The organism is Bradyrhizobium sp. IC4059, assembly GCF_020193615.1.
Taxonomy (GTDB): Bacteria; Pseudomonadota; Alphaproteobacteria; order Rhizobiales; family Xanthobacteraceae; genus Bradyrhizobium; species Bradyrhizobium yuanmingense.
Map to the genome: position 1 here is coordinate 1 of NZ_JADYVH010000013.1, position 115,343 is coordinate 115,343.

Sequence of the window (115,343 nt, forward strand, 5' to 3'; positions counted from 1 at the left end):
ACGCTTCCGATTGGTGATCAATCTTAAGACTGCTCGCGCTCTCGGTCTGAATATTCCAACCGCGCTACTCGCGACGGCTGACGAGGTGATTGAATGATGCTGCGCTGCATGAGTCCGCATGTGGCCCTTCAGCTACATTGGAAGATTGCTGCTTCTCCGCTGGTGTTGGGGCTTAAGCGGACATCAGTCGACGGCCAGCCGCTTAATGCGTACACGGCCTAGATCCCAGTGCCCGGATCACCGGCCAAGCCGCGAGCGCGGCGGCGAGATGTTTGAGCGTATGGCCCGAGACCATGTGGCCGGTCGCTTCGAACACGGTCACGTCGCCGAGTTCGAACAGCTTGGCCAGCACATAGAAGACCATCACGCCGCCGAGCGGCACGCCAAGCGCGCCGGGTCGCGGGCGTGTGAACGCGAGGCCCACGGCCAGCGCCATGCCGCCGAACTGCACGACCACCCAGGGCGTGAGATTCTCGCGTGCGACCCAGGCCGCCAACAGGCCCGCGATCATCGTCAGCACCAGCACCGCCTCGCCTGCGCGCGTGCTGATGCGCTCGCTGGCCGCGATGCCCAGAAAGCCCGCGAACGCGACCGCCATGCCGAGACGATCGGCGATGAGCCGTTGCGGCGCGTCGGGGTCGAGATGATAGAAGCCCGAGCCGAGGCACGTGAGGATCAGGCCGACGAAGAACCAGTTCGCACCCACCGGCGCATCGTGGCGGGCACGCAGCCGCTCCGAGCCCCAGACGCCCATCGCGAGGAAGGCGAGATTGCTCAGCACGTCGCCGGCATTGGGCACGCCGAGGAAGGTGCGGCTATCGACGAAATGCGGGATGTGCCAGGCGGCGGCGGGCATCGTGGGCGCCAGAAGCGCGGTGAGCGTCAGGACGAGGAGGGCACCGATAAGATATTTCTCGCCGGTTTGAAGGGGGGCGTACGAGAGTCGGCGAACGACTGGCGGGACCAGTGCATTGGCCGGTTGAGCTTGGTCGCGCGCGCGCAGCATGAATAGCTCCAGATATTGAACATTGTTCAATATTAGTAGCTCGAAAATGAACTATGTTCAATGGGAAAGGTCGCGAAATTTCCGCAACAAGCAAGATATTGAAATTGCTTTGGTTTTTCAACGTGAGCGGCCACCGCAGCCGTGGGGTGGGCAAAGCGGCGTGCCCACCATTCCGCTTATGATCGACATTCGTGGGCACGGCGCTGCGCGCCTTTGCCCACCCTACGAGACCGCGTTTGTGGCGCTAACCCGCCCCGATCTCCGCGACGATGCGGCCCGTCGTGACCTGCTCGCCTTCGGCGACGTCGATCGCGCTGACCACGCCGTCGATGCCGGCCTTGTGGACGTGCTCCATCTTCATCGCTTCCAGCGTCAGCACCGGCTGGCCGGCGGTGACGCGGTCGCCGGGCTTGACCAGGACGGCGACCACGCGGCCGTTCATGGCGGCGCGGACCTTGCCGTCGCCGCCATTCGTTGAAGTCGCCTTCGGCGCGGCGAGGGTGAGATCATTCGCCACCAGCGGGATGCCGCGGTGCTGGACGTACAGCCGATCGCCATCCCGCAGGAATTTTGCGCTGTCCATCACGCCGGCGTGGCGGAAGCGGACGGCGTCGAGATCGAGCTGGTCGATCTCGAACTTATGCTGGCGGCCTTCGACGGCGACGGTGTAGCTGCCGTCGCGCTCGCGCATGATGTCGAGCTCGTGCGCATCGCCGCCGATGTCGATTTTCGCCGGCAGCGGAAAGGTGGCGGCAAGGCTCCGCCCGCCCTGCCACGACGGCGCGCGCGGGTTGGTGACGTAGAGCAGCAGGCCTGCCAGCGCGATCTCGAATGCCGCGTCCGCACGCGGCGCAAGCAGCTCGTTGCGATGGGCGCCGATGAAAGCCGTCGTCGCTTCCCCCTTGGCAAAGCCGGGATGACGCAGGCACGACAACAGGAACGCCTGATTGGTCGTCACGCCGAACGCCGTAAGCTGCTCCAACCCGACGATCAGCCGCCCCCTCGCCTCCTCGCGATTGGCGCCGTGGCTGATCACCTTGGCGAACATGGAATCGTAGAATGGCGGAATCTCCGAGCCCGGTTGCAACGCGTGCTCGACGCGGATGCCCTCAGGCACCTGCCAGCGCGCCATGCGACCCGACTGCGGCATGAAATCCTGCGCGGCGTCTTCCGAGCAGAGCCGCACCTCGATGGCGTGCCCGGAGAACTTGATGTCCTGCTGCTTGATCGGCAGCGGCTCGCCTCGCGCGATGCGCAGCTGCAGCTCGACGAGATCGAGCCCGGTGATCGCCTCGGTGACGGGATGCTCGACCTGCAGCCGCGTGTTCATCTCCATGAAGTAGAACGCGCCACTGGCATCGAGCAGGAATTCCAGCGTGCCGGCGCCTTCATAGCGCAGCGCCTTGACCGCTGACACCGCGACCTCGCCCATTTTCGCGCGCAGCTCCGGCGTGACCGCCGGCGACGGCGCCTCCTCGATCAGCTTCTGGTGCCGCCGCTGCACCGAGCAATCGCGCTCGCCGAGATGGATGGCATTGCCGTGGCTGTCGCCGAACACCTGGATCTCGATGTGGCGCGGGTTCTGGATCGCCCGCTCGAGGATGACGGCCGCATCGCCGAACGCGGCTTTCGCTTCCGACCGCGCGCTGCGCAGGGCTTCGGGGAAGGACGCCGCGTCAGTGACGAGCCGCATGCCGCGGCCGCCGCCGCCGGCGACCGCCTTGATCATCACGGGGAAGCCGATCTTCCCGGCTTCGGCGAGCATGACCTCGTCGCCGTGCTCAGCGCCCTGGTAGCCGGGCACGATGGGCACGCCGGCCTTCTTCATGATCTCCTTGGCGCCTGCCTTGTTGCCCATCGCCTCGATCGCCTGCGGCGACGGGCCGATGAAGACGAGGCCGGCATCCTTGCAGGCGCGCGCAAACGCCTCGTTCTCGGCGAGAAAGCCATAGCCGGGATGAACGGCATCCGCGCCGCTGGCCTTGGCCGCTTCGATGATCGCGGGGATGTTGAGATAGGATTGCGCCGGCAAGGGTTCGCCGATGCGCACGGCCTGGTCGGCCTTGCGCACATGGAGCGCATCGCGATCCGCATCGGAATAGACCGCGACGACACCGAGGCCGAGTTTTCGCGCGCTGCGCATCACGCGCAGTGCGATCTCGCCGCGATTAGCAACCAGAACCCTAGAGAACGGCCGGTGCTGCACTGATCCGTTCCTCATGGGCGGGCCACCGAAAACTGCATGCGCTGGGGCGTGCGCGCATCGCCCTCGCGGCAGATCGCGAGCACCTCCGATAGCACCGCGCGGGTGTCGCGCGGATCGATCACGCCGTCGTCGAGCACGCGGGCGCTGGTCGAGAACACATCCATCTGGCCGTCGAACACGCCGATGATCTCAGCCTTCATGGCGTCCAGCCTGTCCTTCTCGATCGGCTTGCCGCGGCGAGCTGCGGCGGCCTCGGTCACGATCGCCATGGTCTCGGCGGCCTGCTCGCCGCCCATCACCGCGGTCTTGGCGTTGGGCCAGGAGAAGCAGAAGCGCGGATGGAAGCCGCGACCGCACATGCCGTAATTGCCGGCACCGAACGAGGCGCCGCAATAGATGGTGATCTGCGGCACCGTCGCCGACGTCACCGCCTGGATCATCTTGGAGCCGTGCTTGATCATGCCGGCTTCTTCATAGGCCTTGCCGACCATGTAGCCGGTGGTGTTGTTGAGATAGAGGATCGGCGTGCGGGTCTGGCAGCAGGCCTGGATGAAATGCGTCGCCTTGTTGGCGCCGGCGGGATCGAGCGGGCCGTTGTTGGTGATGATCCCGATGGCCTGGCCCTCGATGCGGGCATGGCCGCAGACGGTGGCCGGGCCGTAACTCGGCGCCATCTCGGTGAAGTCGGAATCGTCGACGATGCGCGCGATCACCTGTTTCATGTCGACCGGGCGCTTGTGGTCCATCGGCATGATGCCGAGCAGCTCGTCCTGATCGTAGCGCGGCGGCTTGAACTGCGCCGACGCTCTGCCCGGCCGCTCCCATTGCAGCGCCGCCATGATCTCCCGCGCGATGCGCAATGCGTCGCGATCGTCCTCGGCGAGGTAATCGCCGAGGCCGGAGATTTGCGTATGCATCTCGGCGCCGCCGAGCTCTTCCTCCGTCGCGATCTCGCCGGTCGCGGCTTTCAGCAGCGGGGGTCCGGCGAGAAAGGCGCGGGTGCGGCCGCGGACCATGACGATGTAGTCGGAGAGGCCGGTCTGATAGGCGCCGCCCGCGGTGGAGGAGCCGTGCGTGACGGTGACGACCGGCAGACCGGCAGCGGAGAGCCGCGCCAGGTTGCGAAAGATGTTGCCGCCGCGAACGAAATCCTCGACGCGGTAGCGCAGCAGATTGGCGCCGGCGCTTTCGACCAGCTGCACGTAAGGCAGCTTGTTCTCCAGCGCGAGCTCCTGCACGCGCAGCGTCTTGTCGAGGCCGTAAGGCTGCAGCGCACCGGCGTCGATGCCGGAATCGCTGGCGCTGACCATGCAGCGGATGCCCGAGACGAAGCCGATGCCGGCGATGACGCCGCCGCCCGGCACGCTCTTGCTCGCATCCGGCACGTCGAACATGTAGCCCGCCAGCGTCGAGAGCTCGATGAAGGGCGCGCCGGGATCGAGCACCAGCGCGACGCGCTCGCGCGGCAGCAGCTGGCCGCGCTTGTGGAAGCGGTCCTTGGCCGCGGCGGACGCGGCGCGCGTGCGCTCCTCGAGCGCGCGCATGCGGTCGATCAGGCCGAGCATGCCGTCGCGGTTGGCTTGGTAGGCGGCGCTGCCGGGGGAGATGGTGTTTTCGAGAATGGACATGACTTGATCCTGCTCGTCATTGCGAGGAGCGAAGCGACGAAGCAATCCAGACTGCATCCGCGGAAAGATTCTGGATTGCTTCGCTTCGCTCGCAATGACGGGGCGATACCTTACCTGTTCGTCCCAAAGATCTTCCGCGCCTCGGCGGGGCTCGCGATCTCGCGGCCGGCGCGCCTTGCGCAGGCGGCGACGGCTTCGATCAGCTGGCCGTTCGACGTCACTTTCTTGCCGTCGGCGAGATAGAAGGTGTCCTCGAGGCCGGTGCGCAGATGACCGCCGAGTTCGGCGCAGCGCTGGTGCAGCGGCCAGATCTCCTCGCGGCCGATGGCGGTGACCTGCCAATGCGCCTCGGGGCGCTTCAGCTTCAAGAGGATCGGCAGCAATTCAGGATCGGCCGGCATGCCGGAGGCGACACCCATCACGAAATTGTACTCGAGCGGGCCGTTGTACATGCCGACCTGGTGGTACATGCCGACGCAGCGGACGATACCGACGTCGAAGCATTCGAACTCGGGGATGGTGCCGACCGCGTTCATGACGTCGAGATAGTCCTTCACTTTCTCGACTGCATTGTCGAACATCATCGGCGGCCAGGCCCAGCTGTTGTCGGCCTTCACCTTCAGGTAGTTCAGCGAGCCTGCGTTGCAGGCGGCAATCTCGGGCTTGGTCTCGCGGATGCAGTCGAGCGCGCCTGAATAGTTCGGCCCTGACACGCCCGAGGTGTGGTTGATGATCACGCCCGGGCAGGCTTCGCGGATCGCCTGCTGGATCTCCTTGCTGACCGCGACCTCCCAGGACGGCAGATGTCCCTTGCCCGGCGCCTGCTGGCGCAGATGGATGTGCATGATGGACGCGCCGGCCTCGAACGCAGCCTTGGCCTCGCGCGCCATCTGCTCGGGCGTCACGGGCACGTTGTGCTGCTTGGGGTCGGTGAGCACGCCGTTCAGCGCGCAGGTGATGACGGCCTTGTCGCTCATGCGTTCGATGTCTCGCACGTTGAGAATTCAACGCTTGCGATCATGTGACGCGCAACATGCGGCTTCTTGCGCGGAGAAGCTGGGAAAAACGACGAATTCGTAGGGTGGGTTAGCCGAAGGCGTAACCCACCACTGTCTGCCTCCGTGAAATTGACGAGGTGGGTTACGCCGAGCAGCTGCGCTTCGCGCATCTGATCGGCTAACCCACCCTACGAAGCCTCCGCCATCCGCACGGTCTCGGTGCTGCGATAGATCGCAAGATCGCGCGAGCCGACGAAGATCGCCCGCGGCTTCAATCCGTAGAAGCGGCGGATCGAGTGGCTGAAATGCGTGGAATCGGGATAGCCGATGTCCTGCGCCAGATGGGCGAGGTTGAGGTCCTGGTTGGCGAAGTGCAGCAGATACCGCGCGCGCTTCCAGGCGCGGAAGGAGCGGAACGAGATGCCGGTCTCCTCCTTGAACAGGTGCAGGAAGCGCGAGGCCGAGAGGCCGGCTTCAGCGGCGCAGGTATCCGCCGTCACCGGCTCGCCGGAGAAGCGCTCGATGCGGGCCACCGCACGCATCACGCGCGGATCCAGCACGCGGCGCGGCAGCGCCTCGCCAAAGCACATCTCGTCGAACTCGGCGGTGGTGATGTCGCCATAGCGGCGCTGACGCAAAAGTGCGTAGGCGGCGAGGATCTTGCGGACATAGGCGGCCTGGTCGGGTCCGGTCAGACGTGCGGCCAAGGCTTCGATCACGCCATCCGGCATGCTCTCCGGCTCCAGCGTCACGCTGATGACGGTGCGATAGTCGCTGGCGATGGAGTGCCGCTGGTTCGGCAGGGTGACGAACAGCTCGCCGGTGGCGAGAACGTCGTCGATGGTCAGGTGCAGATTGCCCTTCACCGCGACATAGACATGGCAGCAGCCGGGTGTCCGTTTGCGCGGACGACCAAGCAGGCCCGCATAAAACACCCGCTCCGGCGTGATCAGCATCAGATGGTCGGATTCGCGACCGTTATATTCCATTGGGTTCCTCCTCGCGCGGCTCTCTGGCCGCTGCGGACGGAGGTCACCTTAGCGGAAATTCGGGCGCTGTCACGATAGGATAGCGCTGTCAAAAGACATAGCACGTCGTGGACGCGCAATAGCGCGAGCTGGGAAATCGCGAGGTTCCGGGATCGCGCTTCCGCGCCCCGGAATGACAGCCTTCCTACGCCCTCACCCTCGGCGCAACATCCTGCTCTTGCCCGGCCTTTTGCTCCGCAGCAACCGCGCGCTTATAGCCGTCGCGCTGCTGCAGACGCGACCAATAGGCTGCGACGTTAGGGCCAAAATCCTTGGCAAGCCCGATATTGCTCGCGAGCCGAAGCGCGTAACCGATGACGATGTCGGCGGCGGTGAAGCGGCCCGCGCACAATGTTTCGGCATTCGCCGTCGCTGCCTCAACGGCGCGCAGTCTGCCCAGAAACCATTTCGCGTAATCGGTGGCGACCTGCGGGTTGCGGCGCTCCTCCGGCTCGAGCTGGGTGTATCTCAGCACCAGCGTCTGCGGGAAGGTTAACGTGGCATCGCTGAAATACATCCAGTTCAGGAACGCGCCGTAGGCGGGATCCTCAGGACCGACCATCAACGGCGTCGGGCCGTATGTGATGCCGAGGTAATGGCAGATGCCGGAGGATTCCGTCATCCTGGTCTCGCCGTCGATCATGAAGGGAATGGTGCCGAGCGGGTTGAGCGCGAGATAGTCCTTGGCGAAGACGCGCGGCGGGAACGGCAGCATCTTCAATTCATAGGGCAGCCCCATCTCCTCCAGCATCCAGAGCGGACGGAACGAGCGTGCGGCGTCGCAATGATACAGCGTGATCATCAGGCGTTTCCTTTGCTGCCCGGCAGCGTCCCCATCATCTTGCACAGGACCATCAGCATGACCTCGTCGGCGCCGCCGCCGATCGAGGTCAGACGGCTGTCGCGATAGGCGCGGCTGACCGGTGTCTCGTTGGTAAAGCCCATTCCGCCCCAGTATTGCAAGCAGGCGTCGGTGAGCTCGCGGCCGAGCCGGCCGGCCTTCAGCTTGGCCATGGTCGCAAGCCGCGTCACATCCTCGCCGGCGACCAGCTGCTCGCCGGCGCGATAGATCAGCGCGCGCAGGAGCTCGACCTCGGTCTGCATCTCCGCGAGCTTGAAGTGCACGACCTGGTTGTCGAGGATGGACTTCCCGAAGGCTTTGCGGTTGCGGGTGTATTCGATGGTCTGGTCGATGATGTATTCGTGCGCCTTCAGACAGGCGGCCGCGCCCCACAAGCGCTCCTCCTGGAACTGGATCATCTGGTAGGTAAAACCCTGGCCCTCCTCGCCGATCCGGTTGCGCTTGGGCACGCGGACATTGTCGAAGAAGATCTGCGCGGTGTCGGACGAGCGCATCCCCATCTTGTCGAGTTTGCGCGCGACGGTGACGCCCTTGCTCTTCATAGGCACGCAGATCAGTGACTTGTTGCGGTGAACGGGGCCGTCGCCGGTGTTTGCGAGCAGGCAGATCCAGTCGGCCTGGGTGCCGTTGGTGATCCACATCTTGCCGCCATTGATGACGTAATCGTCGCCGTCAGAGCGCGCCTGGGTCTTGATCGAGGCGACGTCCGACCCCGCACCGGGCTCGGAGACGCCGATGCAGGCGACGTAATCGCCCGAGATCGACGGCGCCAGGAATTCGCGCCGCACCTCATCCGAGCCGAACCGCGCCAGTGCGGGCGTTGCCATATCGGTCTGCACTCCGATCGCCATCGGCACGCCGCCGCAGGTGATGGCGCCCAGCTCCTCCGCCATCATCAGCGCGTAGGAATAGTCGAGGCCCGAGCCGCCGAATTCGACCGGCTTGTTCAGGCCGAGGAAGCCGAGGCTGCCCATTTTCTTGAACAGCTCGTGCGCGGGGAAGATGTCGGCCTTTTCCCACGCATCGACGTGCGGATTGATCTCGCCCGCAATGAATTTCTGCAGGGAGCGGCGGATGTCGTCGTGATCGGCGGTGAATAACATTTTGTCCTCTCGTCATTCCGGGGCGCGCGTAGCGCGAGCCCGGAATCCATTTGTCTACGGTGTCTGCGGCCCGATGGATTCCGGGCTCGCTTCGCGCCCCGGAATGACGGCCGTAGTCACAACCCCATCTGCCGCGAGGCCAGATCCTTCATGATCTCCTCGGTGCCGCCGCCGATGGCGTTGACCTTGACCTCGCGGTAGATGCGCTCGGCCTTGATGCCGCGCATGAAGCCGGCGCCGCCGAAGATCTGCACGGCCTCCGAGGCGCAGAACGCCATGGTCTGCGTCGCCTGGTTCTTCATCATGCAGATTTCGGCGACCGGGCTCTCGCCCTGCTCCAGCCGCCAGGCCAGCATCTCCAGCATCGCTTGCGAAGCCGCGACCTTCTGCGCCATATCGACGATCTTGTGGCGGATGACCTGGTGCTGCGCGAGCGGCTTGCCGAAGGTCGTGCGCTCTTTGGCATAGGCGATCGCCTCGTCGAGACAGACCCGCGCGAAGGCGGTGCAGCTCGCGGCCATGCCCATGCGCTCGCTGTTGAAGTTCTGCATGATGATCTTGAAGCCCTGGCCCTCCTCGCCGATCAGATTTTCGGCCGGCACACGGCATGCGTCGAAATGCAGCGTCGCGGTGTCGGAGGCCCACCAGCCCATCTTCTTCAGCTTGGTCCTGGACAGGCCGGGCGTGTCGCCTTCGATCAGGAGCAGGCTGACGCCGCCGGCGCCCTCGCCGCCGGTCCGCACCGCAACGGTGAGGTAATCGGCGCGCATCCCCGAGGTGATGAAGGTCTTCTCCCCGCTCACGACGTAGTCATCGCCGTCGCGACGCGCCCGGGTGCGCAGGTTCGCAACGTCCGAGCCGCCGCCCGGCTCGGTGATCGCCAGTGCGGAGATCTTCTCGCCTGCCAGCACCTGCGGCAGCACGCGCGCCTTCACCTCGGCGCGTGCGGCCCGCGCGATCGGGGGAGAGCCGATCGTATGGCTCATCAGGCTGGCGCTGACGCCGCCCGCCCCGGCGCGCGCAAGCTCCTGGCTCGCCACGATCTTCATGAACTGGTCGGCGGCGATGCCGCCATATTCTTCCGGAAATCCAAGTCCCAGCAGGCCGATTCCAGCCGCCTTGCGATAGAGCGCGCGCGGGAATTCGCCGGCTTCGTCCCAGTCATGGGCGAAGGGCGTGATCTCCTTCTCGACGAAGCGCCGCATCACGTCGCGGAACGCGTCGTGCTCGGCGGTATAGAACGGGCTCTTCATCGCGAGACTTGCCTCGACCGGTTTCGTCTCAGCCACCATGGCTCGAACCTCGGCCGCTCACTTGCGCGGAGTGGCTGATTGGCGCGGACGCTTCGAGCGTGGACGTCTTGTCCTGGGGTCACAGCGTCAGAAACAGCGCAAACGGCTCTTCCACCGTGCGGCGCAAGTGCTTTCGATACAAGGCGTGGTTGGGATCCTCGGGCGCAACCCGGCCCAAGGAAGGTTTTGGGATATTCCTGAGCGGCACATAGGCGATCGGCGCGGCGATCGGCGTGAGCTGCGAGCCGGGCCCGGCGCGCAGCGTCGAGATGATGCCGTACATCTCGCCTGATACCGTCGGCCGCGACACCGTGATCACGCGGTGCTGGCCGTGCTTGATGATGACGAGGTAGATGAAGCCGGACTGATGTGGGACGGCGACCTCGCCGGTATGCTCGTAGGCGGCATCGGTCCGCTCACCCTCGCGAAAGACCAGCGACGAGAGCTTCGGCTCCCAGGCGATCTCGGTGCGATAGGCGAAGATCGCGTCCTTGTCGCCGAACGACGGCCGCAGGGTGATGTAGACGTCCTCGAGCCAGGTCACTGCGCGGTGGGCATAAGAGCCGAGGCTGTCGGGCGCGACGTCGTTTGCGGCCGGCGGCGTCGCCACGATGACGCTCTTGCGCAAGGAGACGCCGAGCGCCTGCTCCAGCCGGACGGTCGTCGCCAGCGTGAACGGCCGCCGGCCGCCGAGCACCTTCTCCAGCGTCGACAGGCTGAGCTTGGCTTGCTCGGCCAGCGCCTGCCGGGACATCCGGCGCCGGGCGAGCTCCTCGCGAATGGTCTCGGCGATCTCGCGGCTCTGCTCGTCCGAAAGCTGCTTGTCCGTGAGTTTGTCCTGCATCTGCATCGTCAGCCCCGCTCCAGGCCGGTCACTCTAGCAGGGCGGACAAACCAGCACAAAACCGCACATGACCGCCCCGGCTCAAGCGAGCCTGGGCCGGCCGCGGCGGAACATTGCCGATCATTCTGCTCGCGAAATCTTGCCCCGCCGGCGGATGCTGAGGACCAGCAAACATGCTTCGGAGCAAGCCAAATGAACGCCTACGACACGGCCGACGGCGACGACCACCCGCTGTTGAGCCGCCTCATCAAGGTCGGACTGTTCCTTCTGGCGCAAGGCATCGCCGTGATGCTGGTCGCCTTCCTGGCCCTGCTGGTGAGTTTCGGGGCGAGCTGGTCGGCCACGACCGAACAGGCCAGCCTGCTCCAGCCCGGCGAAGCATGGTCGGGCAGCCTGCTGCTGAAAGAGGACGGCACTACCACGGAGGCGATCCGCCTCGGGACCGATATCGACATCACCGTGTCGGGCCCGACCTTGCGCGCCCGCGTCACGCAAGCATTTCGCAACCCGACCAAGGATTGGGTCGAGGCCACCTACGTCTATCCGCTCGCGGCCGGCGGCGCCGTCGACACACTGAAGATGGTGGTCGGCGACCGCGTCATCATCGGCGACATCAAGGAACGGCAGCAAGCGCGCGTGGTCTACGAGGAGGCGCGCCGCGCCGGCCAGAAGGCCGCGCTTACCGAGCAGGAGCGGCCGAACATCTTCACCAACTCGGTCGCCAATATCGGTCCCGGCGAAACCGTGCTGGTGCAGATCGAGTACCAGGAGCCGGTGCATCAAGTCGGCAACGAATATTCGTTGCGCCTGCCGCTCGTGGTCGGGCCGCGCTACAATCCCGCACCGATCATCCAGAGCGTCGATTTCCGCAAGGACGGCTCGGGCTGGGGCGCGGCGACGTCGGACCCGGTGCCGGATCGCGAGCGCATCTCGCCGCCTGTGCTGGATCCCGCCAAACATCGGCCGGTCAATCCGACCAGCATCATTGTGCGCCTGCAGGCCGGCTTTGCGCTCGGCGAGGTCAAGAGCCACCATCACAACGTCAAGACGGAAAGCCCGGATAACATGACGCGCGTGGTGACGCTCGCCGACGGTGCCGTGCCCGCCGACCGTGATTTCGAGCTGACCTGGAAGCCGGCTGCCGAGACAGCGCCGTCGGTCGGACTGTTCCGCGAGCACATCGGCGATGCCGATTACCTGCTTGCTTTCGTCACCCCGCCGAGCGCCGAGCAGGCGGCGCAGAAGCCGCTGCCGCGCGAGGTCGTGTTCGTGATCGACAATTCCGGCTCGATGGGCGGCACGTCCATCGTGCAGGCCAAGGCAAGCCTGCTCTACGCTCTCGGCCGCCTGCAGCCGAATGACCGCTTCAACGTGATCCGTTTCGACGACACCATGGACATGCTGTTTCCGGCCTCCGTACCGGCCGATGCCGCGCATGTCGGCGAGGCGACCTCCTTCGTCGGCGCGTTGCAGGCGCGCGGCGGCACCGAGATGGTGCCGGCGATGCGCGCGGCACTGACCGACAGGCTCGGCGACACCGGCATGGTTCGCCAGGTCGTGTTCCTGACCGACGGCGCGATCGGCAACGAGCAGCAATTGTTCGATGCGATCACGACGATGCGCGGCCGCTCGCGCGTCTTCATGGTCGGCATCGGGTCCGCGCCCAACACCTATCTGATGACGCGCGCCGCCGAGCTCGGCCGCGGCGCCTTCACCCATATCGGCTCCACCGAGCAGGTGGAGGAGCGCATGCGCGGCCTGTTCGCCAAGCTGGAGAATCCGGCCGTGACCGGCCTCACCGCAAGGTTTTCCGAGGCCTCGGCCGACGTCACCCCGGCGATCATTCCCGACGTCTATCGCGGCGAGCCCCTGGTGCTGGCGGCGAGGCTCGACAAGCTCGCAGGCTCGCTCGAGATCAAGGGCCGCGTCGGCGACCGCCCATGGTCGGTGACGCTGCCGCTGCAAAACGCGGCCGAAGGCAAGGGCCTGTCAAAGCTCTGGGCCAGGCGCAAGATCGCCGATGCGGAGGTGGCGCGCACCCTGCGCGAGATGACGCCGGAGGAAGCTGACAAGGCGATCCTGGCGCTGGCGCTCGACCATCAGATCGTCACGCGGCTGACCAGCCTCGTCGCGGTCGACAAGACGCCAAGCCGTCCCGAAGGCGAACCGCTCAAGCTCAGCGAACTGCCGATCAACCTGCCCGCGGGCTGGGACTTCGAGAAGGTGTTTGGCGAGCGGCCGCATCTGACGCCGACGCAGCTGCACGAGCGCCATGCCGATGCGCGCAATCAGCCGGCAACGCGACGGCCGACGCCTGCTACGCCCGATGCGATCCGCCTACCCAAGACCGCGACCTCGGCCGAGCTGAAGATGATCGCGGGTTTTATCCTGATCGTGCTCGCCCTGATCCTGTTCGTGTTCAAGCGGCGTCGGACCTTGCTCACCGACGCCGCTTGAGAGAGGAGCTCCCCGAACTCCTCTGTTAGCGCGCGCGGCTGCCCGTCCCCTCCAAACGGCCGCGCGCGCCTTTTTTCACTGTCATTGCGAGGAGCGAAGCGACGAAGCAATCCAGACTGCCGCCGCGGAGACAGTCTGGATTGCTTCGCGGAGCCTGTCATCGGGCCGCGCTTCGCGCGGACCCGGTGGCTCGCAATGACGGGAGACGAAACACAATGCCCCGCTTCATCTCTCCGCTGATCCTGGCGCTGATCGGCCTCCTCCTGTTCGGCGACGGCGCCTATATCCACGCCAAGGCGTGGCTGGCGCAGGTGCTGCTGGAGCGCGCCTTCGACAGGAGCATTGCCACGGGACAGGCGGTAAAGCCCTGGTCCTGGGCCGACACCTGGCCGGTCGCGCGGATCGAGGTGAAGCGGATCGGTGCCAGCGCCATCGTGCTGGAAGGCGCGAGCGGGCAAGCGCTCGCTTTCGGGCCAGGTCATATCCAGCACACGGCTGATGCGGGCGAACGCGGGATTGCCGTCTATGCCGCCCATCGCGACACTCATTTTCGCTTCCTGAAGGATGTTGCCATTGGCGACGTCATCGATGTCACGCGCAGTGACGGTCGACACTTTCGCTATCGCGCGGATTCCTCGGCCGTGGTTCGCTTCGATGCATCCGGCATCGATCCCATGGCACAGGGTTTCGAGCTTGTTCTCGCGACCTGCTGGCCATTCGATGCCGTCACATCCGGCCCCGAGCGCTACATCCTGCATGCGACATTGATTGGCGCCGACGGATAGATCGCCGATCGGACTGACACGCACCGGTGCGCGCTTCATTCCACCACACGGCATACCAGCCACACAGTTGCCAAAGGACTCGCCATAGAACAGAGTGACGCGACACCAATAAGAACAACAGGTGAGGTCACGCCATGGAAGCCCGTGTGTCTGCTGCGCCCGCATCACGTCCATGGTCTCCGCCGCCCGATGCCAGCGACATCGTCAAGGGCATCCACGCAATGCTGCACCCGCACAACATCGTGCTGGTGGGCGCGACCGACAAGCCCGGCAATTATGCCGAGCGCATCTGGAACAATCTGATCAAATATGGTTTCGAAGGCGGGCTCTATCCGGTCAACGCCAAGCGCGATACCGTCTGGGGCGTTCCCTGCTACAAGGATTTTGCGAGTCTTCCGGAGAAGCCCGATCACGTCCTGGTGCTGGTGCCTGCGCGCTTTGCCGTGCAGGTGATCCGCGACGCCGCCGCAGCCGGCGCGCGGTCGGCCACCATCGTCACCTCCGGCTTCAGCGAGCTGCAGGATGACGAAAGCCAGAAGCTCGCTGCCGAATTGCAGGCTGCGGTGCGCGAGACGGGGCTCGCCGTCACCGGCCCGAACTGCCTCGGCAATTTGAGCGCCGGCGAGAAGCTCTTCACCAATATCGACGATCGCATCGTCACCATGGAACAGGGCGCGGTGGCGATCGCCGGCCAATCCGGCGCGATCGTCATGGCGATCCGCCAGACGCTGGAAGACCGGGGTGTCGGCGTCGGCTACATGGTGACCACGGGCAACGAGGCCGGGCTCGAGACGCCGGATCTGATGCGCTACTTCGCCGAGGATCCGAGCATCAAGGTGATCGTCGTCTACCTCGAAGGCGTGCGCAACACCAAGGCGTTCCGCGATGCCTGCAAGGCGGCACGCGCGGCGAGCAAGCCCGTGATCGCTCTCAAGCTCGGCGCCTCCGAAGGCGGCCGCGCCGCGGCGATGGCCCATACCGGCGCACTCGCCGGCTCGATCGAGACGTTCGACGCGATCGCGACGCGCGAAGGGGTGATCCGGGTCGGCGGCCTCGACGAGCTGATCGAGACCACCGAGTGCTTCGTGCACGCGGCCGTTCCGAAAGGCGACCGGCTCGCCGCTGTGACGCTGTCCGGCGGCAAGCGCGGCATGCTGATCGACGCATTCTATGCCGCAGGCCTGAATTTCACGCCGCTGAGCCCGCATGTCAGCGCGGAGCTGGCGAAGATGCTCGGCCCCGGCTCGATCGTCGGCAATCCGCTCGATGCCGGCTTCGCCGCAGTGGTCGATCCCTCCGTCTACATGAAGTCGATCAAGCTGATGATCGACGACCCCGATATCGACATCGTCATCGTCGATGCCGAGCTGCCGAAGGCGCCGCACGAGCTGCGCGAGCGCAATTTGCGCATCGTCAACGAGATGGCGAGCCAGGCGGGCAAGCCGGTGATCTACATCAGTGCGATGTCGATCGGCTTCACCGAATACACCAAGGGCTTGCGGAAGTCGCTGCCGCATCTCGCGGTCATGCAGGGCATGGACCGCGCGGTGACCGCGATCAAGTCGCTGCTCGCCTATGCGAAGCTGCGCAAGGAGGTGCCCGATATCGTCTCGAGCTCGAAACCCGCCGCCCGCGCCGTGCTGGAGAAGACGTTGAAATCGGCGACCGGTGCTGCGCTCGACGAGGTCGCCTCGAAGAAGCTGCTCAAGGCCTACGGCATCCCGATCTCGAAGGAGGCGATCGCACAGACCGCGGCGGACGCCGTGAAGATTGCGAAGCAGATCGGTTTTCCGGTCGTGGCAAAACTCGTCAGTGCGGAGATCCTGCACAAGTCCGACATCGGCGGCGTGGTGCTGAACCTCAACAGCGCAGCCGAGGTGAAGAAGGCGTTCGCCGACATCACCGCGCGCGTGGCGAAGCTCAAGGGCAAGCCGAAGCTCGACGGCATCCTGATCGCACAGCAAGTCAAGGCCGAGCTCGAGCTCGTCGTCGGCGCCTCGCTCGATGCAGAGATGGGCCCGGTCGTGCTGTTCGGCACCGGCGGCATCGATATCGAGCTGATGAAGGACGTCGCGCTCGCCGGCGCGCCGCTGGATGAGAGCGAGGCACGGCTCCTGATCGGCCGCACCAAGGCCGGCGTCAAGATGCGCGGCTATCGCGGCAGGCCGGACTTGCACGAGGCCTCGGCGGTGAAGGCGCTGGTCGGGCTGTCCAACCTGATCGCGGATGCGGGCGATCGCATCGCCTCGATCGACATCAACCCGTTCCTGATCAACACCAGGACGGGCGTGGCCGTCGATGCCCTGATCGTGCTGAACAATGCTGCGGCAAAGCGGGCGGCCGGGCATTGACGTCGCGCCGTGCCGTAGGGTGGATTAGCGCAGCGTAATCCACCAATTCATCCCCAGGCGTACGAGAGATGGTGGCGGGTTACGCTTCGCTAACCCGCCCTACGTAACATCGCGGGCTCCTTCCAACTTCCCCGCTTTGGCCGTAAAATCGCCCCTGCATGGCACGCGCGAGCAATCTTGTGATCGGAACGGCAACGCTGGCGGCGATCGCCGTGGCGTTCGGCGGCCTGCTCGGCGCGCAGAAATGGCGCACCATCCAGAGCCGCAGCCAGTTGCGCGTGGTGTTCGAGGGCGGCTCCGCCAGCGGGCTGCGCCGCGGCGGGCCGGTCAATTTCGACGGCGTGCCCGCCGGCCAGATCCTGTCGATCAAGCTGGATAGTCCGCGCAGGATCGTGGCACTCGTCATGCTCGACAACACCGCGCCGATCCGCAAGGACACCGTGGCCGGAATCGAGTTCCAGGGCCTCACCGGCATTGCCGCGATCTCACTCATCGGCGGCGCCCCCTCTGCACCGCCGGTGCCGCTGGACGCGGACGGCATCCCGGTGCTGACGGCCGATCTCAGCGACGCCGAAACCATCGTCGAAACCCTGCACAGCGTCGACCGCACCATCGTGAACAACGCCCCCGCAATCAAGGAGGGCCTGCACACGTTCGAGACCTATACCGCCGACCTCAGGAGCAAGGGCGCCGAGATCGATTCGGTCATGGCCAAGGTCGACAGCGCCTTTGCGGGCTTCGACAAGGCGGTCGCCAAGATCGAGGGCGCGGTGCCGGGCTTCGTCGACGGCAAGGCCGACGAGCTGTTCGAGAAGATCCAGGGACTGCACGAGCTTGCCGGCACCATGAAGAAGAAGTCGGCGGCCTATCTCGACGACATTCGCCGCTCGCTGCTCGACGTCAGCGAGGCCGCCAACAAGATGAGCGGCACGCCGGCGCCTGCACCCCCGCGCCCGCCGCGCAGGCCCACGGAGCAGAAGCGGTAGTGCTTACCCTCCCCTGGAGGGGGAGGGTCGATCGCGCGAAGCGCGAGCGGGGTGGGGTGATCTCTCAACGCGGGCAGTGTGAACTGCGGACCGACTGTCACCCCACCACGGTTCGCATTGCGCTTCGCTGCATGCGAACCGATCCTCCCCCTCCAGGGGAGGATGGCAATCCCGCCGTGGCCTATCAATCGCGCCTACCAGGCGTAGCGCACGAGTCCCTTGCCGGCATAGGAGCGGGTGACATTCGAGAACTCGCCCTCGAAGGTCGCCGACGCGGACCAGCCGTTCATCCAGTTCATCTGAGCCGATGCCGTGGTTAGCGCCGAGTCGCGCGCCTGCGCGGCGCCGTTCACCACGAAGGCCGATCCAGGCAGGGTCTGAAACACCGCGCCGATGCTGCGATCCGGGTTGTAGTCATGCGCCCAGGCGAGACGGCCGCGCAGGGTCATCAGGCCGCCGGCCGCGGCAAAGGACCGGTCCGCGCGCAGGCCGAGCTCGGAGCGCGTGCTGGTTACATCCTTGGCGGCATAGTTGAGCGCGAAGACGTTGCTGCCGACCACGGCCGCCTCTGCATAGGAAGGAAGGCTGAACAAGGTGGCCTGGAGCGCGGCGTAGGGCGTAACGCCGGCCCATTGCATGGCATAGCGATAACCGCCCTCGACGCGGCCCGAGAACGCGTTGGTATTGAACTGGGCGCGCAGCTGGTCGAACCCGGCCGCGGTGACGACGCGATTGGTGGTGACGTCCTGCCAACCATAGGCCAGCGCAGCCGTGACATAGGCGGGCCCAGTGGTGTGGCGCACGAACGCGCCGGCCTGGAACAGATCGGAACGGCCCCAGCCAAGGCCGTTGACCCCGAAGCTGGTACCGCCGCCGGCAAGCGCGAAGCCGGCGAGCGTCGACGGCGAGAAGCGGTAGTCGAGGCCGACGGCCGTGCCGTAGACGCTGCTGGTGGTGTCGTTCGAGCCGAGAGCAACATGGCCGTCGGTAGCCTGCGAGCCGCCATAGCCGGCCGCCCACACGTCCCAACGCTGCTCGAAAGTCGCGGCCGGCGCCTTGCGGTAGATCGAGGCAAAGGCGTCGCGCGCGTCCTGGCGACGTGCGGCGTAGGCATTTGCGGTCACATCGCTGGCATATGGCGTCGCACCTGACATGCCGCCCCGTCCCGAATTGTAGACATCGGTGAGCAGGCCGAGGAACAGGTTCATCGCGTTGAACGTCGTCTGCTGCGAGCCTGTCGCGGACTCGCCGGAGGCCTGCGTCAAGCCCTCCGGGGTGAGGTTCGCGAGGGCAACAGGCAGGCTGCCGGTGGTGTTGAAGACACGCGTCAGGGCGTTAGCGACATTCTGCTGGTTGATGTTGAGGCCGCTGCCATAACCCAGCGCAAGGTCGAGGAAGACGTTGTTGGGGTCGTAGCTCAGCGTCGCATGCAGGTTTGGCGACAGGCCCGTCACGACCGGATTGAAAGTATCCGGCAGCGTTCCCGCCGTCAGGATCGTATAGTGCTTTGCGATCGAGCCGGTCGGCACCACGACGACGGTGGCGCTGTTGAGCGTCGCCGTTCCGGTCACGACTGCGACGCCGTTGCTCGCTCCCGAGACCTGCACCATGTAGCTCGACGCGGTAGCGAAGGTGAGATCGCCGGTCACGTTGAGCGTTCCCGTGGGACTGCCCGGTGCCAGCGCGCCGCCATTAACGACGATGTTGTTGACCGTGCCGACGCCGCCGAACGTGCCGGCGGCGACGGTCACATTGCCGTTGATCGTGCCTGCGAGGACGAGCGTTCCACCGAGAACGTTCCAGTCCTGATTGCCTATGCCGGTCACAGTCCAGGCCGAGCTGTCGATCTTGTTGAAGGTCGAGAAGCCGTCGTACTGGAGGCCGGTTCCGATCAGGCCGAGATTGAACGTGTCCTTGCCGCTGCCACCGAGCTGGAATGTGTCGGTGCCGGATGCAAGAACCTGCCCGTTGATGACACTGCCCGGGCCGAGCGTGAGTATGCTGTTGCTACAGCCGCAAAGATCGATCGCGGCGAAGCCGGTTGCCGCATTGATCGTGCCGGAGTTGAAGACGCTGCCGCCATTGCTCAGACTGATTCCGACGCCATTAACACCGACGTTGATGGTACCGGAATTGACGATCTGGTTGGTCGTCGAGATCGTGGTCGCATAAATGCCGGTGCCGATGTCGCCGACTGTGATCGTGCCGCGATTGGTTACGACGTTGTCGTCACCAAGCAGCGTCATGCCGTATGCGCCATCGCCTCCGACAATGGTGCCGTTGTTGGTGAGCGTGCCCGACACGCCGGTCAGACCAATGCCCATGCCTCCTACACCCACATTGACCGTTCCATTCTGGGTAACGACGGCGAAATTGCCCTGCACTTGCATGCCGGCCGTGGAATCGACCCCAGTGACCGTTCCGGTATTGGTCACCTTCGCATTATGGCCGATCACGGCGATGCCCATGCCGAACTGCGCGACGCTGATGCTGCCAGCGTTGCTGACTGTCTCGGTGTTGCCCTGCGCAAAGATGCCGGTGGCGCTCTGACCGACGGAGATGCTGCCGGTCGCTGCGTTCGTGACGGTATTGCCATCATTGATCGCGAAAATTCCGCCGGAACTTCCGATCGAGGCGCCGACCGAGACTGCGCCCGCATTGGTGACGCTCGCATTGCCGAAAACGTAGATGCCGATCGTGTTGTCCAGGCCCGTGATCGTGCCGCTGGCGGAATTGGTGATCGTGTTGTTCACGCCGGCGAAGATACCGGAGCTTCCGGCGCCCACGGACAGCGCGCCGCTATTGCCGATGACGTTGTTGTCCTGGACCGAGATCGCTGCGCCACCATCACCCGTGTTGATCGTACCATTGTTGGCGATGGTGTTGTTGCTCAGCAACGAAATTCCGAGACCGTTGCCGATTACCGTGACGTTGCCGTTGTTGGTCACGGTGTTGGAATTGGCGCCATTGATGCCGGTGAGGCCCGAGCCGGCCGACACCGTTCCGTTGTTGGTAACGAAATTGGTGTCGTTGACGTTGATCGACGCAGTACCGTTGTCGTTGACGGTCGCACCCGTCAGCACATTCACGGTCAGGTTGGTGACGCCGCCGCCGGCCGCAAAACCATCAGCATCGCTGCCGCTGCACGTCACCGTCTGCCCGCTCGTCGCCGGGTCGGGTGCGCAGTCCGCCCGCGCCGATGTCGCGGACAGGCCAAGGCTGAAAATGACCGTCACGACAGACGATGCGACCACGCCAAGACGCAACCCACCTCGCCCGCTCGATGGCAATCGAACGCCCACCCCAAAGCCCTCAATGGCGCTCCCAGCGGCGCCGCCGGTAAACTAGGCGACCGGGTCCACCCGTGGAACTACGGAATCGACGGAATCACCGTACGAAGGCGCAACCTGGGTTGATTCAAAAGATCATGTTGCAACTGCGCCACGCTTTTACCGCGCAGAATGATCAATTCGCGCACGGGCGTCGTGTGCGACCCCATTGCCATATGGACGACCGTTCACATCGATGGCGCAGCGCGCGAGACATGCCGTTGGCTCCGAGCTACCGCGACAGGCGGACGCGCCTCGAGCCGCTCAACGTGGCGTGGCCGATAATGGCTTAATAGTTGGACGCCGCCGCCCCGTTCGGAACGCCGTCGATCGGGCATTCCTCGGTGCCCGGCGTCGCGCGGGTCATTGCCTCGACCATGTCGCGCGTGCCTTCGGGATCCCTGATCCAGTTCTTGTAGAAATCATACGGGCACGCGGCGACGCCGCGCGGGCTGTCGCCGGAATTGATCATGCCGGTGTAGCCGCGGTGAACGAGCTTGTAGAGATGGTTCTGCGACTGGCCGTTGCGGCGCGCGTCGCGGATCAGATGCTTCGACAGCTGGGCGTACTGGATGCCGTAATCCTCCTCGCCGCATTCGCCGAGCGTGCGGCCGTCGAAGCCGATGATCGCGGAGTGGCCGAAATAAGAATAGACGCCGTCGAAGCCGGCGGCATTGGCGACCGCGACATAGACGTTGTTGGCCCAGGCCATGGCCTTGGAGATCATGACCTGCTGCTCCTTGGCCGGATACATGTAGCCCTGGCAGCGCACGATCAGCTCCGCGCCCTTCATGGCGCAGTCGCGCCAGATCTCCGGATAATTGCCGTCGTCGCAGATGATCAGGCTGACCTTCAGACCCTTGGGCCCCTCGGAGACATAGGTGCAATTGCCGGGGTACCAGCCTTCGATCGGCACCCAGGGCATGATCTTGCGATACTTCTGCACGATCTCGCCCTTGTCGTTCATCAGGATCAGGGTGTTGTAGGGCGCCTTGTGCGGATGCTCCTCGTGACGCTCGCCGGTTAGCGAGAAAACGCCCCACACTTTGGCCTTGCGGCAGGCCTCGGCGAAGATCGCGGTCTCCTCGCCCGGCACCATTGACGCCGTCTCGTACATCTCCTTGGCATCGTACATGATGCCTTGCGTGGAATATTCCGGGAAGATCACGAGATCCATGCCGGGCAGCCCGACCTTCATGCCGACGATCATGTCGGCGATCTTGCGGGCGTTGTCGAGCACCTCGGCCTTGGTGTGCAGGCGGGGCATCTTGTAATTGACCACCGCGACGCCGACCGTGTCGTTGCTGCTGGAGATATCACCGTGAAGCATGTGGAGCGCTCCTGTTGTCTGATGCTGGCGTGGGTTAGTGACTGATCATCCAGGGGCGTGCGGTCGGAAAGCCCTTGGCGCCGCTCCTGGTCTTGGTCATCAGCCGCGCCGGCTTTTTCCTGTCCGCCGCGCTCTTGTCCTTCACGGTCTTGCCCGAGGAGCAGCAGCCGCAGCCCGGGCCGTGCGAGGCCTTATATTGCGCCAGCGTCTGCGGCGCGTGCGTGCTGCGTTCGTTGACGGCGTGCGCCTTGCGCTTCTCCGCCGGCATGCAGAAGAAGTTCGGCGCCGTCAGGATGACGCGGGGCGCCATCGTCTCGCAGTGTGGGCAGCTCTGCGGATCGTCGCATTCCGCCATCGGGCGCAGGTCCTTGAAGGGACCGCAATCGTCACAGAGATATTCGTAGACCGGCATCGCATCACCTACGCTCTTGCCTGTTCACACAACTCGCTGCCACCGCGCGTCCGGGACAGCCCCTCACCCCGCCCTCTCCCCGTGAGAACGGGGAGAGGGAGCGCGGCGTCATTTGTCCTGCGAGATCGGCATCTGGATGTCGCCGGTGATGTGCTTGATGGGTCCGGCCGCCGACGGCATCACGTCGAAGTCGAAGATCTCGGTCGGCAGCCACAGCGTGGCGCAGGCGTTGGGTACGTCGACCACGCCAGAAATGTGGCCCTGACACGGCGCGGTGCCGAGGATCGAATACGCCTGGGCGCCGGAATAGCCGAACTTCTTCAGATATTCGATAGCGTTGAGGCAGGCCTGGCGATAGGCGATGTGGACGTCGAGATAGTGCTGCTTGCCGGCCTCGTCCACCGAGATGCCCTCGAAGATCAGATAGTCCTTGTAGTTCGGCGTGATCGGCGAGGGCTTGAAGATCGGATTCTTGATGCCGTATTTCGACATGCCGTCTTTGATCACTTCCACCTTCAGGTGGAGCCAGCCGGCCATCTCGATCGCACCGCAAAAGGTGATCTCGCCGTCGCCCTGGCTGAAGTGCAGGTCGCCCATCGAAAGGCCCGCGCCGGGGACGTAGACCGGGAAGTAGATCTTCGAGCCGCGCGAGAGATCCTTGATGTCGCAATTGCCGCCGTGCTCGCGCGGCGGCACGGTGCGCGCACCTTCCGCGCCGATCTTGGCCTTGACTTCGCCCTTGGCGCGGCCGCCATGGGCCGTGGCCGCGAATGGCGGATTGGCGAGGCCGGGAACGCGGGTCGGGTTGGTCGAGATCAGCTCGGCCTCGCGCTTGTTCCAGGTCTCCAGCATCTTGGGATCAGGCAGACAGCCGATCAGGCCGGGATGGATGAGACCTGCGAAGTTGACGCCGGGCACGTGACGCGACGAGGTGTAGAGACCTTTGATGTCCCAGATCGACTTCTGCGCCAGCGGGAAATGGTCGGTGAGGAAGCCGCCGCCGTTCTGCTTGGAGAAGAAGCCGTTGAAGCCCCACAGGCTCTCCTTGAGCGGACCGACGTCGAGCAGGTCGACGACGAGAAGGTCGCCGGGCTCGGCGCCCTTGACGCCGATCGGGCCGGAGAGGAAGTGCACGATCGACAGGTCGATGTCGCGCACGTCGTCGGCGGAATCGTTGTTCTTGATGAAGCCGCCGGTCCAGTCATAGGTCTCGATGATGAAATCGTCGCCGGGATTGACCCAGGCCACGATCGGGATGTCGGGGTGCCAGCGGTTGTGCACCATGTCGTTTTCATAGGCCGACTTGGTGAGATCGACCTTGATCAGTGTCTCTGGCATCGAGATGCTCCCCTTTTACACGGTTGGTTAGACGGACAGATATTTCGAGACCTGCGCGGCATCGACGGCATCGCGCGGATCATCGCGCACGATCTCGCCGTTCTCGATCACCAGCACGCGATCGGCGATGTCGAGCGCGAAACTGAGGACCTGCTCGGACACGACGATCGACAGCCCCTTCTCGTCGCGGATGCGCTTCAACGTGCGCGCCATCTCCTTGATGATCGAGGGCTGGATGCCTTCGGTCGGCTCGTCCAGCAGCAGCACCTTCGGCTTGGTGGCGAGCGCGCGCGCGATCGCCAATTGTTGCTGTTGCCCGCCGGAGAGATTGCCGCCACGGCGGCCCTTCATCTCCAGAAGCACCGGGAACAGTTCGTAGATGTCGTCAGGCACCTCGGAGCCGCCGGAGACGACGAGCCCGGTCTCGATGTTCTCCTTCACCGTCATGGTGGAGAAGATCATGCGGCCCTGCGGCACGTAGGCGAGACCCTTGGCGACGCGCTCAAAGCTCTTGAGGTTGCCGAGCTCGGCGCCATCCATGTTCACCGAGCCGCTCTTGGCCGGCAGGATGCCCATCAGCGACTTCATCAGCGTGGTCTTGCCCATGCCGTTGCGGCCCATGATCGCGACGATCTCGTTCGCCGCGACCTTGACGTTGAGCCCGTGCAGCACCTCGCTCTGGCCGTAGGCGACGTGGAGATCGGAAATAGCCAGCATCATCGTGCTCCTTGCTTCTTGCGCATGATCTTGTCCGGAAACCGGACGCCACTTTCCGGGATCATGCGCTAGTGACCGAGGTACACTTCGATGACCTTGGGATCGTTCTTCACCTTCTCCATCGTCCCTTCCGAGAGGATCTGGCCCTGGTGCAGCACGGTGACCTTGTGCGCGATGTCCTCGACGAACTTCATGTCGTGCTCGATCACCAGCACCGAACGGTTCTTGATGATGCGGTTGAGCAGCTCGGCGGTCTTGGCGCGCTCGGACACGCTCATGCCGGCGACGGGCTCGTCGAGCATCAAGAGGTCGGGATCCTGGATCAGCAGCATGCCGATCTCGAGCCACTGCTTCTGGCCGTGGCTGAGCTCGTCGGCATAGGTGTTGAGCTTGTCCTTGAGGAAGATCATCTCTGCGACCTCCTCGACCCGCTCCTTCACCAGCTGGTCGCGCTGGAAGGTTAGAGAGCCGAACACGGTGCGGCCGCGCGGAAACGAGATCTCGAGGTTCTCGAATACGGTGAGATCCTCGAACACCGACGGCGTCTGGAACTTGCGCCCGACGCCGGTCTGCACGATCTCGTTCTCCTTCATCTTCGTGAGCTCCTTGCCACGAAACTGGATCGAGCCCGAGGTCGCCTTGGTCTTGCCGCAGATCAGATCGAGCACCGTGGTCTTGCCGGCGCCGTTGGGGCCGATGATGACGCGGATCTCGTTCTCCTCGACATAGAAGGAGAGATCGTTGACCGCCTTGAACCCGTCGAACGAGACGGTGAGGCCGGAGACCGCGAGCAGGAAGTCCTTGGGCTGGTGACCGATGAGCATGATCGCCTCCTCACTCTGCCGGCGCGCCGTCGGCGACGGAATTGTCGGTCCAGCCAGACTTCGGCTTGCGCGAGGCGAACAGCCGGTCGATGCGCGGCTGCACGTAATCGGCCCAGAGCCCGGACAAGCCGTTCGGGAAAGCGAGCACGACGGCGATGAACAGCGCGCCGAGGCCGAACAACCAGAGTTGCGGGAAGGATTCCGACAGGCTGGTCTTGGCGAAATTCACCAGGATCGCGCCCCAGACCGCGCCGAAGATCGACATCCGCCCGCCGACCGCGGTGTAGATCACCATCTCGATCGACGGCACGATGCCGACGAAGGACGGCGACATGAAGCCGACGTTGAGCGCGAACATGGCGCCGCCGATCGCGGCGAAGACCGCGGCCATGCAGAAGGCAAAGATCTTGAAATTGGCGACGCTGTAGCCGGAGAAGCGGACGCGGTCCTCCTGCTCGCGCATCGCCACCAGGATGCGGCCGAGCTTGGTCAGGCGGATGAACTGCGCGATGCCGATGCAGGCGAACAGCAACACCACCTCGACGAAGTACAGGATGATCTTGGCGTGGTCGGGCCGGATGTCCCAACCCTTCAGCGTGCGCAGATCGGTCATGCCGTTGATGCCGCCGGTATAGCCCTGCTGGCCGACGATGAGGATGGTCAGGATGGCGGCGACGGCCTGGGTGATGATCGCGAAATAGGTGCCGCCGACGCGGCGCTTGAACATCGCGGTGCCGATGATCAGAGCGAAAAGGCCGGGGACCAGGATGATGGCGAGGATGGTGAAGGTGAGGCTGTGGAACGGCTGCCAGAAGAACGGCAGCGCCGTGATCTGATTCCAGTCCATGAAATCGGGGATGCCGGGCGTCGACTGGATCTTGGTGTTTTCGACGCTGGAGGCTTCGAGCTTGAGGAACATCGCCATGCAATAGCCGCCGAGACCGAAGAACACGCCCTGCCCCAGGCTCAAGATGCCGCCATAGCCCCAACACAGCACGAGGCCGATCGCGACGAAGGCGTAGGTCAGATATTTCGCGACGAGATTGAGGCGGAACACGTCGAGCGTCAGCGGCAGGATCACGAACAGCACGGCGGCCAGCGCAATGAAGCCCATCAGTTCGGATCGGTTGAAGAAGCGTGAGTTGATGATCATGACTTGCCTGCTTCTCGTTATTTGCGGACCTTGAGGGCGAACAGACCCTGCGGCCGCAGCATCAGGATGCCGACGACGGCGAGCAGCGTGAGCACCTTGGCCATCGAGCCCGACATGAAGAACTCGAGCGTCGATTGCGTCTGCGAGATCGAGAAGGCCGAGGCGATGGTGCCGAGCAGGCTGGCGGCGCCGCCGAACACGACGACGAGGAAGGTGTCGACGATGTAGAGCTGGCCCGACGTCGGCCCGGTCGAGCCGATCATGGTGAAGGCGCTGCCGGCGACACCGGCGATGCCGCAGCCAAGGCCGAAGGTGTAGCGGTCGACCTTCTCGGTGTTGATGCCGACCGCACCGGCCATGATACGGTTCTGCACGACCGCGCGCACCTGGCGGCCCCAGCGCGACATGTAGAGGACGTAGGCGACGGCAATGGTGATCAGCACGGTGAGGCACATCACGAAGACGCCGTTGATCGGCACCTCGATGCTATCGGTGACGCGCAGCGAGCCCAGCATCCATTGCGGCAGCTCGACGCCGACCTCGCGCGCGCCAAACACCGAGCGATAGGCCTGCTGCAGCATCAGGCTGAGGCCCCAGGTGGCGAGCAGCGTATCGAGCGGGCGCTTGTAGAGGTGCCGGATCAGCACCCATTCCACCAGCATCCCCAAGGCGCCGGAGGCGAAGAAGGCCAGGATCATCGCGAGGAAGAAGTAGCCGCTGAACAGGCTCGGCAAATTAGCCTGGAAGAGATTGGAGGTCATCCAGGTGACGTAGGCCCCGAGGATCATGAACTCGCCATGGGCCATGTTGATGACACCCATCTGGCCGAAGATGATGGCAAGACCGAGCGCCATCAGGACATAGACGGAGAACAGGATCAGTCCGGCGAACCCCTGCATGACGAAGATCGAGCCGAGGTCGCCAATCGAATAGTCGCCGAACATCCGTGTCCTCCGTCGGGAAAGGGTCCCGCGTCGCGAGCAGGTTCGCGACGCGGGGGCTTGAGGCATGGACTTGCGATCCACGCCAGGGAGCGGTTTTGCGTTGAGGAGAAAGTGCGGCGGACGCCGCGTCTTAACGGTAACGCTTCTTACTGGTAACCCTTCGGGAACGGATCCGGCTCGACGAGATCGGCGGTCTCGTAGATCAGCTCGAACTGGCCATCGAGCTTGGCGCGCCCCACCCGGGTCTTCGACCAGAGGTGATGGTTCTCATGGATGCGCACATAGCCCTCCGGCGCGCCCTTGAACTCGACGCCGGTCGAAGCCGTGGCGATCTTGTCGACGTCGAAAGAGCCGGCCTTTTCGACCGTCAGCTTCCACAGCCACGGGCCGAGATAGGCAGCCTGGGTGACGTCTCCGATCACGGTCTTCTCGCCCCACATCTTCTTGAACGCCGAGACGAAAGCCTTGTTGTTCGCATTGTCGAGCGACTGGAAGTACTTCATGCAGGCATAGGCGCCCGCGATGTTCTCGCCGCCGATACCGTCGATCTCGTCCTCGGTCACCGAGATCGTCAGCAGTGCCTGCTTGGAGAGATCGATGCCGGCCGCCTTGAGCTGCTTGTAGAAGGCGACGTTGGAGCCGCCGACGACGTCGGTGAAGATCACGTCCGGCTTGGTCAGCTTGATCTTGTTGATGACAGAGTTGAACTGCGTCGAGCCGAGCGCATAATATTCCTCGCCGACGACCTTGCCCTTGAGCACGTTTTCGACGTGCTTGCGCGCGATCTTGTTGGAGGTGCGCGGCCAGATGTAATCCGAACCGATGAAGAAGAAGGACTTGGCGCCCTTCTCCTTGGCGATCCAGTTCAGGCCGGCGAGAATCTGCTGGGTCGCTTCCTGGCCGGTATAGATGACGTTCTTGGACTGCTCGAGGCCTTCGTAGAAGGTCGGGTAGTAGAGCATGCCGTTATATTGCTCGACGACCGGCAGCACCGCCTTGCGCGAGGCCGAGGTCCAGCAGCCCATGATCGCCGCGACCTTGTCGTTGACGAGGAGCTTCTTCGCCTTCTCGGCGAAGGTCGGCCAGTCCGATGCGCCGTCCTCCTGGATGAACTTGATCTTGCGGCCGAGCACGCCGCCGGCCGCGTTGATCTGCTCGATCGCAAGCTTTTCGGCCTGGATCGAGCCGGTCTCGGAGATCGCCATGGTGCCGGTCGCCGAATGCAGGATGCCGACCGTGACCTCGGTGTCGGTGACGGCCAGACCCGTGGTGTTGACCGCCGAGGTCGCCGGCGCCTGCGCAAATGACCCGCGCGGCAGCATGGTGATGGCCGGGACCGCGGCCATTCCCATCAATAGTTTGCGCCGCAGCGGCGACAACAGGCCCTTGTTTGCTTCGTCTGACATGAGCACCCCACTTTTGTTCGAGAACACGCGATTGGTGCCCGTGAGGATGGCTCGAATTTATGCAGCCCACGCATACGCAAGATCGCGTATACTGCACCGCAAAATGCCGACGTAGGCTTCTGGTACGGAATTTGCGAGGGGTCCGGGTCCGTATCGGGAGTGGGGTTAAGTGGCAGGGCGGCAGCGAATAGACCGCGTCAGGCGCCAGTACAATCAATGGGTCGCCAACCAGACGCTGGAAGATTACGCCCTGCGCTTCACCGCCAAGAGCGCGCGGCGCTGGTCCGCCGCCCGCGTCGCCAACACGGCACTGGGCGCGATCTCGTTCCTGGCGATGGAGGCGATCGGCGGGACCATCACGCTGAACTATGGCGTCACCAACGCGACTGCCGCCATCGTCGTGGTTTCCATCATCATCTTCGGCTGCGGGGTGCCTATTGCGTATTATGCCGCCAAATGCGGCATCGACATCGACCTGCTGACGCGGGGGGCCGGCTTCGGTTACATCGGCTCGACCGTCACCTCGCTGATCTACGCCTCCTTCACCTTCATCTTCTTCGCGATCGAGGCCGTGATCCTGGCGTCGGCACTCGAGATGTGCTTCGGGATTCCGCGGCCGGTGGGCTATCTCATCAGCGCCGTCGTCATCATCCCGCTGGTGGCCTACGGCATCACGCTGATCAGCCGCTTCCAATTGTGGACGCAGCCGCTGTGGGTGATCCTTCACATCATTCCGTTTGCCGCGATCGCCTGGCACAACCCGCGCTCCTTTGCGGAGTGGCACAAGTTCTCCGGCGAGCACGGCGACCTCAACGGGCATTTCGATCTCCTGCTGTTCGGCGTTGCGGCCTCGGTCGTGTTCTCGCTGGTGGCGCAGATCGGCGAGCAGGTCGACTTCCTGCGGTTCCTGCCGCGCGACCGCCGCGCCTCCAGGGCCTCCTGGTGGATGGCGCTGATGAGCGCGGGGCCGGGCTGGATCGTGCTGGGCGCGCTGAAGCTGCTGGCGGGCTCGTTCCTCGCCTTCTTCGCACTCAGCCACGGCGTGCCGCCCGAAGAAGCCGCCGAGCCGGCGCACATGTATCTCGAAGCATTCCGCTATGTGCTGTCGCAGCCCGACCTCGCTTTGGCCTTGACCGGCACTTTCGTGATCCTGTCGCAGGTCAAGATCAACGTCACCAACGCCTATGCCGGCTCGATCGCCTGGTCGAACTTCTTCTCGCGCCTGACCCACAGCCATCCCGGGCGCGTGGTGTGGCTGGTCTTCAACGTCGTCGTGGCCCTGCTGCTGATGGAGATCGGCGTCTACAAGGCCCTGGAGCAGACGCTGGCGCTCTATTCCAACGTCGCGATCGCCTGGGTCGGCGCGCTGGTCGCCGACCTCGTCATCAACAAGCCGCTCGGACTGCGGCCGCAGCAGATCGAGTTCAAGCGCGCGCATCTCTACGACGTCAATCCAGTCGGCGTGGGAGCGATGACGATCGCGACCATCGTCTCGATCAGCGCCTTCTACGGCCTGTTCGGGCCGACCGCGAAGGCGCTGTCGGCCTTCATCGCGCTCGCGGCGGCCTTCCTCACGGCGCCGTTGATCGCCTGGGCCACAGGCGGCAAATACTACATCGCGCGCAAGCCGAAGCGGAGCTGGCAGAACATCGAGGCGATCCAGTGCTGCATCTGCGAGCACTCGTTCGAGCCGGAGGACATGGCCTCCTGCCCCGCTTACGCGGGGCCGATCTGCTCGCTGTGCTGCTCGCTGGACGCGCGCTGCCACGATCTCTGCAAGCCGCATGCGAGATTCCAGGCGCAGGTGTCGGAAGCGCTGGGCCGGCTGATGCCGCAGCCGATCTACGCCCGGATCAACTCGCAAGTCGGCCACTATATTGGCGTGTTCGTGGTCTCCGCCGGGCTGATCGCCCTGGTGCTGGGACTCATCTATCTACAGACGTCGGCGAACGTGCACGGCGACAACGAGCTCGTGTCCGACGTGCTGTGGAAGGTGTTCTTCTCGCTCAGCATCATCATCGGCGTGGTGGCGTGGCTGTTCGTGCTGGCGCAGCAGAGCCGCCGCGCCGCCGAGGCCGAGACGCGGCGGCAGACCGCGCTGCTGATCCAGGAGATCGACGCGCACAAGCGCACTGACGCCGAGCTCCAGCGTGCCAAGGAGGTCGCCGAATCCGCCAACCTCGCCAAGAGCCGTTATGTGGTCGGCCTGAGCCACGAGCTGCGCTCGCCGCTCAATGCGATCAGCGGCTATGCGCAACTGCTCGAGCAGGATACGACGCTCGGCGCCAAGCCCCGCGACCAGGTCCGCGTCGTCCGCCGCAGCGCCGACCATCTCTCCGGCCTGATCGACGGCATCCTGGACATCTCCAAGATCGAGGCGGGGCGGCTGTATCTGTCGCGCGACGAGGTGCGCTTGAGCGAGTTCCTCGACCAGCTCGTCGGCATGTTCCGCCTCCAGGCCGCCGCCAAGGGCATCGACTTCGTGTTCAGGCGGCCGCCGACGCTACCGCGGGTGGTCTATGCCGACGAGAAGCGGCTGCGTCAGGTGCTGATCAACCTGCTCTCGAACGCCATCAAGTTCACCCAGTCCGGCAGCGTGCAGTTCGTGGTGCACTACCGCAGCCCGGTCGCCGAGTTCGAGGTGATCGACACCGGCCCGGGTATCCAGGGCGACGACCTCGAACGCATCTTCGCGCCATTCGAGCGGGGTGCGCTCGGCGCGTCGCAGCCGCAGACCGGCACCGGCCTCGGGCTCACCATCAGCCGCCTGCTCGCCGGCGTGATGGGCGGGGACATCAAGGTCACGAGCACGGTCGGCACCGGCTCGACCTTCAGGGTCAAGATCCTGCTCTCGGAGGTCGCCAATCCCCAGCGGATCGCGCCGGTGGAGGCGCCGGTCTCAGGCTATCACGGCCCGCGCAAGACCATCCTCGTCACCGACGACGATCCCGTGCATCGCGACCTCCTGCGCGAAGTGCTGACGCCGCTCGGCTTCATCCTGCTCAGCGCACCCGACGGCGCCGGCTGCCTCGCATTGGCGCAGCATTGCCGGCCCGATCTGTTCCTGCTCGACATCTCGATGCCTGCCATGGACGGCTGGGCGGTCGCCGAGGCCTTGCGCGCCAGCGGCCATCATCAGGCCCGCATCCTGATGGTGTCGGCAAGCGCGCTCGAGGCTCATGGCACGCCGCTGGCGCAGCCCTTCCACGACGGCTACCTGATGAAGCCGATCGACATCCCGCGGCTGCTGGCGACGATTCGCCAGCTTCTCAAGATCGAATGGCAATACGGCTCGCATGAGGTCGCGGTGCCGTTCTGGCATCCGGAGACCGGATCGAAGCCGCCGCTGCGGCACATCGAGGCGCTGATCGGGCTCGGCCAGATCGGCTACGTCAAGGGCATCCAGCTGAAGCTGGACGAGATCGGCAGCGAGCACCCCGAGCATGCCGACTTCGTCGCGCAGATGCGGTCGCTGGTCGATCGCTTCGATCTCGACCAGTACATGGACACATTGAAGACGTTGCATGCTTATGAGCATTGAATCGAAGAAGCGCGACGTCGCGCTCGTCGTCGACGATTCCCCGGAGACGCTCCGGCTGCTCACCGACGCGCTCGACAGCGCCGGCATGACGGTGATGGTGGCGCTCGACGGCGCCGCGGCGATGCGCATCATCGACCAGATCACGCCCGACATCATCCTGCTCGATGCCGTGATGCCCGGCATCGACGGCTTCGAGACCTGCCGCCGGCTCAAGCGCGATGCGGGTCTCGCCAATGTCCCAGTCATCTTCATGACGGGTCTGGCCGAAACCGAGCACATCGTGCGTGGATTGGAAGCCGGCGGCGTCGACTACGTGACCAAGCCGATCGTGATCGAGGAGATGCTGGCGCGCATCCGGGTCCATCTCGGCAATGCCCGGCTGACCCAGAGCGCGCGCGCCGCGCTCGACGTCTCCGGCCGTTTTCTGCTCGCGGTCAATCGCCAGGGCAACGTGCTGTGGGCGACGCCGCAGGCGCAGAAGCTGCTATCCGATCATCACGGCGCGCAGACCGACGACTTCGTGCTGCCGCCGACGCTGCTGCAATGGCTCGAGCAGGCGAAGGCCAAGAGCGGCTCGAAATCCCAGGCCGCGTCGCTGCCCGATAGTCCGCAGCTCCGCTTCTATTACATGGGCGAGACCGCGCCGAACGAATTCCTGCTGCGGCTGTCCAAGGAAGCCGGCACCGCGCTGCCGCCCGAATTCACCAGCGAGCTCGGCCTCACCACGCGCGAAGGCGAGGTGCTGGCCTGGCTCAGCAAGGGCAAGACCAACCGCGACATCGCGCAAATTCTGGGCCTCAGCCCGCGCACCGTCGACAAGCACCTGGAGCAGATCTACGCCAAGCTCGGCGTCGAGAACCGGACCGCCGCGGCCGCGATCGCCGCGAATGCGACGCGGCGGAATTCTTGAGCGTGGTGTAGATGAGTTGAGGCGCTGCCAACCGAGCAAATGGTGTCGTCCCGGACAAGCGCAGCGAAGCGGAGCGCCGATCCGGGACCCATAACCCCAGGGAGTAGTTTGGCGAAGGCTCGGAGTGACCAGCTCGCTCTATAACCACCGCCTGGGAGTATGGGTCCCGGGCTCGCTTCGCGCCCCGGGACGACAGTGGCGATCGCTAACCTCGCCTTACATCGGCATCGTCAACTGTAGACGAAAGCCTTGTCGTCCAGGTCCGTCTTCGGAATCTCGTCCTTCTCGGTCCAGTAATCCTGGCTGTGCTGCCATTCCGGCTTGTCGCCGCGCTTGGGCAGCAGGTTCATGTTGCGCATCATGTAGCCGGGGTTGAAGTTTTCCGGATCGATCCAGGGCAGGATCGGCATATTGTGGTCTTCAGGTCGCAGCTTGACCTCGACCTTCTTTGCACCCTTCGCCTTCATGTGCCCGAGCAGCCGGCAAACGAAATCGGCGACGAGATCGACGCGCAGCGTCCAGCTGGCGCGGAAATAGCCGAACACCCAGACCATGTTCGGCACGCCCGTGAACATCATGCCGCGATAGGTGACGGTGTCGCCGAAGGCCAGCGGCTTGCCGTCGATCTCGAAGGCGATATCGCCGAGCGCGGCAAGATTGAAGCCGGTCGCTGTGACGACGACATCGGCCTCAAGCAGCTTGCCGGACTTGAGCTGGATGCCATTCTCGACGAAGCATTCGATCTCGTCGGTGACGACGGAGGCCTTGCCGCTGGCGATGCCCTTGAACAAATCGGCATCCGGCACGAAGGCGATGCGCTGCCGCCACGGCCGGTATTTTGGCGTGAAATGGGTCTCGACGTCGTAGTCGGGACCGAGCACGGCGCTGATCTGGCCGATCAGCTCCTTCTTCACCTGCTCGGGCTTGGACACGCAGAGCTTGGTGAACGCATCCTGCTCGAACAGGATCTTGCGCCGCACGATCTCGTGGATCCAGGCTTCATCGACCTGCAACCGGCGCAGCTCTTCCGCGATCTCGATGGCGTTGCGGCCGAGGCGGAAATAGGTCGGCGAGCGCTGCAGCATGGTGACATGGGCGCACTTGTCGGTGATGTTCGGCACCAGCGTTGCCGCCGTCGCGCCCGACCCGATCACGACCACCTTCTTGTTCGCAAGGTCGATGTCGTCGGGCCAGGTCTGCGGATGGACGATGCGGCCCTTGAAACGGTCCATGCCCTTCCATTCCGGCGTGTAGCCTTCGGAATGGCGATAATAGCCCTGGCACATCCAGAGGAAGTTCGCCGTGAAGGTCCTGGGCTCGCCGGTGTCGGTCGTCACGGCGTCGATGGTCCAGAGATTCTGCTCGCTCGACCAGCTCGCGGAATTGATCTTGTGCTTGTAGCGGATATGCCGTGCGATATCGTTGTCGTCGATCACCTCCTTCATATAGGACAGGATCTCCTCGGCGGTCGCAATCGGCGGGCCGACCCAAGGCTTGAAGCTGTAGCCGAAAGTGTGGAGATCGCTGTCGGAGCGAATACCGGGATAGCGATGTGTGCTCCAGGTGCCGCCGAATGTTTCCTGCGTCTCCAGGATGACGTAGCTCGTGCCCGGCAGCTGCTTCTGGATGTGATAGGCGCTACCGATGCCGGAGATGCCGGCGCCGACGATCAGCACGTCGAAATGTTCAGAAGCCTGTTTGGCCGTGGCGTGACTGCGAACAGCGACATTCATTGTTGCTTCTATGCCTTGCTTGTCTTTGTGGCCGTCCTTGATTGGACGGCGCGTTTCCTCCGCGACGGGCATGATCACCCGCCGCGCCTCCGCTTCAAAATGACATAGATCAAGTCGCGGTCAAATCACAGTGCCGCACCCCAGCTCCGCGCGGTCTGCACGATCCAGTCGCGATAGAGCGTCAGCGGCGTCACGCCGGTCAAGCCGCCGCAACCGGCGGCGCCGTTCGGTCCTGTCGACCAGCTGATGAGGCCGACGAGCACGGGACCGTTCGACCTGTCCTCGAACACGGGGCCGCCGGAATCGCCGGTGCAGGCGCCAATTCCGCCGCGAACACCGTTGGTTACGGGATCGACCAGACGAATCTGCAGCGTGCCGGGCTGCCCGGTTGCAACGAGGCCGGCCACGCGCGTGGTGCCGCCGCTCTTGCCATCACCGAGAACCGTGACGCCGATGCCGGCGACGACGAAGCGACTGCCGACCTGAATTGGAATCGTGGGCATGCCGACCGTCACCGTGGATTTTCCCTTCAGTGGAATTTCCAACTGCAGCAGCGCCACGTCGGCGGTGGCGCGATGCGCCTGCATCGCCTGCATGTTGAAGTTCGGATGGATCGCGACGGTGCGCACGTTCAGCAATTGCGGCTGGCCGTCGCCGCCGCGATCGACCACCTTGTAATCCGCGCCCGGCTGCACGCAATGGGCGACCGTCAACACCAGCCTCGGGGCGATCAGACTGCCGGTGCAGAAATTGCCGCGCGAGCCGACGATGGTGACGACGGCGCGGGCGACGCCATCTGCCTGCGGCGTGCCGCCGCCGACGATGGCGTGAGCGGGCGCACCGAGCAGCAGCGTAGCTGCGATGAGGGTGGCGAGCTTCTTCATGGGAACACGCATCGGCATCGATGAAGGCGGGCGATTGCTTCGGACTGGCTCTTGCCGATAGCGCATGCTAGCCCTCTTGGAAAGCAATTGACGAGGGCAGGACATTGGCGATCGAGGCGGTGATCTTTGATTTCGGCGGCGTGCTGACGAGCTCGCCCTTCGAGGCGTTCACGCGGTTCGAGACCGAGCGCGGCCTGCCCGCCGATATCATCCGGCGCACCAACGCCGCCAATCATCTGGAAAACGCCTGGGCCAAATTCGAGCGGGCCGAGGTCGACATCGAGACGTTCGACGCATTGTTCGCCGCCGAATCGCTCGCGCTCGGTGCGGAGGTGCGCGGCCGAGACGTGCTGCCGCTGCTGCAGGGCGATCTGCGCCCGGAGATGGTCGAGGCCCTGAAGCGCATCAAGGCGCAATTCAAGACCGGCTGCATCACCAACAATCTGCCGGCCAACGCGATCGGCAGCATGACGGGACGTTCTCTCTACATCGCCGAAGTCATGGTGCTGTTCGATCACGTCATCGAATCCGCCAAGATCGGTCTGCGCAAACCCGATCCACGCATCTACCAGATGATGGTCGAGACGCTGAAGGTCGATCCGAACAATTGCGTCTATCTCGACGATCTCGGCGTGAACCTGAAGCCGGCGCGTCAGATGGGCATGACCACGATCAAGGTGACGAGCGGGGCGCAGGCGATCGCGGAGCTGGAGACGGCGACGGGGCTGAAGCTGGGGTAGTTCGACATACGCCGTCATTGCGAGCGCAGCGAAGCAATCCAGAGTCTTTCCGCGGAGGGAGCCTGGATTGCTTCGCTGCGCTCGCAATGACGGTTGTGGCGAGATATCGCCCAACCAAATCTACTTCGCCGCAGCAGAGGTCCGCTCCGGAAACGCCGCGGCCAGCGCGGCACGGTCCGGCTTCAGCACGCCGCGCTCGGTGATGAGACCGGTGACGAGCCGCGCCGGCGTCACGTCGAAGGCGTAGTTCGCGACCGGCGAGTTTTCGGGCACGATGCGTACCGTCTCCAGCCGGCCGTCCGCGGTGCGGCCGGTCATGTCGGTGACCTCCACGCCGCTGCGCTGCTCGATCGGGATGTCGCGGATGCCATCATGGACGGCGAAATCGATCGTCGGCGACGGCAGCGCGACGTAGAACGGCACGCCATTGTCATGCGCCGCAAGCGCCTTCAGGTAAGTGCCGATCTTGTTGCAGACGTCGCCATTGGCGGCGACGCGGTCGGTGCCGACGATGGCGAGATCGACCATGCCGTGCTGCATCAGATGTCCGCCGGTATTGTCCGGGATCACCGTGTGCGGCACGCCGTGATGGCCAAGCTCCCAGGCCGTGAGCGAGGCGCCCTGGTTGCGCGGACGCGTCTCGTCGACCCAGACATGGACCTTGATGCCGCGCTCATGCGCGAGATAGATCGGCGCCGTCGCCGTGCCCCAGTCGACGGTGGCGAGCCAGCCGGCGTTGCAATGGGTCAGCACGTTGACCACCTCGCCCGGCTTCTTCGCCGCGGTCGCCTCGATCAGCTTCAGGCCGTTGTCGGCAATGCCGCGATTGATCTCGACGTCCTGCTCGGCGATCTCGTCGGCGCGCGCATAGGCCGCTTCCGCCCGCTCCACCGGATCGATCGGCGCGAGCGCCGCGCGCATCTCGTCCAGCGCCCATTTCAGATTGATCGCGGTCGGCCGCGCCACGACCAGCGTGTCGTAGGCGCGTTGCAGCCCGGCGTCGGAAGCGTCCTCGCGCATCGCGAGCGCCATGCCGTAGGCGGCGGTGGCGCCGATCAGCGGCGCGCCGCGCACCAGCATGTCCCTGATAGCAACTGCCGCATCTTCACACGAGGTCAGCCGCGCAACGACGAATTCATGCGGCAGCCGGCGCTGATCGATCGCGCCGACCGACCAGCCGTCGCGCTCGCGCCAGATGCTGCGGAAATGCTTGCCGTCCACCTTCATGGCATTCTGCCTTTTCGTTTGTCTTGCGTCTCACGCTCGCAGGATGCGCCCGGCCACCGCATCGAGCTTCTTCAGGAGCTCGGGATCGCGCGCCTCGGGCGCCGTGATCAGCGCGGTGTCGAGCGCACGGTCCGAACCGATCGGGCACGGCTCGTGCTCACGCGGAAAATCCTTGGCCAACCGCGCCACCAGCGCCTTCGCCTTGTCGGCGTTCGAATTCAGCACGCGGATGATGTCCTGCACAGTGACCGCATCGTGGTCGGGATGCCAGCAGTCGAAATCCGTCACCATGGCGACAGTGGCGTAACAGATCTCCGCCTCACGGGCGAGCTTGGCTTCGGGCATATTGGTCATGCCGATCACCGAGTAGCCCAGCGTCTTGTAGGTCATGCTTTCCGCGTACGTGGAGAATTGCGGCCCTTCCATGCAGACATAAGTGCCGCCGCGCGCGATCGCGATGCCTTCCGCTTCCGCGGCGGCCGCCAGATGGATGCGCAGCCGCGGCGAGACCGGGTGCGCCATCGACACATGCGCGACGCAGCCGCGGCCGAAGAACGAGCTCTCGCGCTTATGGGTGCGGTCGACGAACTGGTCGACGAGAACGAAGGTGCCGGGCGGCAGTTCCTCCCTGAAGGAACCGCAGGCCGAGAGCGAGATCAAATCGGTGACGCCGGCGCGCTTCAGCACGTCGATGTTGGCGCGATAATTGATGTCGGAGGGGGACAGCCGGTGCCCCTTGTCATGCCGGGGCAGGAACACGATCGGCAGGCCGGCGATGGAGCCACGCCTTAAAGGAGCCGACGGCTCGCCCCAGGGGCTCTCGATCACCTCTTCGCGCGCACCCTCTAAGCCGGGCAGGTCATAGATGCCCGAGCCGCCGATGATGCCCAATACCGCCTGCGTCATGCCTGCTCCACCCTGTCCGCCAAATGTGACATGGTTAAGCTATGCCAGTTTTGCGGCGGATTTGGAACGGGGGGAGATGCGCCCCTGTTAAGCCGCGGTCGCCGGCTGGAGCTGCATCGCGACCATCCGCTCCAGCGTCTCGACGGACTGGAAATTCTCCGGCGTGATCTCGGACTGCGGAATGGTGAAGTCGAATTCGGCCTCGACGCCGAGCATGAGATTGACCATGTCCATCGAGGTCAGGCCGATATCGACGAGCTTGGCCGAAGGTGTGACCTCTGCGGCGAGCGAATTCTGTTCGAGAATGCCCTTCACCAGCTTGGTGATGCGGTTGCGCAAAACGGTATCGAAGGCCTGCATCGGCAAATTTCCATTTGTCTATCGGGGTCGGACCGGACTGCCGGCTACGATGGGTGCGGGCTGCCGGTCCTGCAATGGGCGGCACCAATACTTCGCGTTTCTTAGTAAACGATGACTCAGATTGTCGGAAATCCAACCTTCTTCCAGAGTCCTAACGCGATGCCGGAAAATCCGGCGATGCGAACAACCGGACCTTAACTGTTCGTTCGGAATTGGGTTTTGTTTACCCTCTATTTCATCGACGAATTTGAATTAAATCCGTAGCCTCGTCTCACAAGCAAAGATGGCTGGAGGATCGCCTCAAGCGGCATCGCGAATGATGCCGGCGATCTCGAACGGCAAACCGGAGGCGGACGAGCATGAACGTGCGTGAAGCAGTCCTCACTGTCGACGAAATGCAGACGAGCTTTCTCGAGCAGGGTCCCTCCCTGATCGAGCGCGCCGCCCGGACCGCCGCAGCGGCCGCGGCCGACGCCGACGAGGTCGATCGCGACGCCCGCTTCCCGCACCGGGCTTTCGACGTCGCACGCGAGCAGAAGCTGCTCGGCGTGATGATTCCGGTCGAGTTCGGCGGCTTCGGCGCCTCGATCCATGACGTCACCGACATCTGCTACACGCTCGGACGCGCCTGCGCGTCCACGGCGATGATCTACGCGATGCACCAGACCAAGGTCGCCTGCGTCATCAGGCACGGCCATGGCATCCCTTGGATGGAGACCATGATGCGCCGGGTCGCCCGCGACCAGTGGCTGCTCGCCTCCTCCACCACCGAAGGCCAGAACGGCGGCAACATCCGCGCCAGCGCAGCTGCGGTCGACCATGCCGGCGATACCGTCTCGCTGGTGCGCGACGCCACCGTGATCTCCTACGGCGCCGAAGCCGATGGCCTCGTCACCATCGCCCGCCGCGCCACCGAAGCCGCCGCCTCCGACCAGGTGCTGCTGGCGCTCGCCAAGGACGATTATTCGCTGAAGCGGACGCTGGGCTGGGAAACGCTCGGCATGCGCGGCACCTGCTCGACCGGGTTCGAGCTGAAGGTCGACTGCCCCGCCGACCGCATCTTCCCGGAATCCTATGACAAGATCCACGCCCAGACCATGACGCCGTTCGCGCATCTGTGCTGGTCGTCGGCCTGGGCCGGCATCGCCGCTGCGGCGGTGACGCGCGCGCAGGCCTTCATCCGCAAGGCGGCCCGCTCGTCCGGCGGACAGATGCCCCCGGCCGCGGCGCACTTCACCGCCGCCAAGATGTCGCTGGCCAAGCTGCGCGCTCTGATATCAGCCAATATCGACGCTTTCGCCCGCGTCGAGCATGACGAGCGTGCTCTGAGCTCGCTCGACTTCCAGTCCTCGATTACGCTCTTGAAGGTGCAGGCCTCCGAGCTCGCGGTCGAGACCGTGATGCACGCGATGCGCACCGCGGGACTTGCCGGCTATCGCAACGACGGCGAGTTCACGATGGGCCGCCACCTCCGCGACGTGCTGTCGTCGCCGATCATGATCAACAACGACCGGATCCTGGCCAATGCCGCGACGTCGACATTGATGAGCGGGGTGCCGGCGAGCCTTCGCGACTGACGTAGCTCCGCGGCCGATTCAACAAGAACAATTTTGAGATAGCAGGACATCGAACCATGAATATTGCCGTCCTCCCCGACTCGCCCACCACCGCGCCGCAAATGATCGATCCGCTCGATCATCTCGCCGACAAGCTGTTCCACCGAATGGGCGCCGATGGCGTCTATGCCCGCACCGCCCTCTATGAGGGCATCGTCGAGAAGCTCGCCGCGCTGATCACCGTTCATCGCGAGGCCGGCACCGAGGTGATGCGCTTCCCGCCGGTGATGAGCCGCTCCCAGCTGGAGAAGTCCGGCTATCTTAAGAGCTTTCCCAACCTGCTCGGCTGCGTCTGCGGCCTGCACGGCACCGAACGCGAGATCAACGCCGCAGTGAGCCGCTTCGATGCCGGCGGCGACTGGACGACTTCGCTGTCGCCGGCTGATCTCGTGCTGTCGCCGGCCGCCTGCTATCCGGTCTATCCGATCGCGGCGAGCCGCGGCCAATTGCCGAAGGGTGGCCTGCGCTTCGACGTTGCCGCGGATTGCTTCCGCCGCGAGCCGTCGAAGCATCTCGACCGGCTGCAATCGTTCCGCATGCGCGAATATGTCTGCATCGGCAGCCCCGACGATGTCGCCGATTTCCGCGAGCGCTGGATGGTGCGCGCGCAGAAGATCGCGACCGACCTCGGCCTCAGCTTCCGCGTCGACTATGCCAGCGATCCGTTCTTCGGCCGGGTCGGCCAGATGAAGGCGGTGAGCCAGAAGCAGCAGCAGCTCAAGTTCGAGCTGCTCATCCCGCTGCGCTCGGAAGAGCAGCCGACGGCGTGCATGAGCTTCAACTATCACCGCGAGCATTTCGGCACGACCTGGGGAATCCAGGACGCCGATGGCGAGCCGGCGCACACCGGCTGCGTAGCCTTCGGCATGGACCGCCTGGCCGTCGCCATGTTCCACACCCACGGCACCGATCTTTCCGCCTGGCCCGCCAAGGTGCGGGACATCCTGGCCCTGCAGCCGCCTGTCGCGGCCGAGGCCCATGGCGAAGGCTGGCGCTAGAGCATGATCCGGAAAAGTGCGGAGCGGTTTTCCGAGAAGATCATGCTGAAACGATAGACCTCACGAGGCCGACCATTTCCACGGGCAAGACGAGCGTGATCCATACCAAGGTCCGATGCCGCGAGATCACCGAGTCCGACGTCGATAAGATCGCGGACTTGCTGACGCGCGGCTTCGTCGGCCGTTCACGCGACTACTGGATCCAGGGTCTGCGCCGGCAGGCCTTCCGGGCCGTGCCGGAGGGCTATCCGCGCTTCGGCTACATGCTCGACGACGACGGCAGGCCGGTCGGCGTGCTGCTCTTGATCTACACCTCACGCAAGGAGGGCGAAGAGACCGCCATCCGGTGCAATTTGTCGAGCTGGTATGTCGACCCGGCCTACCGCAACTACGCGCCGCTGCTGACCAAGATCGCCCAGCGGCACAAGCACGTCACTTATTTCAACATCAGCCCGGCGCAGTGGACCTGGCCAATCATCGAGACGCAGGGCTTTCGCGCCTATTGCCGCGGCATATTCTTCTCGGTCCCTGCGCTAGCGCGCGTCCCGCGCTGGAGCGAGATCGAGGTCATTCCGCCGCACGCCAAGGAGATCAAGGGGCTTTCCGAGGCGGAGACCGAGCTTTTGACGCGACATGCGCGTTACGATTGCCTCAGTCTGGTGTGCCGCACGCCGAAGGGAACCTTCCCCTTCATCCTGCAACCGGTGCGCATCCGCCGCGGTTTCATCGCACCGCCCGCCATGAAGCTGATCTATTGCCGGAGCACCGCAGAATTTGCCGAATGCGCCGGCCGCATCGGACGGCTGCTGCTGCGGCTCGGCAAGATCGCGGTGGCCGTCGATGCCAACGGTCCGGTTCCCGGCCTCGTCGGCATTTACACCGAGCGGCGCGGCCGGAAATACTTCAGGGGCCCGCACCAGCCACAGCTCGGCGACCTCACCGACACGGAGCTCGTGCTGTACGGGCCGTAGAGCAACGCCCGGCGCTGTAAATCTGTACGAGCGGAGCGGGAATATCGCCGCGCTCGTCCGGAGCTACGGCCTATCGCCTTGGCAGCGGGCCGTTTACGCGTGCGCTCACCATCGCCGGTCATCCTCCGTAAACTACGGCGCTTAAGGGAATTTTCCGGCCTGTTCGCTAGCCTCGGCGGCTGAATTAGGCTGCATTCAGTCTATTGCTGGCCGAGGCCCCGCCGACCCCATGATGTCGACCCGCGAGAGCGAGCTTGGTACAGGCCGTGAGCAGGGCCCAGGCGCCCTCGTCGCGCTGAGCCAGCTTGCGCTCGACCACATGGAACAGGGCGTCTGCGTCTACGATGCCGACAACCGGATCGTGCTGACGAACCAGCGCTATCTCAGACTGTTCGACATGTCGGCCGAAATCGTGCGGATCGGCACCAGCTATCGCGAGGTGCTCGCGCACAGCGCAAGCCGCGGCAACTTTCCGCAAGACCAGCTCGACGCGTTGTATTCGAGGCGGATGGCGCAGATCGCCGCGGGCAAGCCGTTCCGCACCGAGCAAATGCTGGCGAGCGGCCTCGTTATGTCGCTCGAGCTGAAGCCGCTCCCCGGCGGCGGCTGGATGACGATCTGCGATGACGTCACCCGCCTCGCCCGGCTCGAAGCGGAACTGCTCGTGCAGACCGAGCGCAGCCAGCACGCGCTCGCCAACATGTCGCACGGACTGATCATGTACGACGTCGACAGCCGTGTCGTCGTCTGCAACGAACGGTTCCTGAAGCTCTACAACCTCGACCCCGAGATCGTGAAGCCGGGCGTCGCGCATTCCACGGTGATCGAGCACTGGATGTCGCGCGGCAACCTGCCGGGCATGTCGGGCGACGAATTCTACCAGAACCGGCTGGAGGACGTGCGCACTAGGAAGCCGAAGACGCTGCTGGTGATGCGCTACGACGGACGGATGGTGCAGGCGGTCTCCCGCTTCCTGCCCGACGGCGGCTGGGTGACGGTGCACGAGGACGTCACGGAGCGGCTGCAATACGAGGAAACGCTGCGGCAGCAGAATTTCATCCTCGATGCGGCGCTGGAGAACATGGCGCACGGGCTCGCCTTCTTCGACAGCGACATGCGGCTTCGGGTCTGCAACTCCACCTACCTCAAGATCTACCTGTTGTCGCCGGAGGAGACCCGCCCCGGCACACACCTCGCCGAGCTGATCGAGCGATCCATGGCGAACGGCGCGTTCTCCCCGGAATACAGCCCGCAGCAGATCCTCAAAGCCGCCCGCGCGCGGATCGCGAGCCGTGATTCCTCGCCGATGCGCCGGCGCATGTCGAACGACACGGTGATCTCGGTGCGCTATTGCGCGCTGGCCGAAGGCGGCTTCGTCGCCACCTATGAGGACATTACCGAGCGCGAGCGTGCGATCGAGGAGCTGAGCGAGCAGTACCGCCGGTTCGACGCCGCCCTGAACAACATGAGCCAGGGCCTGTGCATGCTCGACGCCAGCCTGCGCGTGATCGTCTGCAACCGCCGCTATATCGAGATGTATGGATTGTCGCCGGAGACCGTGAAGCCAGGCGTCTCGATGCGCGACATCATGGAGCACGCCTGCGAGCTCGGCATCCATCCGAACATGACCGGCGCCAAGCTCTATGCCGACTACGTCGAGAGGCTGCGCGAGGGCGAGCACACGCTGCACCGCCATTTGAACGACGGCCGCATCATCAAGCTCAACCACAAGCGGATGGAGCATGGTGGCTGGGTCGTGACCTATGAGGACGTCACCGAGCGCCACAAGGCCCAGGCCCGGGTGGCGCACATGGCGCGGCACGATTCGCTCACCGACCTGCCCAACCGCACGCTGTTCCGCGAGAAGATGGGCGAGGGGCTGAACCAGGTCGCGATCGCCGGCGGCGCCATGGCCGTGCTGTGCTTCGACCTCGACAATTTCAAGACCGTCAACGACCGCCTCGGCCACGCCGCCGGCGACCGCCTGCTGCGCTGGGTCGCGGCGCGCCTCAAGGAGAATGTCGGCGAGCACGACACCGTCGCGCGGCTTGGCGGCGACGAGTTCGCCGTGCTCCAGCGCGGGCCGCAGCCGCAATCGGCCGAGGCGCTCGCCCGCCGCCTGGTCGAGATCATCGGTCATCCGCCGCCGCTGGAAAGCCAGTCGATCCATGTCGGCGTCTCGGTCGGCATCGCGATCGCGCCCGACCACGGACTCGATGCCGATGAGCTGATGAAATGCGCCGACCTCGCGCTCTACCAGGCCAAGGCCAAGGGGCGCGGAGCCTATCAGTTGTTCGAGCCCGAGATGGAGGAACAGGCGCGCAGCCGGCACGCGCTGGAGCAGGACCTGGTCGGCGCGCTGGAAGGGCGTGAATTCCACCTGGTGTTCCAACCGCAGATGCGGCTCGATTCCTCCGAGCTCACCGGCTTCGAGGCATTGCTGCGCTGGAAGCATCCCTCGCGCGGCTTCGTCTCTCCGGCCGAGTTCATCCCGATTGCGGAGGAGAACGGGCTGATCGTTCCGATCGGCGAATGGGTGCTGCGCACGGCCTGCGCCACCGCCGCCTCCTGGCCCGGCGTCACCGTCGCCGTGAACCTGTCTCCGGTGCAGTTCCGCTCCCGCGGGCTGGTGGCGATGGTCACGAGCGCGCTCGCGGAAGCCGGCCTGCCGCCGCAGCGGCTCGAGCTCGAGGTCACGGAGACGGCGCTGCTGGACGACAGCAAGGCGACCATCGACATCCTGCACCAGCTCCGCGCGCTCGGGGTGCGCGTCAGCCTCGACGATTTCGGGGTCGGCTATTCCTCCCTGAGCTATCTGCGCAAGTTTCCATTCGACCGCATCAAGATCGACCGCTCCTTCGTCGGCACGCTCGGCGAAAGCCCAGAGAGTGTTGCCATAGTCAGAACGATCGCGAGCCTCGGCTCCGTGCTCGGCGTCGAGACCACGGCAGAGGGCGTGGAAACCGAGGAACAGCTCGACTTCGTCCGCGAATGCGGCTGCACCGCGGTCCAAGGCTATTATTTCGGCAAGCCGTGTCTCGCCTCGGAAGTCGGTCGCACCATCGAGAAGCTGAACACGGTCCGGCGCGTGGCCTGACCGCTTCGGCCGCTCAAATTCCGCCTCTCGGCACGCGGCCAAACGACGAATTGTCGCAGAGGTCGGCTCTGTCGGCGTTAGCTGACCGACGGCCGCACAGCGATGCGCGCAACACGCTTTTCTTCTCCGTCAAATTCAGGAACAATCGCCTCGCAACGAGAGACGGCGCCCCCAGAGAGGCCGCCGCGAGGGAGGCTTTCGATGTCGGGATACGGGCTGAAGACGATTGCATTTGCCGCGGTGCACGCCGTCATGGGCGCATTGCTCACCACGGCGGTCAATGCGCAGGACTATCCAACGAAGCCGATCACGTTGATCGTGCCTTGGCCGGCCGGCGGATCGACTGATCTCTCGATGCGCGCGATCGCCGACAGCGCCTCGAAGGTGCTGGGCCAGCCGATCGTGATCGACAACAAGGCCGGCGGCAGCGGCACGGTCGGGCCGGCGACGATGGCGGCGGCGGCGAAGCCGGACGGCTATACCATCTCGCAGATCCCGATCACCGTGTTTCGCCTGCCCTTGATGCAGGAGGTGTCGTGGGATCCGGCAAAGGATTTCACCTATATCGTCCATCTCACCGGCTACACCTTCGGCGTGACCACGAGCGCGGAATCGCAGTTCAAGAGCTGGAAGGACGTGGTGGAGTTCGCAAAGGCGAATCCGGGCAAGGTGACCTATGCCACGCCCGGCGCCGGCACCTCGCTGCATATCGGCATGGAGCAGATCGCCGCGATGTCGGGCATCAAGCTGACCCAGGTCCCTTTCAAGGGCGGCGCGGAGACCAACGCCGCCGTGCTGGGACAGCACACCATGCTGCAGGCTGATTCCACGGGATGGCGGCCGCTGGTCGACGCCGGCAAGCTGCGGCTCCTGATGGTGTGGACCGGCGCGCGCTCGCCGAACTATCCCGACGTGCCGACGCTGAAGGAGCTCGGCTATCCCATGGTCTATGATTCCCCGTTCGGCATTGCAGGACCGAAAGGGATGGATCCCAAGATCGTGGCCAAGCTGCACGACGCCTTCAAGAAGGCGGTCGAAGACCCCGCGGTGGTGGCGACGCTCGCCAAATACGACATGGTGCCGAACTACAAGAACACCGAGGATTACAAGAAATTCATCGTCGAGGTCACGGAATCCGAGCGCAAAGTGATCGAGACGCTCGGGCTCGCGAAGAAGTAAGACCGCGCTGCTTGTGTCCCGAACGCGCTGCAGCGTGCAACGCTGCTGCGCAGTGCCGGGACCCATCTTCTTCGCCCACACGCATGGGCCCCGGCTTTGCAGCGCACCTGCCATAGCACGTCGAAGACGTGCGTGAACGCAACTTGCGGTGCTGCGCTGCGTCCGGGGCACGAGAGAGAATCGATGAACGATCCAACCAACGTCAAGCTCCGCCTCAGCAACTCCGAACTCTGGGGCGGGCTGATCGGGCTCGCACTCGGCGGCTTCGTGATCTGGTCGGGCTTGAAGCTCAGGCTCGGCACCATCAACGATCCCGGCTCCGGCTATGTGCTGTTCTACACGGGCATCCTGATGTGCGTGTTCGCGAGCGCGATCATCGTCTCGGCGATCACCGAGGGCGGGCCGACGCTGGCCTCGCGCTGGGAGAACGTGCGCTGGAGCAAGCCGCTTGTCCTCATCGCCTGCCTCACTGCATTCGCGTTCGCGCTGGAGCCGCTGGGATTCCTGCTGTCATCGATCCCGCTGATGCTGCTGCTGTTGCGGCTGATCGATCCGGTGCGCTGGACGCTGGCGATTCCGATCGCGGTGCTGGTGCCATTGGGCATGTGGTGGGTGCTCAAGCGGCTGCTGTTGATCCAGTTGCCGTCAGGCCTGTTCGGGATCGGCTGACGCCATGGATACGCTTGTCAACGTGGCACATGGATTCGGCGTCGCGCTGCTGCCGGTCAACCTGCTCTATTGCTTCATCGGCGTCTTCATCGGCACGCTGGTCGGCGTGCTGCCCGGCATCGGCCCGATCTCGGCGATGTCGCTGCTGCTACCGGTGACACTGTCGGGAACGCCGGAATCCGGCATCATCATGATGGCCGGCATCTATTACGGCTCGATGTATGGCGGCTCGACCACCTCGATCCTGGTCAACATCCCCGGCGAGGCGGCCTCCGTCGTCACCTGCATCGACGGCCACCAGATGGCGAAGCAGGGCCGCGCGGGCCCCGCGCTCGGCATTGCTGCATTCGGCTCCTTCGCTGCCGGCACCTTTGCGCTGGTCGCCTTGATGTTGGTGGCGCCGAAGCTCGCCAGTCTCGCCATTGCTTTCGGCCCGGCCGAGTATTTCAGCCTGATGGTGCTCGGCCTCGTCGTGCTCACCTTCCTCACCCAGGGATCGATGCCGAAGGCATTGCTGATGGCGTGCATCGGTGTCGTGCTCGGGCTGATCGGGCTCGACAGCATCACCGCGCAGCCGCGACTGACCTTCGGCCGCATGGAGCTGATCGACGGCATCGGCCTCGTGCCCGTGGTGATGGGCCTGTTCGGCGTCGCCGAGGTGCTGCTCAACACCGAGCAGGCGATCAAGCGCGACGTCATCAACACCAGGATCACCCATCTCCTGCCGAGCAAGGAGGACTGGAAGGCGAGCGCCGGTCCGGTCGGCCGCGGCACCATCCTCGGCTTTTTCCTCGGCATCCTGCCGGGCGGCGGCGCCGTGGTCTCGTCATTCGCGTCCTACGCGCTGGAGAAGCGGCTGTCGAAGACCCCTGAAAGGTTCGGCCACGGCGCGATCGAGGGCGTCGCCGGCCCGGAATCGGCGAACAACGCCGCAGCCGGCGGCGCCTTCATTCCGCTGATGACGCTCGGCATCCCGCCGAACGTGGTGATGGCGCTGCTGCTCGGGGCCTTCGTCATTCACGGCCTGCAGCCGGGCCCGCTGATGATCACGCAGAACCCCGGCCTGTTCTGGGGCATCGTCGCCAGCATGTATATCGGCAACGTCATGCTGCTGATCCTGAACCTGCCGATGATCGGCATGTGGGTGCAGCTGCTCAAGCTGCCCTACAACATCCTGTTCCCCCTGATCATCCTGTTCACGATCCTCGGCGTCTACTGCTCGAGCAACAACGTGTTCGACGTCTATGTGATGATCGCGTTCGGGATCATCGGCTATTTCATGCGCAAGCTCGGCTACGAGCCGGCGCCACTGGTGCTGGCCTTCGTGCTGGGTCCGATGATGGAGAACAATTTGCGCAAGTCGCTGATCCTGTCGCAGGCCGATCTCTGGACCTTCGTGCAGCGGCCGATCTCGGCAGTGTGTCTTGTGTTTGCCCTGGTGCTGCTGATCGCGCCGCTGCTGCCGTCGCTGCGCAAGAAGCGCGAGCTTGTGGCGCTGGACGAGGGAGCGTGAGAAGATCTCGTAGTCTGTAGGGTGGATTAGCCGAAGGCGTAATCCACCGCTTCTCTCTCGACGCGGATCGTAAAGTGGTGGGCTACGCCTTCGGCTAACCCACCCTACGCCATCTCAGCCCGCCGCAGGCAGCGCGCTGTCCGGCGGCACGCCCCACGGGCGTTCCGCCGAAGCCAGCCCGATCAGGCGGCCCTGGATGTAGTCGCAGCCCCAGTCGCGCAACATGTTTGCGGCTTCGTCGTCCTGCACCCATTCGGCGACGGTCTTGATGTCGAGGCGGCGGGCGAGGTCGATCAGGGTCTGCACGAAGGCGCGGTCGTCGGCGGAATGGGTGATGTTCTGCACGAAGGCGCCGTCGATCTTGACGATGTCCACGCCGAGCTTGCGCAAATTGCGGAACGAGGTGTAGCCGGCGCCGAAATCGTCGATGGCGATGCGGCTGCCGAAATGCTTGAGGCGGCTGACGAAGGCGCGGACGTCGTCGATGTCCTGGATCGCGACCGTCTCGGTGATCTCGACGATCAGCCGCTCGGCGACGCCCGGATGGGCCAGCATCAGCGATTCGATCCCCGCCCACCAGTCCGGATCCATGGTCGTATCCGGCGAGATGTTGAGGCTGAGGCAGACGTCGGGCGCCGCCGCGAGCTCGGCGACCACGAGCTCGAGCACGCGGTGATCGACCAGGCGGATCAGGCCGAGCCGTTCGGCGACCGGCACGATGTCGGGTGCGAGCAGCACCTGGCCGTCGCCCTGGTCCATCCGCACCAGGCATTCATGGAATGCGCGCTCGCGCGAGACAGCCGAGACGACGGGCTCATAGGCGAGCCTGATGCGGCGCTCGTTGAGCGCGGTGACGATCTCGTCGGTGACGCGGATGTTGACGCGGCGCTGTGCGTCGCGCGCGGCATCCGGACGCCAGGCCGCGAACGAGCCGGAGCGGCGGCGCTTGGCGGCGTCCAGCGTCTCATGGGCGCGGTTGACGGCCTCGTCGGTGTTGCGGGCATAACGCGGCAGGCTGACCGCGCCGATCGAGGCGGTGACCGAGACCGGACCGGATTTGGTCGGCACCACCTCGTCGCGGATGCCGGCGAGGAAGCGCTCGGCGGCCACGTTCATGTCGTCGACGGTGCAGTTCTTCAGGATCAGGCCGAACTTGTTGCCGGAGAAGCGCCCCAGCACGTCGCCGCCGCGCAGGCGCGCGCGAATGCGCTTGGCGACGTCGAGGATCACGGCGTCGGCGACGTCGAAGCCGAAAGCATCGTTGACGCGGGCGAGATGATCGATGCCGACCAGCATGAAGGCCGCTGTCGAGCGGAAGCGCGTGGTCTCCTCGATCGCCTCGGCCAGCGCCGCGATCAGATGCGAGCGGTTGAGCTCGCCGGTCAGCGGATCGAGCCGGGCCAGCCTGCTCAATTCCTCGTCCCGGGCGTGGCGCTCATTGTTGATGCGGACCGAGCCGATCGCTCGCGTGGGACGGCCGTCGGGACCTGCGAACCAGCGGCCGGTCTCCTCGATCCAGATCACGGGATCGGAGGCGCTCATGCGCACGCCGTACTCGATTCGGTAAGGGGTGCCGTCGGCGCCGTGCACCGGGGACGTCAGTGCCAGCGCCGCCGTCCGCAGCGTTTGTGCAGGCTCGATCAGCTTGGCGAATTCGGCGCCGGTCGAAAGCCGCTCGGCGGGAATGCCGGGGAATACGGCGCTGACCTGCTCACCCCAGACGATGGCATCGCTGGCGATGTCCCAGGCGAACACGGCCTGACCGAGCGCGGCCAGGATGTCGGAGGCTTGCGGCAATCCAGGGGTCAAAGTCGCCTCGTTTCGGGACAGTGGAGAAGTCCTGAGCCGGCACAGGATAGAGCCAGATTCGCTGCCGAACCTAGGCAAAGTTGATAAACAATTTGGAAACCACGTTTCCGAAGGCGTCGGAACCAAACCGGCCCGGCCGGCATAGGCCTTGCGAGTACAGGACTCGCGCCGGCCCCCGCGTCTCGAAACGCGACAGTTTCGCCGGATCAACGGTGATTGCGATGTTGAGTACTGATCGATCGGACGCGGCGGACAACGGCACAGGCACGGCCTTGGTGCCGCTGATGCCGACGTTGCGGTGGGTCCATAAGGTGCCCCTGCCCCGCCCCGATCCGAGCTTCGTCACACAATTGATCGCCAATGCCGAGCAGCTGCCGCAAACGAGCCGGCTCCGCCGCGCCTCCTCCGAGGATGCGCTGATGGCCTATGGCAGCAAGCGCCCGCTCGGAACCGTCAGCGCGCGCACGCGTCAGGTAGCTTAAGATTGATTGAAGTGAGAGCGCGCTTCTTACCTCTCGCCGCTTGCGGGGAGAGGTCGGATCGCCTCGGCGATGCGAAGCATCGTCCGGTGCGATCCGGGTGAGGGGGTACAGGTCCCGCGGCTATCGCATCCGCGGAGAGAGGCCCCTCACCCCAACCCACTCCCCGTAAGAACGGGGCAAGGGAGCACACTGCCGCGGCGGTGAGATGCGAGCCAATTCAGAGAAATCAGCGCGGCGGCGTGTCGGAAGACGGCGTGCCGTTCCCCGGCTGCAGCTGCGGCGAGGGAATTTCCGGCGAGGGGGCGCCCTGCACGGGCTTGGGCGCCGGGTGATCCATCAGCACGGATTCGGCGACGGATTGCGCGGTAGGTGCGGCCGGCGCCGGCTGCGGCGCGATCACCGGCTCGAACTTGCGCTCGGACTCCACGTCTTCCGCCGGCGCTTCGGCCCTGCGCTTGGCCTTACGAGGGGCCGGCACCGTGGTCTCGGCGACATAGGTGACTCGGCGGCGCGTGCGCTGGGCGATGCCAGCGAAGAAGTCCGCCATCGCCAGCAGCACCAGCAGAAAGAAGGTGGAATTGCCGAATTTGGGCCACATCACGAATTCGGCAGCGGCCGCGCCGAAGATGATCAGCGACAGCAAATGATCCATCAGGAATTTCGAGCCCGGCCGCGCACCCTTGACCACCTCGAGCAGCAGCAGAACGATGCCGAGCGCGAGCAGGAGATCGGCGAGCGTGACCGGCCAGACCTCTCCGGACACCATAGGCACCTTGAACAGCACGTCCGTGAAGGACACGGTCGGCATCAGGAAGGCGATGATGTTGTAGACCGCGAGCGGAATCAGGAGCAGCGGGAAACCGACCATCGGCTTGATGCCTTCTCGATCAAGATATCCGGACAGAACAATGCAGCGGCGAAGCATCCGCTCCGCCGCCATCACCGTCTATCTCATGGGTTGGCCGAATCGGGCGGGTCCGATCTCCCGCCCGAGAAAGATCCTGGCTTCAGGACTCTTTCTTCTTCAGGACCTGGCGGCCCTTGTACATGCCGGTCTTGAGGTCGAGATGGTGCGGACGACGGAGCTCGCCGGAGTCCTTGTCTTCCACATAGGTCGGCTTCTTGATGGCGTCCGCCGAGCGGCGCATGCCACGGCGCGACGGCGAGGTTTTTCTTCTCGGAACGGCCATTTCAGTATCCTCTAGGGATTGGTGTCATCAGGGCATCGTCCGCGAAGGGACGGCTCAGCACCCGCAAATAACGAGGCGAGCTGAATGCCGATCAAGGCCGCGCTTATAGAGGAAGGCTGGCCGTAAAGCTAGGCTCTTGGGCCGGAAAATGCGCCCGGAACGGGCCAAAGATCAGCGATTTTCCCGCCAACAGGTCGCAAGCGAGCTCGCCTGCCCCCGCGCCATATAGGTGGCTGCCAGCCGCCGGACGCCCGGTCCCGGGGTCCGGGCGCTGCGCTTGACCGGATTCGGCAGGATCGAGGCCAGAAGCGCCGCCTCGCGGGGCGAGAGGCTTTCGGCCGATTTGCCGAAGGCATAGGCGCTGGCCGCCTCGACCCCGAACTGCCCCTGCGGGCCGAGCTCGGCGATGTTGAGGTAGATTTCGAGAATCCGCTGCTTGGGCAAGACGAGGTCGATCCAAAGCGCCAGCGGGAATTCGAGCGCCTTGCGAACGAAGTCGCGCCCCTGCCACAGGAACAGGTTCTTCGCGACCTGCTGGGTGATGGTGGAGGCGCCCCGGAAGGCGGTGCCGTCCTCCCTGGCGTCGTCGATCGCCTCGCGCAGCGCCCCCCAATCGATGCCGTGATGCTTGCAGAAATGGGCATCCTCGGCCGCCACCACCGCGCGCGGCAGAGAGGGCGACATATCAGCGAGATCGATCCACTCCCGCTGCATCGGCGCGCCCCGCAGGCTGCGCCAGGCCATCAGCGTCGAAACTGGGTGACCGGTGCGGTAGAACGGCGCGATCACATAGGGCGCGAGGACCACGAGCGCGAGCACCACCAGCAGGATTTTGACGATGCGCAAATCGACCTTTCCGGTGCAAACTGAAGAGCGGCCACGGGCTGTAGTATTAAGTCTGTGATAATTCGGGCCTTTTCCAGCACTTTTTAGGCCTTCCAAACGATTGACTGGCGCGGGCGCATAAAGGATTGTCCCGCCGAATTTCAGTTCTGGAGCCCTTCTTGATGACCGGCACGTCCCCGTCCGATTTCGCCAAACGTCTGGACAAGACCGCTGATGACACCGAAGCCCTGCTCGGGCGCCTGCTGTCGGACGACATCCTGCATGACGAAATCGCCCGGCCCAAGCGACTGATGGACGCAATGCGCTATTCGAGCCTCAACGGCGGCAAGCGCCTGCGGCCGTTCCTGGTGGTCGAGAGCGCCGCCGTGTTCGGCGTGCCGCGCGAGGCGGCCCTGCTCGTGGGCGCCGCGCTCGAATGCATCCATTGCTACTCGCTGATCCATGACGACCTGCCGGCCATGGACAATTCGGACCTGCGCCGCGGCCGCCCCACGCTGCACAAGCAGACCGATGACGCCACCGCGATCCTCGCCGGCGACGGCCTCCTGACGCTCGCCTTCGACATCATCACCCGCGACGAGGTCCATCGCGACGCCAATGTGCGGCTGCTCTTGACGCGTGCACTGGCGCGCTGCGCCGGCATCGGCGGCATGGTCGGTGGCCAGATCCTCGATCTCGCCGGCGAAGGCCGCTTTGGCGGCAACGAGCCGATCGACGTCGCCCGTATCCAGCAGATGAAGACCGGCGCGCTCTTGCGCTACGGCTGCATTGCCGGCGCGATCCTCGGCCAGGCCTCGCAGGCGGAATATCAGGCGCTCGACGATTACGGCCGCGCGCTCGGCGAAGCCTTCCAGATCGCCGACGATCTGCTCGACGTCGAGGGCGATGCGGCCGCGCTCGGCAAGCCGGCCGGCGCCGATGCCGCGCTCGGCAAGACCACCTTCGTGACCCAGCTCGGAATCGAAGGCGCCAAGCAGCGCGTGCGCGACCTGCTCGCGCGCGCCGACAGCGCCGTCTCGATCTTCGGCGACCGCGCCGCAATTTTGCAGGCCGCCGCGCGTTTCGTGGCCGAGCGGAAGAACTGAGCTAAAGCGCGATGCGATTAGGATGAATCGTCATCGCGCTTTAGGTTATTGTTCGAGTGGTCAGGAAAGCCGTGCCATTTCAGTTGCAGACCTCGACATTGGCGTCGACGTGGGGGCCGCCGCCGCCGCGATAAACGAGGCGGCAACCGGGCCTGACCGGCCGGCAGAGCAGAGCGTTGCAAAAGATCTGACCACTGCCGCTCGAGGCACGGCCCGCGCCAGCCGCCGCGGCTGCACCGTAGCCGCCCGCAGCAGCACCGGCCCGCTGCCGCGCGGGGCGGTCCTCGCCGTCGTCGCGCCGCGAGGTCGCGGGCTTTGACGCGGGCTTGGCCGCGCGCTTCTTCTCGCATTCATTGTCGTCGTTCAGGACATAGCCGTTGCCGCAAACGATCCTAGTGCACTTGTCGCCCTCGGCCTTGAAACCGTGCTCGCAGACCAGCGGGCAGACCCGCGACGGCTTGGCCTTGACCGCATCGAGCGCGTCGGTGCTCGCCACCTTCACGTCGAGCTTGGTGCCGGCATAGCGGTTGAACTGCGACAGCGACCGCTGCGAGGACGTATTCCAATTGCCGTCGGCCTGCCCGGAGAAGCAGCCGACGCGGCCGAGCTCGCTCTGCACCGAGCGGTTGAGGTCGGCCGGCGCGGTCGTCGGACTGAGCGCGGCAACGTTGGTGCCGGCGGCGCTCGTGGTGTTGCCCGGCGCAACGCCCGGCGCCGTGGCGGCGAGGTTGACGCGCTGCTGCTCGGCAGCGGCCGCCTGCTGCTGGGCCTGCTCCTTGGCCTTCTGCGCGGCAAGCTGCGCCTGCTCGGCGGCCTTCGCATCGGCCGCGGCCCTGGCTTGCGCATCCTTCTGCGCGCCGAGCGCAGCAAGGCGGTCGCGCTCGGCCTCGGCCTGCTTCGCTTTCGCGATCGCCGCCGCATGCGCCTGCTCCGCGCCGATCTTCTCGAGCTGGAGCTTGGCAAGGCTGGCATAGAACCCGTCGGGATGCTGGGCGAGGAAAGCTTCCCACGCCGGACGGTTGCCGACCTGGAGCGCGAGCTCGTAGTCGCGGCGGATATCGGCCTGGGGATTGGCTACGGGCGCTGCCGGCGCCAGCTTGACCGGCACCAGCGGCACGTCCTCGCCACCAAGCGAGCCATAGACGAACGGCTCCTGCTTGTTGCCGGTCGACTTCAGCACATCGTCGCGCACGAATCCGAAGGCGCGGCGGACGTCGAGGCCCGGCGTCGTCAGATGCTTCGACAGCGCGATGGTGAACGGGCTGTTGGCACCGTCGCCGTCCTGCGCGGTGAAGCCGGCCTTGGCCGAATAGGCGATCAGCGTGTTTGGGCTGGACGGCTCGACCTGGGCGAGGCCGCGGCCGATGCCGCGCGAAGCGACCGTGCGCTTCATCCGCTTGCTGAACGGATTGTCGCGGCAGGCATCGAGGATCACCAGACGCAATTGCTTGGCGGGCTCGACCGCGACCAGGACACGGTCGAGGGAGAGCGCCTCGTCAAAGACGTCGGTGTCCCGCTCGAGCTTGGCATCCACCGGGATCAGATAGTTCGAGCCCTCCACCTCGATACCGTGGCCGGCGTAGTAGACCACGGCGATTTCGGCGTCGCGGGTCGCGTCGGCGAAGTCGCGGAGCACGCGCCGTGTCTCCAGCGCCGACAGATCGTGCCGGGAGTCGACGACGTCGAAGCCGGCCTCCTTCAGGGTCTTGGCCATCACCGACCCGTCATTGACAGGATTGGCGAGCGAGGGCGCGTGCTGATAAGCCGAATTGGCCAGCACCAGCGCCACGCGCTTTCCGGCAAAAGCCGGCCCGGCGCCGAACATCAGGCCGAGAGCGACGAAGAGCGGACAAAGTCTGAACAAGCTGCGCATGACACGACTTCCGATGGTTCCGGGCCGTCCGGCCCTTTGGGACCGCTTTAGCAACATCCTCCGCCGGCGCTTGTGATGGAGGTCACGAAGCGGACCCCGACGGCAGGCCGTACGACCTCTTTTGTTTGTCGCGCCAGCGCTGTCGCGGTTCGCCAACGGACGGCGGTGCGGACCGGGTTCCGTCAGACAACCCCGATGTGCTCCCGATATTGCGGCAGATCGTCCGTAATTTCGTGCCAAGGCGCCTTCGAGCCGACGAAAATATGGGCGCTCGGCCGGATGGAGGGGGCATCGACCAGGGTTCCCATGGCGACGGGGACCCACTCTCCTTCCCGGACCCGGGAATAGAGCAGCGAGCCGCAGCGGCCACAATGCGCGTCATGGGTGCTGTCGTCGCCGAAAATCATCCGGAGGTCGCCGCCCCTAACAATGCGAAGCCTGTTCTGCCGGATGCCGGCGAAGGGCTTGAAGGCGGCACCGGTGGTGCGCCGGCAGTTCGAGCAGTGGCAGTTCATCGCATAGGCGAATGCGTCGGCCACCTCGAAGCGCACGGCGCGGCAAAAGCATTCGCCGACAAGAATGCGAGCGTTCGAATTTTCTGATTCTGCCATCGTGACGCCTTCGCGCAAATCGCTGACACACCCATAGCGCATTTCAACGTGTACGACTAAGTTGGCCCGAAGCCATCATGCAAAGGAACGACCCATGAGCCAGGACCGGTCGAGCGTCGAAGCCGTCGTGCAATCCTATTTTGACGGACTTTACGAGGGCAACGCCGACAAGCTCGGCGCCATCTTCCATCCCTCCGCCGATCTGCGCTGGGTCGAAAAGGGCGAGCTCCAGGTTCTGACCGTGCCGGACTGGCTCGACCGCGTGCGCAAGCGCGCCTCGGCCAAGGCCGAAGGCAAGCCGCGCGAGGACTTCATCGTCACCATCGACCGGTCGGACGACAAGACCGCGTTCATCAAGGTGCGCTGCCAGCTGCCGCCGCGCTATTTCACCGACTATCTCGTGGCGATGAAGCTCGCCGACGGCTGGCAGATCGTGTCGAAGTCGTACCGATATGATTTGAGGGAGTGACGGGCGCCGTCCTGCTGCCCGAATTCGGACGCACTCGCTATCCAATTCTCCGTCATTGCGAACGCAGCGAAGCAATCCAGAATCTCACCGCGGAGACAGTCTGGATTGTTTCGCTGCGCTCGCAATGACGACGCGGATGCAGCGTCCGCTCCATCTCCCACCCCTGCACGCCTGGAAATGACCATGCTTGTCGACCGCCGCTCCCTGCTCGCCTCATTCGCCTGGTTGGCCGCCTCCCCTGCGCTCGCCGGGGATGCCCCATCAGAATTCGAATCCTACGAGCGCGAGAGCGGCGGGCGGATCGGGCTCTATGCGGAGAATCTCGCAACCGGCAAGAAGCTCTCCTGGCGCGCCGACGAACGGTTCGTCATGTGTTCGACGTTCAAGGCTTCGCTCGCCGCCAGCGTGCTGGCGCGGGTCGATCGCGGCGAGGAGCAACTCGCGGCCATGATCCGGTATGGCCAGTCGGATCTGCTGGAATACGCGCCGGTGGCGAGGGAAAATCTCGCGGCCGGCAAGATGTCGGTCGGCGAGATGTGCAAGGCCATCGTCGAGCTCAGCGACAACACCTGCGCCAATCTGCTGCTGGCGCGGATCGGCGGCCCCGCCGCGCTGACCGCCTTCTGGCGGTCGCTCGGCGATACCACCTCGCGGCTCGACCACAACGAGCCCGAGCTCAACCGCTCGCAACCCGGCGACCCCCGGGACACCACGACGCCGGCAGCGATGGCGGGAAATTTGCGCCGGCTGGTCGCGGGCGAGGCGCTGTCGCCTGCTTCGCGGGCCCTGCTCACCGACTGGATGGTGAACTGCAAGACCGGCGCAAATCGCCTGCGTGGCGGACTCCCGGCAGGCTGGAAGATCGGCGACAAGACCGGCAACAACGGCAAGGACGCCTCGGGCGACATCGCGGTCGCCTGGCCGAAGCCGGATACGCCGATCCTGATCGCGGCCTATACCCAGGGCGGCACGCCGAGCGCGGCGCAGATCACATCCGCGTTCGCGCGGATTGGGCGGATGGTGGCCGAACGGCTGGCGTGAGCCGCGCATTGACCTAGCCGTCGCTTCCGGGTCAAGACAGACCATCATGGAAGCGAAGTTTCAGACCTTTCTCATCCTGCTGGCCGTGCTGGCAGGCGTGGCACTGGCCGCGCGACGCTTCAACGTCGCCCCTGCCATCCTGCTGATGCTGGCGGGCGTCGGCCTCGCTTTCGTGCCGGGCATGCCGACTGTGGAGCTGCCGCCGGAGCTGGTGCTGCTGGTGGTGCTGCCACCACTGATCTACTCGGCCAGCGTCGCGATGAGCTGGCGCGAATTCAAGAAGAACCTGCGTCCGATCGTGCTGCTCGCGGTCGGCGCCGTGATCTTCACCACGGCGATGGTGGCGGCCGCCACACACTACATGATCGGCCTGCCCTGGACCGTCGGCTTCCTGCTCGGGGCCATCGTCGCGCCGCCCGATGTGGTGGCGCCGCTCGCGATCGCCCGCCGGCTGAACATGCCGCGCCGCATCCTGGTCGTGCTCGAAGGCGAAGGTCTCGCCAACGATGCCACCGCACTGATCCTCTATCGCTTCGCGCTCGCCGCGATCCTCGTCGGCCACTTCTCACTGCCGCTCGCGGCCGGTGAATTCCTCCTCATCGTCGCCGGCGAGATCGCCTTCGGCATCGGCGTCGGCTGGCTCTCCTTGCGCCTTCGCAAATGGTCTGGAGATCCGCAGGTCGAGCTGACGCTGTCGCTGATCACGCCCTATGTCTCGTACTGGCTGCCCGAGCATATCGGCGGCTCCGGCGTGATCGCAACGGTGGCCTGCGGGCTCTATGTCAGCTGGAACGGCCCATTGCTGATCTCCTCGGCGACGCGCCTGCAAGGCATCTTCTTCTGGGATCTCGTGATCTACCTGATCGAGGGCATGCTGTTCCTGCTCACCGGTTTCCAGATGCGCGCGCTCTACGAGAAATCAAAGACTTTTCCGCTCGACGACATTCTCATCGCAACCGCATTGGTCCTGGTGATCGTCGTGATCGCGCGTTTTGCCTGGCTCTATCCCGCAACTTATCTGCCGCGAATGCTCTCCAGGTCGCTGCGCGAGCGCGATCCTTCGCCGCCATGGCAATGGCCATTCGTGCTCGCCTTCACCGGCGTGCGCGGCGCGGTGTCGCTGGCCGCCGCGCTGGCGCTGCCGTTCACGCTGCCGAATGGCGAGGCGTTTCCGTATCGCGACCTGATCCTGTTCGTCGCCTTCGGTGTCATCTTCGTGACGCTGATCGGCGTCGGCCTGACGCTGCCGCCGATCGTGCGGTGGCTCGGCGTCGCCGAAGCCGGTCGTCACGAGCATGCCGCCGAGCACGAAGCGGAGATCGCCGCGCGCCGTCAGGCGCTGGAGGCCGCGCTGAAATCGCTCGACGCGCTCACGGCGGAAAAAGAGGTTTCCGACGAGGTGATGCGGCTGCTGCGCGCCCGCCACGAGATCCGCTTCAACCAGCTCCCGGACTCGCTCGATCCCAACCGTCACGACATCTCTGCCGCCGGCATCGCTCTGACCCGCGACCTGATCGCCGCCGAGCGCAAATTCATCCACAAGCTGCTGCGCGACGGCCAGATCACCGACGAGACGCGGCGGCGGATCGAGCGCGATCTGGATCTGGAGGAGGCGAGCCTGGCGAATAGGGAATATCGAGCCGGGCCGCTGTAGCTTCCTCGTCATTGCGAGCGTAGCGAAGCAATCCAGACTGCCTCTGCGGAAGGACTCTGGATTGCTTCGCTGCGCTCGCAATGACTGCTGCTGAACCGGCAGGGCCAACTACCGTCTCTCGCAAAACTCCCTCATCGCGACCGCGACGGCTTGTGCGACCGCCTCGTGTCGCTCCGGCGAGTTCATCTCCATTTCCTCGTCGCGATTGATGATCGAGCCCGCCTCGAGCAGCACGGCGGCGCTTCGCGTGCGCGACAGCACGACCAGCCCGTCATAGCGGTAGACGCCGACATCCTTGTCGAGCAGCTGGCGCCGGTAGCGGCCCATCACCGGCAGCGTGTACTGGCTGGCATAGTGCAGGCCCTGCTGCTTCAATTGCCGGCCGATCATCCTGGCCAGCATCAGGCTGGCGGCAAAGTGCGGATTCTGCCGCGACACGAACAGCGAGTGGCCCGAAAAGCGATCGCTGAAATAGCTCTTTGCGCCGTCGAATTCCCAGGTCTCGAGCAGCTTGTCCGGCACCGAATCATGATGGACCGACAGGAACAGATCGGCGCGGCCTTCGTTTGCAGCGCCGACGCGCTTGAACAGGCTCGGCCGTGACTTGCCGTCGGTGACGAGCAGGCGGGTTGCGGCAAAGCCCTCGGCCTTGAGCTTGGCCGTGATGAGCCGGGCGAGGCGGAAGTTGAAGCCGAACTCCGGATCGTTGCGTGCGCTCAATGCACCGTAGGAGTCCGGCGTGTGGCCGACATCCACGACGATCCGGAATTTGGGCGTCTCGCACTTGAATGAAGGTGAGGGTTTCGGCTCATGTCTCGCACTCTTGCGCGCGATAGCAGCCTCGCCGGCCGTGACGAATGCAAGCGATGACAGAACGATCGAGGCGACCAGCCCGACGATGACGCTCCGCAGGTGCCTCAAGCGCTACTCCGCTGCTGCTCACGCATGCCGGTGCCGGGACCGCTTTCGGTGAGGAAGTTGTAGTCTTTCGGGACGAAAGATGACGCGACCTTCGGCGGTGCTTTTTGCTTTTGATCACCTTGACGCAGGGAGGTCCGAGCGTCAACGCGCGGTCTGACCCAGGGCGCCCCCTGTCTTGGGCGATCAGGCCGACCATCGCGTCGGCAGCTAAGTATTTGAGACGAAATGAAAATGCCGATTGTGTCGTTGCGCGATGCGGCACTGGCAATCGCGCGATTCCCGCGCTCGCGGAGATTGTCGGCGACTGTTGCGGCGGAGCGACGGACGAACGCGCAACTAGCCGGTATTTAGACGGGGTTTGAATTCGAATCGTCCATTGAATGTCTACGGGGTCAAATGAAGAAACTCGCATTCGCAACCGCCGCTCTGATGGTGCTGTTCACAGGCGCTGCTTCGGCCGCTGACCTTGCAGCCCGACCCTACACCAAGGCACCCGCAATCGCCCCCATCTACGACTGGAGCGGCTTCTACGTCGGCATCAACGGCGGTGGTGGCTGGGCCGACAAGTGCTGGGATATCTACAACGATGCCGGCTTCACCGTTGCGCCGCCCTTCCGGGAAGGCTGCCACAATGCGAGCGGCGCCACCGTCGGTGGTCAGATCGGCTATCGCTGGCAGGCCACCAATTGGGTGTTCGGTGTTGAGGCGCAGGGCAACTGGGCCGACTTCACCGGCTCCAATTCCAGCTTGTTCTACGGCAATTTCACCAACCGCTCCGAGGTTGATGCGCTCGGCCTATTCACCGGCCAGGTCGGCTACAGCTGGAACAACGTTCTCTGGTACGTGAAGGGCGGCGCCGCCGTCACCCGCGACAAGTACGAGGGCGTGATCACCAGCATCGGCTTGGTGTTTGATCGCGCCACCGAGACCCGCTGGGGCGGCGTCGTAGGCACCGGCATCGAATTCGGTTTCGCGCCGAACTGGTCGCTGGCGCTCGAATACGATCACCTGTTCATGGGCCATCGCGACATCACCTTTAGCTCGTCGATCGTTCCGGGGGTCACGCGCGGGGATACGATCCGTCAGGATGTCGACATCGTCACCGCCCGCGTCAATTACCGCTTCGGTGGGCCGATCGTCGCCAAGTACTGAATTGGCCGCTCTTCAAGAAACGAAGCCCCGGTCTCGCGTCCGGGGCTTTCCTTTTGCGCGAAGCTGACTGATCGAAGTTGGTCTCCCGAGCCCGGCCCCATCAAACCGGCCGCTCGCCCTTCACCGTCACGCGCGTGCCCGAGCGTGTGTGTGGCCAGTAGTCCCACATCGCGCGGTGCTGGGTGCAGCGGTTGTCCCAGAAGGCGATGGCGTTCTCGGTCCAGCGGAAGCGGCACTGGAACAGCGGGTTTTCGGCGTGCTGGTAGAGATAGGCGAGCATCGCATCGCTCTCGTCGCGCGGGATGCCGTTGATGTGGCGGGTGAAGCCGCGGTTGACGTAGAGCGCCTTCTTGCCGGTGACCGGATGCGTGCGCACGACGGGATGCTCGGCATGGGGATAGGAGGGACGATCGGCAACGCCATAATTGGCATAGAGGCCGCGATAGATCGGCTCGCCGTCATGCAGCGCCGTCAAGCCGTCGAGATAGGCCTTCATGCGCTCCGACAGCGCCTCATAGGCCGCGTACATGTTGGCGAACAGCGTGTCGCCGCCGCGCGGCGGGCATTGCTTGATGTAGAGGATCGAGCCCATCGGCGGCTCGAGATCGCAGGAGACGTCGGAGTGCCAGCCCTCGCCATTGGCGCGCGGCGAGTTCTTGTCCGCATAGATCTTCATCAAGGCGGGGTCTTCGTCCTCATGCGGGGCGGCGGGATGAAAATGCAGCTCGCCGAACTTGCGACCGAAGGCAAGATGCTGCTGCGGTGTGATGTGCTGGTCGCGGAAGAAGATGACGAGGTTCTCGGCGAGCGCGCGGTGGATCTCGTCCATCTGCCGGTTGGAGCGGGCATCGTCCGAGACGAGCTTGCCGATATCAACGCCGGAGATTTCCGCGCCGATGATGGGGGTGAGCTTCTCGACGACGATGGTCTCGTACGGCGCGCCGTCTTCAGCGGTGTGACGATAGCGCGGGCCCTGCTTGCCGGCGAGTGAGCTCATGGCGTGTCTCCCGATCGTTTTTGATTGGGAGCCATCGTAGCAACGTAGGGCGGGTTAGCGAAGCGTAACCCGCCACCTCGCGCCCGCAAAAAAATAGGGCGGGTTAGGCTGTGCTAACCCGCCCTACGATTCCGATGTTGAGGAGCGCCTACTCTGCCGCAGGAGCCGGCACCTTGGCGCCTTGGCCGTAGCGCTGGTCGATGTAGTCGATCACCAGCGCCTTGAAGTCGGCGGAGATGGTCGGGCCGCGCAGCGTGCGGAACTTCTTGCCGTCGACGAAGACGGGCGCGGCCGGCGCTTCGCCCGTGCCGGGCAGCGAGATACCGATATTGGCGTGCTTGGACTCGCCGGGGCCGTTGACGATGCAGCCCATCACCGCGACGTTGAGCTCTTCCACGCCGGGATATTTGGTCTTCCAGGTCGGCATCTCGTCGCGGATGAAATCCTGGATCGAGCGGGCCAGCTCCTGGAACGTGGTCGAGGTGGTGCGGCCGCAGCCGGGGCAGGCGGCAACCAGCGGCACGAAAGTGCGGAAGCCCATGGTCTGCAAGAGCTCCTGGCCGACCTGCACCTCGCGGGTGCGGTCGCCGCCGGGCTCGGGCGTCAGCGAGATTCGGATGGTGTCGCCGATGCCCTGCTGCAAGAGGATGCCGAGCGCGGCCGAGGACGCCACGATGCCCTTCGAGCCCAAGCCGGCCTCGGTGAGACCGAGATGGATGGCGTAGTCCGAACGGGACGCGAGATCCTGATACACCGCGATGAGATCCTGCACCGCCGAGACTTTTGCCGAGAGGATGATGCGGTCCTTGGGCATGCCGAGCTCTTCGGCGCGCGCCGCCGAGAGCAGCGCCGACTGCACCATGGCCTCGCGCGTCACCGCGCGCACGTCGCGCGGATTGGGCGAGGCCGCGTTCTCGTCCATCAGCTTGGTCAAAAGCTCCTGGTCGAGCGAGCCCCAATTGGCGCCGATGCGCACCGGCTTGTTGTTCTTGTTCGCGATCTCGATGATGTCGGCGAACTGGGTGTCGCGCTTGTCCTTGAAGCCGACATTGCCGGGATTGATGCGGTATTTGGCCAGGGCCTCGGCGCAGGCCGGATAGGCCGCGAGCAGCTTGTGGCCGATATAGTGGAAGTCGCCGATCAGCGGCGTGGTGATGCCGCGCTTGGCGAGGCCGTCGCGGATGTACGGAACGGCGGCTGCGGCCTCCTCGCGGTCCACGGTGATGCGGACCATTTCGGAGCCGGCGCGCGCGAGCGCTGCGACCTGGGCGATGGTGCCTTCGACATCGGCGGTATCGGTGTTGGTCATCGACTGCACGACGATCGGCGCACCGCCGCCCACAGTGACGTTGCCGACCTTGACCTGGGTGGTCCGATGCCGGGGCGCCGGGCCCGCAATGTCTGAATCGAGAGGGTTTTCGAGCTTGTTCATGGCGGTCCAAATATCAGGTTTTGGTGACGTTCAGCAATGCATCACGCGGCGCCGCAGCTGATGGGCTGGGACGGTTAACCAGAAAAAGCCCAGCAATTACAAGGACCGCTGCGGCCCCGAATGTCAGGCTGAGGGTGTCGTGCATGATGAAATAGCTACCCACCACGCCAAACAAAGGGGTGATGAAGGTAAAAGCGGACAATTTGCTGGCCGAATAGGCCTTCACCAGCGCGAACCAAAGCGTGAACGTGGTTCCGACCACCCAGATCGCCTGGAAGGCCATCAGGCCGAGCGACAGCGGCGACGGAGTGTGGGTGATGGATTCGCCGAACAGCCAGGCCGCCAGCCCCAGGATCGGGATCGAGGTCGCGACCTGATAACCCAGGGCCTTCTCGGGCGCGGCGAAGCGCAGCCGCGTGCCCTTGGCAACCAGCGTCGTCGCGGCCCACAGCGCGGCGCCTCCGACGATCATGAGATCGCCGAGCAGAACCTGCGAATCGACATTGGGCTGGGGCACGCCGATCGCAAGCGCCACGCCGGCAAAGCTGATGGCAAGGCCGAGCCATTGCGCGCCACCGAGACGCTCGCCGAGCACCTGATAGGAACCGAGCGCCACGAAGAACGGCGCGGTGTAGAGGAACACCACCGCACGGGAAGCAGACGTGAAGTGCAGCCCCTGGAAGATCAGCACGAACTCGATGCCGAACATCAGCCCGGCGATCAGGCCGGGCTTCCAGGTGCCGTCACGTTCGAAGAATTTGACGCCGCGAAAGGTGCCGATGAGGAACAGCACCGGCAGCGCGCCCATCGAGCGGATGGTGGCCTGGAGCATCGGCGGAATGTCCGGCAGCACCAGCTTCACCGCGATCTGGTTGAATCCCCAGGTCAGGCATAGCATGAGCATCAGGGCGATGGCGCCGGCACTGAGGGGACGGCCGGCGGACGGTATGGCTTGAGGTGCGGACATTTCTTCCCAAAAATCCGGCTTTGCGCCGTTGTTGCTTCAAGACATTTTCTGACAATGCGTGCAGACGCCCGTGATCTCCACCACAGACAGCTTTGGCGCGAAGCCTGAGCTGCGCGCGGCGGCGTTGAGGTCCTTGGCGAAGGACGCCGAGGAGATCTCGCCGACCAGGCCGCAGCGCTCGCAGATCAGGAACGCCACCGCGGAGGTCGAATCGTGGTCGTGGGCTGCGCAAGCGAGATAGGCGTTGCGGCTTTCGATGCGATGCACGAGGCCGTTGGCCATCAGGAAGTCGAGCGCACGATAGATCGTGATCGGTGCCGGCCGCGCCATCGACTTGGCAAGCTCGTCGATGATTTCGTAGGCGCCGAGCGGGCGGTGGCTGGAGAGCAAGGCACCCAACACCTGGCGGCGGATCGGCGTGAATTTCTGCGCGCGCTGCTGGCAGACCACCTCGGCATGCGCAAGCGCGTCCGCGGTGCAGCGGCCGTGATCATGGTCGGGCGCGGGGAATGCCGGCTTTGCGAGGCTCATGTCGCCGTCTTCTAGCATTTCGGCGGGGGAACCCAAAGCACGACGAGCCGTCCGGCTGCCAGCCATGCTCCTCCCGCGGGACAGCACCGCGCCCCCGGTCCGTGAATTAATCATAAGCTTGCTTATAATATTCAAGCTTATTGGAGACCACGCTCATGACGCGCGGGTCGGTCGACCAGAATTTCCTGTTCACGCTCGGTGAGCTCTATCGCCTCTTGCGCGTCTATGCCGACAAGGAGGCCTCGCGCTTCGGCATCACCCGGGCGCAATGGGCGGTGCTGGCCAAGGTGGAGCGCAGCGAGGGCATGAAGCAGTCCGAGCTCGCCGAGCTCCTGGAGATGCAGCCGATCACGCTGACACGGCTGATCGACAAGCTCTGCGACAACGACTGGATCGAGCGCCGCAGCGACGCTTCGGATCGCCGGGTCAAGCGCCTGTACCTCAAGAAGGCCGGGCGGCAATTGCTCGGCCGCATGAGCGGCCTGAAGTCGGAGCTGACGGCGAACGCGCTCGACGGCATCAATCCGGCGGACGCGCACCGCCTCCTCACCCAGCTCGAAACCATCAAGGAAAACGTGCGAACCGCGATCCAGGCATCCGGCGCGGAGCAAGCACGCAAGGAGCAGCGCCATGGCTGATCAGGTCGTCAAGTTGCAGCCCGAGCAGAAGAGCGACAGCGGCAAGCCGACCAAGAAGGCCGGCACCGATCCGCGCCGCCGCCTGCTGGCGGGCCTGCGCCGCTATCGCCGTTTCCTGCTCCTGGTCGTGCTGCCTGTCATCGTCGCCATCGGCGGCATCACCTTCTATCTGCATGGGGGCCGCTATGTCGGCACCGACGATGCCTATGTCGGCGCACAGAAGGTGCTGGTGACACCCGACATCTCCGGCAAGATCCTGAAAGTCATCGTCAAGGAAGGCCAGTCGGTCAAGCGCGGCGACGAACTGTTCGAGATCGACCCGGTTCCTTTCCGCCTCGCGGTCGAGGAGACCAAGGCGCAGCTCGCGCAGGCGCGCACGACCTATGACAACCTCGTCGCCAACATCAAGATCTACGGCGACATGTTGGGCCTCGCCCAGCAGGGCATCGATCTGAAGCAGCGCGACGTCGAGCGCAAGCAGGCGCTGGTGAAGAACAATTTCGGCTCCCAGCTCGATCTCGACAACGCCTCCAACGCACTGGTCACCGCCGGGGCGCAGGCGCAGTACATCAAGCAGCAGCTCTCCAACGCAAAGACCCAGCTGCTCGGCAACCCTGATCTGCCGCTCGAGCAATTCCCGCCCTACGCTCAGGCAAAAGCCAAGCTGGATGACGCGCAGCGCAACCTCGACCACACCGTGCTGCGCGCGCCGATGGATGGAGTGGCGACGCAGGTCGAGCAGATTCAGCTCGGCCGCTATGTGCCCGCCGGCACGCCGGTGTTCTCCATCATCGACGTCGCCCATCCCTGGGTCGACGCCAATCCGAAGGAGAGCGACCTCACCTATGTCACCGAAGGCCAGTCCGTCACGCTCGAGGTCGACGCATTCCCGAACCATGTCTTCAAGGGCAAGATCGGCTCGCTCTCGCCCGGCACCGGCGCGCAATTCGCGATCCTGCCGCCGCAGAACGCCATGGGCAATTTCGTCAAGGTGGTGCAGCGCGTGCCGATCCGCATCTATTTCGACGAGACCGACAAATATGTGCGGAAGCTGAAAGCCGGCATGAGCGTCTACGCCACCATCGACACCGGTCATCGGCGGTCGCTTGCCGGCCTGCTCGGCCTGTCCGCGACCGCGGGCCAGGATAAAGAATAAGACAAGGACTGGCGCGATGTCCGGCCCCCATGCCAGCCCGATGGTCCCCGGCCTGCGCCGGAACATGGTGACGATCTGCGCCATGACCGCGACCATCATGCAGGCGCTGGACACCACCATCGCCAATGTCGCGCTGCCCTACATGCAGGGCACGCTGTCGGCCTCGCAGGACCAGATCAACTGGGTGCTGACCTCCTACATCGTCGCCGCCGCGATCATGACGGCGCCGGTGGGCTGGATCGCCAACCGCTTCGGCCGCAAGCGCATCTTCATCATCTGCTCGGCCGGCTTCACCATGGCGTCGGTGCTGTGCGGCCTCGCGCAGGACATCAACCAGATGGTGCTGTTCCGCCTGCTGCAGGGCGTGTTCGGCGCAGCGCTGGTACCGCTGTCGCAATCGGTCATGCTCGACTATTACACGCTTCAGGAACGCGCCAAGGCGATGGCGATCTGGGGCATGGGCGTGATGATGGGCCCGATCATGGGCCCCTCACTCGGAGCCTGGCTCACCGAGACCTATTCCTGGCACTGGGTGTTCTTCGTCAACCTGCCGTTCGGCCTCATCACCGTGCTCGGGCTGATCGTCTTCATGGACGAGACCGACAAGAACCTCAGCCTCAGATTCGACTGGTTCGGTTTCGCCGCGCTGGCGGTTGCGATCGGCGCGCTGCAGCTCGCGCTCGACCGCGGCGAGCAATTGGGCTGGCTGGAATCGAACGAGATCCTCGCCGAGTTCATCGTCTCGGCCGTCGCGTTCTACTTCTTCCTCGCGCATTCCTTCACGACCTCGACCCCGTTCATCCGCTTCGCCCTGTTCCGGGACCGCAACTTCGTCACCGGCTGCCTGTTCATGATCGTGATGGGGCTCGTCCTGTTCTCGACCATGGCACTCGCCTCGCCCTACATGCAGAACGTGATCGGCTATCCCATCATCACCGCCGGCCTGCTGCTGGCGACCCGCGGCATCGGCACCTTCTTCGCCATGATGCTGGTCGGCCGCATGATGCGTTATATCGAGGCGCGCACGCTGATCATCTGCGGCCTGACGCTGACGGCGGGCTCGCTGTTCCAGATGACGGGCTGGACCGATCTGACCCAGGTGCCGGAGATCGTCACGGTCAGCGTCATCCAGGGTTTTGGCTTCGGCCTCGTCTTCGTGCCGCTCTCGACCGTGGCGTTCCTGACGCTGTCGAACGAGCTGCGCACCGACGGCACCGCGATGCTGACCCTGATGCGCAACGTCGCGAGCTCGGTCGGCATTTCCGTCGTCATCGCGCAATTGACGCAAGGCACGCGATGGACCTACGCGATCTTGTCCGAGCACATCAACCCGTTCAACCACGCACTGCAGATGCCCGGCGTCAGCGGCATCATCAATCTGTCGACCGACACCGGCCGCGCCATGGCCGACAGAATGGTCAACGTGCAGGCGCAGATCATCGCCTTCGCGCACGACTACCAGCTGGTGATGCTCTTCATCCTCTGCACCATCCCGCTCGCTTTGCTGATCGGCTCGACCAAGGCGACGCTGCGCAAGCAGGCGGCGGGGCCGGAGCATGCGGTGATGGAGTAGCGGATCTCGGGCCCCGGTCGCAACGCAGCGCTACACGTTGCACCGCGTCCGGGACACAACAGCGCTACAACAGCTCCTCGCAGCCCAAATCATCCACGGCCGCAAACGCCCGCTCCAGATTGTTCCACCAGATCAGCGGCGGGATGTTGATGCTCCACTGCCAGACCGGCCGCGTGATCTGCCAGAGCACCGCCCAGCGATAGTCGCGGTCGAGCGCTCCGCGCGAATAGCCGGTGATGCCGCTCTCGATCAGCGTGTCGTGGTAGAGATTGAGCAGCAGCCGTTCGAGCACGTGCCGGCGTTCCGGATACCAATGCATCGCCATCATGTAGGCGAGGTCGTGGGTCGGAACGTTGATGCTCCAAAGATCGAAATCGAAGATGCGAACGGTGTCGTCGACGCCCGTGCGCGGCAGCAGGAAATTCCAGACATGGGCGTCGCCATGGGTGATGCTGAGGTGGCGGCGTGAATGGTAACGCTGGGACAGCCGCTCCGACTGGTCGATGAGCCGACGGTAGATGATCCGCCGCTCCTCGCCGAGGCGATCGCCGAGGAGATCGGCAAAGCGATCGTAATGTCCCGCAAACGTCTCCATCCGTTGCGCGCTGTCCTCCACGCTCGCCCAGGTGCCGACGGTGTCGCCGAGGCTCGGATGGTCCCACCAGGCTGCGTGCCAGCGCGCCAGCGTGGTGACGATGGCGAGGGTCTGCTCGCGCGACGGCGGCACGGGCCAGGTTGTCGCGACCTCGTGGCTGTCGGTGAGATCCTCCAGCAGCAGATGCCAGGCGAGGCTGTCCTCGTCGAAATGCCCGTCAAAGCAGTGCGGGACGAGTCCCGGCGGCATCTTGGGCAGCAGCTGCGTGTAATAGTCCACCTCGCGCCGGCCGCCATCGACGAGGCGCTTGGCGAAGGCGGAATTTGGAGTCTTCAGGATCAGCGACTGCGGAGCACCGGCGGATTCGCCGACATAGCGCAGCCCGAGCCTGACGATATGCGACACCACTGTGTCGCGCTGATGCAGCACCTTCACCTCGCGGACGGCGCCTGCATCCAGCGCGCCGCCCCGGCGCAGCGCGGCCGTCAGTCGGGCGGGCTCAACGACCGCCGGCAATTGTGGAGATGTCATGAACCACGATGCCCCTGTCCCGCGTCATACTGCACGATCACATGCCCGGGCACCAGCGGCTGCCGCCGGCTCAGGCTGCGGCGGTCGAGTCGCGCACCGTCCGCACAACAATCGCGCGCAGTTGATCGAGATTGGCCGTCATCCCGGCGATCGCCTGCCTCACATCCGCGGCGCGCTGGTTGACGGAGGCGGCATCGCGGCTGACGTCGCCGATCTTGGCCGAGACCTCCTGTGCGGCGGAGGCCGATTCGGAAATCGACCGCGTGATCTCCCGGGTCGCGGCATCCTGCTGTTCCATCGCGGCAGCGACCGATGTCGCCACGCCGTCGATCTCGATGATGTGGCCTCCCATAGCCTCGACGGCGTCCACCGCGGCCTGCGTCGAGGCCTGGATCTCGGCAATCAGCCGCCCGATCTCCTCGGTGGACTTGGCAGTCTGGTCGGACAGGGACTTCACCTCGGCGGCAACCACCGCGAAGCCGCGGCCGGCCTCGCCGGCGCGCGCCGCCTCGATCGTCGCGTTGAGCGCGAGGAGGTTGGTCTGGCCTGCGATGCCGCCGATGAGGTCGGAGACCTCCGCGATCTTCTTCACCGATCCGGCCAGCGCCTGAATGGTCGAACGCGCCTGCTCGCGGCCGGCGACGGCCGATTTGGTGACGGTGCTGGTCCGCGCGACCTGGCTCGTGATCTCGCGGATCGAGGCGCTCAACTCTTCGGCCGCAGCGGAGACGGCCTGCGAGCTGCCGAGCGCCTGGGTCGAGGCCGCCGCCACCGCCTGCGACTGCGCAGAGAGCGACTTTGCGATCTCAGAGAGGCCGGAGGCGGCTTGCTCCACGCCCAGCGTCGCCGCGGTCGCGGTATCGACCGAGCGGCCGGTCTCGCGCTCGACCGTTTCGGCCATCTGGTGCAGGGCGGAGCGCTTGGCGAGCGCCGCCGCCCGTTCCTGCCGCAACTGCTCCTCGCGCAGACGGGAGTTCTCGACCGCCGCCTGCTTGAACACCACAAGCGCACCCGCCATCGAGCCGACCTCGTCCTGGCGCTGCGCGAACGGAATCTCGGCGGCGAGATCGCCGGTCGCGAGCTTCTGCATCGTGTCCGTCATGCGCACGATCGGGCGCACCACGCCGAGCGCAACACCCAGCAGGCCGGCGGTAACAAAGGCGAGGACGGCGATGGAGACGCCGAGGAGGATATAGAGCATCGCGCTGTCGCGGTCCGCGGCCAGCTTCTCCATGGCGGCATTCCGCTTGTTGGCACTCTCGACGATACTGTCGATGACGGCGCGATGCGCGGTATAGGCCTCCTTGAGCTGCGCATAGACGCGCTCGGAAGCCGCCGCGTCCTTGGCCTTGAGGGCGGGCAGAAGCTGATCCGATGCCTTCCAGAATTTCTGCACCTCCGCATCGGATTTCGACACCAGCGCGGTCTTGAGGTCGGCCGAGAGGCTGGAGGAGACCCAGAACGCCTTGCGCTCGTCGTAGTCCTTGCGGAGCTGGACCAGACGCTCGCCGTGGGCCGCCAGCTGATCCGGCTCGCGCATGGCCAGCGTCGCCTCAAGATAAGCTTCGATGATGTATTCGGGCGGCGGCAGGATGTCGGCGATGAGGTCGTTGCCGAGCTTGATGTCGTAATAGAGCGGACCGCCGACCTTGAGCTCTTTTAGGGCGTACAGGCTGGTCGAAACAACGGCGGCGAAACCAATGGCGAGAACGATGCCAAACGCGACGATCGCAGAGGACAAGGACAGACGAAATTTCATGAAACAATCCAGGTCGGCGTCGAAACTGCGGCCACCCTAGACGACTACGGTAAATACGGAATTGATTCGCGCCGGAATTGTATTTCACGAACCCCGCATGAATACGGAGATTAGGCGTCAAGTCATCGGTATTGAGTCAGCGAGGCTGACGCACAACCGCGCAAAATCAACGTTCGAGTCTGATGCGGCAACGCAGCACCGGCTCCGATGCGCCGAATGAGATATGTGTGCCGAGGAGCAGGCCTCCCCGGCACGCCCTGCCCTCATACGTCGAAGAACACCGTCTCGTTGTCGCCCTGCAGGTGCAGGTCGAGCCGGTAGACCGGCTTGCCGGCCTCGCGGACCGCAGTGAGCGTGGCGCGGCGGTCAGCCGGCACCAGCGCCAGCACGGGATCGGCGGCGTTGCCGGCCTCGTCGCTGAAATAGATGCGGGTGTAGAGATGCCTGAGCATGCCGCGGCCAAACACCGCAACCAGGATGTGCGGCGCCTGCGGCTTGCCAGCAGGATCGGGCACGACACCCGGCTTGATGGTCTCGAAGGAATAGTTGCCGTCCTTGTCAGTGCCGCAGCGGGCAAAGCCGCGGAAGCTCGCATTCGGCAGCGCGCGCTTGTCCTGGGGATCGGCAAAGCGGCCCTGCGCATCCGCCTGCCAGATCTCCAGCATGCAATCGGGGACGGCCACGCCGTCGCCATCGAACACCCGGCCCTCGATGCGGATGCGATCGCCGGTGACATCGGGCGTCAGCGTCGAATTGGTGAACGCGTCGTTCCAGGCGTACTCGCCGGTCGGCGTCAGGCCGTATTTGAAGAACGGACCGACCGTCTGCGATGGGGTGATCCCGTCGGGCTTCACGGACTCTTGCACTTAATGGCTCTCCATGGGGGTGGCGTCCTTGCCGCGCAGCACGATGTCAAAGCGGTAGCACAGCGCCCATTCGGGCTGGGTATTCTCCAAGTCGAACGACGAGACCATCCGCGCTCGCGCCTTCTCGTCCGGCACCGAGTTGAAGATCGGGTCGAACGCGAACAAGGGGTCGTTCGGGAAATACATCTGCGTCACCAGGCGCGTGACGAAGGAATGGCCGAACACCGAAAGATGGATGTGCGCAGGCCGCCAGGCGTTGTGGTGATTGCCCCAGGGATAGGCGCCGGGCTTGATGGTGACGAAGCGATAATAGCCGGACGCATCGCTCACGGTGCGGCCCGCGCCGGTGAAATTCGGATCGAGCGGCGCCGGATGCTGATCGCGGACGTGAACGTAACGGCCGCAGGAATTGGCCTGCCAGATCTCGACGAGCGAGTTCGGCACGCCGCGGCCGTCCTCGTCGCGCACATGGCCGTGCACGATGATGCGCTCGCCGAGCGGCTCGCCCGCGTGCTGGCGGGTGAGGTCGTTGTCGCCCTCGCGCACGGTCTCGTGGCCGTAGACCGGCCCGGTCAGCTCCGACAGCGTATGGGGCATCGGAATCAAGGGCTTGTTCGGCGCGCGCTTGATCGAGCTCTTGTAGTCGGGCGACAGCGGCAGCGGATGCGCCGCGTTGCTGCCGGTGGGATAGATGAATGTCATTGGCGAACTCCTCCCCGGCCGTTTTCGGTCCGGCCGGTCAACTCTTCCGCCAATCATTATAGGATATAACTAATTTGGGAAAGCCGGTTTGGCGGCGTTCCCGCGCATGGCAGCCGGCCGCTGCTACCTGATCGGCGCACGCGGAAGCACGGCCTCTCCGGCCTCGAGCCGGTAGGTATGGTCGAGCGAATACCAAGGCAATGAGGCGTCCTTCGCCGTCGGATGCGGCGTATCGTGGCGCACGAACTTGCCGATCAGCGCCTGCGTCACACCGAACTGCACGTCGCTGTCGATATGGGGGTCGCTGGGATCATAGACCTGCGAGATCAGCACCTTGAATCCCGGCTTGAAGATCAGGGCGTGCAGATGCGCGGGACGATAGGGGTGGCGGGCCTGCGCCGCGAGCAGGCGGCCGACGACACCATCGGTCGGAATGGGATAGCCGACCATCATCACCGAGCGGAAGGAAAAGCGCCCGTCGGAATCGGTCGTGAACTTGCCGCGCAGGTTCATGTCGGCCTGCTCGGGGTCCTGGTTCTCGTAGAGGCCGACCGGCGAGGCGTGCCAGACATCGACCTCGGCACCCCCGACGGGCCGGCCGTCCTTGCCAGTGACGTGGCCGCTGACGAACAGCGTGGCCCCCGGTGTCTCCGAGCGCACGATCGATCCGCCATTCTCGACCCGGGGCGAATTCAACCGCCAGAACGGCCCGAGCAATGATTGATCGGTCTCCGTATTGCCTTGATCGCCGTTGTTGAGCAGGCACACCAGCGAGGAGACGCCGAGCGACCCCGCCATCAGCACGACTTCGTTATGCGTGTCGGTGGTCAGCTTGCCGAGCTCGGCCACAATCGCCGCGGCGTCGCGGAACTCCTTCTCGGTCAGCCTGACATCGCGGACGAAGGCGTGCAAATGCTTGACCAGGGAGACCATGATCTCGCGCAGCCGCGGATCGGATGTCCGTTCCATTACCGCCAGGGCCGCGGCCGTGACGTCCTTCTCGCGCTCGATGATCACAGGCTATTTTCTCCCTGTCTTTCCGGAACGCGAGAGAAATGCGCGAGCCCGGGCACTTCGCCTCTCCCCGCGAAGAGCGGGGAGAGGCGAAGGAGAGAGTTCAATTCAGCTTCTCGATCGCAACCGCGACGCCCTGGCCGACGCCGACGCACATGGTGGCGAGTGCGAGCTTGCCGCCGCGCTTCTCCATGCCGTGCACGGCAGTGAGCGCGAGGCGGGCGCCGCTCATGCCGAGCGGATGGCCGAGCGCGATGGCGCCGCCATGCGGATTGACGAAATCGGCGTCATCGGCGACGCCGAGCTGGCGCATGCAGGCGATGCCCTGCGAAGCGAAAGCTTCGTTCAGCTCGATCAGGTCGAAATCGCTGATCTTCTTAGCCAGCCGTTCCATCAGCTTGCGGGTCGCCGGCACCGGGCCGATGCCCATGATCCGCGGCGGCACGCCGGCCGAGGCGAGCCCGAGGATGCGGGCGCGGGGCGTCAGGCCGTGCTTCCTGACCGCGGCTTCCGAGGCCAGGATCATTGCGGCGGCGCCGTCATTGACGCCGGAGGCGTTGCCGGCGGTGACGGTGCCGGGATTGCGCACGATCGGCTTCAGCTTGGCGAGACCTTCCAGCGTGGTCTCGGGGCGCGGATGCTCGTCCTTGTCGATGGTGATCGGGCCGGCCTTGCCGCCGGGAATGGTGATGGGCGTGATTTCTTCCGCGAAATAGCCGGCGGCGATCGCTGCGCCTGCGCGCTGCTGCGAGCGGATGGCGAAGGCGTCCTGGTCCGCGCGCGAGACCTGGAACTCCTCGGCGACGTTCTCGCCGGTCTCCGGCATCGCATCGACGCCATACTGCGCCTTCAGCAGCGGATTGATGAAGCGCCAGCCGATCGTGGTGTCGAAGATTTCGGCCGAGCGCGAGAAGGCTTCCTGCGCCTTGCCCATCACGAAGGGCGCGCGGGTCATCGATTCGACGCCGCCGGCAATCGCGAGATCGATCTCGCCGGAACGAATGGCGCGGCCCGCGGCGCCGACCGCATCGAGGCCCGAGGCGCAGAGCCGGTTCAGAGTCTGGCCGGGAACCGAATCCGGCAGGCCCGCCAGCAGCAGCGCCATGCGCGCGACGTTGCGATTGTCCTCGCCGGCCTGGTTGGCGCAGCCGAAGAACACCTCGTCCACCTGTGCCCAATCGAGATTGGGGTGCTTGGCCATCAGCGCCCTGATCGGGGCGGCGGCGAGATCGTCGGCGCGCACCTTGGCGAGCGAGCCGCCGAAACGGCCGATCGGGGTCCGCACGGCATCGCAGATAAAGACGTCACGCATCGTTGTTCTCCCTGAATGCCGCGATCCGGCCAAATTCTTCAATGTCGGCGGAGTTTTAGGAGGGCGCCCGCGGCAGGTCAATTGACGGTTTCGCGGAGCAGACGTCATTCCGGGGCGCGCCATTTGGCGCGAACCCGGAATCCATTTGTCGGCGTGACGTGCGGCCCGATGGATTCGGGGCCTGCGCCGTTCCGGCGCATCCCGGAATGACGGCGGAAAATGTGGCAGCCGCATGCGCTACACGGACAACGTGGAAAACCTTCGCTTCCCCGGCAAAGCAAATAGGAGCAGGTGCCGAAATTTTGTAGGTTGCGCCGCCCATGACGATGCAACAGCCGATACAAGTTCCGCCCGCCGATGACACGCCCGCGCCGCAGGCCGAGGCTGCCGCGCGCGTCACGCCGATGATGGAGCAGTATCTGGAGATCAAGGCGGCGCATCAGGGCTTGCTGCTGTTCTACCGGATGGGCGACTTCTACGAGCTGTTCTTCGAGGATGCCGAGATCGCCTCGAGGACGCTCGGCATCGTCCTGACCAAGCGCGGCAAGCACCAGGGCGCGGATATCCCGATGTGCGGCGTGCCGGTCGAGCGCTCAGAGGATTATCTGCATCGTCTCATCAGCGCCGGGCATCGGGTCGCGGTCTGCGAGCAGACCGAGGATCCCGCGGCGGCGAAAGCGCGCGGCAACAAGAGCGTGGTACGCCGCGGCGTGGTGCGGCTGGTGACGCCGGGCACGCTGACCGAGGACACACTGCTGGATGCGCGCGCCAATAATTACCTGCTGGCGATCGCGCGCGCCCGCTCGTCCGCCGGCGGCGACCGCTTCGGCCTTGCCTGGATCGACATCTCGACGGCCGAATTCATGGTCACCGAGGTCTCGGGCGGCGAGCTCGCCGCGACGCTGGCGCGCATCAACCCGAACGAGGCGATCGTCACCGACGCGCTCTTTGGCGACAACGAGCTCGGCCAGACCTTGCGCGAGCTGCCGGCCGTGACGCCGCTGACCCGCGACGTCTTCGACGGCGCCACCGCGGAGAAGCGGCTCTGCGACTACTTTGCCGTCGCGACCATGGACGGGCTCGCGCAGCTGACGCGCCTGGAGGCCACCGCCGCGGCCGCCGCCGTCACCTATGTCGACCGCACCCAGGTCGGCAAGCATCCGCCGCTGTCGCCGCCCGCGCGCGAAGCCTCGGGCGCGACCATGGCGATCGACCCGGCGACGCGCGCCAATCTCGAGCTGACGCGCACGCTCGCCGGCGAACGCCGCGGCTCGCTGCTCGACGCCATCGACTGCACCGTGACCTCGGCGGGCTCGCGCCTGCTGGCGCAGCGTCTGGCCGCGCCGCTGACCGATGCGCCCGCCATCGCCCGGCGGCTGGACGCGGTCAGCACCTTCGTGGCCGATTCCGCCGCGCGCGAGGACATCCGCAGCATCCTGCGCGGCGCGCCCGACATGTCGCGCGCTCTGGCTCGGCTCTCGGTCGGCCGCGGCGGGCCGCGCGACCTCGCCGGCATCCGCGACGGCATCATCGCCGCCGACCAGGTGCTGACGCGCCTCTCCGAGCTGGATCAACCACCACAGGAAATCGCGGCGGTGATGGCGGCGCTGCAGCGGCCGTCGCGCGCCCTCGCAGCCGAGTTCGCCAGCGCGCTCGACGAGCAGCTGCCGCTGATCAAGCGCGACGGCGGCTTCGTGCGCCAGGGCTACGAGCCGGCGCTCGACGAAGCGCGCAACCTGCGCGATGCCTCGCGCCTCGTGGTCGCCTCGATGCAGGCGCGCTACGCCGATGCGACCTCCGTCAAGGGTCTCAAGATCCGGCACAACAACGTGCTCGGCTATTTCGTCGAGGTCACCGCCCAGCACGGCGACAAGCTGATGTCGCCGCCGCTGAACGCGACCTTCATCCATCGCCAGACGCTGGCGGGACAGGTGCGCTTCACCACGTCCGAGTTAGGGGAGATCGAGGCCAAGATCGCCAATGCCGGCGACCGCGCGCTCGGCCTCGAGCTCGAGATCTTCGAGCGGCTCTGCGCCAAGGCGCTCGCGATCAGCGACGATCTGCGCGCCGCGGCGCAAGGCTTTGCGCTGCTCGACGTCGCGACGTCACTGGCCAAGCTCGCCGTGGACGAGAACTATGTGCGGCCCGAGGTCGACGGTTCGCTCAGCTTTGCGATCGAGGCCGGCCGCCACCCCGTGGTCGAGCAGGCGCTCAAGCGCAACGGCGAGCCGTTCATCGCCAATGCCTGCGACCTGTCGCCGGCGCCGGCGCAGAAGTCAGGCCAGCTCTGGCTGCTCACCGGTCCCAACATGGCCGGTAAATCGACCTTCCTGCGCCAGAACGCGCTGATCGCCTTGATGGCCCAGATCGGCAGCTTCGTGCCGGCGACGCGCGCGCGGATCGGCATCGTCGACCGCCTGTTCTCGCGCGTCGGCGCCGCCGATGATCTCGCCCGCGGCCGCTCCACCTTCATGGTGGAGATGGTCGAGACCGCGGCGATCCTGAACCAGGCCGGCGAGCGCTCGCTCGTCATCCTCGATGAGATCGGCCGCGGCACCGCGACCTTCGACGGCCTCTCGATCGCCTGGGCCGCGATCGAGCATCTGCACGAGAGCAACCGCTGCCGAACCTTGTTCGCGACGCATTATCACGAGCTGACCGCGCTCGCGGCGAAACTGCCGCGGATGTTCAACGCCACGGTGCGGGTGAAGGAATGGCAGGGTAACGTCGTGTTCCTGCACGAGGTGCTGCCGGGCTCGGCCGACCGTTCCTACGGCATCCAGGTGGCGAAACTCGCCGGCCTGCCGCCGGCGGTGATCACGCGCGCCAAATCGGTGCTCTCCAAGCTGGAGGCGCAGGATCGCGGCCAGACCGCACGAGCCCTGGTGGACGATCTGCCGCTGTTCGCTGTCCCTTCGCGCGCCGCCGTTGAAGCCGCGCCGCCGAGCGAAGCGGAGCTGCTGATGGAGGCGGTGAAGGCGCTGCACCCCGACGAGATGTCGCCGCGCGAGGCGCTCGATGCTCTGTATGCGCTGAAGGCGAAACTGCCGAAGCAGTGACGGTGCCGTAGGGTGGGCGAAGCGGAGCGTGCCCACCGCTCCATGAAGCGATCGGGGAGAGATGGTGGGCACGGCGCGCAAAGAGCGCACCTTTGCCCACCCTGCAATTCCGAGCCCGGCCTAGCCCCGCGCCGCGATCGCCGCGGCTTCCGCGGCGGCGCGCTGCATGCTGGTCGACATCTCGTTGGTCACCGTGCTCTGCTCCTCGATCGCGGCGGCGGTCGAGGTCACGTACTCGCTGACATTGTTGATCGCCTGCTTGATCGAGCCGAGCGCGCTGACGACGTCGCCGGAGATGCTGTTGAGGCTGCCGATCTCCTGGCCGATCTTGTCGGTCGCCTGCTTGGCCTGGTTGGCGAGGCTCTTGACCTCGGAAGCGACCACCGCGAAGCCGCGGCCGGCCTCGCCCGCGCGCGCCGATTCGATCGTGGCGTTGAGCGCGAGCAGGTTGATCTGCCCAGTGATGTTGTTGATCATCTCGACGATGCCGCTCATCGCCTGCGCGGCCTCGGTGAGGCGCTGGGCCTGCGCGTCGGCGGCGCCGACCTGCTCGACCGCGCCCATCGCGGCCTCGCGCGACTTGGTCATGGCCTCGGAGATCTCCCGCACCGAGGCGTTGAGCTCCTCCGAGCCGGCGGCGACCGATTCCATCATGCCCCGCACGCGCTCGTTGCCCATGCGGACCAGGACCTGCTTGGTGACGTCGGTGGCGTATTTCACGACCTTGAACGGCTTGCCGTTGAGGTCGAGGATCGGATTGTAGGAGGCCTGGATGTAGACCTCCTTGCCGCCCTTGCCGATGCGCTTGTACTCCGCCGCCTGGTACTCGCCACGATTGAGCGCGGCCCAGAACTCGCGATAGCCGGCACCGTCGCGCTCGGAGGGCTCGACGAACATGCTGTGGTGGCGGCCCTTGATCTCGGCCAGCGAATAGCCGAGCGCGCCGAGGAAGTTGGCGTTGGCGGTGATGATCGTGCCGTCCATGTTGAACTCGATCACGGCCTGGGCCTTGTCGATCGCCGCGATCTGGCCGGCGAGATCGGCATTCTTCAGCTTCTCCGCGGTGACGTCGGTCGCGAACTTGACCACGCCGTACGGCTTGCCGTTTTCGTCGAGCAACGGATTGTAGGAGGCAAGGATCCAGACCTCGCGGCCGCCCTTGCCGATCCGCTTGAACTCGCCGGCTTGGTATTCGCCGCGGTTGAGCGCGGCCCAGAATTCGCGATAGGCCGGGCTGTTTCGGTCGGCCTCGGCCACGAACAGGCTGTGATGCTTGCCCTTGATCTCGTCGAGCGAATAGCCGAGCGCCTTGCAGAAATTCTCGTTGGCCGAGAGGATGGTGCCGTCGAGCTTGAACTCGATGACGGCCTGGGCGCGGCTGATGGCAGCGATCTTGGAGGCGTCCGTCATGCTGCGGATCTTCTTCTCGGTGATGTCGGTCGCAATCTTGGCGACCATCACCGTCTTGCCGTTGCCGTCGAGCACCGGATTGTAGGATGCTTCGATCCAGACCTCGCGGCCGTCTTTCGCGATCCGCTTGAACTCGCGCGCCTGATACTCGCCACGGTTCAATGCGGCCCAAAACGCCTTGTACTCGGCGCTGTCGCGCTGGTCGGCCGGCACAAACATCGAGTGATGCTTGCCCTGGATCTCCTCGAGACGGTAGCCGAGTGCGTCGAGAAAATTCTTGTTGGCCGTGATGATCGTCCCATCAAGATTGAACTCGATCATCGCCTGCGAACGGCCGATGGCATCGAGCCGCGATTGTGCATCAGTGTGGAATTTACGGCCGAACATCAGGAAATCTCCATCTCGAATTGAGCCGAAGGGGGATATGCTCGTCAGAATCGAGGAACTGATCGCGCAGCAGTGCTGACATATTCCAATCTGCGTCTCCCCCAGATCCGATTGGAAGGTCCGTCGCGATGGTCGGACAGCAACGAAGCGAGCGAGCAGCCTGATTCTTTACGGCAAAAGCTCGAACAAAGTTCTAATTTTACTGTCGGGAATTCGACGGGGGTTATCAGCATGTCAGCGCGAGGAGCCGCTGGAGCTCACACCGGAACAGTACGGCAGGACTTGAAATGATGGCGCTCATTCAACGGTTGATCCGAGCGGGCCACATCGGCTTCTCGCGACGTCGCGTCGCGCATATCCGTAGTCTCACGGCATCGGCCGCGTGCGGCGCAAGGCGCGCCGTCCTATTCTCCACAGCGTCAGATTCCATGCCACGCAGGTTGCGAGCGCGAGGCACAAGCCGGCGGCGGAGCCGAACCACACGACTGCAACGTGCAGGACCGCAATCGCCATGCCAAATCCGAGCAGGCCCCAGGCGGAGTTGGCGAGCACGGCAGCGGTCGGCGGTCCACCGATGCGCGGATGCAGGATGACCATGATGCTGGAGAACACCACGGGAAAGAGTGCAATGATGCCGCTGATGCGCGGGCCGACCCAACTCGATGTCGAAACCACGATGGCGACAAGGGTCGCAACCAGCGCAGCGCGCATCGGCACATCGTACCAGCGGCGCGTCACCAGCGGCATCTTCGCATGGCGATAGCGCGCGAGCAGTGGAATGCAGATGCCGAACGCGATCAGATTGGCGGCGAGCCCCGCGGCGAGCGACCAGTCGAACTGGCGGATGATCGAGGCCATCCCGATCCATACCGCGAAAGCGCTTCCGCAGCTCACCACGAGAGTGTGCCGCTGCGACAGCACAACGTAAGTGAGGCACATCAAGATCGTTGCCGCATTGACCGGCAGGCTCGCCAGCGCGCCCTGGGCGACGAACGCGGCGTCATGATCGATCGCAAGGAAGACGTAGGACGGCCCGGCCGAGACCGGCAGGGTCGCGATCAGCGCGCCGATCACGGGTCCCGAGCGTTCGGTGATGATCGATGCCGTCACCACGAACGCCGCCGCGATCGCCATGCGCAGGAGCAGGAAGAGGAGGAAGTGGAGGTCGAGGGACATTTTATCTGTCATTCCGGGGCGCGCGAAGCGCGAGCCCGGAATCCATAACCACAGGCCATGGTGGCTTAAGAGCTAGGAGCAACGACCGTCCGAAAATCCCGACGGCCGGGGATTATGGGTCCCGGGCTCGCGCCAAGCGGCGCGCCCCGGGACGACACCAATCGGTGGAATGACGACCTGCGTCTTACATCCTTTGCATCGACACCGAAACCTTCGGGCCGTTCTTGATGGTCTGATAGACCACGCAATACCGCTCGGTGAGCTTGAGCAGCAGATCGAGCTTGTCCTGCGGCGCTGACGTGTCGACCTCGAAGCGCAGGCGGATCTCGGCGAAGCCGACCGGGGTCTCCTTGTCGATGCCGAGCGTGCCGCGGAAATCGAGATCGCCCTCGGCATAGACGTTGCCGGTCTTCAAGGGCACCTCGATCGCGGTCGCGACCGATTTCAGCGTGACGCCGGCACAGGCGACCAGGGCTTCGAGCAGCATGTCGCCGGAGCAGAGCTCGAGGCCGGAACCGCCTGTGCCCGGATGCAGGCCGGCCATCGCGATAGCGCGGCCGGTCTCGACCTTGCACGCAATGCCTTCGCTATCGGTGGAGCCCTTGGCCTTCAGCGTGATCAGCGCAGCCTTGGGATCGGTCTTGTAGCGCTCCTTGATCGGGGCCTGCATCTGGCGCAGCTCTGCAGCGTCCATCTTGTTCTCTCCCGGGGATATCGACGAGCGGTATAAAGCGCGATTGGTTTTGTGTCAGCCCATGATTGGTGGAGGCAGTCATGACCAGCCGGGATCCAGGAGAAAAATCTGAGCACATTCATGACGTTACCCCAGGCGCCGATATCGGTATCGAAGCCGATTCATCTGCGTGGCGAAACTCGCCGGTCGTCCCTTGCGAATGTCTCGTGACAGCGCCTGTCACCTCTTATATCCGGTAAGACATGGACAGCGTCGCGACTGAGCAGAAGCCACAGGTGGACGAGCGCTTCGATACCGCGCGGATCACCGCCGCGGTCGATGCGCTTGCCGAGAAGCACGAGGGGCGCGAGGACGCGTTCCGCACGGCGATGGCGCTATTGCTCAAGGCGGAGCTGATCGCGGCGCGCGCCGCCGCCCAGGCGATCCTTCTGAAGGACCGCCACGGCCGCCGCTGCGCCGAGCGGCTGTGCCACGTGCAGGACGAGATCATCCGCATCCTGTATTCGGCCGCGACGCGCCATCTCTACCGCTCGCCGATCCCGAGCGGCGCCGAGCGCATGGCGGTGGTGGCGACCGGCGGCTACGGCCGCGGCCTGATGGCGCCGGAATCGGACATCGATCTGCTCTTCATCCTGCCCTACAAGCAGACCGCCTGGGGCGAGCAGGTCGCCGAAGCCATTCTCTATTGCCTCTGGGACATGGGGCTGAAGGTCGGCCACGCCACGCGATCGGTCGATGAATCGATCCGGCAGGCGCGCGGCGACATGACCATCCGGACCGCGATCCTGGAGACGCGCTTCCTCACCGGCGACAAGCCGCTCTATGACGAGCTGGTCGAGCGCTTCGACAAGGAGGTGGTGCAGGGCACCGCGTCCGAATTCGTCACCGCAAAGCTCGCCGAGCGCGAGGAGCGCCACCGCCGCGGCGGCCAGTCGCGTTATCTGGTCGAGCCCAACGTCAAGGACGGCAAGGGGGCCTTGCGCGACCTGCACACACTGTTCTGGATCGCCAAATACGTCTACCGCGTCCGCGACACCCACGAGCTGGTCGGGCGCGGCGTGTTCGACGCGCAGGAATATCGCACCTTCCGCCGCTGCGCCGACTTCCTCTGGTCGGTGCGCTGCAATCTGCATTTCTACTCTGGTCGCGCCGAGGAGCGCCTCTCCTTCGATCTCCAGCGCGAGATCGCGATACGTCTCGGCTACACCTCGCATCCGGGCATGCAGGACGTCGAGCGCTTCATGAAGCACTACTTCCTGGTCGCCAAGGAAGTCGGCAACCTCACCGCCATCCTCTGCGCCAAGCTCGAGGACCAGCAGGCCAAGCCCGCGCCGGTGCTGAGCCGGGTGATGGCGCGGCTGCGACCGAGCGCAGTGAAGCGGCGCGTCCCCGACAGCGACGACTTCATCGTCGACAACAACCGCATCAATGTTGCCGCGCCCGACGTGTTCAAGCACGACCCGGTCAATCTGATCCGCATCTTCCGCCTCGCGCAGAAGAACAACCTTGCCTTCCATCCGGATGCGATGCGCGACGTGACGCGCTCGCTCGGCCTGATCAATGCGGGCTTGCGCGAAAATCCCGAGGCCAACCGGCTGTTCATGGAGATCCTGACCTCGGACAATGCCGAGATCGTGCTGCGGCGGATGAACGAGACCGGCGTGCTCGGTCACTTCATCCGCGCCTTCGGCAAGATCGTCTCGATGATGCAGTTCAACATGTATCATCACTACACCGTCGACGAGCACCTGATCCGCTGCATCGGCTTCCTCCAGGACATCGAGCGCGGCGGCATCGAGGAGTTCGCGCTGGCGAGCGACCTGTTCCGCAAGATCCGGCCCGAGCACCGCGCGGTGATCTACATCGCAACGCTGCTGCACGACGTCGCCAAGGGCCGTCCCGAGGACCACTCCATCGCCGGCGCCAAGGTGGCGCGGCGGCTCTGCCCGCGGCTCGGCTTCAGCCCGGCCGATACCGAGCTCGTGGCCTGGCTGATCGAGGAGCACCTGACGATGTCCACGGTCGCGCAGTCGCGCGACCTCTCCGATCGCAAGACCATCGAGAATTTCGCTGCCGTGGTGCAGTCGGTGGAGCAGATGAAGCTCTTGACCATCCTGACCACCGCCGACATCCGCGGCGTCGGCCCTGGCGTGTGGAACGGCTGGAAGGCGCAGCTCTTGCGCTCGCTATACTACGAGACCGAGCCGGTGCTGACCGGCGGCTTCTCGGAGGTCGACCGCGGCAAGCGCCTCGCCGCTGCGCACGCCGAATTCCGCATGGCCTTCGCCGAATGGCCGAACGACGAGCTCGACGCCTATATCGGCCGGCACTATCCGGCCTACTGGCTCAAGGTCGAGCTGCCGCGCAAGATCCGGCACGCCCGCTTCGTCCGCTCCAGCGAGCAGGCCGGCCACAAGCTCGCGATCAATGTCGGTTTCGACGAGGTGCGCGGCGTCACCGAGCTGACGATCTTCGCCGCCGACCATCCCTGGCTGCTGTCGATCATCGCGGGCGCCTGCGCCTCCGCCGGCGCCAACATCGTCGACGCCCAGATCTACACCACGACCGACGGCCGCGCGCTCGACACCATCTCGATCTCGCGCGAATACGACCGCGACGAGGACGAGGGACGGCGCGCCACGCGCATCGGCGAGATGATCGAGGACGTGCTGGAGGGCAAGCTGCGCCTGCCGGAAGTGGTGGCGCGGCGCACCGTGCGCAGCAAGGCGAAGCCTTTCGTGATCGAACCAGAGGTGACGATCAACAACCAATGGTCCGATCGCTACACCGTGATCGAGGTCTCCGGGCTCGACCGGCCCGGCCTGCTCTACGAGCTGACCACCGCGATCTCCAAGCTCAATCTCAACATCGCCTCGGCCCATGTCGCGACCTTCGGCGAGCGCGCGCGCGACGTGTTCTACGTCACCGACCTGCTGGGCGCCCAGATCAACGCGCCGACGCGCCAGGCCGCGATCAAGAGCGCGCTGACCCATGTGATGGCCGGCGACAAGGCGGTGCAGCCGGCGGCGTAGGACGCTCGGGGGATTCTCTCCACTCGTCATTCCGGGGCGCCGCGTAGCGGCGAACCCGGAATCCATTTATCGGTACCGTCGGTGTCGCCCGATGGATTCCGGGTTCGCGCTACGCGCGTCCCGGAATGACGAATTGAAAGACCTAAATCTCCACCCCCTCGTGCCGCAGCAGCCATCTCTTCCGCTCGAGGCCACCACCATACTTCACCAGCGAACCGTCCGCTCCGATCAGGCGATGGCACGGGAGCACCACACTGATCGGATTTGAGCCGTTGGCGTGGCCGACGGCTCGTATCGCCCTGGGCATGTCGATCTTCGCGGCGAGCGCGCCGTAACTCATCGTGGTGCCGGCGGGGATCTGCGCGAGCGCGGTCCAGACTTTTTGCTGGAACGGCGTGCCGGCGATACGCCATGCGATGCTCTGGAGCTGACCGAGATCACCGTCGAAATAGCGGGATAGTCCGGTCCGCATGTCCGACGGCGCAGGCTGATCACGCAGATCCACTGTGCCATAGTGCAGGCGCAGCAGATCGCGCATGCGGTGCTCATAGTCTTCCCAGTCGAGCGCGCGCAGCTTGCCCTCGGCATCGGTGACGAGCAGCGCAATCCCGATCGGCGTCGCCAGGTGGTCGAGACCGAAGCGTTCAGGCACCTTGGTTGATCGAGCGGACATTGCGGCACCAGCAATCGAAACACATCGATCGCACTTGCCACGGCGGCCGTGCTAACGTCCACCCGAAAGCTGATGCTTTTGGGGGAGCTCGCCTTGATCCTGATCGCCAATATCCTGGTGGCGCTGGTCGCGGCGCTGCACGTCTTCTTCCTCGTCCTGGAGATGTTTCTCTGGGACAAGCCGCTGGGCCTGAAGGTGTTTCGGAATTCGCCCGAGAAGGCCGAGATCACCAGGGTGCTGGCCGCCAATCAGGGTCTCTATAACGGCTTCCTCGCGGCCGGCCTGGTCTGGGGCCTGTTCCACGGCAACCCGGCCTTCGCATTCCAGATCAAGGTGTTCTTCCTGCTCTGCGTGATCGTGGCCGGCGCCTATGGCGCGGCGACCGTCACCACGCGGATTCTGATCGTGCAGGCGCTGCCGGCGGCAATCGCGCTGATTGCGATGTTTCTCGCCTGAGACGCTACGGCACAGCGCCGCGATCCTTGCGCTGCGGCGAAGCTTCCTCCACAATCTTCGGCAGCGATGGCGACCGTTGCAATCAACGGAGAAAGACCATCGGCCGATAATTCCGTCAGGAGGAACGTTCCAATATGAACAATCGCAGAGCCTTCTTAGCTGCCACGGCGGCGTTCGCCGTCGCAGTCTCGACCAGCCAGGCCCTCGCCCAGAAGAAATACGACACCGGCGCAAGCGACACCGAGATCAAGATTGGCCAGACCGTGCCGTTCTCCGGCGCCTATTCGGTCTACGCCAATATCGGCAAGACCCAGGCCGCATATTTCAGGATGATCAACGATCAGGGCGGCATCAACGGCCGCAAGATCAACCTGATCCAGTATGACGACGCCTATTCGCCGCCGAAGACCGTCGAGCAGGTGCGCAAGCTGGTCGAGGGCGACGAGGTCCTGTTCACCTTTCAGCTGATCGGCACAGCCGCGAACGCCGCCGTGCAGAAGTACCTCAACGGCAAGAAGGTACCTCAGCTGCTGGCCTCGACCGGCGCCGCGCGCTTCAACGATCCGCAGAACTATCCTTGGACCATCGCTTACAATCCCAACTATGTGTCCGAGGGGCGGATCTACGCAAAATACATTCTCGCCAATCACCCCAACGCCAAGATCGGCGTGCTCTACCAGAACGACGACATGGGCCGCGACTATCTTGCCGGCCTCAAGAGCGGCCTCGGCGACAAGGCCAACATGATCGTCGGCGAGGTGTCGTATGAGGTGACCGACCCCACCGTCGACTCGCAGGTGGTGAAGCTGAAGTCGATGGGCGTCGACCTGTTCTATAACGCCTCGACGCCGAAATTCGCGGCGCAGGCTATCAAGAAGCTTGCCGATCTCGGCTGGACGCCGGTGCACATCCTCGACATCAATGCGAGCCCGATTTCGGCGACGCTGAAGCCGGCAGGCCTCGACATCTCCAAGGGCATCATCTCGACCAATTACGGCAAGGAGCCGAGCGACCCGCAGTGGAAGGACGATCCCGGCGTGAAGGCTTTCTTCGCTTTCATGGACAAGTATTTCCCGGAAGGTGACAAGCTCAACACCATCAACACCTACGCCTACTCGGTCGCCGAGCTCTTGGTGCAGGTCTTGAAGCAATGCGGCGACGATCTGACGCGTGCGAACATCATGAAGCAGGCCGCCAATATCAAGGGCTACACGCCGAGCCTGGCGCTGCCCGGCATCAAGATCAACACCGGGCCGAACGACTACCGCGTCAACAAGCAGATGCAGATGATGAAGTTCAACGGCGAGCGCTGGGAGCTGTTCGGACCGATCATCGAGGACACCGGCCCGTCGGGCTAGAACGCATCTGCCTCTGCGACGTCATGCCCGGGCTTGTCCCGGGCATCCACGTTCTTGGGGCGTCAAGGAAGCCGTGGATGGCCGGGTCAAGCCCGGCCATGACGATCGAGAGAGCCTCCTACTTGGCGTTCAGGTCGGTATCTCTCCAAAGTTCTTCCCGACCGGCAGCACGGCGTGCCGGATCAGCCGCGAATCCTCCACCGCGGCCTGGCGGTGCTTCACCGCCTCACGATAGACGGGGTCGCGGATCATCTCGACGAAGGCGGCGACGGTTGGATATTCGGCGATGAAGCAATGGTCCCAGCGTTCCTCCTGCGGGCCGATCAGCATCAGCTCGAATTTGCCCTGCCAGACGATGCGCCCGCCGAGCCGTTCGAACACCGGGCCGCTTTCTCGGCCATAGGCCGCATAGGCTTCCGCGCCGCTGGCCTTGCGGCCGTCGGGATAGGCCGCCTCTTTGCGCAGGCGCACCAGGTTGAGCATGTGGATCGGGCCCGGCCGATCGTTCTCCCGGAATTGCGCGAAGATCTCCTTGGTCGGATCGATATGGCCCATGGCGCTCCCTCATCTTATTGATACGAGCGATCCTAGCCTTGCGGCCCCGGAAGCGGAACTGCGGCCGGCGAATGCCGCATCTCCTAATCGTGCGTTAACGCCGGGGTAACCCGGCCTTAAACAGCGACCGCTAGCGTCTCGGCGGGGCGGGCTGACCGGGCGTTTTGCGTATGGCGTGGGGAAAGAAAAAGGGTGCGCGGAAGGAGCCGCTGTTCGGCTTGCCCGCGGCGCTTGCCGATCTGCGGCTCACCCCGGCAGACCGCGTTCCCGGCGGCGACGACAAGCCGAAGAAATCCGCGAAACCATCCGCCAAGCGCAAGAGCGAGGATGCCGGCACCGAGCCGCCGCGCGAGCGCAAGGCGCCAGCCGGCCGCAGCGGCGCCAAGCGTCGAGCGAAGTCGCGTGGCGGGTTCGGTCTCAGCCGCCTGGTCTATTGGGGCGCGGTGCTGAGCCTGTGGGGCGTCATCGCGGTGATCGGCGTCGTGATCTATGTCGGCGCGCATCTGCCGCCGATCCAGTCGCTGGAGATCCCGAAGCGCCCGCCAACGATCCAGATCGTCGGCATCGACGGCAGCATTCTGGCCCAGCGCGGCGAGATGGCCGGCGCCAATGTCGCGCTGAAGGATCTGCCGCCGCATTTGCCGAAGGCGTTCATCGCGATCGAGGACCGCCGCTTCTATTCGCATTTCGGGATCGACCCGGTCGGCATCCTGCGCGCCCTCGTCACCAATTTGCTTCATCGCGGCGTGTCGCAGGGCGGCTCGACCTTGACGCAGCAGCTCGCGAAGAACCTGTTCCTGACCCAGGAGCGCACCATTCAGCGCAAGCTGCAGGAGGTGGAGCTCGCGATCTGGCTGGAGCGCAAGCATTCCAAGGACGAGATCCTGGAGCTTTATCTCAACCGCGTCTATTTCGGCTCCGGCGCCTACGGCGTCGAGGCGGCAGCGCAGAAATATTTCGGCAAGTCGGCGAAGGCCGTGACGGTCGCGGAAGCCGCGATGCTGGCCGGCCTCGTCAAGTCGCCGTCCCGCCTTGCCCCGAACCGCAATCCGGAAGGTGCCGAAGCGCGGGCCCAGATCGTGCTCGCGGCGATGGCGGATGCGAAGTTCATCACCGACGCGCAGGCGAAGGCCTCGATCGGCCATCCCTCCTACAACGTGAAGCCGGCCGGGGCCGGCACGGTGAACTACGTCGCCGACTGGATCGGCGAGGTGCTGGACGATCTGGTCGGGCAGATCGACGAGAGCATCAAGGTCGAGACCACGATCGATCCGAAACTGCAGAGCGTGGCGGAAGCCGCCATCATCGACGAGCTCGCGGCCAAGAGCGTGAAGTTCAACGTCAGCCAGGGCGCGCTGGTGGCCATGACGCCCGACGGCGCGGTGCGCGCCATGGTGGGCGGGCGGAACTATTCCGACAGCCAGTACAACCGCGCGGTCACCGCAAAACGTCAGCCGGGCTCCTCGTTCAAGCCGTTCGTGTACCTGACCGCGCTCGAGCAGGGGCTGACGCCCGACACCATGCGCCAGGACGCGCCGATCGAGGTCAAGGGCTGGCGTCCTGAGAACTACACCCATGAATATTTCGGCGCGGTGACGCTGACCCAGGCGCTGGCGATGTCGCTCAACACCGTCGCGATCCGTCTTGGCCTCGAGGTCGGGCCGAAGAACGTGGTGCGCACCGCACACCGCCTCGGCATCTCCTCCAAGCTCGAGCCCAACGCCTCGATCGCGCTCGGCACCTCCGAAGTCTCCATGGTCGAGCTGGTCGGCGCCTATGCGCCGTTCGCCAATGGCGGCCTCGCCGTGGCGCCGCATGTCGTCACAAGGATCAGGACAGTCAGCGGCAAGCTGCTCTACATGCGCCAGGCGGAGGAGCGCAACCAGGTCATCGACCCCCGCCATGTCGGCATGATGAACGCGATGATGCGGGAGACGCTTGTTTCGGGCACTGCCAAGAAGGCGGAGATCCCGGGCTGGCCGGCGGCGGGCAAAACCGGCACCAGCCAGGATTATCGCGACGCCTGGTTCATCGGCTACACCGCCAATCTCGTCACCGGCGTCTGGCTCGGCAACGACGACAACTCGCCGACCAAGAAGGCGACCGGCGGCGGCCTGCCGGTCGAAGTCTGGTCGCGCTTCATGAAGGCCGCGCACGAGGGCGTGCCGGTGGCGGCCTTGCCGAGCTCACCCGGCGGCTGGGGCCTGTCGAACCTCGCGCAGGCGGCCTCGCAGGTGTCGCCGCCGACGCCCGCGGCACCGCCACAACCGAACGCCGGCGGCTATCGCCCGCCGCCTCCGACGCGCGCCAATGTCCGGCCGGAAGCGGCGGCGGGGCTCGATGGCTGGCTGATGGATCGGCTGTTCGGCGGGAATCGGTAGTTGTGGGTTGGGACCCTTCGGGCCTCAAAGCACAAACTGCGAAAACAACCCCATGCACAGTAGAAGACGAGGTCCGGCGCGATGCGCGCTGGATGCTGCGAAGCGGTTGATGCGCCGGGATTAATCAGGCAAGCGGCGCAATCGTCGCGAAGTGTGGCGAGAATGGAGCGGTGATGCCTGCCCACTCTCTCCTGTCATTCCCCGCGAAGGCGGGGAATCCAGTACTCCGAGGCATCGAGATTCATAACGGCTGCTGCGGCGTACTGGATCGCCCGCCTTCGCGGGCGATGACAGCGCTGGGAGCGCGGCCTGATCTGCGAGGAACTAATCCTCGACGCCATACCGGTGCAGATCATTCCCGTACGTGTCGAGCCACTTCTTGGCGCGCTCCATCGACGGGCAGACCTTGCCGCAGACGCGCCAGAAGCGCGGCGAGTGGTTCATCTCGACGAGATGGGCGACTTCGTGCGCGGCGAGGTAGTCGAGCACGAAGGGCGGGGCGAGGATCAGCCGCCAGGAGAACGACAGCGAGCCGGCCGAGGTGCAGGAGCCCCAACGGCTGGACTGATCGCGGATCGAGAGGCGCTTGACCCTGACCCCGAGCTCGGCCGCGTAGACCTCCGCCGAGCGCTGCAGGTCGCGGCGCGCCTCGCGCTTGAGGAAATCGCTGACGCGCCGATCGACATGCTCGAGGCCGCCAGCGACGCAGAGAATGCGCTCACCGCTGTCACGCACCTCGGTCCACACCGTGCCGCGGGTGCCGGCGCGATGAACGATGCGATGCGGCGTCCCGCGCAGCGGTATCACCGTGCCCGGCTGGAACGGTGCGGCCTTCGGCAAGCGGCCGAGGCGCGCTGCGATCCACGCACCGTGACGCTGTGCGAAGTCCTTGGCCTCCGCAAGCGTGCCGCGCGGCGGCATGGTGAGGATGGCTTCGCGGTCGCTCGGATGGATTCTGAGCGTGTAACGGCGCGCGCGGCGGTGCCGGCGCAGCCGAATCGCAAAAAATTGCGATCCGTGGGTGATGACGAGGGTCTTCGGTTCGTGGGGCCTACGATAAAGGAGTGCGCGGGTGGCCATGTCTGTCAGTCCGGGGGGCAGGAGGGCGCCCGGATTTTGCCATAACCGCCGCCATGGGAAGCGCTCGGCGCAAAAACAAATCATTTGCCCAATATACAGCGGTCAGGCGTCCGGGAGACCCTACAGACTGGGGTTGGAACCGGCTTTTTTCGCCCCCGCTGGACGCATGCAACACCCCCAAGGGGTGAGGGCAGACTCACTCCTATAAAGCTACCTAAATACCGCGAATCTGGCGTGGAGTTGCGCCCGCCGGAGGCCGCGACAGGGGCCGAAATTTCGACGGGAAAGCCGAAATTCGAGGTTATTCAGCCGCAAGCGCCTGCAACGAAGCAGGATTCGCAGCCGAAACCATGAAGTCGTGAATCCGTGGCACGATCTCCGACTTGAAACGCGATCCATTGAACACGCCGTAATGTCCGACGCCCTTCTGGACGTAATGAACGCGGCGATGATCGGGAATCGCGCTGCACAATGTGTGCGTCGCCTCGGTCTGACCGAGACCGGAGATGTCGTCGTTCTCGCCTTCGACCGTCATCAACGCGACGCGCTTGACCTTGGAAGGATCGACGCGGGTTCCGCGATGGGTCATCTCGCCCTTCGGCAACGAGTGCTTCACGAACACGGTGTCGACGGTCTGCAGGTAATACTCGGCCGACAGATCCATCACCGCGAGATATTCGTCGTAGAAGTCGCGATGCTTGTCGGCGAGATCGCCGTCGCCCTTCACCAGATGGGCAAACAGCTGCTTGTGGGCATCCATGTGCCGGTCGAGATTCATGCTGATGAAGCCGTTGAGCTGCAAGAATCCCGGATAGACGTCGCGCATCATGCCCGGATGCGGGAACGGCACTTTGGTGATGACGTGGTTGCGGAACCAGTCGATGCCGCGCTCCTGGGCGAGATTGTTCACCGCGGTCGGATTGCGGCGGGTGTCGATCGGGCCGCCCATCAGCGTCATTGAGGTCGGCACGAACGGATCGCGCCGCGCTTCCATGATCGAGACCGCCGCGACGACGGGCACGGAGGGCTGGCACACCGCCATCACGTGGGTGTTGCCGCCGAGCACATGCAGCATCTCGATGACATAGTCGATGTAATCGTCGAGATCGAAGCGGCCTTCGCTCAAGGGCACCATGCGGGCATCGGCCCAGTCGGTGATGTAGACCTCATGCGCCGGCAGGAAGGCTTCGACCGTGCCGCGCAGCAGCGTCGCATAATGGCCGGACATCGGCGCCACGATCAGCACGCGCGGCTGCGGACTGCGCAGCGGACGGGCGAACTTGCGGTCGAAGTAGAGCAGCTTGCAGAACGGCTTTTCCCAGACCGAGCGGATCTCGACGGGGACGCGGATGCCGTTGACCTCGGTGTCGTTGAGACCCCATTCCGGCTTGCCGTAGCGGCGCGTGGTGCGCTCGAACAATTCGCAGGCCGCGGCGACCGACTTGCCGACCTCGGTGCGCGACCAGGGATTGAGGGGGTTCTGAAACAGCAGCTTGGTCGCGTCGGTGACCGCACGCGCCGGATTGAGAGAGGCGTGCGCCATCTCGTACATCCAGTACATCGGCGTCGTCAGGGCCGGACTGCCTTCTGCCGCCAGGGGCGGTGCGCCGCCGAACTCACCAATAGGCATCGTCATATTCCTCTTCGCATCGCAGCATACTGCCGAATGCGTAATATTGCGTCAATGCATGGTTCCGTACATCTACGTGCCGAAAACCGCCAAATCAGCGTGAATCCACGGGAAAGTGACTTTATTCACCGCCCGACAGCAGCGAGCCGTGCCGCTTTGCGCTGCGCAAAAGGGCAAGGAATGCCCCAAAAGATGCAACCAAAAGGACGGCGTTGATGAGCAACGCCTCCATCATCAGATCGCTCCTAAAGGTCTGCTCGATCAGCAGCGCGCGCATGCCCTCGAAGGCATAGGTCGGCGGCAACGCCCAGGCGACGTATTGCAGCCAGACCGGCAACACGCTGACGGGATAGTAGACGCAAGCAAGCGGCAGGATTGCGAACATCAACGTCCAGACGATGCTCTCGGCGCCGAGGCCGTTACGCACCACGAGGCCGGAGACGAAGATGCCGACGGACCAACTGGTGAAGATCAGATTGCAGAAGAACGCGATCAGGGGCGGGCCGAGGGCATAGATGTTGAAGTGAAACAGGAACAGCGCGAGCAGGGTCATCGGAATGATGCCGATCGCAAGCCGGATCAGGCTCATGACCATGAGCGCCAACAGAAACTCGATCGGCCTCAAGGGGCTCATCATGAGATTGCCGAGGTTGCGCGCCCACATCTCCTCCAGGAACGAGATGGAGAAGCCGAGCTGGCCGCGGAACAGGATGTCCCAGAGGATGACGGCGCCGATCAGCGTGCCGCCGGCGCGCGCGAAGAAATTGGCGTTCTCGGCGATATAATACTGGAGAAAGCCCCAGGTGATGACCTGCAGCGCCGGCCAATAAAGCAGCTCGAGCAGCCGCGGCCAGGACGACAGCAGCAGATACCAATAGCGCAGGATCATCGCGCCGATGCGGTGGAGCGAGATGCCGCGGTGGAGGGAGAGCTCGGTCATGGCCGTACCCCGTGGCCGGGATGGAAAGTGTCATCCCGGGGCGCGACGTAGTCGCGAACCCGGGATCCATAATCACAGGATTGAATTTGGCGAAGACTCGGATTTACCAGTCTCGCCTCACAGCTGCCGCCTGTGGTTATGGATTCCGGGCTCGCGCTCCGCGCACCCCGGAATGACGTCGCTCCATTGAAGTTACGATTACAGCTCTCCCTCACCTCACCGCCTCCTTCGCCCCGTTTGCCCGGCCGCGGGCGACGTCGAGAAACACCTCCTCCAGCGTGGTGCGGTTGTAGCGGGCCATGATCGCCTCGGGCGTATCGTCGTCCTCGATGCGGCCGCGCTTCATGATGATGACGCGGTCGCAGAGCCGCTCGACCTCGAGCATGTTGTGCGAGGCGAGGAGAATGGTGGCGTTGTTGTCCCGGCGATACCGCTCCAGATGCGCCCGCACCCAATCGGCGGTATCGGGGTCGAGCGAGGCGGTCGGCTCGTCCAGCAAGAGCAGCTCCGGCTGGTTGATCAGCGCCTTTGCCAGCGCAACGCGGGTCTTCTGCCCGGCGGAGAGCTTGCCGTTGGCGCGGTCGATGAAATCGCCGAGGTCGAGATCGGCGGCGAGCCTGGCAATGCGCTCAGTGAGGTTCTTCACCGCATAGAGCTTGCCGAACACAGTGAGGTTCTGCCGCACCGTGAGCCGCATCGGCATGTCGACATAGGGGCTTTCGAAATTCATCCGCCCCAGCACGGACGCACTCTCGTCCGGCATCTCGTGACCGAGCACCTGCACGCGGCCGGAGGTCGGCAGCACCAAGCCCATGATCATCGCGATGGTCGTGGTCTTGCCGGCGCCGTTGCCGCCGAGCAGCCCGGTGATGCTGCCGCGCGGCAGCGAGAAGGAGATGTCGTCGACGGCGCGGGTCTGCTTGTAGACCTTGACGAGGTGATCGACGGCAATTGCCGCGGACGAATCTCGATCCGCGACAGTCGGCCGACTTGAAGCCTTGCCATTCTCGGTCATGCTGGCCGTTCTTCTGCTATTGCATCGGCGAGCGCAAGGCTCGATGTAAGGGCTCCTCACCGGGCGGTTCCGTCAGCCCGGCGTCCGTGACCTTGGAAGGCGCCGCCACATTGGCCGATATGACCAAAATTGCCGATTCCGACTTCCATCACGCGCAGCGGCATATCCGGCTGGACACGATCCTGCGGCTGCGCTGGCTGGCGGTGCTGGGGCAACTCGCCGCGATCTTCATCGTGGCCCAGGGGCTGGAGTTCAACGTCGAGATCATTCCCTGCGTCAGCATCATCGCGCTCTCGGCGGCGCTCAACCTCGCACTCCAGACCGCAGCCAATCCGATGCAGCGGCTGGAGCCGATGCAGGCGGCCGGCCTGCTCGCGCTGAACATCGTCGAGCTGGCCGGTCTGTTGTTCTTCACCGGCGGACTGCAGAACCCGTTCTCGTTCCTGTTCCTCGCACCCGTGCTGATCTCGGCCACGGCGCTGCCGGCCCGTTTCACCTTCGGCCTCGGCCTGCTCGCGGTGGCCTGCGCGTCGGTCCTGTTCTTCTTCCATTTTCCGCTGCCGTGGGATTCCGAGGATCCCCTGGTGCTGCCGCCGGTCTATCTCGTCGGGGTCTGGCTTTCGATTGCGCTCGCGATCGGCGTCACCAGCCTCTACTCGTTCCAGGTGACCGAGGAGGCGCGCAAGCTTGCGGACGCGCTGGCCGCAACCGAACTGGTGCTGACGCGCGAGCAGCACCTGACCCAGCTCGACGGTCTTGCCGCCGCGGCCGCACACGAGCTCGGCACGCCGCTCGCGACGATCTTCCTGATCTCGCGCGAGCTGGAAAAGACGGTGAAGGAGCCAAGCATCGCCGCCGACCTGAAGACCTTGCGCGAGCAGACCCAGCGCTGCCGCGACATCCTCAGCAAGATCACCCAGCTTTCCCCCACCGGCGCGCCGTTCGACCACATGAAGCTGTCGGAGCTGATCGAGGAGGTGGTGGCGCCGCATCGCGATTTCGGCGTCGAGATCAAGGTGCGGATCGCGGTGGCCGCGGCGGCGGAGCCGGTCGGCTCGCGCAATCCCGCGATCCTCTACGGCATCGGCAACATCGTCGAGAACGCGGTCGATTTCGCCCGCACCACCGTCGAGGTGAACGCCTGGTGGAACCAGGACCATATCGAGCTCGTGATCTCCGACGACGGACCGGGCATTCCACCCGATATTCTCAACCGGATCGGCGAGCCCTATCTGTCGCGGCGACGCCCCCAGGATGATGGTGGCGGCGAACGGCGCGGCCTCGGCCTCGGCGTCTTCATCGCGCGCACCTTGCTGGAGCGCACCGGCGCGAAGGTCTCGTTTACCAACCGCATCTTTCCGGACCATGGTGCGGTGGTTCAGATCACATGGCCGAGACAGCGTTTTGAGGCTATCGAGACGCTCGAAGAAACAATAGGATAGCCGCGACCTTGCGTCGCACAACGGGGCGGGTCGACCATTTGCCGCCTTGGCACCGCGCGATTGCGACGCCATATGTCGATGCGCTGGAGAGAGGAAACAACCTTGAACGCCATTGCCGACCTGAACGAACAGACCGACCGCTCGCTGCTCATCGTTGAAGACGACAAGCCGTTTCTGGAGCGTTTGTCACGGGCCATGGAGAGCCGCGGCTTTTCGGTGACATCATGCGACACGGTCTCGGACGGGCTTGCGCAGATCGGCAAATCGGCGCCGGCGTTCGCGGTGGTGGATCTGCGGCTCGGCGACGGCAACGGCCTCGACGTGGTCTCGGCGCTCAAGAAGAAGCGGCCGGATGCGCGCGCGATCGTGCTGACCGGCTACGGCAACATCGCCACTGCGGTGACCGCGGTGAAGATGGGCGCGATCGATTATCTCTCCAAGCCCGCGGATGCCGACGACGTCGTCGCCGCACTGCTGTCGACCAACACGGACAAATCCGAGCTGCCGGCCAACCCGATGTCGGCCGACCGCGTCCGCTGGGAGCACATCCAGCGCATCTACGAGATGTGCAACCGCAACGTCTCGGAAACGGCGCGCCGGCTCAACATGCACCGGCGTACCTTGCAGCGGATCCTGGCGAAGCGCGCGCCGAGGTAGCGGTCGCATAGGGTGGGCAAAGGCGCGAAGCGCCGTGCCCACGTTCTCTATTTCGATCCTGATTAATTTTAATTGGTGGGCACGCTTCGCTTTGACCACCCTACGACACTGCGTAGCCCGGATGGAGCGCAGCGTAATCCGGGATTGGCGCGACGGGCTGCAATTGTCCCGGATTGCGCTGCGCTCCATCCGGGCTACGAAGTCAGCCTACTCCCAGAAATCCGCATGGCCCTGCGGATCGACCAGGCGGTTGATCCGCAAGGCCGCCGCCATCGCGAACCGCACCGTCATCTGCTTGCGGGTGGCGGCGGCGAGCTTGTGCTCGGGCGCCTCGCAATGCAGGTGCGCGCCGTAGGCGTCGGCGACGATCAGGCCAGTGTCATCGGGGAAGATCTCGCACGGCAGATCCTGCGTCAAGGCGAAGAACAGCCGGTCGCAATGGGCGCGGTATTCGTGCCATTTCTGATCGGCGCGCAAATCCTCGACCGACGACTTGATCTCGACGATCCAGATCTCGCCGCGCTCGTTCAGCGCGACGAGATCGGCGCGCCGGCCCGACGGCAGCGGCAATTCGCTGATGCAGGAGAAGCCGAGCGAGCGCAACAGACGCGCGGTGCCGCGCGCGATCGCCAGCGCCGTCTCCGACTGGCGACGATCCGGCGGCGGCACGAGTGTGATGCGGGCGGTGTTGTCCATGGCGGGAGAATAGCCGATTCCATCCCGCCCGTCATTCCGGGACGCGCGTAGCGCGAGCCCGGAATCCATAACCACAGGGAGACGTGTGGGGCAAAGCGGGCAACTCCGAGTCGTCGCAAAACTTCTTCCTGTGGTTATGGGTCCTCAGATGCGCAATTGCGCATCATAGCTCGCGACTTCGTCCCGCCCCGGGACGACAGTTAGGTGGGTGACGCCACCACCACGCCCTCGTTGCCGCGCAGGTCCAGCACGCCTTCGATCTCCTCACCTTCGCGATCCAGGAACGTCGACAGCAAGATGCTGCTGCCGAAACGGATCGCGCTGCTGGTCACCGCGACCGGATCGGGGCCGAGATTGAGCGCGACGATCACGGCCTTGCCGCCGGCCGCGCGGCGATAGATCAGCAGATCGCCTTGCGCGGCGATCGGATGATAATCGCCCGTGACCAGCGGAGGGCAGCTCTTCCGCAAGCCGATCAGGCGCTTGTAGAGGTTGAGGATCGAACGCGGGTCGGCTTCGAGATTGGCGACATTCTCGCGGATGTGGTCCTCCGGCAGCGGCAGCCAGGGCCTTGCTTGCGAAAAACCTGCGAAGTTCGAGGAATCCCATTGCATCGGCGTGCGGCAGCCGTCGCGGCCGACACCGATGCCGGGGACGTTCTTCTCGAAGGGATCGCGCACGTCCTCCGGCGCGATCGCGAGCTGGTGCATGCCGATCTCGTCGCCGTAGTAAAGCGTCGGCGTGCCGCGCAGCGTCAGCAGCAGCATGGCCGCGACGCGGGCCTGCTCGGGCCCGACGCGGCTCGCGACGCGCGGACGATCGTGATTGCCGAGCACCCAGTTGGGCCAGGCGCCGCGCGGCAATGCCTTTTCGTAATCCTCGATGATCTTTTCGATCGAGCGGGCGCTCCAGAAGGTCGAGAGCAGCGCGAAGTTGAACGGCATCTGCGCGCCGGTGAGATCGTTGCCGTAATAGGCCATGAGCCGGTGCAGCGGCAGATAGATCTCGCCGATCAGGACGCGCGCGCCATAGGAATCGGTGACGCGCCGCATCTCGGCGATAACGTCATGCACCTCCGGCTGGTCGGTGGAATATTGCGTGAGGATTTTTTCGTTCGGCGGACGGCCCTCGACGTAGTGCGGGTTGGCCGGATTGTCGCGGAATTCGGCGTCCTTGATCAGGTGCCAGATCACGTCGACGCGAAAGCCGTCGACGCCCTTGTCGAGCCAGAACCGCATCACGTCGTAGATCGCTTTGCGGACGTCCGGATTGCGCCAGTTGAGATCCGGCTGCTGGGCGAGGAAGGCGTGGTAGTAATATTGACCGGTGGCTTCGTCGAAAGCCCACGCGCTGCCGCCGAACTCGGACAACCAATTGTTCGGAACGCCGCCGCCTGGCGCCGGATCGCGCCAGATGTACCAATCGCGCTTGGGATTGTCGCGCGAGGACCGGCTCTCGGTGAACCAGGGATGCAGGTCGGAGGTGTGGTTCGGCACGAGATCGAGGATCAGCTTCAGGCCATTGTCGTGGGCGGCCGCGAGCAACGCGTCGAAATCGGCCATCGTGCCGAACAGCGGCTCGATGCCGACATAGTCCGAGATGTCGTAGCCGAAATCGGCCATCGGCGAGGGAAAGATCGGGGACAGCCAGATCGCATCGACGCCGAGCGATTTGACGTAAGGCAGCCTCTTGAGGATGCCGGCGAGATCGCCGACGCCGTCACCGTCCGAGTCCTGAAACGAGCGCGGATAGATCTGATAGAAGATGCCGTCGCGCCACCAATTCTCGTTGTCGTGAGCCATGCCGAAGACCACCCAAATCTGACGCCTTGCGCGGGAGAACGCGACAGCAACGCCCCGGTTCAAATTGGCAGGCCAATTGGGACGGCCGTGTGACGGTTGTTCCCTGGCGCGGGCCCGAATCTTTTGCTTGGCGGCCCGGCAAAAATCGGCATTGTGAGGCCATGACCGAGCAAAACGACAGCCAAGAATCCCGGCGAGAATCCCGGCAAGCCAAGGCGGGCGCGATCATCGTTCCCGTGACGCTGTTCGAGCAGAACTGCACCATCATCTGGGACGAGCCTTCCAAGAAGGCCGTGGTGATCGATCCCGGCGGCGACGTGCCGAAGATCCTGGATGCGATCAAGCAGACCGGCGTCACGGTGGAGAAGATCTGGCTGACCCACGGCCATATCGACCATGTCGGCGGCGCGGCCGAGCTGCGCGATGCGCTGACGGTGCCGATCGAGGGACCGCATGTCGCGGACAAGTTCCTGCTCGACAACGTCGTGGCGAGCGGCGCGCGCTTCGGCATGACGGGAGGACGCGATTTCACGCCCGACCGCTGGCTCGACGAGGGCGACAGCGTGTCGATCGGCGGCTTGCAGTTCGATATCCTGCATTGTCCGGGTCATTCGCCCGGCAGCGTGGTGTTCTTCAACAAGGATCTGCGGTTTGCCCATGTCGGCGACGTCCTGTTCGCCGGCTCGGTCGGACGCACCGACCTGCCCGGCGGCAGTCACGCCACGCTGATCAGTTCGATCAAGACGAAATTGCTGCCGCTCGGCGACGATGTCGGCTTCATCTGCGGCCACGGCGCCGGCTCGAGCATCGGCCAGGAACGGATGACCAATCCGTTCATCACCGGCGAGATGTAGGCTTATTCAGCGGCGTCCGCGAGTGCCGTCGCCTCACCGAGATTGCGCTCGCCCCACTCGCGGATTGCGGCAACGACGGGGACGAAGCTCTTGCCCTTGCGCGTCAGGCGGTACTCGACCTTCGGCGGCACCTCGCCGAAATCCTTGCGGTCGATCAGGCCGCTCATCGTCAACGCCTTCAATTCGCGGCTGAGCACGCGCGGGGTGATCTCGGCGCTGCCTGATGCGCCGCGCAGCAAGCCGCTTCTGATCTCGCCGTAGCGGCGCGGGCCGTCCTTGAGGTCCCAGACGATGCGCAGCTTGTATTTGCCGCTGATCATCTTCTGAAACGCCGCAACCGGACAGGTGCGCGCGGGAGACGTCTTCGCCATGTCGTTTCCTCCATGTGGAAGATTCTTGTTTTGACGCGTTTTCTTTACGCGAACCGGTATCCACTTCGCTCGAAAACGCTATGCGATGAGGATAGGAGCAACGGCGAAAAAGTCCATACTATCAATTTTGTCCATACTTGCGGGATCGTATCAAGCGCGCAGATGATGACGCACAAGACGAACAGGGAGCGTCACATGAAGCACTTCATGATCAGATACGCGTTCAAGAACGGCACGACGGAGGAATGGCACCGCGAGATCGGCCGCTTCATCGCGGCGATCGACGCCGATGCGGAGCTGAAGGGGAGGATCGGTTATCGTTGCCTGAAGCATCGCGACGACGGCAGCTATCTCCACTTCGCCAGCGTCGCCGACGATGCTGCGCAGAAAACGCTGCAATCGCGCGACTTCTTCAAGCACTACCAGGAGGTGACGCGGAAGGTCGCGGGCGGCGAGATCAGCGTGACGCCGGTCGAGGTGATCGATCAGACGGGGTAGCTTTTCGCGGAGCTGAATTGAAGCCGCCGCTACAAACTCCGCTGTCATCCCGGACAAGCGCAAGCGCAGATCCGGGATCCATAACCACAGGGAGATGTGGTTACGGGGACTCGGAGTCACCTCTTCGTGCCCAACTTTGTCCTGTGGCTATGGGTCCCGGATCGGCACGCGCTTCAGGCGCGCTTGTCCGGGACGACAGCGAGGCTACTTCATCAATCCCGCGGCCGTGAGCGCGCGCGTGATGATCTGGCCGAGGTCGAAGCCGCGCACCTTCTCGCCCTGCGGCTCGGCCGGCTCCGCGGCGACCGCGGTGCGGATCGAGCGGGCGAGATGCGGCGCGGGTGAGAGCGCCGGCTTCGCGGCAGGCTTCGTCGCGGGCTTCGTGGCGGATTTGGCTTCCGCCTTCGTCGTCGCGGCGTCCGCAATCCAGCCGGTGAGGCCGAAGAACTTTGCGATGTGGTAGGACGAGGAGATGCCGGCCTCGATCAGGAAGGCGCCTTCGATGCCGTAGCGCTGATCGTTGTCGGCGAGCCCCAGCGGCGTGCCGTGCGCCATGTCGGTGATGGCATAGGACTCGACCAGCGTCTCGCCGTCCTTGTCCCACCAGGCCTGGCGCGGATAGCCGTCGACATTGGTCTCGGCCATCGGCAGTTCGGGCAGGCCATGAAGGTCGAGCCATTGCTTGACGATCTCGTTGGCATTGCCGGGATTGACGGTGCGGTCGGCGCTGCCGTGCCACACCGAGACCCTCGGCCAGGGGCCGCGATGATCGGAGGCGCTGCGCACGAGATCGCCGAGCTCGCGCGCAGGACGCGCCGGGGAATGAAACATGCCATCGAGCGCCTCGCGCAAGTTCGAGGCGATGCCGTAAGGCAGCCCGGCAATGATCGCACCGGCCGCGAAAACTTCCGGATAGGTCGCGAGCATCACCGAGGTCATGCCGCCGCCGGCCGACAGGCCGGTGATGAAGACGCGCCTGGGATCGATGCGATGCGTCTTCACCATGTGCGCGATCATCGCGCGGATCGAACCCGGCTCGCCGCTGTCCCGCGCGGTGTCCTCCGGATTGAACCAGTTGAAGCAGGTGTTGGCATTGTTGATGCGCTGCTGCTCGGGCATCAACAGCGCAAAGCCGTAATGTTGCGCGAGCGTCGACCAGCCCGCGCCGAGATCGTAAGCGGCCGCCGTTTGCCCGCAGCCATGCAGCACGACGACGAGCGCGCGCGGCCGCTGCAATTGCGCCGGCACGAACGCGAACATGCGCAAGGCGCCGGGATTGTCGCCGAAGCCAGTGACCTCCTGCAGCGGGCTCGATCCATCTGCACCGCGGCCGGGCTCGGCGAAGCGCAGTCCGTCCAGCCGGGGCAGACGTCTCAACAGATCGATGTTTCTGGCTAACGACACGGCAAGTTCCTGGTGGGCGACGTTCAACGTCCAGCCCAACCAGATAGTTGCTGCGGCGCAAAATAAAAAGACCGTGCGCTGTCAATCTCGGGAAATTGGCTGAAAATCTGCAAGAATCCGAACGTATTAACCGCAACGTCCGCAATCTCGTGCCGATGCGCGGCGTATCCGCGCCGGAAATGCGGCGCCCATCATGACGAATGTCACAAATGACAAGAGCGAGGCGAGGAATTCTGCGCGCGCTGATTGTGAGGCTTCGCGGAGGTGTCGAACGCGAATGAAGGGACCCGCCCAGTCGCGCTGCGTGTCCTTATCGTGATGAAGCGCGAAGCGGGCGAGGACTACGCAACGTCTCGCTTGCCACCGCGCATGCCTGCATTCCACCGCGCGGGACATCGCGTGATTGCGTTCGTGCCGTCAGGCACGTAGCCTGACACGACCAACAAACAGAAAAATCAGCCGGAGAGACCGCCATGGCGCGCCTGAAGTTCGGAGCCTTTCTTGCCCCGCATCACCCGATCGGGGAGCATCCGATGCTGCAGTTCCGGCGCGATCTCGACCTGGTCGAGCAGCTGGATGCGCTCGGCTATGACGAGTTCTGGTGCGGCGAGCATCATTCCTCGGGCTGGGAGATGATCGCCTCGCCCGAGATGTTCCTGGCCGCGGCCGGCGAGCGCACCAAGCGGATTAAGCTCGGCACCGGCGTGGTGTCGCTGCCCTATCACCATCCCTTCAACGTCGCCCAGCGCATGGTGCAGCTCGACCACATGACCGGCGGCCGTGCCATCTTCGGCTCCGGCCCGGGCGCGCTCGCCTCCGATGCGCACACGCTCGGCATCGATCCGATGACGCAGCGCGACCGTCAGGACGAGGCGATCGGCATCATCCGCCGCCTCTTCAACGGCGAGCGCGTCACCGCCAAAAGCGACTGGTTCACGATGAACGACGCCGCGCTGCAGATCCTGCCCTTGCAGGAGGAGATGCCGTTCGTGGTGGCCTCGCAGATCTCGCCCTCCGGCATGACGCTCGCCGGCAAATACGGCATCGGCATCATCTCGCTGGGCTCGATGACGACGCAGGGCCTGATGTCGCTGCAGCAGCAATGGCAGTTCGCCGAGGATGCCGCCAAGAAGCACGGAACCACGGTGCGTCGCGCCGACTGGCGCGTGCTCTTGACCTGGCACATCGCGGAAACGCGTGAACAAGCCCGCCGCGAGGCCGGCGCCGGGCTGATGCGCTGGCACAACGAATATAATGTCGGCACGCTGCAGCGGCCGGGCCTCACCGCGTTCTCCTCGCCCGACGAGGCCGTCGACAAGACCGCCTTCGTCGAGGGGGCGGCGTCCACCATCGGCACGCCCGACGATCTCGTCAAAACCATCAAGAACGTGATGCAGGTCTCCGGTGGCGTCGGCGCCGTCATCGGCTTCGTGCACGACTGGGCCAATCCGGAAAACACCCGCCGGAGCTGGGACATGGTGGCGCGCTACGTTGTGCCCGAGATCAACGGCTATATCGACGGGCTGCGCAGGTCGCAAAAATTCGTGATCGAGAACCGCGCGATCTTCGAGCGTGCGGGTCAGGCCGTGATGGCCAAGATCATGGAGAACGAGAAGGCCGCCGAGGCGCTGAAGGTGACCGGCCCCGGCCGCGTCGCCATTCCCGCCGTCAACGCGCCGGATCTGCAGAAGGAAGCGGCGAAGCGGTAGGCACTCCACTCGTCGTCCCGGGGCGCGCGCAGCGCGAGCCCGGGACCCATAACCACAGGATGCGGATTTACGAAGACTCGGAGCTACCAGCCTCGCACCAAAACTCCTCCCTGTGGTTATGGGTCTCCGCCTCCGCGGGGACGACGGCGGTGGGAGTGACGATTTTGTGCGCAAGACGACCGCAGCTCATCGCGACCGGATCGTGCTATGTTTGCGGGGCCAGCCAACCGGAGCAATCGTCATGTCGATGCAGAATGTGGCCGCCCCTGCGCTTCCGTTCACTCCGCCCAAGCGCAACGAGCTGACCCACATTCCCGGCGACGAAGGCTGGCCGATCATCGGCAAGACCTTTCAGGTGCTCGCCGATCCCAAGGGCCATATCGAGGCGAACGGCGCCAAGTACGGACTGGTCTACCGCACGCACTTTTTCGGCGAGACCAACGTCGTGCTGCTCGGGCCCGAGGCCAACGAGCTCGTGCTGTTCGACCAGCAGAAGCTGTTCTCCTCGACCCATGGCTGGGACAAGGTGCTGGGGCTGTTGTTTCCGCGCGGATTGATGCTGCTCGATTTCGAGGAGCATCGCCTGCATCGCAAGGCGCTCTCGGTCGCGTTCAAGTCCGGGCCGATGAAGTCCTATCTCGGCGATCTCGACCGGGGCATTTCCGCGCGCGTCGCGCAGTGGAAGGCGAAGCCGGGCGAGATGCAGCTTTATCCGGCGATGAAACAGCTCACGCTCGATCTCGCCGCGGCCTCGTTCCTCGGCGCCGATATCGGGCCCGAGGTCGACGAGATCAACCGCGCCTTCATCGACATGGTGGCCGCCGCCGTCACCCCGATCCGCCGCCCCCTGCCCGGCACCCAGATGGCGCGAGGGGTGAAGGGACGCAAGCGCATCATCGCCTATTTCCGCGAGCAGATTCCGCTGCGGCGCGGCAATCACGGTGGCGACGATCTGTTCTCGCAGCTCTGCCGCGCCACCCATGAGAACGGCGCGCTGCTGTCGGACCAGGACATCATCGACCATATGAGCTTCCTGATGATGGCCGCGCACGACACGCTGACCTCGTCACTGACCTCCTTCATCGGCGAGCTCGCCGCCAATCCGGACTGGCAGGACCGGCTGCGCGCGGAGGTGCTCGCGCTCGGCCTCGCCTCCGGCGCGCCGACCAGCTTCGACGATCTCGAGAAGATGCCGCTGACCGAGATGGCGTTCAAGGAAGCGCTGCGGCTCAAGCCGCCGGTGCCGTCGATGCCGCGCCGCGCGATGCGCGATTTCAGCTTCAAGGGTTTTGCGATTCCCGCCGGCACGGCGATCGGCATCAACCCGCTCTATACCCACCACATGAAGGAGATCTGGCCGGAGCCGGACCGTTTCGATCCCATGCGCTTCACCGAGGACGCACAGCGTGGCCGTCACCGTTTCGCCTTCGTGCCGTTCGGCGGCGGCGCGCATATGTGCCTCGGCCTGCACTTCGCCTACATGCAGGCGAAATGTTTCGCGCGGCATTTCCTGGAGAATATCGAAGTGTCGCTCGCGCCAGGCTACAAGCCCGACTGGCAGATGTGGCCGATCCCGAAGCCGCGGGACGGGTTGCGGGTGAAGGTGAAGGCGGTTTAGGCGCCGATCTCGTAGGGTGGGCAAAGCGAAGCGTGCCCACCACGTTTCTCCGGGTGCAAACATCGATGGTGGGCACGGCGCGCGAAGGGCGCGCCTTTGCCCACCCTACGGCACCATCGCCGGAGCTGCTACGCCTCCTGGTCGAACGCCTTGCGCAGGGCCACATAGCCCTGCTGCTGCTGGCTCCAGTTGCGGCCGCCGGTCATGGCGCCGTCGACGACGAGGTCGTGGCCGTTGATGAAGCTGGATTCGTCGCTGGCCAGGAACACTGCGGCCTGGGCGATATCTTCAGGAAGACCCGCGCGGGGGATCGGCTGCGCGGTCTTGTAGACTTCGCGCATCACCGCCGGCGTCTTCTCGGCGGCATCGGTCGAGAGCCCCAGCGCCTTGCCGAAGATGCCGGTCGCGATCGCGCCGGGCGAGATCGAGTTGACGCGAACGTTGGATTCGCCGAGCTCCATCGCCACGCATTTGGTGAGATGGATCACCGCCGCCTTGGCCGCGCCATAGACCATCGACGACGAGAAGCCGGCGAGGCGGCCGGCAATGCTGCCATTGTTGATGATGCTGCCGCCGCCCTGCTTCTTCATGTAGGGCGCGGCGTGCTTCATGCCGAGCATGACGCTGCGCACCAGCGTCGCCATCGCCGCATCGAACCGCTCGACCTCGAGCCCTTCGATGCCGCCGGTCTGTGCCGGCCCGCCGGCATTGTTGAACAGGCAATCGATCCTGCCGAACTTGTCGACCGCGAGCGCGATCAGCGCCTGCATCTGCGCTTCGACGGTGACGTCGGTCTGACGGAAGATGCAGCTTTCCCCGAGCTGCTTCGCCAGCGCCTCGCCTTCCGGTACGCGCCGGCCTGCGATCACAATTTTGGCACCTTCGGCAACGAAGACTTCCGCAGTGCGCAATCCGATGCCGCTCGTCGCCCCCGTGATCACCGCAACCTTGTCGTCCAGCCTGCCCATGGAATGTTCCTGTTTTCGAGTGATTTGATGCCAAATGGCGAATGCCGGCCGCCGCCGTCGCCGCAGCGGTCACTATTCCTGCCCGCTTCCGACAAGGCAAGCTATGCTTGTATGGGCGGCATGCGTAACATCCTCACGGGCCGCTCGACCGTCGAACGCCTATCGCAACCAGGCAGTGCATGAGGAAGCTGATCGAGGAGTTCCGCAAGGGCTGGCAGGGTGCGGCGCCGCCCTCGCTCGCTCTGAGCATCGGCTTTGCGGTGGTCTGCCTGTTGGCTGCAACCCTGGTCCGCTGGGGCCTCGCTCAGGTTCGTCCCGACATCTATTTCACGCCGTACTTCCCGGCCGTCTTCTTTGCTGCGGCCCTGGGCGGATTCCGGATCGGCATCGTGACGGCGCTCGTCGGCGGCGTGCTCGGCGTCGCGCTGAATTTCGGCGATGCGTTTGCCGATCGCGCGCGGTTTGTCCTGCTGGCGCTTTACTGGACCGTGTGCGCGATCACCATCTGGGGTGTCGAGCACTATCGCACCATGTTGGCCGAGCAGCGCCGAATTTCCAGACGCCTGATCGAGGAAGAAGATTATCGCAAGCTGCTGGTCGAGGAGCTCCAGCATCGGCTGAAGAACAAGCTGTCGACGGTGCATGCCGTGGTGCACCAGGTGTTGCACGACCAGCCGCAGGTCTGGGCCCGGGTCGATCCGCGGCTGCGCTCGCTGGCCGCAACCGATGATTTGATCTCGCGGATCGACAAAGCCGGCTGCGACATCCGCGACCTTCTGATCTCCGAGCTCGGGCCTTACGGCCATGTCCGCTTCACGCTCAACGGCGAGCGGCTGTTCCTGCCGCCCAAGCTCGCGGTCACGCTGTCATTGATGTTTCACGAGCTTGCCACCAATGCAGGCAAGTACGGCGCATTCTCCTCACCGCGCGGTCTGTTGCAGGTGTCATGGACCATCACCGACGACCGCCTGACGATCACCTGGGACGAAACCGAAGGACCGAGCGTGGACAAGGTGTCGGAGCCCGGCTTCGGCACCAAGCTCTTGAAGTCGGCGCTGTCGGCTTTCGACGGCAAAACTGAGATCTCGTATCTGAAAACCGGGCTGCATTGCATCATGCAGTGCCGAATTCCACGAAGCGAGTAGACGTCGCAACATGTAAGGTGTGCTCCTTGCTGCCCGCGCGGTGGCGCAATCGCGTGTGGCACTTGCGCGACCTGAGCAAGCGCCTCGTCCTTCGAGACGACCGCTTCGCGGTCTCCTCAGGATGAGGCTAAGCGGCATCGGTGCTCGGGTGATATCGCGCAGCGCACTCCGGCCCTCATCCTGAGGGCCCGCCCACGGCGGGCGTCTCGAAGGATGGCCGCAGGCGAAATCGCTCCCACGCGGATACTTCGCTGTTTCGCCGAGCGCGTTGACGCTCCGTTAATGACGATCGCCAGCGCGCGTCGGATCGTCGCAAGTTTTCTCCAAAACACCCCCGTATTTCTCCTGACCCCTTAACCAAACTTAAGAGGGAACCGCGGAAGATCGCGCCCATTGCAAAGGCGCGCTGAAACAACAAGATTCATGACTTCTATGAACGACAATCAATATTCCGGCGCGACTGAAGCCGAGCTCGGTTTTCTCAAGGAAATCGTTAGAATGCTGCCGGCCGGCCTCACCGTGCAGGACGCGCATGGCGAGTTGCTGCTGGTCAACGATGCCGCCGCCGCGCAGCTCGGCCTGGACGGCAGCCGTCCTTCACCCGATCTGACGCCGCGGCGCGAGGCCTGCCGCCAGGCCCTGAGCGACGGGCAGCCGGTCGTGACCGAGGAAGCGCTTCACGTCGGCGCCGCGCGAAAGGTGCTGCTCACGACCCATCGCCCCGTTCGTCTCGACGGACGCGAGCTGCTGATCTCGGCATCCTCCGACATCACCGAGCAGAAGAATTTCGAGGACCAGCTGTTCCGCTCGGCCTATTTCGACGAGCTGACCGGGCTGCCCTCGCGCCGCGTGATCGAGCACCGCGCCAATGCCTTGCTCGCGCGCGACGACGGCGGCGAACGCTTTGCGTTGGCCTTCCTCGACGTCGACAATTTCAAGCACATCAACGACTATTACGGCCACGCCGTGGGCGACGCGCTGCTGGTCGAGCTGGCGAAGCGGCTCGGACGGGACTTGCGCGATTCCGACATGCTCTCGCGCATCTCGGGCGACGAATTCCTGCTGCTGCTGTCACCGGTCCAGAGCCAGGAGGAAGTCGCCGAATTCATGCAATCGACGCTGGAACGGCTGACCGCGCCGTTCTTCATCGACCATTCGGAAGTGTTCGCCTCGACCTCAGTCGGCATCAGCCTCTATCCCGACCATGGACGCAGCTTCGAAACGCTGCGGCAGAACGCGGACATCGCGATGTACCGCATCAAGAACAATGGCAAGGGACTGGCCGCCTTCTTCGATGCCAGCATGGAGCGCGAGGCGCAGGCGCGGATGAAGGTCGAGCAGTCGCTGCGGCTCGCCATCCTGGAAAAGCGCTTCTGCTGCGCCTTCCAGTCCAAGGTCGACATCCGCACGCAGGCCGTGAAGGGCATCGAGGCCCTGGTGCGCCTGCGCGACGACGAAGGCGTGATCCAGGCGCCCGGCTCGTTCATCAATCTCGCCGGCGAGCTCGGCCTGATCGACGAGCTGACCCATCTCGTGCTCGCCGAGATCGTCAAGTCGATCGACCTGATCAACGACACGTTCGGCCCGGAAGCGACCATCAGCATCAACGTTGCCGCCAAGCAGGCCGGCAATCCCGAGTTCATGCGCAGCTTTGCGCAGGCGCTGGAGGAGACCGGCTTTCCGCAGCGGTTCATGATCGAGGTGACGGAAGATGCTTTCGTCGCCAAGAATCATTTTCAGGACGAGATCCTGCCGATGTTCCGCAAGCTCGGCGTCGGCGTCTCCATCGACGATTTCGGCACCGGCTATTCCTCGCTCTCGGCGCTGGCCGACATCACCGCCGACGAGATCAAGATCGACCGCTCCTTCATCACCGACATTCATAATCGTCCGCGCAGCCAGGGTATCCTGCGCGCGATCGAATCCTTGAGCGAGGCGCTCGGCATGACGGTGATCGCCGAAGGCCTCGAAACCTACGAGGAGCTGGCCTATCTGCAGGCCGCCACCAAGATCCGCTACGCGCAGGGCTATTATTTCTCCCGACCGATCTTCCTGGAGGAGCTGAAGCTCGCAACGCCCTCCTCGAGCGAGGCGCGGGTCAGCGTGGCAAGCCGCCCGGCGCAACAGCACCGCCAGGGCTATTCGCGGGCGAGCGGGTATCGAAGGTAGGGGCGGCGCGACACATACCGCTGTCGTCCCGGGGCGCGAAGCGAACCCGGGACCCATACCCAAAAGGAAAGACTCGGAGTGGGAGCGTCGCGCAGCACTGCGCCCTGTGATTATGGGTCCCGGGCTCGCGCTTTGCGCGCCCCGGGACGACAGCGATTGTTCAGCGCCCATTCCTCCTTTGGCGCCATTTCCCCCTTTGAAATCGCTGCACTTTTGCTAATACACGGGGCGGACCTCCCCGAGGTATCTCATGCCTGCCGCCGCCTCCTCGATCAGCGATCCCGCCTATCTCCGTGCGCGCGCGATGGAAACGCTGTTCGAGCGGCTGGAGAAGCTCTGCGAGGGCGCGATTGCGATCGATCGCGGCGGGCGCGTCGTCTACGTCAACGAGAAATATCTTGCCGCGCTCGGTCTCGACCATGCCAGCGAGGCGATCGGCCGGTCGATCGAGGAGGTCATCCCGAACAGCCTGATGCGGAAGGTGGCCGAGACCGGCGAGCCGATCCTGCTCGACATCATGGAGCTCGGCGGCGAGCAACTCGTCGTCACCCGCATGCCGATCGAGGACGAGAACGGGACGGTGATCGGCGCGATCGGCTTCGTGCTCTATGATCATCTCGAAAGCCTGAAGCCCCTGCTCGCCCGCGTCGCCCAGCTCGAGAGCGATCTGCGGCTGGCGCGGCGGCAATTGTCCAACGCCCGCGCGGCGCGCTTCACCTTTGCCGATTTCGTCGGCACGACGCCGGCGATCGCGCGCGCCAAGGAGATCGCCAGCCGCGCCGCGCGGCAGAGCGTCACCGTCCTGCTCACCGGCGAAACCGGGACGGGCAAGGAGATGCTGGCACAGGCGATCCACAACGCCTCCTCGCGCGCCGACAAGCCGTTCGTCAGCGTCAACGTCGCCGCGATCCCCGAGACGCTGATCGAGTCGGAGTTCTTCGGCACTGCGCCGGGCGCCTATACCGGCGCCGACCGACGGGGACGCGAGGGCAAGTTCCGCATCGCTGACGGCGGCACGCTGTTCCTCGACGAGATCGGCGAGATGCCGCTGCAATTGCAGGCCAAGCTGCTGCGCGTGCTGCAGGAGCGCGAGATCGAGCCGCTCGGCTCGGACAAGATCACCAGGGTCGACGTCCGCGTCATCGCCGCGACCAATGTGGACCTGCGCAAGCGTGTCAGCGACGGCGCATTTCGCGCCGATCTCTACTACCGGCTCAACGTGCTTTCAGTCGACCTGCCGCCGCTCCGCCACTGCCTCGACGATCTCCCCGATATCTGCGCCCGGCTGCTCGACGACATCAGCGCGTCGGGCGACTACGTCAAGGCGAAGATCACGCCGAGCGCGCTCGCTGCGCTCGCCCGTTACGATTGGCCGGGCAATGTCCGCGAGCTCCGCAACATCCTCGAGCGCGCGCTGATCCTCAGCGATTCCGGGCGGCTGACCGGCGAGGATGTCGCCCGCATCCTCCCCATCGGCACCGAGGTCAGGCTCGCACCGGCCGAGCGCCCGGCCGGATTGGTGGTGCCCTATGCCGAGGCCGAGGCCGAGTTCGAGAAGCACACGCTCGAGCAGGCGCTCGCCGCCAGCAACGGCCAGATCACCGAGGCCGCCAGGATGCTGCGGATCTCGCGCGCGACCTTCTACAAGAAGCTCGCCAAGTTCGGCCTCGCCTCGGGATCGGCGCCCGTCTGAGTTTCGAGACACCGGACTGTCCGGAGTCTCGGATTCCGGACACCGCACCCGGCTGCTCTTCCGGGACAGATTGCAGGCAATTGCCGCAGATTTCAGCGGTTTTGCGCGACGTTGCGGGATCTGGCGCGGACCTTGCTCTCCGCTTTGCCGTCTTTCCTTCGCGAGGAGCAACCTGTTCCGGGGCAGCGCTTCGCGATAAGATCAAGCACAACAAGGCCTACGGTCCAGGGAGCGGGAGGAACGCCGTGAGCCATCATCCAGCTCTGCCTTACTTGCGCAATTCCGAGAAGGGCAAGGTCGTCTCGGCGAATGAAGCCGTCATGCTGATCCGCGACGGCGACACGGTGGCGACCGGCGGCTTCGTCGGCATCGGCTTTGCCGAGGAGATCGCCGTCGCACTGGAGGAGCTCTATCTGTCCCATGAGGGCGATGCCCCCTATACGCAAGGCAAGCCGCGCAATCTGACGCTGGTCTACGCGGCCGGGCAGGGCGACGGCAAGCAGCGCGGCCTCAATCATTTCGGACATGAAGGCCTGGTGCGGCGCGTGATCGGCGGGCATTGGGGCCTTGTGCCGAAACTGCAGCAGCTCGCGATCGCGAACCAGATCGAGGCCTATAACCTGCCGCAGGGCGTCATCACGCACCTGTTCCGCGACATCGCCGCGCACCGGCCCGGCCACATCACCCGTGTCGGCATGGGCACCTTCGTCGACCCCCGGCACGGCGGCGGCAAGCTGAACGCACGCACCACCGAGGACCTGGTGGAGCTGATCACGCTGCGCGGCGAGGAGTGCCTGCTCTACAAGACCTTCCCGATCGATGTCGGGATCATCCGCGCCACCACCGGCGATCCCGACGGCAATCTCACCATGGAGAAGGAGGCCCTGACGCTGGAGGCGCTTGCCATCGCCATGGCGGCGCATAATTCCGGCGGCATCGTCATCGCCCAGGTCGAGCGCGTCGCCGAGGCCGGCAGCCTCAATCCGCGTCAAGTGAGGATTCCCGGCATCCTCGTCGACTGTGTCGTGGTGTCAAGGCCCGAGAACCACTGGCAGACTTTCGGCACGCAATACAATCCGGCCTTCTCGAGCGAGATCCGGGTCCGCGCCGCCTCGCTGCCGGTGATGCCGATCAACGAGCGCAAGATCATCGCCCGGCGCGCGGCGCTGGAGCTGAAGGCCAACAGCGTCGTCAATCTCGGCATCGGCATGCCCGAGGGGATCGGCTCGGTCGCCAATGAAGAGCGGATCATCGACCTCATCACGCTGACGGCGGAGCCGGGCGTGATCGGCGGCATCCCGGCGAGCGGCATCGATTTCGGCGCGGCGATCAACACGCAGGCGGTGATCGACCAGCCGTACCAGTTCGACTTCTACGACGGCGGCGGTTTGGACGCCGCCTTCCTTGGGCTTGCCCAGGTCGACCGCGCCGGCAACCTCAATGTCAGCAAGTTCGGGCCGAAGCTCGCAGGCGCTGGCGGCTTCATCAACATCAGCCAGAACGCCAAGGAAGTGATCTTCGTCGGCACGTTCGGTGCGGGCAAGCAACGCATCGCGGTGAAGGACGGCAAGCTCGTCATCCTGGACGAGGCCACGTCGCGCAAATTCGTCGAGAATGTCGAGCACGTCACCTTCAGCGGCCCGTTTGCCGCCGCGCGCAAGCAACGCACCCTTTACGTCACCGAGCGCTGCGTGTTCGAGCTCCGGGAGGACGGGCTCGAGCTCGTCGAGGTCGCGCCCGGCATCGACATCGAGCGCGACATCCTGCGCCTGATGGACTTCAAGCCGCTGATCCCGCGCGACCCCGCCCTGATGGACGCGCGCATCTTCGGCGACGGCCTGATGGATCTGCGCGAGCGCCTGCTCACCATCCCGCTCGACCAGCGCTTCACGCTGGACGAGCAGCAGAACCTGTTCTTCGTC

General features: G+C 64.8%; 92 protein-coding genes (1 of these 92 running past the window's edge). 38 read left to right on the forward strand and 54 right to left on the reverse strand.

What is annotated here, in order from left to right; all coding sequences use genetic code 11:
- Positions 1-202: 202 nt before the first annotated feature.
- From I6F12_RS30980 to I6F12_RS31020, 9 genes are all read right to left on the reverse strand, one after another.
- Positions 203-1,006 (reverse strand): hypothetical protein, encoded by an 804-nt coding sequence (locus tag I6F12_RS30980; protein ID WP_225157959.1) that lies wholly within the window; start codon positions 1,004-1,006, stop codon positions 203-205.
- Positions 1,007-1,250: 244 nt separating this feature from the next.
- Positions 1,251-3,227, reverse strand: a complete 1,977-nt coding sequence (locus tag I6F12_RS30985; RefSeq protein WP_225157960.1) for an acetyl-CoA carboxylase biotin carboxylase subunit — start codon at positions 3,225-3,227, stop codon at positions 1,251-1,253.
- Positions 3,224-4,840, reverse strand: coding sequence for an acyl-CoA carboxylase subunit beta (locus I6F12_RS30990; protein ID WP_225157961.1), 1,617 nt, complete (start codon positions 4,838-4,840; stop codon positions 3,224-3,226). The genes I6F12_RS30985 and I6F12_RS30990 overlap by 4 nt, the downstream gene beginning before the upstream one ends.
- Before the next feature lie 110 nt (positions 4,841-4,950).
- Positions 4,951-5,817: a 3-keto-5-aminohexanoate cleavage protein gene (locus I6F12_RS30995; RefSeq protein ID WP_225157962.1), complete on the reverse strand. Its 867-nt coding sequence runs from the start codon at positions 5,815-5,817 to the stop codon at positions 4,951-4,953.
- A 209-nt stretch (positions 5,818-6,026) separates the two neighbouring features.
- Positions 6,027-6,827, reverse strand: a complete 801-nt coding sequence (locus I6F12_RS31000) for an AraC family transcriptional regulator (RefSeq protein WP_036002084.1) — start codon at positions 6,825-6,827, stop codon at positions 6,027-6,029.
- Positions 6,828-7,011: 184 nt separating this feature from the next.
- Positions 7,012-7,668, reverse strand: a complete 657-nt coding sequence (locus tag I6F12_RS31005; protein WP_225141236.1) for a glutathione S-transferase family protein — start codon at positions 7,666-7,668, stop codon at positions 7,012-7,014.
- Positions 7,668-8,831 (reverse strand): acyl-CoA dehydrogenase family protein, encoded by a 1,164-nt coding sequence (locus I6F12_RS31010; RefSeq protein WP_225141238.1) that lies wholly within the window; start codon positions 8,829-8,831, stop codon positions 7,668-7,670. The genes I6F12_RS31005 and I6F12_RS31010 overlap by 1 nt, the downstream gene beginning before the upstream one ends.
- 116 nt (positions 8,832-8,947) lie before the next feature.
- On the reverse strand, positions 8,948-10,084 hold the full coding sequence (locus I6F12_RS31015) for an acyl-CoA dehydrogenase family protein (protein ID WP_225158031.1): 1,137 nt from the start codon (positions 10,082-10,084) through the stop codon (positions 8,948-8,950).
- A 118-nt stretch (positions 10,085-10,202) separates the two neighbouring features.
- Positions 10,203-10,973, reverse strand: a complete 771-nt coding sequence (locus I6F12_RS31020) for a helix-turn-helix transcriptional regulator (RefSeq protein ID WP_036023893.1) — start codon at positions 10,971-10,973, stop codon at positions 10,203-10,205.
- Positions 10,974-11,159: 186 nt separating this feature from the next.
- On the opposite strand from I6F12_RS31020, the gene I6F12_RS31025 reads away from it, so the two are divergent.
- From I6F12_RS31025 to I6F12_RS31040, 4 genes are all read left to right on the forward strand, one after another.
- Entirely contained in the window at positions 11,160-13,424 is a 2,265-nt protein-coding gene (locus tag I6F12_RS31025; RefSeq protein WP_225157963.1) for a marine proteobacterial sortase target protein, read from the forward strand.
- 215 nt (positions 13,425-13,639) lie between these two features.
- Positions 13,640-14,209, forward strand: a complete 570-nt coding sequence (locus I6F12_RS31030; protein ID WP_225157964.1) for a class GN sortase — start codon at positions 13,640-13,642, stop codon at positions 14,207-14,209.
- Between the two features lie 134 nt (positions 14,210-14,343).
- The gene (locus tag I6F12_RS31035) at positions 14,344-16,560 is read left to right on the forward strand and encodes an acetate--CoA ligase family protein (RefSeq protein ID WP_225157965.1); all 2,217 of its coding nucleotides are present in this window, start codon (positions 14,344-14,346) and stop codon (positions 16,558-16,560) included.
- Positions 16,561-16,718: 158 nt separating this feature from the next.
- Entirely contained in the window at positions 16,719-17,546 is an 828-nt protein-coding gene (locus tag I6F12_RS31040; RefSeq protein ID WP_225157966.1) for an MlaD family protein, read from the forward strand.
- Positions 17,547-17,740: 194 nt separating this feature from the next.
- Here I6F12_RS31040 and I6F12_RS31045 read toward each other — a convergent pair whose 3' ends face one another.
- From I6F12_RS31045 to urtA, 9 genes are all read right to left on the reverse strand, one after another.
- Entirely contained in the window at positions 17,741-20,782 is a 3,042-nt protein-coding gene (locus I6F12_RS31045) for an autotransporter domain-containing protein (RefSeq protein ID WP_225157967.1), read from the reverse strand.
- A gap of 382 nt (positions 20,783-21,164) precedes the next feature.
- Positions 21,165-22,205, reverse strand: a complete 1,041-nt coding sequence (locus tag I6F12_RS31050; protein ID WP_225157968.1) for an aliphatic amidase — start codon at positions 22,203-22,205, stop codon at positions 21,165-21,167.
- 34 nt (positions 22,206-22,239) lie between these two features.
- Positions 22,240-22,617 (reverse strand): zinc ribbon domain-containing protein, encoded by a 378-nt coding sequence (locus tag I6F12_RS31055; RefSeq protein ID WP_225157969.1) that lies wholly within the window; start codon positions 22,615-22,617, stop codon positions 22,240-22,242.
- A 108-nt stretch (positions 22,618-22,725) separates the two neighbouring features.
- A complete protein-coding gene (gene fmdA / locus I6F12_RS31060; RefSeq protein WP_225157970.1) occupies positions 22,726-23,955 on the reverse strand; it encodes a formamidase in 1,230 nt (409 codons plus the stop codon).
- A gap of 27 nt (positions 23,956-23,982) precedes the next feature.
- Positions 23,983-24,672: an urea ABC transporter ATP-binding subunit UrtE gene (gene urtE, locus I6F12_RS31065; RefSeq protein WP_036002119.1), complete on the reverse strand. Its 690-nt coding sequence runs from the start codon at positions 24,670-24,672 to the stop codon at positions 23,983-23,985.
- 68 nt (positions 24,673-24,740) lie between these two features.
- Positions 24,741-25,496, reverse strand: a complete 756-nt coding sequence (gene urtD / locus I6F12_RS31070) for an urea ABC transporter ATP-binding protein UrtD (protein WP_057025953.1) — start codon at positions 25,494-25,496, stop codon at positions 24,741-24,743.
- Positions 25,497-25,506: 10 nt separating this feature from the next.
- The gene (urtC, locus tag I6F12_RS31075; protein WP_057025952.1) at positions 25,507-26,649 is read right to left on the reverse strand and encodes an urea ABC transporter permease subunit UrtC; all 1,143 of its coding nucleotides are present in this window, start codon (positions 26,647-26,649) and stop codon (positions 25,507-25,509) included.
- Between the two features lie 17 nt (positions 26,650-26,666).
- The gene (gene urtB, locus I6F12_RS31080) at positions 26,667-27,593 is read right to left on the reverse strand and encodes an urea ABC transporter permease subunit UrtB (RefSeq protein WP_225141260.1); all 927 of its coding nucleotides are present in this window, start codon (positions 27,591-27,593) and stop codon (positions 26,667-26,669) included.
- A 146-nt stretch (positions 27,594-27,739) separates the two neighbouring features.
- On the reverse strand, positions 27,740-28,999 hold the full coding sequence (gene urtA, locus I6F12_RS31085; RefSeq protein WP_036002134.1) for an urea ABC transporter substrate-binding protein: 1,260 nt from the start codon (positions 28,997-28,999) through the stop codon (positions 27,740-27,742).
- Positions 29,000-29,168: 169 nt separating this feature from the next.
- Here urtA and I6F12_RS31090 point away from each other — a divergent pair, with 169 nt between their 5' ends.
- On the forward strand, positions 29,169-32,540 hold the full coding sequence (locus tag I6F12_RS31090; RefSeq protein WP_225157971.1) for an ATP-binding protein: 3,372 nt from the start codon (positions 29,169-29,171) through the stop codon (positions 32,538-32,540).
- A complete protein-coding gene (locus I6F12_RS31095; RefSeq protein WP_036023915.1) occupies positions 32,530-33,450 on the forward strand; it encodes a response regulator in 921 nt (306 codons plus the stop codon). The genes I6F12_RS31090 and I6F12_RS31095 overlap by 11 nt, the downstream gene beginning before the upstream one ends.
- A gap of 230 nt (positions 33,451-33,680) precedes the next feature.
- Here the strand turns inward: I6F12_RS31095 and I6F12_RS31100 are convergent, their stop codons facing one another.
- Together I6F12_RS31100 and I6F12_RS31105 are read right to left on the reverse strand one after the other, a co-directional pair.
- Entirely contained in the window at positions 33,681-35,183 is a 1,503-nt protein-coding gene (locus tag I6F12_RS31100) for an NAD(P)/FAD-dependent oxidoreductase (RefSeq protein WP_225157972.1), read from the reverse strand.
- A gap of 125 nt (positions 35,184-35,308) precedes the next feature.
- A complete protein-coding gene (locus I6F12_RS31105; RefSeq protein ID WP_225157973.1) occupies positions 35,309-36,067 on the reverse strand; it encodes a trypsin-like serine protease in 759 nt (252 codons plus the stop codon).
- A 104-nt stretch (positions 36,068-36,171) separates the two neighbouring features.
- Here I6F12_RS31105 and I6F12_RS31110 point away from each other — a divergent pair, with 104 nt between their 5' ends.
- Positions 36,172-36,807 carry an HAD-IA family hydrolase gene (locus I6F12_RS31110; RefSeq protein ID WP_036002146.1) on the forward strand — a complete coding sequence of 212 codons (636 nt, stop codon included), beginning with the start codon at positions 36,172-36,174 and terminating at the stop codon, positions 36,805-36,807.
- A gap of 120 nt (positions 36,808-36,927) precedes the next feature.
- On the opposite strand, the gene mtnA is transcribed toward I6F12_RS31110, so the two are convergent.
- The 3 genes from mtnA to I6F12_RS31125 all read right to left on the reverse strand — a co-directional run bounded on the left by mtnA (position 36,928) and on the right by I6F12_RS31125 (position 39,300).
- Complete coding sequence (gene mtnA, locus I6F12_RS31115; protein ID WP_225144862.1) at positions 36,928-38,034, reverse strand: S-methyl-5-thioribose-1-phosphate isomerase; 1,107 nt, start codon at positions 38,032-38,034, stop codon at positions 36,928-36,930.
- A gap of 30 nt (positions 38,035-38,064) precedes the next feature.
- On the reverse strand, positions 38,065-38,940 hold the full coding sequence (locus tag I6F12_RS31120) for an S-methyl-5'-thioadenosine phosphorylase (protein WP_057025947.1): 876 nt from the start codon (positions 38,938-38,940) through the stop codon (positions 38,065-38,067).
- A gap of 87 nt (positions 38,941-39,027) precedes the next feature.
- Positions 39,028-39,300 carry a phosphopantetheine-binding protein gene (locus I6F12_RS31125; protein WP_225113321.1) on the reverse strand — a complete coding sequence of 91 codons (273 nt, stop codon included), beginning with the start codon at positions 39,298-39,300 and terminating at the stop codon, positions 39,028-39,030.
- 359 nt (positions 39,301-39,659) lie between these two features.
- On the opposite strand from I6F12_RS31125, the gene I6F12_RS31130 reads away from it, so the two are divergent.
- The 7 genes from I6F12_RS31130 (at position 39,660) to I6F12_RS31160 (ending at position 49,343) form a co-directional block, all read left to right on the forward strand.
- Positions 39,660-40,877, forward strand: coding sequence for an acyl-CoA dehydrogenase family protein (locus tag I6F12_RS31130; RefSeq protein ID WP_109142106.1), 1,218 nt, complete (start codon positions 39,660-39,662; stop codon positions 40,875-40,877).
- 56 nt (positions 40,878-40,933) lie between these two features.
- On the forward strand, positions 40,934-41,914 hold the full coding sequence (locus I6F12_RS31135; RefSeq protein WP_225157974.1) for an amino acid--[acyl-carrier-protein] ligase: 981 nt from the start codon (positions 40,934-40,936) through the stop codon (positions 41,912-41,914).
- A gap of 95 nt (positions 41,915-42,009) precedes the next feature.
- Positions 42,010-42,885 (forward strand): acyl-CoA acyltransferase, encoded by an 876-nt coding sequence (locus I6F12_RS31140; protein ID WP_225157975.1) that lies wholly within the window; start codon positions 42,010-42,012, stop codon positions 42,883-42,885.
- Between the two features lie 229 nt (positions 42,886-43,114).
- Positions 43,115-45,982 carry a PAS-domain containing protein gene (locus tag I6F12_RS31145; RefSeq protein ID WP_225157976.1) on the forward strand — a complete coding sequence of 956 codons (2,868 nt, stop codon included), beginning with the start codon at positions 43,115-43,117 and terminating at the stop codon, positions 45,980-45,982.
- Between the two features lie 201 nt (positions 45,983-46,183).
- On the forward strand, positions 46,184-47,161 hold the full coding sequence (locus I6F12_RS31150; protein ID WP_036002208.1) for a tripartite tricarboxylate transporter substrate binding protein: 978 nt from the start codon (positions 46,184-46,186) through the stop codon (positions 47,159-47,161).
- 183 nt (positions 47,162-47,344) lie between these two features.
- The gene (locus I6F12_RS31155; protein WP_036002211.1) at positions 47,345-47,830 is read left to right on the forward strand and encodes a tripartite tricarboxylate transporter TctB family protein; all 486 of its coding nucleotides are present in this window, start codon (positions 47,345-47,347) and stop codon (positions 47,828-47,830) included.
- 4 nt (positions 47,831-47,834) lie between these two features.
- Positions 47,835-49,343: a tripartite tricarboxylate transporter permease gene (locus tag I6F12_RS31160; protein ID WP_225157977.1), complete on the forward strand. Its 1,509-nt coding sequence runs from the start codon at positions 47,835-47,837 to the stop codon at positions 49,341-49,343.
- Between the two features lie 114 nt (positions 49,344-49,457).
- On the opposite strand, the gene I6F12_RS31165 is transcribed toward I6F12_RS31160, so the two are convergent.
- On the reverse strand, positions 49,458-51,152 hold the full coding sequence (locus I6F12_RS31165) for a bifunctional diguanylate cyclase/phosphodiesterase (RefSeq protein ID WP_225141273.1): 1,695 nt from the start codon (positions 51,150-51,152) through the stop codon (positions 49,458-49,460).
- A gap of 221 nt (positions 51,153-51,373) precedes the next feature.
- Between I6F12_RS31165 and I6F12_RS31170 the strand changes: the two genes are divergently transcribed.
- Positions 51,374-51,634 (forward strand): hypothetical protein, encoded by a 261-nt coding sequence (locus I6F12_RS31170; RefSeq protein WP_036002219.1) that lies wholly within the window; start codon positions 51,374-51,376, stop codon positions 51,632-51,634.
- A 226-nt stretch (positions 51,635-51,860) separates the two neighbouring features.
- Here the strand turns inward: I6F12_RS31170 and I6F12_RS31175 are convergent, their stop codons facing one another.
- From I6F12_RS31175 to mtgA, 3 genes are all read right to left on the reverse strand, one after another.
- Entirely contained in the window at positions 51,861-52,502 is a 642-nt protein-coding gene (locus I6F12_RS31175) for a hypothetical protein (RefSeq protein WP_036002287.1), read from the reverse strand.
- A gap of 139 nt (positions 52,503-52,641) precedes the next feature.
- Positions 52,642-52,824: a 50S ribosomal protein L32 gene (gene rpmF, locus I6F12_RS31180; RefSeq protein WP_007598106.1), complete on the reverse strand. Its 183-nt coding sequence runs from the start codon at positions 52,822-52,824 to the stop codon at positions 52,642-52,644.
- Between the two features lie 171 nt (positions 52,825-52,995).
- A complete protein-coding gene (gene mtgA / locus I6F12_RS31185; RefSeq protein ID WP_036002223.1) occupies positions 52,996-53,670 on the reverse strand; it encodes a monofunctional biosynthetic peptidoglycan transglycosylase in 675 nt (224 codons plus the stop codon).
- Between the two features lie 161 nt (positions 53,671-53,831).
- Here mtgA and I6F12_RS31190 point away from each other — a divergent pair, with 161 nt between their 5' ends.
- On the forward strand, positions 53,832-54,755 hold the full coding sequence (locus I6F12_RS31190; RefSeq protein ID WP_225157978.1) for a polyprenyl synthetase family protein: 924 nt from the start codon (positions 53,832-53,834) through the stop codon (positions 54,753-54,755).
- 79 nt (positions 54,756-54,834) lie between these two features.
- Here the strand turns inward: I6F12_RS31190 and I6F12_RS31195 are convergent, their stop codons facing one another.
- Both I6F12_RS31195 and I6F12_RS31200 read right to left on the reverse strand, forming a co-directional pair.
- Positions 54,835-56,628 (reverse strand): caspase family protein, encoded by a 1,794-nt coding sequence (locus I6F12_RS31195; protein WP_225157979.1) that lies wholly within the window; start codon positions 56,626-56,628, stop codon positions 54,835-54,837.
- Positions 56,629-56,810: 182 nt separating this feature from the next.
- Positions 56,811-57,239 (reverse strand): GFA family protein, encoded by a 429-nt coding sequence (locus tag I6F12_RS31200; protein ID WP_225158032.1) that lies wholly within the window; start codon positions 57,237-57,239, stop codon positions 56,811-56,813.
- A 94-nt stretch (positions 57,240-57,333) separates the two neighbouring features.
- On the opposite strand from I6F12_RS31200, the gene I6F12_RS31205 reads away from it, so the two are divergent.
- From I6F12_RS31205 to I6F12_RS31215, 3 genes are all read left to right on the forward strand, one after another.
- Positions 57,334-57,708 carry a nuclear transport factor 2 family protein gene (locus tag I6F12_RS31205; protein ID WP_036038516.1) on the forward strand — a complete coding sequence of 125 codons (375 nt, stop codon included), beginning with the start codon at positions 57,334-57,336 and terminating at the stop codon, positions 57,706-57,708.
- Between the two features lie 183 nt (positions 57,709-57,891).
- Positions 57,892-58,749, forward strand: a complete 858-nt coding sequence (gene bla / locus I6F12_RS31210; protein WP_225130532.1) for a class A beta-lactamase — start codon at positions 57,892-57,894, stop codon at positions 58,747-58,749.
- 46 nt (positions 58,750-58,795) lie between these two features.
- A complete protein-coding gene (locus I6F12_RS31215; protein ID WP_036023937.1) occupies positions 58,796-60,403 on the forward strand; it encodes a Na+/H+ antiporter in 1,608 nt (535 codons plus the stop codon).
- A gap of 108 nt (positions 60,404-60,511) precedes the next feature.
- Here I6F12_RS31215 and I6F12_RS31220 read toward each other — a convergent pair whose 3' ends face one another.
- Entirely contained in the window at positions 60,512-61,324 is an 813-nt protein-coding gene (locus I6F12_RS31220; RefSeq protein WP_225157980.1) for an N-acetylmuramoyl-L-alanine amidase, read from the reverse strand.
- Between the two features lie 396 nt (positions 61,325-61,720).
- On the opposite strand from I6F12_RS31220, the gene I6F12_RS31225 reads away from it, so the two are divergent.
- Positions 61,721-62,476 carry an outer membrane beta-barrel protein gene (locus tag I6F12_RS31225; RefSeq protein ID WP_225152328.1) on the forward strand — a complete coding sequence of 252 codons (756 nt, stop codon included), beginning with the start codon at positions 61,721-61,723 and terminating at the stop codon, positions 62,474-62,476.
- A 100-nt stretch (positions 62,477-62,576) separates the two neighbouring features.
- On the opposite strand, the gene I6F12_RS31230 is transcribed toward I6F12_RS31225, so the two are convergent.
- From I6F12_RS31230 to I6F12_RS31245, 4 genes are all read right to left on the reverse strand, one after another.
- Complete coding sequence (locus I6F12_RS31230; RefSeq protein WP_057025932.1) at positions 62,577-63,473, reverse strand: TauD/TfdA family dioxygenase; 897 nt, start codon at positions 63,471-63,473, stop codon at positions 62,577-62,579.
- A 148-nt stretch (positions 63,474-63,621) separates the two neighbouring features.
- A complete protein-coding gene (ispG, locus tag I6F12_RS31235; protein ID WP_225157981.1) occupies positions 63,622-64,905 on the reverse strand; it encodes a flavodoxin-dependent (E)-4-hydroxy-3-methylbut-2-enyl-diphosphate synthase in 1,284 nt (427 codons plus the stop codon).
- 13 nt (positions 64,906-64,918) lie between these two features.
- Positions 64,919-65,872: a DMT family transporter gene (locus tag I6F12_RS31240; protein WP_036002256.1), complete on the reverse strand. Its 954-nt coding sequence runs from the start codon at positions 65,870-65,872 to the stop codon at positions 64,919-64,921.
- Positions 65,873-65,908: 36 nt separating this feature from the next.
- Positions 65,909-66,403, reverse strand: a complete 495-nt coding sequence (locus I6F12_RS31245; protein WP_036002259.1) for a transcriptional repressor — start codon at positions 66,401-66,403, stop codon at positions 65,909-65,911.
- Positions 66,404-66,558: 155 nt separating this feature from the next.
- Here I6F12_RS31245 and I6F12_RS31250 point away from each other — a divergent pair, with 155 nt between their 5' ends.
- Genes I6F12_RS31250 through I6F12_RS31260 form a run of 3 tightly spaced genes read left to right on the forward strand, consistent with a single transcriptional unit; the run spans position 66,559 to position 69,770 of the window.
- The gene (locus I6F12_RS31250) at positions 66,559-67,041 is read left to right on the forward strand and encodes a MarR family transcriptional regulator (protein ID WP_225134738.1); all 483 of its coding nucleotides are present in this window, start codon (positions 66,559-66,561) and stop codon (positions 67,039-67,041) included.
- Positions 67,034-68,197: an HlyD family secretion protein gene (locus I6F12_RS31255; RefSeq protein ID WP_036023947.1), complete on the forward strand. Its 1,164-nt coding sequence runs from the start codon at positions 67,034-67,036 to the stop codon at positions 68,195-68,197. The genes I6F12_RS31250 and I6F12_RS31255 overlap by 8 nt, the downstream gene beginning before the upstream one ends.
- A gap of 16 nt (positions 68,198-68,213) precedes the next feature.
- Positions 68,214-69,770, forward strand: coding sequence for an MDR family MFS transporter (locus I6F12_RS31260; RefSeq protein ID WP_249787110.1), 1,557 nt, complete (start codon positions 68,214-68,216; stop codon positions 69,768-69,770).
- Positions 69,771-69,834: 64 nt separating this feature from the next.
- On the opposite strand, the gene I6F12_RS31265 is transcribed toward I6F12_RS31260, so the two are convergent.
- The 6 genes from I6F12_RS31265 to pcaF all read right to left on the reverse strand — a co-directional run bounded on the left by I6F12_RS31265 (position 69,835) and on the right by pcaF (position 76,549).
- Positions 69,835-70,896 (reverse strand): ecdysteroid 22-kinase family protein, encoded by a 1,062-nt coding sequence (locus I6F12_RS31265; RefSeq protein ID WP_225157983.1) that lies wholly within the window; start codon positions 70,894-70,896, stop codon positions 69,835-69,837.
- A 70-nt stretch (positions 70,897-70,966) separates the two neighbouring features.
- Positions 70,967-72,655: a HAMP domain-containing methyl-accepting chemotaxis protein gene (locus tag I6F12_RS31270; RefSeq protein ID WP_225157984.1), complete on the reverse strand. Its 1,689-nt coding sequence runs from the start codon at positions 72,653-72,655 to the stop codon at positions 70,967-70,969.
- A 263-nt stretch (positions 72,656-72,918) separates the two neighbouring features.
- Positions 72,919-73,521: a protocatechuate 3,4-dioxygenase subunit alpha gene (gene pcaG, locus I6F12_RS31275; protein WP_225157985.1), complete on the reverse strand. Its 603-nt coding sequence runs from the start codon at positions 73,519-73,521 to the stop codon at positions 72,919-72,921.
- A complete protein-coding gene (gene pcaH, locus I6F12_RS31280) occupies positions 73,522-74,223 on the reverse strand; it encodes a protocatechuate 3,4-dioxygenase subunit beta (protein ID WP_036038544.1) in 702 nt (233 codons plus the stop codon). It lies immediately after the preceding gene.
- Between the two features lie 123 nt (positions 74,224-74,346).
- On the reverse strand, positions 74,347-75,240 hold the full coding sequence (locus tag I6F12_RS31285) for a dioxygenase (protein ID WP_225113304.1): 894 nt from the start codon (positions 75,238-75,240) through the stop codon (positions 74,347-74,349).
- 100 nt (positions 75,241-75,340) lie between these two features.
- On the reverse strand, positions 75,341-76,549 hold the full coding sequence (pcaF, locus tag I6F12_RS31290; protein ID WP_225157986.1) for a 3-oxoadipyl-CoA thiolase: 1,209 nt from the start codon (positions 76,547-76,549) through the stop codon (positions 75,341-75,343).
- A gap of 320 nt (positions 76,550-76,869) precedes the next feature.
- Between pcaF and mutS the strand changes: the two genes are divergently transcribed.
- A complete protein-coding gene (gene mutS, locus I6F12_RS31295; protein WP_225157987.1) occupies positions 76,870-79,608 on the forward strand; it encodes a DNA mismatch repair protein MutS in 2,739 nt (912 codons plus the stop codon).
- A 120-nt stretch (positions 79,609-79,728) separates the two neighbouring features.
- On the opposite strand, the gene I6F12_RS31300 is transcribed toward mutS, so the two are convergent.
- The 3 genes from I6F12_RS31300 to I6F12_RS31310 form a co-directional block, all read right to left on the reverse strand.
- Positions 79,729-81,405: a PAS domain-containing methyl-accepting chemotaxis protein gene (locus I6F12_RS31300; RefSeq protein WP_225157988.1), complete on the reverse strand. Its 1,677-nt coding sequence runs from the start codon at positions 81,403-81,405 to the stop codon at positions 79,729-79,731.
- A gap of 366 nt (positions 81,406-81,771) precedes the next feature.
- Positions 81,772-82,581 carry a hypothetical protein gene (locus tag I6F12_RS31305; RefSeq protein WP_036002311.1) on the reverse strand — a complete coding sequence of 270 codons (810 nt, stop codon included), beginning with the start codon at positions 82,579-82,581 and terminating at the stop codon, positions 81,772-81,774.
- A gap of 184 nt (positions 82,582-82,765) precedes the next feature.
- Positions 82,766-83,275 carry an OsmC family protein gene (locus I6F12_RS31310; RefSeq protein ID WP_036002314.1) on the reverse strand — a complete coding sequence of 170 codons (510 nt, stop codon included), beginning with the start codon at positions 83,273-83,275 and terminating at the stop codon, positions 82,766-82,768.
- Between the two features lie 242 nt (positions 83,276-83,517).
- Between I6F12_RS31310 and I6F12_RS31315 the strand changes: the two genes are divergently transcribed.
- The gene (locus I6F12_RS31315; protein ID WP_109142080.1) at positions 83,518-86,307 is read left to right on the forward strand and encodes a [protein-PII] uridylyltransferase; all 2,790 of its coding nucleotides are present in this window, start codon (positions 83,518-83,520) and stop codon (positions 86,305-86,307) included.
- Positions 86,308-86,449: 142 nt separating this feature from the next.
- Here I6F12_RS31315 and I6F12_RS31320 read toward each other — a convergent pair whose 3' ends face one another.
- Positions 86,450-86,980, reverse strand: a complete 531-nt coding sequence (locus I6F12_RS31320) for a methylated-DNA--[protein]-cysteine S-methyltransferase (protein ID WP_225157989.1) — start codon at positions 86,978-86,980, stop codon at positions 86,450-86,452.
- A gap of 72 nt (positions 86,981-87,052) precedes the next feature.
- On the opposite strand from I6F12_RS31320, the gene I6F12_RS31325 reads away from it, so the two are divergent.
- Positions 87,053-87,436, forward strand: coding sequence for a DUF1304 domain-containing protein (locus I6F12_RS31325; RefSeq protein ID WP_225157990.1), 384 nt, complete (start codon positions 87,053-87,055; stop codon positions 87,434-87,436).
- 134 nt (positions 87,437-87,570) lie between these two features.
- Positions 87,571-88,794 carry an ABC transporter substrate-binding protein gene (locus I6F12_RS31330; RefSeq protein WP_036002328.1) on the forward strand — a complete coding sequence of 408 codons (1,224 nt, stop codon included), beginning with the start codon at positions 87,571-87,573 and terminating at the stop codon, positions 88,792-88,794.
- 129 nt (positions 88,795-88,923) lie between these two features.
- On the opposite strand, the gene I6F12_RS31335 is transcribed toward I6F12_RS31330, so the two are convergent.
- On the reverse strand, positions 88,924-89,349 hold the full coding sequence (locus I6F12_RS31335; RefSeq protein WP_036002330.1) for a DUF1330 domain-containing protein: 426 nt from the start codon (positions 89,347-89,349) through the stop codon (positions 88,924-88,926).
- A 170-nt stretch (positions 89,350-89,519) separates the two neighbouring features.
- Here I6F12_RS31335 and I6F12_RS31340 point away from each other — a divergent pair, with 170 nt between their 5' ends.
- Positions 89,520-91,730, forward strand: a complete 2,211-nt coding sequence (locus I6F12_RS31340) for a penicillin-binding protein 1A (protein WP_225157991.1) — start codon at positions 89,520-89,522, stop codon at positions 91,728-91,730.
- Between the two features lie 324 nt (positions 91,731-92,054).
- Here I6F12_RS31340 and I6F12_RS31345 read toward each other — a convergent pair whose 3' ends face one another.
- From I6F12_RS31345 to I6F12_RS31360, 4 genes are all read right to left on the reverse strand, one after another.
- Positions 92,055-92,894 (reverse strand): SprT family zinc-dependent metalloprotease, encoded by an 840-nt coding sequence (locus tag I6F12_RS31345; RefSeq protein WP_036023974.1) that lies wholly within the window; start codon positions 92,892-92,894, stop codon positions 92,055-92,057.
- Positions 92,895-93,111: 217 nt separating this feature from the next.
- A complete protein-coding gene (phaZ, locus tag I6F12_RS31350; RefSeq protein WP_036023987.1) occupies positions 93,112-94,440 on the reverse strand; it encodes a polyhydroxyalkanoate depolymerase in 1,329 nt (442 codons plus the stop codon).
- Positions 94,441-94,561: 121 nt separating this feature from the next.
- Complete coding sequence (locus I6F12_RS31355; RefSeq protein WP_225157992.1) at positions 94,562-95,380, reverse strand: ABC transporter permease; 819 nt, start codon at positions 95,378-95,380, stop codon at positions 94,562-94,564.
- A gap of 211 nt (positions 95,381-95,591) precedes the next feature.
- Complete coding sequence (locus I6F12_RS31360) at positions 95,592-96,395, reverse strand: ABC transporter ATP-binding protein (protein WP_036023980.1); 804 nt, start codon at positions 96,393-96,395, stop codon at positions 95,592-95,594.
- Positions 96,396-96,514: 119 nt separating this feature from the next.
- On the opposite strand from I6F12_RS31360, the gene I6F12_RS31365 reads away from it, so the two are divergent.
- Together I6F12_RS31365 and I6F12_RS31370 are read left to right on the forward strand one after the other, a co-directional pair.
- Complete coding sequence (locus tag I6F12_RS31365) at positions 96,515-97,837, forward strand: ActS/PrrB/RegB family redox-sensitive histidine kinase (RefSeq protein ID WP_109142077.1); 1,323 nt, start codon at positions 96,515-96,517, stop codon at positions 97,835-97,837.
- Positions 97,838-97,939: 102 nt separating this feature from the next.
- Positions 97,940-98,494, forward strand: a complete 555-nt coding sequence (locus I6F12_RS31370; RefSeq protein WP_036002403.1) for an ActR/PrrA/RegA family redox response regulator transcription factor — start codon at positions 97,940-97,942, stop codon at positions 98,492-98,494.
- 207 nt (positions 98,495-98,701) lie between these two features.
- Here I6F12_RS31370 and I6F12_RS31375 read toward each other — a convergent pair whose 3' ends face one another.
- Both I6F12_RS31375 and I6F12_RS31380 read right to left on the reverse strand, forming a co-directional pair.
- Positions 98,702-99,190, reverse strand: coding sequence for an MmcB family DNA repair protein (locus I6F12_RS31375; RefSeq protein WP_225157993.1), 489 nt, complete (start codon positions 99,188-99,190; stop codon positions 98,702-98,704).
- Between the two features lie 200 nt (positions 99,191-99,390).
- Positions 99,391-100,992 carry an alpha-amylase family glycosyl hydrolase gene (locus I6F12_RS31380; protein ID WP_225157994.1) on the reverse strand — a complete coding sequence of 534 codons (1,602 nt, stop codon included), beginning with the start codon at positions 100,990-100,992 and terminating at the stop codon, positions 99,391-99,393.
- A 161-nt stretch (positions 100,993-101,153) separates the two neighbouring features.
- Between I6F12_RS31380 and I6F12_RS31385 the strand changes: the two genes are divergently transcribed.
- Complete coding sequence (locus tag I6F12_RS31385) at positions 101,154-101,846, forward strand: MBL fold metallo-hydrolase (protein WP_225157995.1); 693 nt, start codon at positions 101,154-101,156, stop codon at positions 101,844-101,846.
- Positions 101,847-101,848: 2 nt separating this feature from the next.
- Here I6F12_RS31385 and I6F12_RS31390 read toward each other — a convergent pair whose 3' ends face one another.
- Positions 101,849-102,217 carry a helix-turn-helix domain-containing protein gene (locus I6F12_RS31390; RefSeq protein ID WP_036038584.1) on the reverse strand — a complete coding sequence of 123 codons (369 nt, stop codon included), beginning with the start codon at positions 102,215-102,217 and terminating at the stop codon, positions 101,849-101,851.
- Positions 102,218-102,412: 195 nt separating this feature from the next.
- Between I6F12_RS31390 and I6F12_RS31395 the strand changes: the two genes are divergently transcribed.
- Positions 102,413-102,715 (forward strand): hypothetical protein, encoded by a 303-nt coding sequence (locus I6F12_RS31395; RefSeq protein WP_225144836.1) that lies wholly within the window; start codon positions 102,413-102,415, stop codon positions 102,713-102,715.
- A 204-nt stretch (positions 102,716-102,919) separates the two neighbouring features.
- Here the strand turns inward: I6F12_RS31395 and I6F12_RS31400 are convergent, their stop codons facing one another.
- Entirely contained in the window at positions 102,920-104,119 is a 1,200-nt protein-coding gene (locus I6F12_RS31400) for a PHB depolymerase family esterase (protein ID WP_225157996.1), read from the reverse strand.
- 473 nt (positions 104,120-104,592) lie between these two features.
- On the opposite strand from I6F12_RS31400, the gene I6F12_RS31405 reads away from it, so the two are divergent.
- Together I6F12_RS31405 and I6F12_RS31410 are read left to right on the forward strand one after the other, a co-directional pair.
- Positions 104,593-105,828 carry an LLM class flavin-dependent oxidoreductase gene (locus I6F12_RS31405; protein ID WP_225130145.1) on the forward strand — a complete coding sequence of 412 codons (1,236 nt, stop codon included), beginning with the start codon at positions 104,593-104,595 and terminating at the stop codon, positions 105,826-105,828.
- Positions 105,829-106,069: 241 nt separating this feature from the next.
- A complete protein-coding gene (locus tag I6F12_RS31410) occupies positions 106,070-107,446 on the forward strand; it encodes a cytochrome P450 (protein ID WP_225130147.1) in 1,377 nt (458 codons plus the stop codon).
- Between the two features lie 128 nt (positions 107,447-107,574).
- Here the strand turns inward: I6F12_RS31410 and I6F12_RS31415 are convergent, their stop codons facing one another.
- Positions 107,575-108,414 carry a glucose 1-dehydrogenase gene (locus I6F12_RS31415; RefSeq protein WP_225130149.1) on the reverse strand — a complete coding sequence of 280 codons (840 nt, stop codon included), beginning with the start codon at positions 108,412-108,414 and terminating at the stop codon, positions 107,575-107,577.
- A 179-nt stretch (positions 108,415-108,593) separates the two neighbouring features.
- Between I6F12_RS31415 and I6F12_RS31420 the strand changes: the two genes are divergently transcribed.
- From I6F12_RS31420 to I6F12_RS31435, 4 genes are all read left to right on the forward strand, one after another.
- On the forward strand, positions 108,594-109,559 hold the full coding sequence (locus I6F12_RS31420; protein WP_057025911.1) for an HWE histidine kinase domain-containing protein: 966 nt from the start codon (positions 108,594-108,596) through the stop codon (positions 109,557-109,559).
- A gap of 432 nt (positions 109,560-109,991) precedes the next feature.
- Entirely contained in the window at positions 109,992-111,728 is a 1,737-nt protein-coding gene (locus I6F12_RS31425; protein ID WP_225157997.1) for an EAL domain-containing protein, read from the forward strand.
- 250 nt (positions 111,729-111,978) lie between these two features.
- A complete protein-coding gene (locus tag I6F12_RS31430; RefSeq protein WP_036002382.1) occupies positions 111,979-113,421 on the forward strand; it encodes a sigma-54-dependent Fis family transcriptional regulator in 1,443 nt (480 codons plus the stop codon).
- 245 nt (positions 113,422-113,666) lie between these two features.
- Positions 113,667-115,343, forward strand: partial view of an acyl CoA:acetate/3-ketoacid CoA transferase gene (locus I6F12_RS31435; RefSeq protein ID WP_225157998.1) — the 5' portion only. Its footprint extends 357 nt past the window's final position; only the first 1,677 of its 2,034 coding nucleotides appear in the window; it begins with the start codon at positions 113,667-113,669; its stop codon lies off the right edge, out of view.

Bases quoted from the DNA above. Each gene is read 5' to 3' on its own strand.
- fmdA (WP_225157970.1), bottom strand. From the start codon at position 23,955: ATGCCAGAGACACTGATCAAGGTCGATCTCACCAAGTCGGCCTATGAA.
- I6F12_RS31050 (WP_225157968.1), bottom strand. From the start codon at position 22,205: ATGCTTCACGGTGATATCTCCAGCAGCAACGACACGGTCGGCGTCGCG.
- I6F12_RS31385 (WP_225157995.1), top strand. From the start codon at position 101,154: ATGACCGAGCAAAACGACAGCCAAGAATCCCGGCGAGAATCCCGGCAA.
- I6F12_RS30995 (WP_225157962.1), bottom strand. From the start codon at position 5,817: ATGAGCGACAAGGCCGTCATCACCTGCGCGCTGAACGGCGTGCTCACC.
- I6F12_RS31305 (WP_036002311.1), bottom strand. From the start codon at position 82,581: ATGTCCCTCGACCTCCACTTCCTCCTCTTCCTGCTCCTGCGCATGGCG.
- I6F12_RS31360 (WP_036023980.1), bottom strand. From the start codon at position 96,395: ATGACCGAGAATGGCAAGGCTTCAAGTCGGCCGACTGTCGCGGATCGA.
- I6F12_RS31205 (WP_036038516.1), top strand. From the start codon at position 57,334: ATGAGCCAGGACCGGTCGAGCGTCGAAGCCGTCGTGCAATCCTATTTT.
- I6F12_RS30985 (WP_225157960.1), bottom strand. From the start codon at position 3,227: ATGAGGAACGGATCAGTGCAGCACCGGCCGTTCTCTAGGGTTCTGGTT.
- I6F12_RS31230 (WP_057025932.1), bottom strand. From the start codon at position 63,473: ATGAGCTCACTCGCCGGCAAGCAGGGCCCGCGCTATCGTCACACCGCT.
- I6F12_RS31015 (WP_225158031.1), bottom strand. From the start codon at position 10,084: ATGAAGAGCCCGTTCTATACCGCCGAGCACGACGCGTTCCGCGACGTG.
- I6F12_RS31225 (WP_225152328.1), top strand. From the start codon at position 61,721: ATGAAGAAACTCGCATTCGCAACCGCCGCTCTGATGGTGCTGTTCACA.
- I6F12_RS31325 (WP_225157990.1), top strand. From the start codon at position 87,053: ATGCTTTTGGGGGAGCTCGCCTTGATCCTGATCGCCAATATCCTGGTG.
- I6F12_RS31410 (WP_225130147.1), top strand. From the start codon at position 106,070: ATGTCGATGCAGAATGTGGCCGCCCCTGCGCTTCCGTTCACTCCGCCC.
- I6F12_RS31345 (WP_036023974.1), bottom strand. From the start codon at position 92,894: ATGATTTGTTTTTGCGCCGAGCGCTTCCCATGGCGGCGGTTATGGCAA.
- bla (WP_225130532.1), top strand. From the start codon at position 57,892: ATGCTTGTCGACCGCCGCTCCCTGCTCGCCTCATTCGCCTGGTTGGCC.
- I6F12_RS31405 (WP_225130145.1), top strand. From the start codon at position 104,593: ATGGCGCGCCTGAAGTTCGGAGCCTTTCTTGCCCCGCATCACCCGATC.
- I6F12_RS30980 (WP_225157959.1), bottom strand. From the start codon at position 1,006: ATGCTGCGCGCGCGCGACCAAGCTCAACCGGCCAATGCACTGGTCCCG.
- I6F12_RS31005 (WP_225141236.1), bottom strand. From the start codon at position 7,668: ATGATCACGCTGTATCATTGCGACGCCGCACGCTCGTTCCGTCCGCTC.
- mtnA (WP_225144862.1), bottom strand. From the start codon at position 38,034: ATGAAGGTGGACGGCAAGCATTTCCGCAGCATCTGGCGCGAGCGCGAC.
- I6F12_RS31375 (WP_225157993.1), bottom strand. From the start codon at position 99,190: ATGGACAACACCGCCCGCATCACACTCGTGCCGCCGCCGGATCGTCGC.
- I6F12_RS31260 (WP_249787110.1), top strand. From the start codon at position 68,214: ATGTCCGGCCCCCATGCCAGCCCGATGGTCCCCGGCCTGCGCCGGAAC.
- I6F12_RS31155 (WP_036002211.1), top strand. From the start codon at position 47,345: ATGAACGATCCAACCAACGTCAAGCTCCGCCTCAGCAACTCCGAACTC.
- I6F12_RS31010 (WP_225141238.1), bottom strand. From the start codon at position 8,831: ATGTTATTCACCGCCGATCACGACGACATCCGCCGCTCCCTGCAGAAA.
- I6F12_RS31000 (WP_036002084.1), bottom strand. From the start codon at position 6,827: ATGGAATATAACGGTCGCGAATCCGACCATCTGATGCTGATCACGCCG.
- I6F12_RS31020 (WP_036023893.1), bottom strand. From the start codon at position 10,973: ATGCAGATGCAGGACAAACTCACGGACAAGCAGCTTTCGGACGAGCAG.
- I6F12_RS31095 (WP_036023915.1), top strand. From the start codon at position 32,530: ATGAGCATTGAATCGAAGAAGCGCGACGTCGCGCTCGTCGTCGACGAT.
- I6F12_RS31175 (WP_036002287.1), bottom strand. From the start codon at position 52,502: ATGGTCGGTTTCCCGCTGCTCCTGATTCCGCTCGCGGTCTACAACATC.
- mutS (WP_225157987.1), top strand. From the start codon at position 76,870: ATGACGATGCAACAGCCGATACAAGTTCCGCCCGCCGATGACACGCCC.
- I6F12_RS31030 (WP_225157964.1), top strand. From the start codon at position 13,640: ATGCCCCGCTTCATCTCTCCGCTGATCCTGGCGCTGATCGGCCTCCTC.
- I6F12_RS30990 (WP_225157961.1), bottom strand. From the start codon at position 4,840: ATGTCCATTCTCGAAAACACCATCTCCCCCGGCAGCGCCGCCTACCAA.
- I6F12_RS31330 (WP_036002328.1), top strand. From the start codon at position 87,571: ATGAACAATCGCAGAGCCTTCTTAGCTGCCACGGCGGCGTTCGCCGTC.
- I6F12_RS31320 (WP_225157989.1), bottom strand. From the start codon at position 86,980: ATGTCCGCTCGATCAACCAAGGTGCCTGAACGCTTCGGTCTCGACCAC.
- rpmF (WP_007598106.1), bottom strand. From the start codon at position 52,824: ATGGCCGTTCCGAGAAGAAAAACCTCGCCGTCGCGCCGTGGCATGCGC.
- I6F12_RS31170 (WP_036002219.1), top strand. From the start codon at position 51,374: ATGTTGAGTACTGATCGATCGGACGCGGCGGACAACGGCACAGGCACG.
- I6F12_RS31040 (WP_225157966.1), top strand. From the start codon at position 16,719: ATGGCACGCGCGAGCAATCTTGTGATCGGAACGGCAACGCTGGCGGCG.
- I6F12_RS31105 (WP_225157973.1), bottom strand. From the start codon at position 36,067: ATGAAGAAGCTCGCCACCCTCATCGCAGCTACGCTGCTGCTCGGTGCG.
- I6F12_RS31380 (WP_225157994.1), bottom strand. From the start codon at position 100,992: ATGGCTCACGACAACGAGAATTGGTGGCGCGACGGCATCTTCTATCAG.
- I6F12_RS31310 (WP_036002314.1), bottom strand. From the start codon at position 83,275: ATGGACGCTGCAGAGCTGCGCCAGATGCAGGCCCCGATCAAGGAGCGC.
- I6F12_RS31245 (WP_036002259.1), bottom strand. From the start codon at position 66,403: ATGAGCCTCGCAAAGCCGGCATTCCCCGCGCCCGACCATGATCACGGC.
- I6F12_RS31150 (WP_036002208.1), top strand. From the start codon at position 46,184: ATGTCGGGATACGGGCTGAAGACGATTGCATTTGCCGCGGTGCACGCC.
- pcaH (WP_036038544.1), bottom strand. From the start codon at position 74,223: ATGACATTCATCTATCCCACCGGCAGCAACGCGGCGCATCCGCTGCCG.
- pcaF (WP_225157986.1), bottom strand. From the start codon at position 76,549: ATGCGTGACGTCTTTATCTGCGATGCCGTGCGGACCCCGATCGGCCGT.
- I6F12_RS31120 (WP_057025947.1), bottom strand. From the start codon at position 38,940: ATGACGCAGGCGGTATTGGGCATCATCGGCGGCTCGGGCATCTATGAC.
- I6F12_RS31355 (WP_225157992.1), bottom strand. From the start codon at position 95,380: ATGACCGAGCTCTCCCTCCACCGCGGCATCTCGCTCCACCGCATCGGC.
- I6F12_RS31160 (WP_225157977.1), top strand. From the start codon at position 47,835: ATGGATACGCTTGTCAACGTGGCACATGGATTCGGCGTCGCGCTGCTG.
- I6F12_RS31055 (WP_225157969.1), bottom strand. From the start codon at position 22,617: ATGCCGGTCTACGAATATCTCTGTGACGATTGCGGTCCCTTCAAGGAC.
- I6F12_RS31130 (WP_109142106.1), top strand. From the start codon at position 39,660: ATGAACGTGCGTGAAGCAGTCCTCACTGTCGACGAAATGCAGACGAGC.
- I6F12_RS31300 (WP_225157988.1), bottom strand. From the start codon at position 81,405: ATGTTCGGCCGTAAATTCCACACTGATGCACAATCGCGGCTCGATGCC.
- I6F12_RS31430 (WP_036002382.1), top strand. From the start codon at position 111,979: ATGCCTGCCGCCGCCTCCTCGATCAGCGATCCCGCCTATCTCCGTGCG.
- I6F12_RS31255 (WP_036023947.1), top strand. From the start codon at position 67,034: ATGGCTGATCAGGTCGTCAAGTTGCAGCCCGAGCAGAAGAGCGACAGC.
- I6F12_RS31265 (WP_225157983.1), bottom strand. From the start codon at position 70,896: ATGACATCTCCACAATTGCCGGCGGTCGTTGAGCCCGCCCGACTGACG.
- I6F12_RS31145 (WP_225157976.1), top strand. From the start codon at position 43,115: ATGATGTCGACCCGCGAGAGCGAGCTTGGTACAGGCCGTGAGCAGGGC.
- I6F12_RS31135 (WP_225157974.1), top strand. From the start codon at position 40,934: ATGAATATTGCCGTCCTCCCCGACTCGCCCACCACCGCGCCGCAAATG.
- I6F12_RS31315 (WP_109142080.1), top strand. From the start codon at position 83,518: ATGGACAGCGTCGCGACTGAGCAGAAGCCACAGGTGGACGAGCGCTTC.
- I6F12_RS31025 (WP_225157963.1), top strand. From the start codon at position 11,160: ATGAACGCCTACGACACGGCCGACGGCGACGACCACCCGCTGTTGAGC.
- I6F12_RS31425 (WP_225157997.1), top strand. From the start codon at position 109,992: ATGAACGACAATCAATATTCCGGCGCGACTGAAGCCGAGCTCGGTTTT.
- I6F12_RS31340 (WP_225157991.1), top strand. From the start codon at position 89,520: ATGGCGTGGGGAAAGAAAAAGGGTGCGCGGAAGGAGCCGCTGTTCGGC.
- I6F12_RS31215 (WP_036023937.1), top strand. From the start codon at position 58,796: ATGGAAGCGAAGTTTCAGACCTTTCTCATCCTGCTGGCCGTGCTGGCA.
- I6F12_RS31035 (WP_225157965.1), top strand. From the start codon at position 14,344: ATGGAAGCCCGTGTGTCTGCTGCGCCCGCATCACGTCCATGGTCTCCG.
- I6F12_RS31250 (WP_225134738.1), top strand. From the start codon at position 66,559: ATGACGCGCGGGTCGGTCGACCAGAATTTCCTGTTCACGCTCGGTGAG.
- I6F12_RS31195 (WP_225157979.1), bottom strand. From the start codon at position 56,628: ATGCGCAGCTTGTTCAGACTTTGTCCGCTCTTCGTCGCTCTCGGCCTG.
- urtA (WP_036002134.1), bottom strand. From the start codon at position 28,999: ATGTCAGACGAAGCAAACAAGGGCCTGTTGTCGCCGCTGCGGCGCAAA.
- I6F12_RS31200 (WP_225158032.1), bottom strand. From the start codon at position 57,239: ATGGCAGAATCAGAAAATTCGAACGCTCGCATTCTTGTCGGCGAATGC.
- I6F12_RS31415 (WP_225130149.1), bottom strand. From the start codon at position 108,414: ATGGGCAGGCTGGACGACAAGGTTGCGGTGATCACGGGGGCGACGAGC.
- I6F12_RS31125 (WP_225113321.1), bottom strand. From the start codon at position 39,300: ATGCAGGCCTTCGATACCGTTTTGCGCAACCGCATCACCAAGCTGGTG.
- I6F12_RS31190 (WP_225157978.1), top strand. From the start codon at position 53,832: ATGACCGGCACGTCCCCGTCCGATTTCGCCAAACGTCTGGACAAGACC.
- urtE (WP_036002119.1), bottom strand. From the start codon at position 24,672: ATGCTGGCTATTTCCGATCTCCACGTCGCCTACGGCCAGAGCGAGGTG.
- I6F12_RS31100 (WP_225157972.1), bottom strand. From the start codon at position 35,183: ATGAATGTCGCTGTTCGCAGTCACGCCACGGCCAAACAGGCTTCTGAA.
- urtC (WP_057025952.1), bottom strand. From the start codon at position 26,649: ATGATCATCAACTCACGCTTCTTCAACCGATCCGAACTGATGGGCTTC.
- phaZ (WP_036023987.1), bottom strand. From the start codon at position 94,440: ATGCCTATTGGTGAGTTCGGCGGCGCACCGCCCCTGGCGGCAGAAGGC.
- I6F12_RS31420 (WP_057025911.1), top strand. From the start codon at position 108,594: ATGAGGAAGCTGATCGAGGAGTTCCGCAAGGGCTGGCAGGGTGCGGCG.
- I6F12_RS31365 (WP_109142077.1), top strand. From the start codon at position 96,515: ATGACCAAAATTGCCGATTCCGACTTCCATCACGCGCAGCGGCATATC.
- I6F12_RS31335 (WP_036002330.1), bottom strand. From the start codon at position 89,349: ATGGGCCATATCGATCCGACCAAGGAGATCTTCGCGCAATTCCGGGAG.
- I6F12_RS31240 (WP_036002256.1), bottom strand. From the start codon at position 65,872: ATGTCCGCACCTCAAGCCATACCGTCCGCCGGCCGTCCCCTCAGTGCC.
- I6F12_RS31395 (WP_225144836.1), top strand. From the start codon at position 102,413: ATGAAGCACTTCATGATCAGATACGCGTTCAAGAACGGCACGACGGAG.
- ispG (WP_225157981.1), bottom strand. From the start codon at position 64,905: ATGAACAAGCTCGAAAACCCTCTCGATTCAGACATTGCGGGCCCGGCG.
- I6F12_RS31270 (WP_225157984.1), bottom strand. From the start codon at position 72,655: ATGAAATTTCGTCTGTCCTTGTCCTCTGCGATCGTCGCGTTTGGCATC.
- urtB (WP_225141260.1), bottom strand. From the start codon at position 27,593: ATGTTCGGCGACTATTCGATTGGCGACCTCGGCTCGATCTTCGTCATG.
- urtD (WP_057025953.1), bottom strand. From the start codon at position 25,496: ATGCTCATCGGTCACCAGCCCAAGGACTTCCTGCTCGCGGTCTCCGGC.
- I6F12_RS31390 (WP_036038584.1), bottom strand. From the start codon at position 102,217: ATGGCGAAGACGTCTCCCGCGCGCACCTGTCCGGTTGCGGCGTTTCAG.